Here is a 91,508-nt window from a genome sequence, read left to right as displayed (position 1 = left end):
TTATTTTTGAAATTGTTTTTCTTACATTTCTTAGTTTTTCAGCAATAAATGGTTCTGACTCTTTGGAATCAGGTCCCATAGAATTGTATGATGTTAGAAAATCTTTCATTGCTTCAATACTTTGGGTGGGCATAAGAGCTACAGAGGCATTATTCAGATAGATTTTCTTAGTATATGGAAAATCACTAGAAACATCCTTTGATACAGAATTCATTATTATATCTGTAAAATGCTAAAATGGTGTTGGATAAAAGTCCTAAGCTGGTTTTAGATAATAATTTAAAATATATCCAAAATGAATTTAGGCAAAATAATCCAAGTATAGTTTTATGCTCAGATCCTTTCCATAAAACAGAATTTCTAAATAGGTTAATCAAAGTAGTTGAAGAACCAATTATTTTTGTAGATTTAGATCTGCTTTATTCAGGATATGTTGAATCTGGAATGATTCCGAAGAAGAAGAATGTTATAATTTTTTGTCCTAATAAAACAGATTGGAAAGAAAAAATATCAGAAATCATTACAAAAGTATCAGAAAAAAAATTTCTTGTTGTTATCGATTCATTTAATGGAATTTATAATATGTTTGATGATCTTGAATCTACAATATTTGTTAATTCATGTATTATGTTACTTTCATCTATTGGAAAACAAGTTGGAACTTCAGTTATTGTAACAGCAATGGCAAGAAAAAAAGAGAGTGATGAGTGGATATTATCACCAGGAGGAAAACAGATTATCAAATCAGGAAAAATAGGAGTTTATTTTCTTAAAAAAATTGAAAAAACCATAACAATTTCTAATATTGAGAAGATAGGTACTGGTTCAAAAATTTTCAAAATAGAATAAAATGCTTAATTTGGGAATGTTCTTGCGATCAAAATTTGAAACGCCGTTATAAAATTTGAAACGCCGTTATAAGACAATTTTTTTAGGCAAATTATATTAAGAAGAAATCAAGAAATAATTTTGTTATGCCAGTAGGAATTATTCCAGACATCAGCGAACAAATGTGTATCGGATGCGCACTATGTGTAGAAATCTGTACCACATTAGGACCAGATGTCCTTAGAGTAAAACCAGTTGAAGGCTGGAAGAGAGGTAAAGCATTTGTTTTCTACCCAGAAAGATGTATTTCTGATGGTGCATGCATCGGTGTATGCCCAACAAAAGCAATCTTTTGGATGAGACCAATGGACTTTACTGTTGGACAACCAGTTCCACTCTACAAGAACTCAGTCTTCGTCAAAGGTTGGACTGAATTAATCGATTAGATTAGTTCAATCAATTTTAATTTCTTTTTATTATTTTAAATTTTAACTGCACCAGTGTTGCTCTCTGAGGGTTTTGGTTTTTTCATTATCCAAAAGAATGCGCCAAGAAATAGCACAGCAGGGACAAGAATAATGACTATCATTAATTCGTAATAAGTTGAAAGTCTCTGTGCTGGTTTTGAATGATAAGCTTCATGAGTGGTCTTTTCTGGATTATCATAAACTACTGAAGTAAAATCAACAGACCTTTGTTCTTTATCTTTTGCATCTCCTTTTACAGTTACACTTTCTTCAGCAAATATTGAAGGAGAGTGGATTCCTTCTATTCTTATTATAATTGTACCAGAATCACTAAAAATGAAATTTCTATAATCACCACCTATCTGACTTAATCCTTCATCTCGAAAAATTTCTTTACCATTTTGGAATATTACAAAATTGTATTTCATTTCTGCAAGATTTGAATTTGTTTGAGGATCATAAAATTGATATACAAATTGGATTTTTTCATGAGTTTTGATTACTGGTGGATCCCATGACAAATTGACTTCTACAGCTAAATCGGGAGTGTACTGTAAAAGTGGAAATTCTACTTTTTTACCAGTTGCATCATGTGGAAAATCTGGAATTGATTTTTCAACAACTATAACACCTTCCATCCAAGGATGAATGGTGCAAAAGTATGGAAAAGTACCAGAATCTTCAAACGTGTATGACCATGATTCTCCTGGCATGAATCTACCACTGTTAAAATATTCATCAGGTGTTCCAAAATTATCACTCATCCATCCATATCGACCAGAACCTTCTCCACTAGTAACTGTATGACCTTCTCTGTCATCATTATACCAAGTAACTGTATCACCTACAAGAACAGACATCATAGGAGGATCATACCACACTTCAGCAGGAGTATTTAATTCAGGATTATAGGCTCCAAATGGAATATCAACTACATATTCTTCTGCATACGCAACAGACGTTGAGGCTAAAACAAGAAATATTGAAAATAAGATGATTATTCTCACATTTTTAAAATGAGAATTAGTTAATTAAATACTTGATGTAATTTTCATGAATGTGAATGATTATCAATTCAAAGAATTACTAAAACCATAATAAACACAAAACTACTAAAAGCCTTCATATCCATATAAATAAAAACTGAAATAAATTGTCAATCTCAATTAATCTAGATAAAAAACTAATTTTCTTAGTAATGATTGCCTCAGTTATTGCGCTTTCAATTACAGGATTCCTTAGTTTCAATTACGCTGATCAAATTCTAAAGGAAAGAGCAGGAGAGCAATTGTTAGGAGAATCAACAGTCCGAGGCAATACACTAAGGCTGCTTTTTGAATCAAGAATTGAACAAAATAATATTCTTGCAAGTGATCCAATGATTCAACTTTTAACTTCAGAAATGAATAATGTTTCAGAAAATGAATTACAAGCGATCAAAGAAATTAATCGTAGAGATTTTTTAATTCAAATCCAAGCGTTTCAAGATCTAATTGGATTTTCTATAGGATTTGAAGATATAAAAATAATAGGAAAGAATGGAAAAGTTTTCTTTTCTCTTGTAGGTAATTCAAATGAGGATTATCATGAAAATCCATTTTACAAAAGAGGATTAAAAGAATCATTTGTCGAATTTGAGCGGTCTGGAAATGGGAAAAAAATGGTTGTTGTCTCACCAGTTTTTGCAAAGGATAGTAAAAAAGGAGATGAACCGATTGGTGTAATAATTTCAAGAATGCGTACAGCTTCGATAGATAATGTATTGACAAATAGAAGTGGATTAGGAGAAACCGGAGAAGTTTACATCGTAAATGATAAATTGTTGATGTTATCAGAATCTAGGTTTTATGAAAACGTAGTGTTTAATCAAAGTGTAAACACTTTAGGTGTACAAAAATGCTTCAATGAAGGACAAGATTATTTAGGATTTTATGAAGATTATAGAAAAGTTCCAATCTATGGAGCATCGTATTGTGCAGATGATTTAGGAATTGTCATGCTTGTAGAAATTGACAAAGCAGAAGTAGAAAGACCAATAAACATTCTACAAGAAAGAATTCTTCAAACTGGGATAGTAATTACAATAGTCATGGGTATTGCTGCATATTTAGTATCAAAATCACTTTCAAGACCGCTAATTAAATTAAAAATTGCAGCAAATGAAATTTCAAAAGGAGATTTTAATGTCAGAACTAACATTAAGACAGGCGATGAAATTGAAGAATTATCAAATGCGTTTGATTCAATGGCACAAAAGCTCCAAGAATCATTAATTGAGATTAAACAAAAAGAAGAGGTCATCAAACAGCTGAAAGGAGATATGTTAAAGTTTTCTCAGCGTGAGCAAAATGACTGTGTTGGAGTAATTGATATGTCAGATTCTACTAGAATTACTTCAAAATTATCTGATCAGGATATTACAAAATTATATGAAATCTTCCTAAATTTTATGGCAAAAATTATTCAAGAATACAATGGTCAAATAGTTAAAAATATTGGAGATGCTCTAATGTTTAGATTTTCAAATGTAGATATCAAAGATGATACAGTATTGAAAAATATTGTAGAATGTTGCTTATCTATGATTGAATCTCATAGTAAATTACAAGAAAAACTTACAGCTGAAAACTTACCTAAATTAGATTACAAGATTAGTTTAACATATGGTTCTGTCAAGGTAGCAGAAAGTACTACTTCAAATATCAGTGATATTTTCGGCCCTACAGTAAATCGATGTTTTAAAATTAATTCTCTTTGTCCAAAAAATAGTTTAGTCATTGGTGAGAATTTGTATAAAATGGCAAAGAAGCTTACTGAGTATGATTTTATTGAATTATGTGTTATTGAATTAAAGCAAAAATATGATTACAATGTATTTGAAGTTAGAAGGAAAGGATTAGATGGATTTGGAAGGAAATAAAAAGTTTAATGTGTAGATTTTTTATGTAATATCAAAAACATAAATTGATTATTTTTTTGAAAAACCAAATTTTGATGCCCAACCAGTATTTTGTTTTTTTGATGGTTTTTTTGAAAGATTATCTAACATATCATAAGTAATTGTAAATCCATGTCCAACCATAGTAGCATCTTTTGTGTAATTTTCTTTATTTGGAACAAATTCATCAGCTAAATCCTTGATTTTTTTAGTTTTGAGATCAAACATTCTAATTTTTTTACCATTTTCAAGCTTGATTATTGTATCACCACTCAATCCTTGAATTGAAAAATTTTCAAAAAATCGTATAGAACCACCTTGTTTTAATTCAATTGTAGAATCAAAGGTAAGTTTACTGCCGTAAAATAAAATTTCGCGTGCCGATAACGTTACATCATCTTCAACATTTAGAACAATAATAGAATCAGCTTCTAGCAATACTGTATTGACAACATTTTCAGCAATAATTTTTCCATTTGGAGCTGAGATACATGTTTTATGTTGTCGGATTTGAAAAATTCCTACTTTTCCGTCTGGATCTTCGACTCTGTATTTTCTGCCATAAACATTTCCTACAACAACATTTCCATGATCAACAGTTATTTTTGCGCCATTTTCAATTTTATATTTATTTTCTAAGGGATCGATAAATTTGAAATCACCTTTGGTCAAATGAATATTTGTTTGATATTCTTCTGTCCAAGATGGACTCGATATACTTCCTTGCATAATTATTGGACCGTCATAAGTTAGACTTCCTGCCATAAAATTTCCTTTAATTGATAAAGTACCTGTTACTTTTCTTTCTAATTCGATTTCACCAAGAGTTTTTGATCCAAATAATCTGGTTCCAGTTGAATTAGTTTTATTTAATGTAGCTGCCCATTCTTCAGCTGTTTTCATTTCTTTGAATAATTCTTGACCAAGTATCTGATTTTTTCTTCTGACATCAGCTTCAGTATCTTCAGAGTAAACTCTTGAATTTTTTATTTTTTCAAGGTCAGTTTCAGGATATTTTTTGCCAATTTTTAGATCCTCATAGGCTTGTTTAATTTTAATAAATTGTTCATTTTCTCCACCTCGATCTGAGTGAAATTGAAGGGCTAATCGTCTAAATGCATCTCGAATCTCTTTTTCAGTAGAACCTTCAACTATTCCCAAAATATCATAATTATTTTCCACCATCACTCACACCATCAAAGTTATTTTTTCATATCTCCTATACTTGTAGGTTATTACATCAATAGAATATCAAGGATTTGAAAAAATATACAAAAAATGAGATCTGTTTATTTTATTACTAACACCGGAATCTTTGTTTTGTGCATGACATAATTTGATGTACTTCCAAGAAATGCCTCTTTAGCTCCACCTACCCCCCTAGCACCTATAACGATCATGTCAAATTTTCCTTGTTGTGCAAATTTTACAATTTCAGAACCTGTATGACCACCTCCAGTTTTGTATTTGAAAGTAGCACCAGCTTTTTGAGCTTTATTCATTGCAGGGCCAATAGCTTTGACGGCCTTTGTCTGTGCATCGTCTTTCATTTTTTGTGTATATTTTATTCCTGCAGTAATTGGTAAATGAAATACGTAAAAACCAGTGATTTCAGCTCCACTACCTTTTGAAATTTCAATTGCTCTATCTAATCCTCTGATTGAGTTTGCAGAACCATCTAGAGGTACCAGAATTTTATTGAATTTTGCCATATTAAAATTCTAAAGTGTTCTAATATAAAATGGAACATTAATTTTCAAAGTTGGAATTATAAAATATAATCAAAATTGAAAATTATATCTTCTCTTTTTATACAAAAAATCTTACAAATAAGGAATGTCAGTAACTGATTTTTCAAATAAGCCTATTTCAATTCTAAAGAATTCATCAATTTCAGATGCTATTAGAATGCTTTTGAATACAAAAGTAAGTCGATTAGTTGTTGTAGATAATGGTAAACACGTAGGAATAATTACTGAGAAAGATATTGGCTTATTTTTATTTTCTGAAACTTCAATTCAAGGACTAGAAGATATACCAATTACAAAAATTATGAAGCCAATTATTTTTGTAGATAAAGAAACCACTCCTAAAGAATCTGCCAAAATTATGATTGAAAAAGGTATTAGTTCATTGGCTATTGGAGAAAATGAAGAAGTTAAAGGAATTTTTACAAAAAGTGATCTTACAAGATTTGTTGCCGATAACTTTTCAGGTAAAAAGAAAGTAGTAGACTTTATGACTCATGATTATGAATTTACTCATACTGCTGCTCCTTTGTATAAAGTTGTAAGAAAGATGTTAGAAAAGAAAATATCGAGGATTATTGTAAAAAATCAAAACGAGGAAGCAGTAGGAATAATATCATTTAGAGATTTATTTAGAATTTCAATTGAACTAGGAAGTGAAGAAGATTATTCTGGGTTTAATATTACAGATCACATAAGACATGGATTTCTTTCAAAAGAGGGATTTGGAAATATTTCATTGGCAAGAGACATAATGACTAAAGGACTAATCACTGTAAAATTTAATGAGGATTTGGCTGTGGCATGTGAAATTCTTTTGGAAAATAATGTTAGTGGGTTAGTTGTACTTGATGGAAATAATGGCATTTCAGGTATTTTCAGTAAAACTGATGTAGCAAAAGCCTTAGTATCAGTATGAAATGGCATTTTGATGATTTTATTTATGGCTCAATAGATGGTGCGGTAACGACTTTTGCAATAGTTGCAGGTGTAGTTGGAGCAGCACTACCTGCAGGAATTATCTTAATTCTAGGATTTGCAAATTTATTTGCAGATGGATTTTCAATGGCTGCTGCAAATTATCAAGCGTCAAAAGCTCGAAATGAATTTGTTCAAATGAAAAGAAGGCAAGAAGAATGGGAGATTGATAACTTAGCAGAGCAAGAAAGAGATGAGATTAGAGAAATTTATAGAGAAAAAGGATTCAAAGATGAATTGCTTGAAGATGTTGTACGAATTATCACATCAAGAAGAAAGGTTTGGGTAGATACAATGATGAAAGAAGAACTTGGATTAATTGAGAATGAAAGGAATCCAATGGATAGTTCTGTAAGTACTTTTGTTGGTTTTAATATAATTGGAATAATTCCATTAATACCATTCATGATTTTTATGATGATGGGAATTGATACGAACTCGGAAGCTTTTATCTATTCTACAATTTTTGTTCTTGCTGCATTTTTTCTAGTAGGGATGATCAAAGGAAAAATAGTTAAAAAATCAATGATGTATTCAGGAATTATCACATTAATCATTGGTGGGATTGCAGCGATTGTTGCATATATGGTAGGATATGGATTAAATTTCCTGGTTTCTTAGGACTAACAAAAAATGTCTGAATTAAAGCGCAATATGGGACTTTTCCAACTTACAATGTACGGAGTTGGATTGATTCTTGGTGCAGGAATTTATGTACTAATAGGAGAAGCTGTAGGTACTGCTGGAGATTCAGTTTGGATTGCATTTGTTTTAGGATCAATTGTTGCATTGTTTGCTGGACTTAGTTATGCAGAATTAACATCGATATTTCCAAAAGCTGCTGCAGAATATGTTTTCATTAAAAATGCCTTTAAAAGTAATTTTTTTGCATTTCTAATAGGATGGTTAACTGCTATTACATCGATCATTACTGCTGCAACAGTATCATTAGGGTTTGGTGGATATTTTGCTGAATTTGTAGACATCCCAATAATTCTTTCCGCGATTGGTTTGATAGTTATTCTTTCTATAGTAAATTTTGTAGGAATAAAAGAATCAGCTTGGACAAATACCATTTTTACAGTAATTGAAGCTTCTGGATTAATACTAATTATTGTAATTGGTTTTACATTTAGTGATCCAGAACCGGTAAATTATCTTGAAAGTCCATTTGGTTTTACGGGAGTTGCCATTGCATTTGTGTTGATATTTTTTGCATTTATCGGATTTGAGGATATGGCAAATGTAGCTGAGGAGGTAAAAAAACCAAAAAAACACTCCCAAGAGCAATTATTTTGTCTGTCTTGATATCAGGAATAATATACATTCTAGTTTCATTGGCGGTGGTTAGAGTAGTAAACTGGGAAGAACTTGCCACTTCAGCAGCACCAATGGCATTAGTAGCTGAAAGAGGTTTAGGATCAGAAGCCCACATATTACTTTCTTCTATTGCTCTTTTTGCAATAACCAATACTGTTTTGATCACACTCATTGCGGGATCTAGAATGTTTTATGGAATGGCAAGAGAAGGGGTATTTCCACAAATACTTAAAAAAATCCATTTTAAGACAAAGACTCCATGGGTTGCAGTTATTGTAATTATGATTACTTCAATAGCATTTACATTAGTTGGAGATATTGTAATTGTTGCAAACATTACAGTTTTTGCGATTGTGATAACTTTTGCATCAATCAATCTTGCTGTAATTGCTTTACGTTATACAGAACCTGATATTGAACGAAAATTTAGAGTTCCAATAAACATCGGTAAATTTCCTATACTTCCATTGTTTGGATTAGGGATCTCAGTCTATATGGGATTTCAATTTGAAATTGAAATTATTCTTGCAGGGATTATAATAATAGGAATAGGCGGAATATACTTTGTAATTTCTAAGAAGAAGAAAATTCATGATAATCTTAAATAAAAAAATTTAGAACAAAAAATATTGCATATGTTTGTTATTTCATATCAGAATATCTTATACGTAATAGTACAACCAAACTAACATGCAATTAAGTGAATTTGAATTATGGGTTGTATTTGGCATTATAATTGGAATTTCATTATCTGTTGATCTTGGTGTAATAAACAAAATTAGATCTAAATTCAAAAATAAATTTGAAAATACAAAAACAATTAACATCGTTGATGGGTTATCATTCAAACAGTCTCTTGTACGAAGTATAGTTTGGATAATTCTTGCAGGAATTTTTGCCATAATCATTTTTTTTACGTTTGGTGAGCACAAAACATTAGAATTTCTTACAGGGTATGTCTTGGAAGAATCTCTTAGTGTTGATAACATGATGTTATTTCTACTTGTTTTTACAACACTTGGAATTCCTCACAAATATCAAAAAAGAATCCTTTCGGTAGGAATTCTTAGTGCAATAGGGATGAGAATTTTTGTTATTTTGGTAGGCGCTTCATTACTTGACAATTTTCATTGGATGATCTATGTATTTGGTGGAATTTTGTTAATTGGGGCTTTTAGAATGATATTTCAGAGAAAAGAAGATAAAATTGATCTTGAAAAAAATGTGGCAGTCAAATTTTTAAAAAAATTTATGCCTATTAGAACAGAAATAACTGAACAGAAATTTTTTACAAAAATAGATGGTGTATTATATGCAACACCACTTTTTGTTGCATTAATAATTATTGAAATGACGGATCTGGTTTTTGCAATGGATTCAATTCCAGCTGTTTTGGCAATAACTACTGATCCGTTTATTGTAATCACATCAAATATTTTTGCAATCTCAGGTCTAAGAGCATTATATTTTTTGATAAGTAGTGTGATTCATAAATTATATTATCTCAAGACAGGTTTGATTGTCTTGTTATTTTTCATAAGTATAAAGATGATAATTTCTGAAATTTATGAAATTTCAACAATTGTATCATTTATGATCGTTGCTTTGATATTGAGCATAGTGATTATTGCATCAATAATTAAAGCATCTAGAGTTAAGAATGAATCATAATTTTAAAAAATACATAAAATTTTAGATTCTATTTAGTTCTTTTTAGATCTTACAAGTGCAGCTATTGCAATAATAATACCAATAAATCCAAGTCCAATTCCAACATACTCTCCATTTGTTGAGTTTTTATCTTCAAGTGTTTTTACTGATTCTTTCAAATTTTGTATATCTTCAATTAATGCAGTATGACCATCAATAATTTGATTTAATGTTAGATCTGTAGGTTCTGGAAATTCGATGTATGAACGTTCTTCAACTTTTGGAGGATGCATAGATAAACTAATTGGTGTATCTTCAATATTTCCCAAAATGTTTGCCTGATAAAATCCAGAAACAGTTGGATTGATAAATGCATAATATTTACCTGGAATGTTATGATCAGGAGACAACGGAAGCATAATATTTTCATCTTTGTAAACTAGTTGAATTTTTACTGTTTTTTTCAATCCCTCAATGCCATTTTTAAAAACTTGATCTTTTAGATCTAAATTAGGTTCAAGTGGGCTAACATAGAATTCAATTGCATTGGTTTCCCCAGAAACAACAGGTTCGTTCATCCAGCCAATTTCTACTCTATATTCACCAACAGAATCAATTGTGTGTGCATAAGCAATTCCAGAAAAAAATGGAATAATTAACAACGATAACATTAAAAATTTTAATTTCAATACTAAAAAGGACAAATCTTATTTTAAAAATGTTCTACTTATTTCTATGAAGTGGGTTTTACAAAAATTTTATGACTCTGGATAATCATCAAGTGGATTGGATTTTTTGAAATTTTTCATCTCCTCATCAAAGAAGAATTTCTCAGTGAGTGCAGGTTTTAAATCATCTAACCAAATTGCATTTTCATCATACTTTGCAAAAAATGGTACTTGCACCCAATCAGGATTTCTGCCTTGTAAAAATCTCAAAACAATCACTTTTTGATCGTTCAGATCTGCAGTTCCAATAATGTGTACTTTGCCTGGAGTTGCAGACATACTTGGTCCACGAACAGTTCTTGCCAATCCACTTACTGATGAATATGCCTTTTTGAAAATCTGATATGCTTTGACTAGTGGAACTCCAAAGTAATGTTGAGCACCAGTGTCTCTAACTACAAACATGTAATATGGAATACACCCCAATTGAACTTGTTTAGTCCACATTTTTGCCCACATTTCTGCATCATCATTAATGTGTGCCAGTAGAGGAGATTGAGTTCTAATTTGAGCACCAGTGTCTCTAACTGCCTTTATTGCCAATTTTACAGCATCTGTTGATAATTCATTAAGATGGTTAAAGTGCGCCATAAATGCAAGATGTAACCCATTATCAGAAACCTTTCTAAAAATGTCTAGCATTTCCTGAGAATCAGAATCTGTTAAAAATTTGTAAGGCCAATATGCTAAGGATTTTGTTCCAATTCTAATAGTTTTGAGGTTTGAAAGTTTTGCGTCAATTAATGTATCAATATATTTTGAGAAAATTTTTGCTTTCATTATCATTGGATCACCACCAGTAAAGAGCACATCACTGATCTCTGGATGCTCTCGGATATATTGAACGAGTTGTTCACCTTCTTGCATTGCAAATTTCATTTCATCCATTCCAACAAATTGAGGCCACCTAAAACAAAAGCTACAATATGCATGACATGTTTGACTTTGACTAGGAAAGAAGAGACAAGTTTCTTTGTATTTATGTTGCATTCCATATAATTTGGTTCCATCTTTTAAAGTTGGAACATTAAGCTCCATTTGACCTGCAGGATGTGGATTTAACTGTAAACGGATTTCATTTGCAATAGATGTAATTTCTTTTTTATCTAAATTATTTTTTAAAGCAGTTGCCATTTTTTCATAATGCTCAGACTTTAACATACCTTTTTGAGGAAAAGTTAAAACAAATATTGGATCATTGGGAATGTTATTCCAATCAATTAATTGTTCAACAACATAATTATTTGCTTTAAATGGTAATACGTTTCCTACCACTTCCATCTCAAATTGAGTTTCTTCACTAAGATTCTTAATTTGTGGAAGAGTACGAAAATTAGATAGAGTGTATGACTTTAATGATGGTGAATTGTTCCAGATTGTCGCTTGATAGGTCACTCAGTAATTAGTACGATTACCCTTGTTAAAGGTTACAGATTTTTTAGGCATAAAAAATTTAAAATTTTATAATGGTTTAGCCGAAAGTTCAATCAGAAATGATAATACAGGTTAACCTATGTATGTTAGAAAAAATGACAAATAGTGATCTAAATGGCAGAGGATGAAATTATTAATGCAGTGTCAGGTCAAGTAAATCAATTTGAGAGCATTTCTCAACTATTATTATCATCAGAATCTCTTCAAATAGCATTTACGGTATTAATTGTAGGAATTATTGGTATTGTTCTTGTTTACCGTACTTTTTCAAAATGGGTTAAAAGCCAGAAATTTAGTTATACCAGACCACATCTATCAAGATTTGTCAGGGTAGTTGTGCTACCCTTTTTTGCCATAATATTGATTACTTCGGTGAATCTATACATACAATCATTTGAGTTATTTGATGAAAATAATTCATCTCTAAATGAAGATGGGAATTTAACTCCTAGTGAAACATTTGCAAAGATTCTCAATACAATAAACATTCTTGTTATTGGGTATTCCTTTGCTCATTTGATTCCAATAATACTTACAAAAAAAGAAAAAACCAATTTGGAAAAAGAGGATTTTGAAGCATGGAAAGAATTGCGTGGATTTCCAGATGATGATGATCTCTTTCACAAAGTCTACAAGTGGGTTCCTCCAAAACACACACCCGAAGATATGACAGATGATGAATTTGAGAGAAAATTGAAAACAGACGAAGGAAAAAAGTTTCTTGAGGAATTCAGAACAACAAAAGGATTAGCTATTGGAAGTTATGAACAACTAGTAAAACATCCGTTTGAGGAATGGAAAAAATCTGAGAGAGAGAAATATCTTAGATATTATGAAGATTCTATTTCTGGAAATAATGAATCCGGGAAAAAACTAAAACCAGGACAAGAAGTTGAAGAAATTTTTCCAATAGATACATGGAGGGAAGAAAAGCGATTCAATGGATATGATCCAATTATTTCTGGATCAAAACCTCCAGGATATGCAAAAAGGAAAAGAAAAGATCTTCCAAAGTCAGTTTCGCAAATATTACCTTTAGGAATTTTTGTTGCAGTGATTTTGGGAGTAGTTAGTTGGTGGGGTATTGATTTGATTGTGCTTGCAACTGCAACTGGTGGATTAGCAATTGGAATAGGATTAGCATTACAAGAAACAATGCAAAATTATTTTGCATATATTCTGATTAGAAAAGATAAGATATTTGCTGAAGGGGAGAGAGTTCAATTAGATACTGGATACAATGGATACGTACATAAGATTACACCAAGGGTGACATATGTTCGTGATGCATTAAATGAATCATATGCAGTGATTCCCACAAGACAGCTTGTTAATGCTCAAATTATTAATTATTCAAAAGAAATCAAGATGGTGCCTGCAATTGTTGAGGTTGGTGTCTCATATCTAAACAACCCAAAACAAGTTGCAGCAATTCTGGTAAAAATTGGAAAGCGTGCAATGAAGGAAGTAGTAGATGAAAAAGGAAGACACCTAATCAGACAGTTAAGATGTCCGTATTTAGATAATAACAAACCTAGTTGTGGATGTGATAAAGATATTCATGTTGATATTAATCAGCCAGTGGTGAGATTTAACAAGTTTAATGATTCATCACTTGACTTTTCACTATGGGTATACGTCAGAGATTATGGTGCACAGTTCAAAACTAAAACAGATATTAGAATAATCATGTATGAAGAATTCAAAAAATATGATATTAGAATTCCATGGCCAATTAGAACTGTATATCAAGGAGATGAAAAACGAGAAGACGAAGAAATTAGAAAGCTTGATGATGAAAGAAATGAAGTAGTTGAAGAATTTGGTGTTGGAGACATAGGTCGTGGTGGTGGAGAGGATTGATCTTCTCAAAACTTAAGAATCCCTTCAAATCACATTTTCTTGATGAGTAATCTATCTGTAATTGCAGGAAAATCTTCAGAGGATTTAGCAAGAAAATTATCTAGAAAATTAAAGGCAAATTTTGTAAAATCAGAGATTAGGGTTTTTCCTGATGGAGAAAGTAAGATCACATTGAATGGAAATATCTCTAAGAAAAAATCTGTAGTAGTACAATCAATCTATCCGCCTGTAGATACTAATCTAGTTCAAACTTTGTCAATAATTTCAAGAGCAAAAGAAGTTTCTTCAGAAGTGATTGCAGTAATTCCATACATGGGATATGCAAGACAAGATAGAGAATTTTTACCAGGAGAAATAGTCACAATGAAGGTTTTAGGCAAATTATTCAAAGGTGCAGGCGCTTCAAAAATAATCGCTGTAGATATTCATAGTGTTATTGGCTTCAAGTATTTTACTATAAAAACAAGAAATGTATCAGCTATTCCAGATCTTGTAAAATATTTTAAAAAATTGAGCCTAAAAAATCCTCTTGTAGTATCACCTGATCAAGGTGGAAAAGAAAGAGCAAAAGAATTTGCAAAAGAATTTCAGTCAGAGTACATTGCATTAGAGAAAAAACGAGATAGAAAAACCGGTAAGGTAGAAATTAAAACTAAAAACACAAAGGAGGTAGCAGAAAGAGATCTTATTTTAGTTGACGATATGATAAGTACTGGTGGAAGTATAATCAAAGCCACACAATTTCTTAAAAAACAAAAATGTAAAAGAGTCTATGTTGCATGTACACATGCACTTTTAATGAATGATGCAGAAAGGAAGATAAAAAAATCAGGAGTTACAAGCATCGTTAGCGCGAATACAATTCCAGGTAAAACATCATTGGTAGATGTCTCTAATACAATTGCAAAGGCAATAATATAATGCCAGAAAGTTTTTTTGTTTTATCTAAAGATTACCTAGAGCTTGCAACAGATGAAATCGTTGCCATATCAAAGATGTATGATAGGTTTTCAAAAATAAAAATAATATCTAATTTAGTGATTGTTCAATCAAAAACTAATTGGAAAGAAATTGCAAAACGAGCAACTTTTGTTAAGATCTCGGGTCAAATATTACGAAAGATGTCAGGATTATTTTTAGACGAAGATAATTTTGAAGTACTTAAAAATGCAAAGACATTTGTTTGCAGAATAGTAAATTTATCATCAAATCAATTCAATGTAGCTGAATTAGAGAATTCTATGGGAGATATGATATCAAAGTTCTCACATGCAAAAGTAAAATTAGAAAATCCCGATATTACAGTATATCTTATTTTTACTAATGAAGAAAACTTTTTTGGATTTTCAAAACGAGTTAAAGAAGTGAAAAGACCAATAAAGATCAAAAAATATCCGCATGAATTGGATTGGAAATTAACTAGAGTGATGATTAATTTAATAGGATTGAAGAAAGGTGAAACTGTTTGTGATCCATTTTGTGGTACAGGTACCACTCTTTTGGAAGCAGAATCTATGGGTATTCATGCGATTGGATTAGATTTTGATGAAAAAATGTGTGAAATGTCTAAAGAAAATCTAAAGAAAAATGGATACAAATCTCAAGTCATTCAGTCTGATTTTCAGGAATTATCTAATATATCTGAAAAATTTGATGGTATTGTGACTGATTTACCTTATGGAACGTCCTCAAAAACATCAGAAAAACCTCAAGAAATTTTAAAGAAATTTTTCTCAATTATGCCCAAAAGAAAAAAGATTGCAATTATGTATAAAAAAGAATTGGATAACAATTTGAAATTAAGCGGATTAAAAAAATATCACATCTATAGGCATAAAAGCTTGACAAGAACAATCTTGATTAAATGAAACTTGTATTTCTAGGAACGTCAGCTGCACAACCTACAGAAAATAGAGGGTTATCTTGTATTTGTTTAGAAAGGGATGGAGAAATTTTGATGTTTGATGCAGGAGAGGCTGCTCAAATTTCATATATGAAATCAGGATTAGGATGGAATAAAAAAATGAAGTTGTTTGTTACACATTTACATGGAGATCATTGTATAGGAATTCTTGGATTACTTCAAACAATGTCTATGCAACATAGAACTGAAACATTGGAGATTTATGGACCAAGTGGAATTGAAGAATTTATTGCAGCTAATATCAAAGTACTGAATTTTGGATTATCTTTTCCTGTATTGATTAACATCATTAAAGAAGGAAAAGTATTCGAAGATAAAAAATATTCAATTTATGTATCTAAAGCAAATCATTCCATAACAGCATTTTCTTATTTGTTTGAAGAGAAAGACAAACCTGGAAGATTTAATCTTGAAAAAGCAAAGGAATTAGGAATACCAGAAGGTGAATTATGGAATAAATTACAAAAAGGCAATGAAATAACTATCAATAATAAAATAATTTATCCAGAACAAGTATTAGGAGAAAAACGTGTAGGTAAAAAAATAGGAATATCAGGCGATACAATGCCTACAGATAAATTAGAAAAATTTTTTGAGAATTGTGACTATCTTGTATTTGATTCAACATTTTTAGATAAAGAAAAACAGAAAGCACAGGATACATGTCATTCTACTGCAAAACAAGCTGCAATTTTAGGGAACAATGCTAAAGTAAAAAATTTAGTCCTAACACATTTTTCTGCTAGATACAAAGATGAAGTAGAACATTTGAAAGAAGCATCGGAAATTCATGATTCAGTAATTACTGCAAGAGATCTTTTAGAAATTGAAATCAAATGAGTATGTTTGAGACAATTAAAGATCAAATTGGAGATGTTAAAAAAATCATATTTGTAACAGGTGCTGGAATTTCACAAGAAAGTGGGATACCTACATTTAGAGGAAAAGATGGATTATGGAGAAATTATGATGCTATGAAATTGGCTACGATAGATGCTTTCTATGAAAATCCAAAGTTAGTTTGGGAGTGGTATAATGAACGAAGAAAGAATGTTTTTGCAGCACACCCTAATCAAGGCCATAAAGCAATTGCCGAATTAGAAAAATATGCTAAAGTGATGGTTTTAACACAAAATATTGATGGATTGCATCAAAAAGCAGGGAGTACCGAAGTACTAGAATTACATGGAAGTATAATAAAGATCAAGTGTTCTGTATGTGACTTTAGAGATGAAATCCTCACAGAATTTTCTGAAATACCACCATTGTGTAATTGTGGAAATATGCTTCGTCCTGATGTAGTATGGTTTGGAGAACCTTTACCACAAAATGTGTGGCAAAAAGCCATAGTTTCTGCAAGTGAATGTGATTTAATGGTAATTGTTGGTACATCATTGGTAGTATCACCTGCAAATACACTTCCAATTTATGCAAAACAAAATAATGCATTATTGATAGAAATTAATCCAGAAAGAACAGAAATGTCATCAGATATGGATCTTACTATAAGAAGTACAAGTGCACTTGCTTTACCTAAATTTATTTCAGTTTTAAAAGAGAATTGAACTATGGTTGTGAAAATACACCGTAGATTTTTGAATCAGAAGAATCTCCAGGGTTAAACACTGATGAAGTAACTGTACCATATTCTTCATGTTCAATTATCATATCAATATAATATGGAACTCCATTTCCATCATTTACACTAGTTTCAAATTTAGAAGTAAAATATATGCCTGAAAAAATTTCTTTTTCTGCAGTTCTAATTATAACTTGTACATTTTTTGTTTTTCCACTTGAATCAGAATATTGAAGAAGAATATTATCATCTGATTGTTGTTTCGTGGATAAAGAAAGTGTTTCAGATATAATTGAAGTTGGATTATCAAATGATTCTACAATTGGTTGTGGGTTAGTAGAAGATAAAGAATTTTCTGAATTTGAATGTGTTGTGAAAATATTTTGTATAGATTCAATAGGATTGAAATCCGATACTTTCTCATTAATTACTTTTTGAGATGTCTCTTTTACATCAGTAATTTCATTAGATACTTTATTTCCAGCTTCAGTGATTTCATTAGATATTGAATTGCCAGTTTTATCTACAATAGTATTAAATGATTTATCCATCCTTTGTTCTAACGAGTCTGAAGCTTTAGAACCAAAACTTGTTACATCATTTTTTAAAGAATCAAGTACTGTTGCTGAAGTGGTAGGAAATAAATTATCAATTTCAGTAGAGAAAATCATTCCTCCTAAGATAATAATGCCAGCTATTATGCCTAATTTTATGAACATTGAGTAATTATTCAAAAAAATAGATTTTACATTTAAACTAAAAAAAATAGTCAAAAAAGAGTGAATTTTCTTAGCTAAATTTCGTTAATTTCCAAAAACTATCCAATCAATTATTCCATCAATATTTGAGGAGGTAAGAGTTACCTTAATTGGGCCCAAGGGGGATTCTTCTGCTTGTTCACAAATTACTATTCTTTCAACAAATGCTGCTTGTTTATTGAGATAAAACCAAGTGGTAGTATCTGCTAAATTTTTTTCTAAATTACGACCAAAAACTTTTTGAAAACGGTTGTTATGAATTGCCTCGTAAATTTTTTCAAAAGATCGTAATTCTTTGGACATAGCACTAATTGAATAATTTTCAGTTTTAATTGTAGAATATGGAAAAATATTGGAAATTGCAATTTTAATTTTATCAGGATCTTCTGAAGGGTTTATTGATGAAAACATTTCAATTTTACAATTAATGCTAGGAATTCTCATTTAATCCAACTTTGAATAATTTTAAAAGCAGTTTCAATTAATTCATCTTTTGTTAAACCAATATTTGATATTGCATAGTCAGATAATGCAATCGAATTACTAATTCCTACACCTAATTCACGATTATCTCTTTCTTCAAAATGTTCTTTTGTTTGTGGATCATCTGATCTTCCTCTTTTTTGTAGAAAATCAAACCTAGTATCTGTTGAAGCATGAATTGCTAGTAATTTTACAGTACCAAATTTACGAAGTACTTCAATTTCATCGTTTGATCTTACACCATCGATTAGAATAACATCTGCTGTTGAAGAGTCTATTTGAGATTTAACTAATTCTGCAACTGCGCCAGGGCCATTTTTCTCTCTTAGCTCAAGCATTAATTTTCCAAGATTATCTCGTGTTGGTTCTAGATTTCTTTTTTTTACTTCTTCTCTGACTGCATTACCCATATTGATAATATCATATCCTTTTGATTTCAATCCTTCCGCAATAGTAGATTTACCAGCACCAGGCATGCCTGTTAGACACACAATCAGTTTTGCCATAACATATCAAAAATAGTGCTCGTCTATGAAGTTACCGGAAATTATTATAAAGATACTTCAAAGAAAGTTATGATGCGAACTTTTGTAGCAATTGAAATATCAAATAATGAAACAATCAATTCTATAAAAAAATTTCAGAATGGAATGAAAATCGATGCAAAGCCTGTAGAATCAAATAATTTTCATTTTACATTACAATTTTTAGGAGAAGTTACAGATGAAAAATCAGAAAAAATTATCAAAGCGCTTAATTCAATTGAATTTTCTAGTTTTAGTATAAATCTAAAGGGTATAGGTACATTTCCAAAACCTGAATTTCCAAGAGTGGTTTGGATTGGTACAGATGAAATTGGGGGAAATATGTTAGTTGAGTTATCGAAGAAAGTTGAAAAGGTGTTAAAACCATTAGGATTTTCATCAGATAAACCATTCAAGCCTCACATCACAGTATTTAGGATTAAAAAGAAGATTGGTAATATAACAAACGAATTGAAAAATCAGAAAATAACAGATTTTGGAATACAAAAGATAGTCAACATCAAATTGAAAAAAAGTGAATTGACATCAAAAGGACCAATTTATTCAGATTTAGCGGAGATAAAGGCAAAATGATGAAGAGTATAATTTCCAGAGTTTCCAAGATTGTAATTCCCTCAACGTCACTCGAAAAATCAAAAAAACAAATTGCGCAGTTAGCATTTGATTTAGTCGAAAAAGAAATTATGAAATTTCCAGAAGTGATAGATTTGGAGTTTGGGGGTTCGTTTGCAAAGGGCACGTGGTTATCAAAAGATGCAGATGTTGATATTTTTATTAGATTTAAGAAAAATACATCGGAAGAAAAATTTGAAAAAATTTCCAAAAAAATTGGATTTAATTCATTGAAAAAATATTCTCCTTATGTAAGATATTCACAACATCCGTATGTTGAAGCCAAAATTAAAAACACCAAGATCAATGTAGTGCCATTTTATGACGTAAAAATAGGAGAGTGGAAAAGTGCCGCAGATAGATCAACTTTTCATACAAAATTCATGGATAAGTCACTTACATCTAAAATGAAAAACGAGGTTAGAATTCTTAAAACATTTCTCAAATCAAATGGAATTTATGGTGCAGAAATTGCAAAACAAGGTTTTAGTGGATATATCTCAGAAGTTTTAATTTTACATTTTGGAAGTTTTGAGAATGTAATTAAATCGATATCAGAAATTAAAGAAAATCAAGTTATTGGAAAAACATCAAAAAAATTTGAAACATCTGTAGTAATCATAGATCCAATTGACAACAATAGAAATTTGGCTGCAGCTGTTTCTGATGAAAATATTGGAAAATTTATTCTTGTTTGTAGAGCATTCAAAGAAAAAGCAAAAATGGATTTTTTCAAAAATAGAAAATCACGAACATCGAACGAATACTGGAATAATTTACTGGTGGTAAAATTTGAATATAAAAGTAGAAGTCCAGATATAATATGGGGGCAAATTAAAAGAGTTACTTCTTCATTATCAACACAGTTAGAATTAGGAGGATTCAAAGTATTACGAAGTAAACCTCACACGGATCAACAAAATGAAATCTACTTGTTTTTCTTCTTAGAATCTACAAAAATCAGTCAAATATATTCAAAAAGTGGTCCAGAATTTTTTAGAGAAGATAGTTCTAAAAGTTTTATTTCTAAGAATCTCAAAAATTCTGAACTTTTGTGGGTAAGTAACAACAAAAAGATAATTTCATTAGAAAAAAGAAAACACATTGAGGCGGTAAACTTTATGACAGAATTTTTGAAAAAGAATCTTCAGACAGGTGTACCAAAAGGTCTTCAATCTGATTTTAAACGTGGCTTTAAGGTATCAGTGGGAAACAAAAATTTAAGCAAATCAATTAAAGAGGCTGCAAGTGAATTGGTTTCAACCGATGGCACACTCCTTTATTTCAATTAAGAAATTTGTTGGTGAACCATACTCAAAAATTCTTGGATATCCAAAAGCTACTTCTAGACAAATTAAATCAAGAATTTCTGAGCTAGAAAAATTAAAAATTAAATCAATTGCATTAGTAGGTCCTACAACCCTTGGAAAAACAGCAATTTTGGGAAAAGGATACGTTGGAGTTGTTGTTCTTGCAAAAAAGGGAACCAAGGAAGTTGCATTGAAAATTAGAAGGACAGATTCTCAAAGAAAAGAAATGAAAAGTGAAGCAGTTTTACTAAAACTAGTAAATTCAGTAAATGTTGGACCAAAAATTATTGATGTTAGTAAAAATTTTTTAGTTATGGAATATCTTGAAGGAATTGAGATCAGTAAATGGGTATATTCCTTAAAAGGTACGGGCAGCGCAAAAAAATTAAAATCCATCATTAGAAAAATTTTAGAAGATTGTTTTAGATTAGATCAAATAGGTTTTGATCATGGTGAGTTAAGTAATGTTACTAAACATGTTATAGTTGGAAAAATGAAATCAACCATAATTGATTTTGAGAGCTCCAGCATCAACAGAAGACCGTCTAATGTTACATCAATCACTCAAGCGTTTTTTATTGGTTCTGGAATTGCAAAAAAAGCTCAAAAAATTTACAAAACTCCACCTAAAGAACAGATTATTGACATTTTGAAGCAATACAAAGAAGAAAAATCTAGAGAAAGTTTTGAAAAGCTCTTGAAAATTTTAAAATTATAATGGGACCGGCAGGATTTGAACCTGCGACCACTAGTCCCCCAGACTAGTATCATACCAAGCTAGACTACGATCCCTTGTTTCAGAGGCACAAAATGAAATTATTAAATCGTCGTATTGTTTAACATAATTATTGAAACTTTGTAATATTTGTCACAAAATTTCTGCTACTGATAAGGATCATCTTGATTGTATTCAAAAAAGAAGTATAGAGTTGGAAGATGCTGATTTTAAAAATAGTATTCCAGAAAAACTAAATCTGTCAAAAAATACTCATGAATTAGGTGTAGAAGTAAAAGCTATCTTAGAATATCTTTCAAAAGATAAAGATGAATCATAACCATTTTGCCATTCGTTCTTTTTCAAATTCAATTTTTTTAGAAAGATTATCAGTAGTAGATTCTGAAAGACTTGTAAAAGGTTTTGATTGTGAAAACATATCAACTTCAAGAATTGATGCTGTTTCTTTACCAGATTCTATAAAACATCCACCTTTTCCATCAAATAAGGTTAATTCTTCTTTAGATTGAATTTTTGAAATTATATTTTTGGCAACTGTTATACCTTCTCCTTCTGCAAAAACTCCCGCTTTTGGAACTGTCATTGTTTCTGTAACTGCCATACTAGTAACATCTCCAATTGCAAATACATTTTCAAAAGATGTTTTGCAATCTCTGTTAATTGGAATAAATCCAGATTCTTTAGCCAAGCCAGAATCATAAATAACTTTAGGAGCAATGTGTGGAGGGATAAATAAAAGCAAATCAAAATCAGCATCACTGTTTTCAAAAATTAGTTTAGTAGGTTCTACAGATTTTATTTTGCATGAATTATGAAAAACAATTTTCTCAGAATTTACTAGTTCGAGAATTTGTTCACTCACTTCAGGACCAGCTGCGGGCAAAGTAATAGGAGCAGGACTGTAAAAATCAATTTGAATTGAATTTCGTACTCCACGTTTTCTAAGCATCGAATCTATAAGCAGACTAGCCTCAAATGGTGCAGGGGGACATTTGTAAGGCATTCCCATTATCGAGATAGCTATTTTTCCAGATCTAATATTCATTAATCTATCACGAATTTTTGAGAGTTGGTTATGATCATATAGATTGAATCCATTTTCTTTTGATCCAGGAATTTTTTCAGGAGCTAAAATAGATCCCATTGAGATAATTAGAAAATCATAAGAAATGTTCTGAGAGTTTGTTTTAATATTTTTATTTTGAAGATCAATTGCTAAAATTTCATCTTTAATGAAATTAATTTCTTTTTTTGATAAATCATTGAGTGAACCAATAGAGTCTTCAAAAGTTCTGGTTCCATTAATTATCCATAATTTTGCAAATCCTATCATAAACCAGTCTTTTTTATCGATTATTGTGATTTTTACTTGTGATGAAGAAAGTGAATTTCTTAATTCATTAGCTGATGATAGTCCACCAAAACCACCACCTAATATAACAACATGTGGAATATTTGCCAATTTAACGTTCTTGTGTAGTTGGTCTTATCAAAATCTCATTTACATTAACATGGGGTGGTGATTCAACAGCATACAAAATTGCATTTGCAATATCTTGTGCCTGCAATGCTTCCATCTTTTTTGCATTTTCTATAAATCCTTGTAAAGATTCATCGGTAATTGTATCATTAAGTTCTGTTGCAACAACTCCAGGCTCAATACTAGTTACTCGAATGTTGGAGCGTACACTAAATTCTTGTCTTAATCCTTCAGTAAATGCTGCAACAGCATGTTTTGTTGCACAATAAACACTACCAGCAGGAAAAACAATTCTTCCTGCTACCGATGAAAGATTTACAATGTGACCTGATTTTTTTTCTTTCATATGAGATATTACCGCGGCTGTTGAATATAATACGCCTTTGATATTTACATCAACCATTTTATCCCATTCATCTACTTTGAGACTTTTGAAGAAACTCAGAGGCATCAAGCCTGCATTATTAACAAGAATATCAATAGAACCCCATTTATCTAAAACTGCTTTAGCAAAATTTTCACATTCTGATCTTTGTGTTACATCTAATTTTTGATAAAATACTTCTCCTCCATCAGCGGAGATTTTCCTTGCAAGTTCTTCTAATCTGTTAACTCTTCTAGCTCCTATTGCGACCTTTGCCCCTGCCTTTGCAAGTGTCAAAGCAGTAGCAAGTCCAATGCCACTACTAGCTCCAGTTATTATTGCAACTTTATCTTTAATCATCTAAATCACTTAAACGAATTTGATATGTGCATCGTAAAAATGTTTAGACATTAAGAAGTTGCAAGAGTGATACTAGCACCTTTATTAAAAGAAAATAGTAATTGAAATTATGCAATCAGAAAATTGTGCATATTGTGGCGATTTGACAGATTTGCCATTTCAATGTAATTATTGCAAGGATCCATTTTGTGCAGAACACAGACTTCCTGAAGAACATAGATGTGTAAAACTTAATCAAATTAGAGCAAAAAGATTTGGTGAAAAAAAAGTCATACGAGATGGTGGGCGAAATAAACCGAATATTTTCAAACGAATTTTTAGTAGATTTTAAAAATCAATAAGGACTTTTATCTGGAGAAATTTTTGCACGTCTCCCTTGATAAATAAGAGCAATTGCAAGTGCGAACATTACCAATGCAGTTAATGGGAAATTTTGTGGAGCTGGTAAAATAAACCAATAGTAAACTCCAAAACCAATAGAGATAATTGCTTGAGTCCATAGCTTAATCCATTTTGGAGCTTTAACTAATCTGCTTATAATTTCAACAACAAAAATTCCAATTACTGGGTAAATTGTATAAAATAAAAAATCAATTACATCAACGCCTGTATGAGACATATAATATCAAAATAAAAGGTGTAATTTCTATCTAATCTTCCCAATGAACTTTAGTTGCAATGTTTTTAGCAATTAGTGCCTGAGCATTTTCATATGGAATTGTAGCTATATCTTCAGTTTTAAAAGGACCGTATTTTTCAAGGTCAGCGCCAACAATTTCATCTACTTCGTTGAGGAATCTAATTACAACTTTTTTTGTTTTATGGTTTTGAGCTAATGATTCAAGAAATTTTGATTTTCCGTTAATGATTGCAGAAATTATCATTTCAATTCTTTCTTTTTCATCCTCTTGTGAATCAAAAATGAATTTTTCCTCATCCAAAAGATGACTAATTTCCAGATCAGAAGATTTTGAAATTTTTTCGAGTCTGATTCTGATTAATAATGATGTAAGTTCAATTGCCATTTCTATCATAGTATCTTTGATTTTATTTTCTACACCATCAAATTCTTGTTTTCTTAAATTTCCAATAAAATCAGATAGATTTCTGTAAAAATTTGGATCTATTTCTAAAATAGAATCACTTTCAGTTTCACGTAAAACTATGTGATGTAATGAGTTGATATCAATTTCATTTGATTCTGACATTTCTTACCTAATCCTTAAATGATGGATGTATTTGTGTTTGATTGAAGAAAAAAGTTGCCCTATAAAGTTAGTCATGGTAAAGCAATTCAAGTAACGTATTCACCTGATGAAGTTTTCGCTAGAATTCAGCACGAAGGCATTCAATTTATCGATCTGCAATTTACTGGTCTGACAGGTCATTTTCATCATACAACAATTTCAGCAAATACTTTTACCCCAGAACAAATGCGAGATGGATTACCAAAATTAGATGGTTCGTCAATCGTTGGTTTTGCAAGTATTAATGATTCAGATTTATTATTAAAACCAGATCCAAATACGTTTGCAATTATTCCTTGGATGACTGAAAATAAAACTGCTAGACTTCTTTGTGATATCTATTGGGGAGAAAATAGGGGAAGATTATCAAGAGATCCTAGAGGAATTGCTCAGAAAGCAGAAGAATATATCAAAACTCAGGGTTATGATTTTAGTACTTGGGGACCAGAAGTAGAATTCTTTGTGTTTGATAAGGTACATTGGGATGTTTTAACACCATACAAAGGACAATCATATTCAATTGAATCAAAAGAAGCTCCATGGAGTCAGTCTGGTGATGGATATCCAATGGGATTACAAGAAGGATACTATCCCAGTACACCATCAGATACTTTGACACCATATAGAAATGAATGTGTAAATATTCTCAGTCAAAATTTTGGAATTTTATGTGATAATCATCACCATGAAGTGGCAACTGCTGGACAGTGTGAAATTGATATCAAATATGATCTAATGACAAATGCCGCAGATGCTGCACAATCTTACAAATATGTAATTAAAAATGTTGCACAAAAATATGGAAAAGTTGCAACAATGATGCCAAAGCCGGTTGCAATGGATGCAGGTTCTGGAATGCATGTTAATGTTAGTTTATGGAAAGGAAAGGAAAATGCGTTTTTTGATCCAGATGATGAAATTGAATTAAGCCAAGTTGGAAGATATTTTTGTGGAGGAATAATTAATCATGCAAAAGCACTATCTGCAATTTGTAATCCTACTACCAACTCTTATCATAGATTAGTCCCAGGATATGAAGCTCCTGCATACATTGCATGGAGTTCAGGAAATCGTTCTGCTATCGTAAGAGTTCCAAAACATCTTACAGGAAAACAATATTCACATCTAAAAAGACTTGAGTTTAGAGCTCCTGATCCTTCCTCAAATCCATATCTTGTATTTGCCGCAGTAACAGCAGCAGGGATGGATGGAGTTAGAAAGAAAATAGATCCTGGAGAAGAAATTCGTGATGATATTTTTAAGATGACTAAATCGGATAGGTCTAGAAGGGGAATTGGTGTTCTCCCAAAAAGTTTAGGAGAGGCATTAGATGAATTAGAAAGCGATCGAAAATTTCTCAGTCCAATTTACACTAATGATGTAATTGATAAAATTATAGAGTTAGAAAGAAGAGATCAACGTGAAATAGCTATAAGACCACATCCACATGAATTTTATCTGTACTTTGATGTTTAGATTCTTCCAGTAAACTGAAAAATATAGTATAATGAAATAGCTATAAGACCGAATCCTCCGCCTAAAAATATCATTCTTTTCTTTTCAGATGTTGCAGATTTATACAGTAAAATTCCACCTGCAAGACCTACAAATAACACCAAAACTCCACTGACCACACTATCAAAACTAGTGTTTGTAATTAGTGGATAGAAAAATCCTGCAAGTAATGCAAAAAATGCTATCAAGTAAATGTATTTGAATCCAGTAAGCATTTTCGATGTTGTTTTATTCAATGTTGTTCGTAAAAGTAGTAATCAAATAAACTTTTGAAAAATTTTCAAAATAATTTACATCATTCCGCCCATGTCAGGCATTCCACCCATTCCAGGCATTCCACCCATTCCAGGCATTCCACCCATTCCAGGCATTCCACCTTCGCCACCACCAGGTGGTCCGCCAGCAGATTTCTGAGTAGCAATAACATCATCTATTCTAAGAATCATACAAGCAGCTTCAGCAGCTGCGGAAACAATTTGAAGTTTAACTGCAAGTGGTTCAATGATATCACTAGACTTCATATTAGCAATCTTTGCTTTCATCACATCAATTCCAGTCCATTTTTCTCCTTTTTGTTGTTTTGAACGAAGAAGTGTTAGTGTGTCAATTGGATCCATACCGGCATTTTCAGCAAGTGTTAAAGGAATCTCTTCTAAAGCATCAGCAAATTTTTCTGCAGCTAATTGTTCTCGTCCTTCTAGAGATTTAGCCCAGTTTCTAATTTTTGTTGCAGCAAATGTTTCTGGAGCTCCTCCACCTGCAACAATTTCAGGCTTTAAAATTACATCTTTTACAACCATTAATGCGTCATGAACAGAACGTTCAACCTCATCTACAACTCTTTGCGAGCCACCACGCAAAAGTAATGTAACAGATTTTGGATGTTTACATCCTTCAATGAATACCCATTTGTCTTCTTCAATTTTTCTTTCTTCAACAAGTTCAGCGCTTCCTAGATCCTTTTCAAAAAGATCATCAAGATTAGTAACTATTCTTGCACCTGTAGCTTTTGCTAATTTTGTAAGATCACTTTCTTTAATTCTTCTAACTGCGATTATTCCTGCTTTTGCAAGATAGTGTTGAGCCATATCATCAAGCCCTTTTTGACACAAAACAACATTTGCACCAGAGCCGATTACTTTGTCGACCATTGTTTTTAACATTCTATTTTCTTCATCTAGAAATGATTTTAGTTGTTGAGGATTAGAGATGTTTATTTTGGCATCGGTTTCAGTTTTACTAATTTCTAATGCTGTGTTAATTAATGCAATTTTAGCATCGTTAATTCTTCTTGGCATTCCTCCATGAACAATTTCTTTGTCAAGAACAATACCTTGGATAATAATTGAATCTTTAATAGATCCTCCTGCTTTCTTTTCTACTTTAATATCATCAATGTCAACGTCATACTTTTCACCATTCTTTTCAGCAACAGCCAATACTGATTTTACAATTATATCTGCAAGAAGATCTGAGTCTTTTCTTACAAGTTTAGTTTGCATTGAAGTTTTTGCAATTTTATTTAGAATAGTTTTATCATTTGGAGAGATTGTATCTGCAATAGTTTCAAGATATTCTTTTGCTTTTCTTGCAGCTTTTCTATATCCATCAACAATAATTGTTGGATGCACATCTTGATCAATTAATGATTCAGCTTGTGAAAGCAAAGCACCTGCTAAGATAACGGCAGAAGTTGTACCATCCCCTACTTCGTTATCAGTGGTTTTAGAAATTTCAACTAGCATTTTTGCTGCTGGGTGTTGAACATCAATTTCTTTTAGGATGGTTGCACCATCATTAGTAATAGTTACATCACCTAAGGAGTCAACGAGCATTTTATCCATTCCTCGTGGACCTAGACTGGTATGAACGATTTCAGCAATAATTTTGGCTGCAGCAATGTTATTCTTTTGAGCATCTCTACCTTTAGTTTCTGAACCACCCTCTTTTAGCAATACAACTGGCATAGTTCCTTTTGATGTAGCTTGCATACCCATAGATGCAAAAACCCCCAATTCCCCTTTTATACCTTCCAGATCAGAAAATATGAAATCAGCACATCATCGGTGTTTTTAAATTGGGAAAATTAAGTTGCAGAATATGGTTAAATCGGCAAATAAGGAATCTTATGATAAAATTTTTAGAAAATTAAAGGAGCATCATAAATGGTTTGAAAATTCAATTCCATTAATCGCAAGTGAAAATATTCCAAGTCCGGCTGTCAGAGAGGCAATAATTTCTGATTTTGGTAATAGATATGCTGAAGGGTGGCCTGGAGAGCGTGTTTATGCTGGTTGTGTGTACATTGATGATGTTGAATTTGAATGCATGAAACTAGCTAAAAAATTATTTAAAGCAAAATTTGCCGATGTAAGACCAATTTCGGGTGTTGTTGCAAATTTGGCAGTATATTCTGCTTTTACAAATCCAGGTGATATAATGTTGGCACCTTCAATCCCTGCAGGTGGACATATTTCTCATGGGAAAAAAGAGCATTCCGGAACTGCAGGTTTGGTTCATGGGTTAGAGATTGAATTCTATCCATTTGATGCAGAAGAGATGACAATTGATATTGATAAAACAAAACAGAAAGTAAAAGATCTTAAAAAAGAAAACAGAATTCCAAAGATGGCAATGTTTGGTGGTTCATTATTTTTATTTCCACATCCAGTTAAAGAATTGTCAGATTTTCTAAAAAGTTATGATATGCATATCAATTATGATGCAGCTCATGTTGCAGGATTAATCGCAGGTGGAAAATTCCAAGATCCTTTACGAGAAGGAGCAGATACAATGACTATGAGCACTCATAAAACTCTGTTTGGACCTCAAGGAGGTTTAGTGTTAGGTTCTGAAAAACATGAAGAGGTAATCAAAAAAGCAACATTTCCTGGTCTTACTAGTAGTCATCATATCCATCATATGGCTGGAAAAGCTGTGACATTTGCTGAGGCTTTAGAATTTGGAAAAGATTATGCAGTTGAGGTTATAAAAAATGCCAAGGCATTTGCAGAAGCTCTTAGTAATGCAGGATTCAAAGTATTAGGAGAAAGTAGAGGATTTACTGAATCACATCAGATTGCAGTGAATGTTTTAGATTATTCTGATGGTGGTAAAGTAGAAGCTAATTTAGAAAAAGCCAACATCATAGTAAACAGACAGCTTATTCCGGGAGATATCAAAGCTGGACGAAATTATTTCCATCCAGGTGGAATTAGACTAGGAGTTTCTGAAATCACACGACTTGGAATGAAAAAGAACGAGATGGAAGAGATTGCATCATTCATAAAACAAGTTGTTATTGAGAAAAAGGATCCAAAGAAGATACTTTCTAAAGTGAAATCTTTCAGAAAGAACTTTCAGAAAGTGAAATTCTGTTTTGATAATAAATTAGGTGCTTACGAATACGTCAAACTCAGATAAATTTAGTCATAATCAGTAAGAAGTGATTGATCTCCTTTACTCTTACCAAATACTAATTCAATTTCATCGGACAAAGCATGAATTCTTCCTTTTTGATATTCACCGACATCGTATTTCTCTACAAGTCTTTTTGCAAGTTTGAGATATTTTTCAACAGATCCTCGTGTAATTGTAGGAATTAATTTGTGGCCACAAAGACAAGTTTGGATAAGAGGCATTCGACGAAATGATTTTCCACACCCGGTACATCGGAAATTCTGTCTAGCATATGCTCTGAGATTTCCCATTATGTCTGGAACAAGATGGGTAGAGATAACATTTGAAACAATCTCCGAAGTGTCTACTGCATTGATTAATTCAGCATTTTTGACTTGCATATCAAATTTGTCAAGCATTGAACCAAGAGTGGAATATGCACTACGTGATTTTGATGTGGTTAATGATGAAGTGGAGTGAGTAAAAAAGTAGTCATAGAATTGCCTTTCAGTTTCAAGTCGTGTTTTAATAATTTCAACAGATGAAATATCTGATGCTTTAATCTGAGTAAGAGTAGACTCAAAGAATTCCAATGGGAGTGATTTAGTAACTTCGAGATTATGAGCTTGTGGTTGAGATTCATGTGGTAATACGAGAGGTTGTACAAGTAATGGTGCATCCATCAATCCACCAATTCTATCTGAGAGGAATTGTCTTGAGAAATTTAGAAGACTATCCATCAGAAGCATGATTGAATCAGCATCACCATCAGCATCTCTTCTTTTTGCAGAATGCCAATTCGGTGTTGCAAAACAAACATGTGTTTCTGTATATCCAATTATTCGTCCAACTATTCCAACAGAAGTATGTGGTGCCAGACCAATTATTAGGTGTCCAATTAGATCTTTAGAATTTTGAACATTATAAAATGGAGAATGGCCATAAAATTTCTGTAAAAGAACATCAATGTATTTGCAAGTAGAGACTAGATAATTACCACTTTCATATGGAATTATCACATCTTGCATTCTAATCTCAATAATTTGATCCGTGTGTTCGAGTGGTTTTCCGTCAATATCATGAAAATATCCAAGTTCTTTTAATTTTTCAATTGAAGTTCCTATCCATGATGGTTTGAAATGAGTTATTGGTGAATTTGTTGCATCAAATCTAACAGTTCCATCTTTGAAGGTAGTTAATCCAAAGTTTTGTCGTGTCAATCCTTTTTCAAGAGGTTCGGCAATTCTATCTTGATTGATCAATTCCTTTACTCCTTTGAATGGTTCTTTTGCACGAAGCCCCATTTTTTCTTGAGCTAAAAGTAATCTTGTTTTTAGTGGAAATTCTTTGTGTGAGTGGGTTGGTGCTTTACGTTTACATTTTTGGCAAAAAGGCTCAGTTAATTCATCTCTACAATTTGTACATCTGTAAGTAATTGTTGTTTTTGTACCACAAATTGAGCATTTGATTCCAATAGATGGTTGGTTACATTGATTACATTGCCTATTGAAAATATCAGCAAAAAAGTGTTCATTTCTAGATGCTTTAAGAAGATCTCTAGTTGGTCCTCCTTTATCACTAATTGGAAACAACACATGTGTTGGAGGTTTCATTTGCCTAGCAGCAGCCTTTTCCGGTCTTCCTATTCTAACCCCAACTGAAGTTGAGAACTTATTGTTAATTTGAATACCAGATGCTTGGGTTAGAATTTTTGGAACTGATAAATCACTTATTGTTGGTTTTTGTCTAAATAACAAATTAAAGAAAATTTTTGCTTCTTGGTTTTCAAGAATTATAACATCATTTTCAACTTTATGAGGAGTACCCAAGTTCTCAAGAATTTTTTTGATTTCTATTGGGTATTCTATTGATGTTGTAGTGACTTTATTTGGTTCCAAAAGTTTAACAAGTTCATCTGATGAAATACAATCCCAATAATACAAGTAATGTGGGTGTAGTGGAATTTTAAAATCAAGTGAGATTTTTAATGCTTCATCAAGTGTAGGTAATCTAGCTAGAAATTGGTTTAGAAATTGATCATTTGGTTCATATTTTTGGATTTTTTGTTTTAGTTCTTCAATCCAAAATTCTTCAACATATGCGGAAGGTACGAGTTGAGCATTATTTTCAAGGAAATCTCCAAATGAAATTAGTATGTCGCCTAGATGAAGTATTTTTTCAATTTCATTTTTAATTTCTAATCCATGTTTTACATCTCTAATTTTTACGACATTGCCGTTTTTCAGACGGACAGTTGGAGTGTCTATTGAGTCTACAAAGGCAATAGTGGCCCCCTTTCCTGGAATATCTATTTTGATTTGTGTACCTACGGCTACAGTATGATCAAGGATTTCAGCAATTACAGGATGAATACCAACTGCTGCAAAGCCAGTATTACAGGCTCGTCCATATCTTAATCGAAATCCACCTAATTTGTTAGGCATTGATAATACGGATCTGCCCGTGATTACTTCACGCATTCTTTTAGCTGCTGCGTCCTCTTGATTTTCACCTGTTTGAACTGCACCTTTAAGATCATTAAGCCATTCCCATCCATCTAGATTATACAATTCAATTCTTTTGAGAAGTTTTTTGGAACGTCCAATAAGTCCGTCATTTAAAACACGTAAAGCGCCTCCCCTAACTCTATCGGTCTTGATACGAGTCATACCCTTATGATTTACAACTTCATAAGGATCAGTATCTACACCATCTAATTCTACTGGAAGATTTGATATTACATGTTCAATATCTTCATCTAAAATATGGAATTGAAAACTACTTGCCTCTCTTTCATAGATTCTTAATTCTTCAACGAATCTACCTGTTTCATCATCAAAGGAGTTTGCCTGAAATTTGCCTAAACCAGCTATTTTTCTCACATGATCTGCAATTAGCATTGTTACAGCAGATTCTGTACCTCCTGCGGAACGCATAGGTCCTGCAATTGAAACTGAAAGATATTCTGTACCGTCTTTATTTTTCTTTATTTTGACTTTGTCAATTCCTTGTAAGGGTGCAATTGTAACACCTTCAGTTACAATTGCTAGCCCAACACGAACTGCAAGATCTAATTTCTCTTCTAAAGATGCATCTGGAAGAGAATATTTTCCCATCGCAATTTCTTTTGAAAGGATTAATGCAGAGAGTTCTTTTCCATTAATTTTAAGAATCTCTCTTAATGGTTCAGCAATATCAATTTCGTGCATTTTAGCAACTCGATCTGCTAAATCAAATGCAATTTTTGGCTCTATAATTCCTGAAGAATCTACAAGACTTGATTTTGCTTTTGCAGCATGCTCAAAAATTGAGTAGGTATCAGTTGAGAGATTTGAGTAATATTCAAGATAATATTCAGGCATCTTAATACCACTAATACGAGAAATTGCATCGTTTTCAGACATGGTATGTATTCTATTACTTGCTTCTTTGAATTGCTTTTGATATTTCCTCGAGTTTTTTGATGCTGCCTCCCTTTTCAAGGAATGTTCCAATAACTAAGGCATCAGCTCCTGCCTTAACCAAACTTTGAGCAGTTTTGACATCTCTGATCCCTCCACCTACAATCAAAAAACCATTAAATGCGTGCCTAACAGTCTTTACCATTTCAGGCGTAACATTGGTTTTTGCCCCAGACCCTGCTTCTAAATACACAAATCTCATACCAAGAAATTGAGCTGCAAGGGCGTATGCAGCTGCAATTTTTGGTTTTTCAAATGGAATTCCTCTTGCTGAACCAATAAACCAAGCAGATGTACCATCTCCTATTACCAAATAAGCAGTTGGAAGTGGTTCTAAACCAAATTTTAGAACACTAGGAGCACCTAAAGCCTGTGCTTGGGTGATAAAATAAGGATTCTCTGAATTCATTAGAGAGCTGAATAATATCGCATCGGCATCAGGTACGACACCGGTAATGTTACCAGGAAATAGAATTATTGGAATTTTAATTCCTTTTTTAATACCTTTAACGACTTGAGCCATTTCAATTTGATCAGTAGCAGAAGAACCTCCAACTAAGATAGCAGAAGCTCCAATTTTTTCAACATCTTTAGCTAGTTTACTTGATGCCTCTAAATTTGACACCTCTGAATCAATTAATACAAATAGTAATGCATTTTTCTTTTTTAATTCTGATTTTAAGAATGTCTCAACTTCATTTCCAGCCATAAATGAGATTTGTATATGGCTCTTTAAAGTTTAATTGGAATACCGATATACAGATTTGTATAGCTATGGACGATATTGAAGTATCTAAATTTAACAATATTATTAGTAAAATTATCAAAAAATCACTGTTTACAGAGCGACAAATTGAAATTATTTTAAATCAGAAAGATCTTCTAGAATCTAAATTTTCCATAACGAAAGGTGCCTATTACAGGCAAGTTGGGCAATCTAGAGAGAAATTAATTGGATTGTATTACTCAATCATACTTTTACGTGGTCTAGGCATACTTTTACCTGATGATATAGATGTGATATCCAAACTTTCAGAACAAATTAGTGTGATAAATGAGAGTGATATATTCCCAGAAAGAGAGGATGAGGTCATCAGTGTGATTGACAGGCTCGTTCGTCAGGCATGTAATATGTGATTTGTGTGATTACAGTACAAGTCATTAAGTTGAATTAGTTGTGATAATGTTTGTGATTGGATGTGTGAGTTTGTCAATCCAAAGTGTGAAATAATGTTGTTCAATCACAATAAATCACGATTTAGGCATAAAAGTTGTGATGTTAGTAGAAATTCCTGAACCTGAAGTGATTTTAGGTGTGATTTTGGCATTTTCAATTGGATTAGTAGGATTGTATGCATACTACAAAATACGTCCATTTGTAAAATCTAGAACTGAAATCTATGATTCATCACAAGTTGAACGTTTAGAGTACTATGAAAGGCAGTTAATCGATATGAAAATACGCCTGGATGCATTAGAAATACAAGGAATAGAGGAGAAATCGGAGGATCCTAATCTAGAACTAAAACAATTCCTAGAAAGATTAGCAAAGAATGAGGTTCAAGAAAAAAAGAGTGAAATTAGTATCAAACATGAAGTTATTCCTGAAAAGGAGACTTATGTGCCTAATATTCCCAATACAAATCACACAAACCCGATAGATCATGTGTTGCATCTAATCACAAACAAATCTATGACATCACGTGATATACAAATCACATTAAAGCGGAGTAGAGAACATACTTCAAGATTAATGAAGAAGTTGTTTGAAGAAGGATATGTACAAAGAAATACTGAAACTAAACCATATACTTATTCAATTACTGAAAAGGGAATAGCAAAAGTAGAACAAATTGAATCTAGTCCATCAGCTGCATAATTGAATTTTCAAAGTTATTTTTGTAATGTTTGATGTATATTTTATGGAAATAAGGCTAATTTTATATTATTTTATTAATTATATAATTTAATAAATTATATATATTATTAATTTATAGTAATAATATGTCAGTACAAGAGAATGAAGTTTTGGTAAAAATAACTTCTGCCGGCACAATTTCAATCCCAAAACAGTTTAGAAAATTCATGGATATTCAAAAAGGTGAATATGTTAAAATGATTCTTGGAAAAGATCGATTAATAGTTAGAAAAGTTATGATTTCTTGAATGATTAATGTTGTTTTTGGCCAATCTTAATTGTTTGATAAGTCCATTCACGACCTGTTCTAGTCCTATCCACCCTACCTTTTGAAGAAAATCTAGACAAATAAGTGGATATTATACTAAGTTTTACAGGCTCATTAAACTCATCCTCATATTTTTCTAGAATATTAGTGGATGTGAATTTGCCCATTGGGAAGAATTTATCTACAATATACCAAATTTTAGAGCCGATTGAGTCCATATTTGTTGTTTCAGGCATCTCTTCTTCAATATTCATCAAATCCATCATTTCAAATATTTTAAGGACTTTTTCTCTAGTCACATTACCTTCTAATTTAATATCATAACGAGCGCCATCTGCATCTTCCATATCTATTCGAATACGTTTTTTTGCCATCTTTGAGATCTACAAAGCCAGATGTTAACAGTTCAATGGATCCGATCATGTTTGTTAACAAATTAGTTTGTTAACATTGACTGCGTAATCCATGCCTAGCCTGTTTTTTGTTATTAACAACCAAATTTCAATTAATTACCAAAATCAAGATATTACCATGCCTGGAGTGGAAATATTGGGGTAGAGATGAGGATATTCACATTGTTAACAACCATCTTAACGCCTGGAATGGAAATAAAGGGGTTAAAATGGGTTTTTTGGGGGATTTCTTAACATTTCATTAACAAAAATGTTAATTTGGTTTTTTCAAACAACCCACACACCATTATTTCCACTCTATCTTTTTTTAAATTATTTTTTTTAGAAAAACTAAAACTAACTAAAAATAATTAATTACAAACTAAACTACAATTACTATTCTATTCTATACTCTCTTAATTCAGATATGAGTATGATAATGTTGGTAAGAAATGAAGGTGTGTGAGTATGTCTGACCCTATTGATAGAATGCTTGATGCAGCTGAATCTGGAAAGTCAATTATTAAGAATCGAGAAAGTCTTCATTATTCATACAAACCACCGATTATTTTACATAGAGAATCTGAATTAGAACAAGTCACACAATCATTATTACCAATTCTAAAACAATCAAGACCATCCAATCTTCTTGTTTATGGAAAACCCGGAACTGGTAAAACCTTAGTTGTAAGAAGAGTTATTGACAAAATCCAAGAAAGGGTAGAAAAATCAGATTTTCCAATAAAATTGATTTACACTAACTCTAAAGAAGAGACAACATTATACGGATTATTAGTTAGTCTAGGCAGACAATTAGGTTTAGGAGAAGAGGAATTACCAAACACTGGCCTTGCAATTAGCGAAGTCTTCAAAAGGCTATTAACTAAAATAAGAAACGGAAAACTTAATGCAATTTTTGTAATTGATGAAATCGATTATCTTGCCCAATTAGTGGCAAAAACAGGCAAGGATATTCTCTACCAACTTACTAGGGCAAACGAGCGACTTGAAGAAGGAGGTTCTTTAACCTTAGTTGGAATCTCAAATGATCTTACATTCAAAGAAAAATTAGATCCTAGAGTAATTAGCAGCCTAGGGGAAGAGGAGGTTGTATTCACAAATTATGATGTTGAACAAATCAAAAAAATTCTTCAAGAAAGAATCAACGAATCATTTATTGAAAACTCTGTAAATGAACCTGCTCTAAATCTCATTGCGGCTCTTGCAGGTGGAGAACATGGTGATGCTCGTAGAGCCATTGATTTACTTCGTGTAGCAGGCGAACTTGCTGAGCGACAACAATCTGACAAAGTCACTGTTGAACATGTTAGAGAAGCCTCCCAAAAAATTGAAGAAAATAAAGAAGAAAAATCTCTCAAATCATTCCCACTTCATGAAAAACTAGTACTTATCGCAATAATGAAGGCAAATGGCTCTTCTACTGGTGAGATTTACTCTTCATACAAAAACCTCTGTAAGATTGTCGGGAAAGATGAACTAACTCAAAGAAGAATCACACAAATGCTAAGTGAAATTGAATTATCTGGATTAATCTCTGGAAGACTAATTCACCAAGGAATTCATGGTAGAACTAAAAAATACAAACTTACAATATCATCAGAAATGATAAAAAAATCATTCAAAGATGAACTAACTTTGCAAGATATTATCTAAATTTGAACTGTAATTCTCATGAAAAACTTGGAAAGTTTTCAAATTCACCATTATGGCTATTCCTGGATTTGGAGTCATTCCAACACTAGCTTGAAAAGGAGTCTGTTTCTGCCATGAACCTGAATTAATCAATAGTATTCCTTTGTACATGTCTAATTCTGCTCTATGAACATGCCCAACATGAAAAATATCTGGAATATCCTCAATTACCAAAAGATCCTCCATTTCAGGCGCTATGGGTGTTTGACTACCATAAATTGGACTAAGATGCCTTGCTCTAAGGAGATGTTTCATGACATTAGTTGGTTTGTCATAACTTAATCCAGGCGTAGTCTTTACAATATCGTCAATACTTTGTCCATGAAACATCATTACTCTAACACCATTCAATGAGACTACAGCAGGATTTCCGACCATTATCACGTTTTCTCTATCCCACAAACCTGAGTTGTATTTTTTGGGTATGGCAGGCTGTGGTAATGCCCTTCTTCCAGGATCGTGATTTCCAGGCATTATGATGATCTTTACATTTTTAGGGATTTTGTCAATCAAATCTTCAACCTTTTTTAGTTGCTCTTGAATGGTTAGACAGACCAATTCTTTATTCTGGTTTGGATAAATTCCAACACCATCAACTACATCTCCACCGATTAAAACAAAACGAATTTTTCTTGCAGTTGGATCAGGACTAGATATCCATGAAACAAACTCTGCAAATTCCTCCTCCATAAAGTATTTGCTTCCTATGTGCAAATCAGAAAGAAAAACCGCATATGCTTCAGTCTCTGACTTATTTTTGGCCTGCTCTGGGATATCTGGCAATATCAAATCCTTGATTATATATCCTGAATTATTTGCTAAACCCACCCGTGCCATAACAAATTGGTCAATTAGAAGAGTTCCTGCAGTCTTTTGCAATTCATTATCAAAAACAATTCCTTCAAATGAGCCTGAAGGGTCCTCAAGAACTAATTTTGTGATGTTTCTTTCAGTGTTTCTAACTGAGACTAGACCACAGACATAGATATCATCATCAGTTTTTGTAGTTTTAACAGAAGCTGCAGATTTTAACATCCTTGATTCTGGCCTATCTGAAATAATTCGTTTAAGTTTGTTAAAACGACTAGAAAACAAAGCATTGTAACCTTTAACCCCCTCACCAGATGTTATTTTATTGGTTGGTTCAGATATTACTTTGACTTCGTTTTGAAGTGTTAGGTCCTCTTTGATTCCAAGATAGGTCTCCAAATCATCTTGATTAATTTGAAATAATTTCTGTTTTGTCTTTTCCCTTACTATTTCCTTAATTATCTTCTCTAATTTTTTTACATCAACATTTTCTAAAATTTTAAAAGCGTCTGGATGAATTTGGAATCCTTTGTTTAATGCATAGTTTAATGCAAAGGAAAGTTCCTTTTTCATACAAAAAAATACAATTTGGTTTAATTAAATCTGCGCCTACACTAACCCTCAAATATCATGTTCCGAAAATATAATTGTGAATAGAGTAAGGATAATTACATTTTTCATCTTTCTAGGCATTTTTGTGGCTGCTTATCAAATTGGCTCAATGTCATCTGTTAGTGAGAATGAAGCCAATATCTTCATGTCTGAGTTTGAAGAACTTGTATTAGATATTGATGCCATTGGAATCTTTGCTCACAATACGGCTATTGCCTTACCCATGTTTATCCCTGGATTTGGAGTCGCATGGGGAATTTTCTCTGCTTGGTCTACAGGGTTTGCCTTTGCTTCAATAGCTGTTATTGCTCCACAACTTGAAGACATTCCACCACTTTCAATTCTTTTCTTATCTCCCTTTGGATTAATGGAACTTGTTGCATATTCATTTGGAATATCTAGAAGTTTTATTTTGATAAGAGCAGTTAGTAAAAAGATCAGTTTGGTACCGTTAATCAAACCAACATTAATTGAAATTGGAATTGTTGTGGGTCTTCTCTTAGCTGGAGGCTATCTTGAATTTTACATGATAGAATTGGCTCAAGAAGAAGGTCTACTGATACCTGGTTTGTAATTACCAGATTTACCCGTGAATTTGCCTATTCAGTCTAAAATAATTTAGTAGTAAATTATAAACCAAATTTAAAGAGACATTAATCATGAAGGCAAGTATTTCTCTACTAGCATTGCTTGTTATCTCATCAGGATATTTTGTAAATGAGGCATTTGCTGAAATTTCTGAGAATCAGGCATTTCTTTTAGAAGGTTCTGGATTTGCCATTAATGAAGATGTTATCAGAATATCTGAAATTGATCTTGGTTTATCTTCTCAGCAACAAACAGGAAGTACAATTAACTTTCTTGCAGAAGATGGTTTTGTTACACTAGATGATGATGAATTTATTATTTCAAAACTAAATGGAAAGTTTTTGCGTGAAGGTCGTTATATTAGAATAAATGGAAACATTGAAAGTTCAAGTGGATTTGATACATCAATTAGTTTTTTTGGAAGGTTAGTTGAAGAAAGTAAAGATGCGTCAGTTTATGGTTTTACAGGCCGAATAACAACTCCTGATAATACATACAAAATAATTTACACAACAAAATTATCAACATTAACTAAAATAATTCCCGTTTCTACAGAGTCAAAAAAATCCGATCTATTGACACTTCATATTCTTAGAGGTTCATCAACTCAAGGGATTGGCTCTTACATTGATGTTGGGTCAGCAAGAGAAAATGCAGCTGCAACTCAAAGTACTTCAGATCCACTAAGATTGAGATATTTCTCACAAGATAGAATTTCAGTTGTACCAGGAACTACAATTACTATTGTAAATGATGATGTTGTTTCACACAGTATTCTAAGCGGTACAGAAAACTATGGAGATCGTTATAATAGATACACAGAAGATGGCAGAATAACTTCAGGAGAAATTCTACCTGGAAAATCTGTTAGTATTACATTAAGTGATGCAGGATTCTATAGATTATATGATCCAGATTATGATTGGATGGGAATTGTCGCATATGTATTTCCAAACTCAAATAATCTGATTTTGGGCACAACTAATAATCAACAAGGAAATTAATTTTCCCACTGCCATCTGTAATTCATGTATGAATCTAAACTTGCTTGATTAAACACCATTACAGACAAATCAGAAAATTCTTTTCCTTCCAAATCATTTACAGTTCCTGTAAAACTAGTCTCATTTTCAGTTGTTATCGCTTCAAAAACATGAACTTTCATTTTTTTAGTATCAAAACCATGTTTTCGAAGATATGTTGCTATCTCAGATGGCATAAAATGTTTGTCTGGTTGTTTTGGCCATGGCCTTGGAACCAAAATAACACTAAACCCATCAATCAAAGCCTTTTGTAATTCTAATTTTTTATCCTCAATTGGAGTTGTAACATGCATTGTAATTACTTTGGATTTATCGAGAGGAATCTTTGCTCTTGAAGCTGCAACTTGAATTGAACTAATACCTGGCACAATCTCTACATCGCCAAAAATCTCTATCAATCTATCTACAACTTCTGATTCTGAAAAATTAACATCCCCAGTAAATGGAATGACTAATGTTCTGTCACCAAGTTGCGGAAGAATTTTTTGGTATGATTCTTCCTGATTATTCATTGTAATCTCATAGATCTCTTTTCCTTTGATCAAATCCTCAATAGTTTTCATGGTATACTTGTAACCAATTATAATATCACAATTCAATAGAATCTCTTTTACTATTTCTGTTACATATTTCGGAGAACCTGGTCCAACACCTACAGCAAAAACTTTTCCCAATTTTACTTCGTAAATTTTTGTCTGTCTTTAATATATTTCACAAAAGGCTCCCAATCCACTTTCATGTATTTTGTAGGCTCTTTTGCAGGATATTTTACCCAATCTTGGGCTATTGAATACTGATATTTTTCTTGTTTCCCATCTTTTTGATATTCTAATAATAATGAACTCCCCCAATCCTTTTCTTGATAACTAATGCTTGTAATATCATCAAATGATAATTCTATATTTCTATCATCTTCTAAATCATTCATTAGTTCGTCTTCATCATATCCGTCGTGATGAATCATTGTATTTTTTGACTTGATAAAATTAACCACTTGTCTCTGAGTAATAGCCTTCCACCAATTCATCTTGGCCTCTGTTTTATGTATGAACATCAAATGTTTGTCTGTGAGTAATAACATACCTTCTCTTCCTCCTATTGAAAAGAATTTTTTAGATTCCCTCCACACTGAAACTAAATGTGCCTGAATCTTTTCATCAGGTTCCATGTTGAATGATTTATTGGACTTTGTTAAAAACTAATACAATTAGCTTTTATGTAACTAATTTTGAGAAAAATTATTGAATAAAGTTTTTCTGGCATTAACAATTTCATTATTTTTAGTTAGTTTTGGAAATTATACATTTGCTCAAAGTGATGATAAATTAGTTGTCTTGGAAACAAATCTTGGAGTTATAGTAATAGAGTTTTTCCCAGATGATGCACCTAATCATGTTGCTAATTTTATTAAATTAACAGAATCTGGTTTCTATGATGGAACTATTTTTCATAGAATTATTCCCGGATTTATGATTCAGGGCGGTGATCCTAATACAATTAACGGTGATCCAAGTACCTGGGGAATTGGTGGTCCAGAGGAAAGAGTAAACGCTGAATTTAATACAATTAAACACAATCGTGGAATCGTTTCAATGGCAAGATCAGCTGATCCTAACAGCGGAGGTTCACAATTTTTCATTGTTCACAAAGATTCAAACTTTCTTGATGGACAATATACTGTGTTTGGTAGAATAGTCACTGAAGAAAGTTTTCAAACACTTGATAAAATTGCAGCAGTTGAGACAGGAGATAAAGACAATCCTATAGATCCTGAGCAAGTAAGAATCATAAAAGCTACTGTTGTTAATCGTTCTGAAGTTACAGATATTCTTGAATTACCAGATCCTGAACGTACACAATCTTCAGTATCTCCATCAACTGGTAATCAAAAATATGAAAGCGCTGATCACGAAATTGGATTTAGTGTTCCAGAAGGTTGGCTTTTACAACAACCCGACAAAACACAAGAAAATTCTCCTGATGTTGTTGCAGTTGGTCCAAAAACAGGAGAAATTAATCCAGTTATCTCTTTAACAGTACAAGAAACTAATCAAAGAACTTTTGATGAACTCATTTCTGAAAAGCTTGAAACAATAAAACCTGGCATAGAATCAGGAAATCTAGAAATAATTTCACAGGAAAAAACAACAGTAAAGGGAAATGATGCGTATGTAATTGATGCATCAGGACTATTTTCATCTAATGGCGAGCAATTCAATGTCAAATTTAAAGAAATTATGGTTTATGGTACTGAGAAATTTTACACACTTGCTTATAGTAATGGTATAGATGATTTTGATTCTCAACTACCAAGATTCACTGATACAGTTGATTCATTTGAAATTTTATCAAAAGACATTCCTAAAGATGAATCCGCAGAAGAAGGTGGTGGATGTCTAATCGCAACTGCTACGTTTGGATCTGAACTAGCCCCCCAAGTCCAACAATTACGAGAAATAAGAGATAACACACTACTACAAACAGACTCAGGAACTTCATTTATGAACACATTCAATAATTTCTATTATTCATTTAGTCCTATTATTGCAGATTATGAAAGAGAAAATCCTGTATTCAAAGAGGCAGTAAAGATTACAATTACTCCAATGTTATCCACTTTATCACTTCTAAATTATGTTGATATTGATTCTGAACAAGAAATGTTAGGTTATGGAATTAGTTTGATTTTGTTAAATGTAGGCATGTATTTCGCAGCACCTGCAATAATTATTTTTAAAATTAGAAAATAATTTTACCAAACATCATCTACTTCGTCAAGTAGTTTGTATTCTTTCTCAGTTTTATCTTTCATTAGTTTTAATCTTGAAATATCTCTATCAAAGAACAAGTCTATGGTCCAATCAAGAAATACACGCGTTCTTTTATCAAAGGTTGCAATTTTCGAAAGGTAAACATTTCTCCAAATTAACCAAGCCCAAAATCCTGAGATATTCATTCCCAAAAATGTAGCAATTCCAGATCTTTTTCCTATAATTGCCATTTGACCCTTGGAATGATAAACAAATTTTTCTTTCTCAGAATTTTTTATTAGTGCTGTCAAATTTTTAGCTGCAACTTTTGCTTGAGCTTCAGCAATTTGAGCAGTTGGAGGAAATGGTCTTTGAGTTTCAGGATCTAAAAACAATGCACAGTCGCCTATTGCAAAAACTCCTGGAAAATCTGGAACCTCAAGAAAATCATTAATGATTAATTTTCCCTTATCTGTCTTGAACATTGATCTCTTGATTGTATTAACAGGAGTAACACCTGCAGTCCAAATCAAAGTCTTTGTTCTGATTGAATCAACAAACGAATCATCAATAGGATCTTTTGGAGTTGGATCTATTGTTTTTGTAGTTACTTCATTTCCATCAAAACTAGTTACTGCAGTTTTTAATCTAATATCAATTCCTCTTTCAACCATCTTATCTTTTGCAAAGTCTGCTAATTTTTGATTAAATCCTGGCAAGATCATTCCTAATGCTTCTAGCACAATTACTCTAAGATCTTTTTTCTGAATAGTTGGATAATGTTTTCGTGCATCTAAAAGAAGATCCATTAATTCACCTGCAGTTTCAATTCCTGCAAAACCACCACCCACAACAACAAAATTCAAGAAACTTTTTCGAAGAATTGGGTCAGTCTCGTTTTCTGCCTGTTCAAGCATATCAATAACTCTGTTTCTTAGTACTACAGCGTCGTTGAGTGTTTTCATAGTGTAAGCATTTTTTTCTACATCTGACATTCCAAAAAAGTTAGTTTCACTTCCTAGTGCAACTACTAGAAAATCATAATGAATTGAGATACTTCTTTTATCTCCTGTACCCCACAGTGTTACTAGCTTTCCATAGGGATCAATGTTTTTTACTCTACCCTCATAAAATTTTGTTTTCTTACATATCGTTCTGATTGGTAGTACGATATGCCTAGTTTCAATCATTCCAGATGCAACTTGAGGTAGCATCGGTGTAAATAAGAGAAAATTATCTTCACTTACCATTAACAGCTCTATTTCGGGATTATCCTTAAACTGTGATTCTAACTGTCTGGCACATTCTACTCCTGCAAAACCACCACCCAAAATCACAATTTTCTTCTTTTTAGCCAATTATGCTCTTTCCATAAACTGGCTGAATATATGCTATAAGATAATCCTGCCTAAAATCATTAATTCTCTTAGGCTCTCATGATATCCGAATGTAAGATATCATATGCTCTTGATGAATCCCTCTCGTTTAAAATAATTATGATATTATCTTGACTGAAAAATGCATTTACTAATTCTATCCCATTGGCATGTAATACCTCAGCAACATATGATACTACATCTGATTTATTCTGAGAATTAGGAATTGAGATTCTAATCTTTGCAAGACCTGTGCTAAACACATCATCTCTATTTGAGAAATTACTGAAGATTTGTCTAATGTCTTCCATATCTTCTGTAAGAAATCTAAAGGAATCTGACATTCTAAAAAATTCGTAGTTGTTAGTTACCTTAGAGAATTTATCTAAAATTGAAGTAGGATCCATTTCGCTTGATTCCTGCACTGAAAATTTGATATCCATAATTCCATCAGTTAATGACAAACGAGCATTTTTCAAAACTGATTCTTCTTTTACTTCTTTATTTTCAAACGAATCTGAATACCGTTTTATTGCAACTACAACCGTATTGAGATTTACAGAATTGCCAAGTATTCTTTCAATCTCTGGCTGAATCTTTACTGCTAATGCAGTATAGTTAATCAGATCCATTTTCATACAATCATAAATTGAACGATTTCTGGTAATGATTTCCTTAACAACTTCAGGCACAGACATGCTTGAAATTCTCATCAAAATTATTATGCTATGTCAGTTATAATAGGATTATGTAAGAAATTACTATTATACTGATAATCTTTATATATTGTAATATACATTACATAAAGTAGATAAATATGACAACATTCTTTGATGATGAATTTGATAGAATCTTCAAAAGAATGTCAAACTCTTTTTTTAATATCGATGACATTTTTGAAGAATTCAAGGGAAATGGCCCTCAATCTGGTCCGTATTATTATGGTTATACAATGACCGTTGGTCCTGATGGAAAACCTGTAGTAAAAGAATATGGAAATGTTAAACCAAATATTCTTCCATCTTCTGATACAAGAGAACCAATTGTAGATACAATTGTTGATGAAAAAGAAAAGGTGGTAAAACTCATAGCTGAAATGCCAGGAGTTGAAAAAACAGATGTTAAAGTTGTTGTTGAAAATAATATTGTAGATCTTTCAGCAGCACATAACGATAAGAAATACCATGCTAAAGTTCCACTAAAAATTAAAGTTGATGAGAACTCTGCAAAGGCTTCTTACAAAAACGGCATTTTGGAAATTGTCTTCAAATTGACTGAGGAAGAAAAACCAAAAGGCAAAACGGTGGAGGTTGAATAACCCCTCAAATTTTTTGAGGCAATAATATGAGTGAAATTATTTTAAAAGTAGACGAAATTCCACAACAACATGTTGGACGAGGCAGAGCAATAATTGATCCTAAAGTAATTGAGGATCAAAAATGGAGCACCGGCCAAATTTTAGAATTAACATACAACAAAAAAACACATGTAAAACTATGGCCAAGTTCACCTGAAGAATATGGAACTGGAATTATCAAAATAGATGGAATAACAAGACAAAATATTGGTGCTGGAATAGGTGATAAAATTTCATTAAAATCAGTTGAAGCTGAAAATGCTGAACAAATTGTTTTATCTCCTACTGAAAAATTATCTATTGATGAAGACCAATTACATCAAGTGATGATTTACAACTATCTTAATCATGTATTTACAGTTCATGATTCTATAACACTTCCAACTCAAATGGGCGGAAAAATACAATTTATGGTAACAAGTACAAAACCATCTAAACCAGTTCTTGTAACTGAAGACACAATCTTCAAACTTGGATCAATGACAAAAGCAGTTGATTCATCTGTACCTAGAATAACTTATGATGAACTTGGAGGCTTGAAGCGTGAGGTTCTAAAGATCCGTGAGATGGTTGAATTACCCATGAGACATCCTGAATTATTTGAAAAAATCGGTGTGGAAGCACCAAAGGGTGTTTTACTATATGGTCCACCTGGAACTGGTAAAACTCTTCTGGCAAAAGCTGTAGCAGGAGAGACTAATGCCCACTTTATCTCACTTAGCGGTCCTGAAATTATGGGCAAACATTATGGAGAAAGTGAGGAACGAATCAGAGAAATCTTTACTCAAGCTGAGGAAAATGCACCTAGCATAATCTTCATTGATGAGATTGACTCAATCGCTCCAAAAAGAGATGAAGTATCAGGAGAACTAGAAAAAAGAATTGTTTCTCAACTGTTGACTTTAATGGATGGTATGAAATCCAGAGGCAAAGTTGTAGTAATTGCAGCTACTAACAGACCTGATTCAATTGATCCTGCACTAAGAAGACCAGGAAGATTTGATAGAGAAATTGAAATTGGAATTCCTGATGAAGAAGGAAGATTTGACATTCTTTCAATTCATACTCGTGGTATGCCAATTGATGAAAAAGTAGATCTAAAACAATACTCAAAACCAACTCATGGATTTGTTGGAGCAGATTTAGAAATATTAGCAAAAGAAGCTGCAATGAAGTCTCTACGTAGAAATGTTCTTGATGACAAAGACTTTTCCTATGATGACGATGAGATCTCATCAGAGATTCTTCAAAAGATCAAAATTACGGATGAGGACTTTAAAGATGCATTAAAAGAAGTTAGACCAAGTGCACTCAGAGAGGTTCAAGTTCAAACTCCAAATGTTAAATGGCAAGATGTTGGCGGTCTTGATGAACTAATAGAAGAACTAAGAGAAGCTGCTGAATGGCCAATCAAATACAAAGATGCATACGATTATGTTGATGTAGAAGCACCAAAAGGAATTCTATTACATGGTCCACCTGGAACTGGTAAAACTCTAATTGCAAAAGCACTTGCTGGAGAAACTGAATTCAATTTTATCAGCATTAAAGGTCCTGAACTACTATCAAAATGGGTAGGTGAATCAGAAAAAGGAGTTAGAGAAATTTTCAGAAAGGCTCGACAAGCCGCCCCATGTATCATCTTCTTAGATGAAGTTGACGCACTTGTTCCAAGAAGAGGAAGTGGTGATTCAGGCTCTCATGTCACAGAAAACGTAGTCTCTCAAATTTTAACTGAAATTGATGGACTTGAAGAATTACACAACGTATTGATTATTGGTGCAACAAACCGATTAGATATAGTTGATGAGGCACTTCTAAGACCCGGAAGATTTGATAGAATCATTGAAGTTCCTAATCCTGACGCTAAAGGACGAAAGAATATCTTTGAGATTCATACCAAAAAGAAGCCACTTGATAGTGATGTAAATGTTGCAAAACTAGTAGAGATAACAGATGGTTTTAGTGGTGCAGAAATTGCCGCAGTTGCAAACAGAGCTGCACTTGCTGCTCTGAAAAGACATGTTGGCAGTAAATCTGAAGATGTCAAAGAAATCAAGATTACACAACAAGATCTTCTTGATGCAATAGACAAGGTAAAGCCTCGAAAGAAAGAGGCATCTCCCACTCACTCCATAAAATAGTCTAAATACTAATGAACATGAGAGAAAATAATGAAACTCTACCTTGATTTTGACCCTTGCCAAGAATGCAATACAATGATGGCAGAATTGAGCAGTCCAGAAATGTTATTTGCTGATGAAAAGACTAGAGCAGATGAATCTGCAAAATTTCTCAGACATTTGACATATAATCACAACGAAGTAGTTCAGGCAATTATGGAAGACCTTCCAAAACAAAAAAGAGATCAAGAACCTGATTTCTACAAATAACTCTTTTTCATTATTTGAAATCAATAATCATATTCATATACAAAAAAATTCTAATATTTCTGTGAAGTCATTCAATGAAAATTAGTTTTATTTTTGGTTTGTTTGTAATACTTTTTTCTCTTAACTTCCTTCAAGTTACTTTAGCATATGAAACAGAACAAGAGCCAGAACCACCTAAAATTCCAGGACCTTCTCCAGAGCCAGAACCGATCAAAATGCCAGAGCCTGTACCTACTCCTAATCCATTTCCAGAAGAATCTGATTCAGAAAAAATTAGACAGTTAACAGAAGAGAATGATAGACTCAAACAACAAAATTCTAACTTACAAAATCAGATATCAAATCTCAAAAATGAAAAATTAAGATTGGAATCTGAAATATCAGATCTTGATAAAACTATTCAAAGTCTTAGAGAAATCACAATGGAGCAAATTCGAGTAATAATGGACTTGGTAAATAAATTAAAAGATGTGTTATTTGAAAAAATATTTTCTCCTACAATTATCTTGTAGGATTTTTTTGGGATAGTCTACTCAATTAGCTTTAATGTTTTCTTAATCAAATCTACTCTATTTCTGATTGTAACGTCACTTACTCCAGATTCCGCTGAAAACTTTTTTTGACTAATTTTTTCACCATTCATTATACATGATATGTATAATGATGCAGCAGCTTGTGCTACGGGATGTTTTCCAGCAGTGATCTGTTCCTTTTCACATCGTTTTAGTATCTCAAATGCGTCTCGTTTGGTCTTTTCTTTTAGATCCATGTTATTTGAGATTTTTGATATAAACGAGGAAGTATCATACTGATTAAGATTCAATCCAAGCTTTTTGATTATGGTTCTCAAATCTCGAGAAAGTATTCTTCTTTCAACATTTCCAGCATTTGCAATATCGTCTAATGTTCTTGGGATGTTATTTTCTCTACATGCTGCATACAAAGAAGCTGAGATCAATGAAGTCATTGTTCTTCCTCTAGTCAATTTTGCACTGACAACTTTTCTGTAAATATATGCAGCACTTTCTACAACATTATCAGGAACTCCTAATTTTGTTTTCATTCCATGGAGTAAAGTAAATGCCTTGCTTAATGCAGCAGTCTTTCTTGATTTGCTTCTTTGATCCCATGTTCTTAGTCTATTGAATTCATATTTTGTTTTGTTAGATAATGCATTTCCTGAAGAATCTTTGTTAGTACCAATTACAGTTGACAACCCTTTATCATACATTGTTAATGATGAAGCAGGACCTGTTCTTGATAGTTTCATAAAGTCTTCCTGAGAGTAACCGTTGTTTTCATATGATGCATCAGCCATATTTTGCAATAAGATAAGGCCGCATCCCCCACAAACAATTTCTCCTCTTTCAGAATCCGTTATTGCAGGATAGGTTTTGCAAGTATCGAGTTGACACTTTACATCATAATCATTTGAAAAATTTTCTACCACTACTAACAATTGTATGCGCTTTTAAAATAAAAACAAATCGCTTGAGGTAATTTTGTAATCAAAACCAAGCTTTACAAACAAAAAATTCCTCAAATTTTTCTTAAATTAATTTGAATAATTAATGTAGTATAAACAATGTAATAAATGTTAAAAATGAAAATAATTTTTTAATAAGATTTTATTTTCTTATTGATTCTAAAGAATGCCCACGATTAGTAATCATTTGAGTTACTGCTTCTATAGTGTAGTCAATTCCGTGTTCTTCTTCAAAATGTGCTCTTAATTTTTCAATAAGACCTACGGTTTTTTCTTCATCTAAAATGAATTCACATTCAAACCCATAGTCTTCACATCTCAATTTTAGTGTCATTCAGTCTGGAGAAAATATCGAACCTATAAAAACCATAGACATATCTTTCCAAATTAATAAGAATTAGGCATGATTTTATCAAAATGTTTCCAAATAGCACTAATAATATCAGTTAATTTGTAATCATATAGATGAAAGGACTAGAATATGTTTTTCTTGCAGTTGGTTCTGTGTTTGGAGCCTTTCTGAGATACAAAGTTACAGAGTCACCATTACTTTTCAATACCTTACCTCTGAATGTTTTGATAGTCAATGTTTTAGGCGCATTTTTACTTGGTGTATTTGTTATAGTGTCAGAACAATGGAATCTTGATGGAAGATATTCATTATTTGCAGCAGTAGGATTTTGTGGATCCCTTACAACAATGTCTTCTTTTGCTCTTGATTCAAGTAACCTACTTGATGGACATCATTATGGATCTCTCGCGATAAATATTATTGCCAATATAGGCTTGTCAATTACAGCACTAATTGGAGGAAAGTCATTAATGAGTGCAATTATTAATAATTAATTAGAAATGGTATACTCATATCAGGTCATAAAATTCCAAGCAATCTCTTTTGTTCAAGGAACTCATTGGTCTCAATCAGTAGGCGAAAAAGGAATTCTTTACAAATCACTAAAAGATCCATTTTCAAAAATTATTGTACAATCTTCTAACGGTACAAAAAAATTGTATCATGTCCCAAAAGATAGAACAGTTGTTGTAATTAATAACACAGTGCACTTTCTAGGTGAATTGGCATAAGACTATTTGAAAAATTGATCAACCTGATCTCTATATTTGATAGCAATTTTTCCAAATTCTGAAAAATCATCTGCGGTTGGATATTTCATTTTCATTGCAAACTGATTGATAAATATCGATAATGCACTACCGATTATTAGATTGTAAACACCATCAGCTATATTGTTTGAATATGGAAATGCAACTCTGATAAATGGTAAATACGTTTCAGTTTGGGAAATCATAAGTTTGATGTGTTTTTCAACAAATTCTTCAACATCAGCTGGAATTGCCATGTATTTCCCCTTACATTGATTTCTTATAAACAGAACTTTGATTTTCAGGCATGATTGAACTATTTTGGGTTCTTAGCAACGAATTTGCCTATTTAATTAAAAAAACATTACATTGATTTCAGGCAACAAAAAAATCTATCAAAAAGAGTTCAATAATAACACCATCTATGACACATCTGATTGGTTTGATGTTATAGATCAATCGAGAATCTAAGAAAAGAACCTAACATAATCCCACAGAACAATTCCTCTTAATGAAAATGTAGTTACATCTCAAATAAAGGAAAAGCTTTCTGAGTGTTCTAAACATGACTCTTCTTAAACTAAAATCTACAAAAATTAAAAGCAAAAAATCTATCTCGATACGATATTTTTTTATTTAATAATCTGAGCTAGATACTTTTCTTTTCCTTTTCTGCTTCTGGGAAGACATCTTAATTGTCTATTGCAACAAGGACAGATAATTCCATCATAATCTACAAATATTTCGCAGTAATTGCATCTTTTTTGTCCAGATGCATACCTACCAATCTGTGTAGGCTTAAGGGCTTTGTACTTTTTGCAGTTACCTATACAATAAGTCATCAAAATATCATAAAACTATCAAAAGATAAAATCTTTGATTGCACTGCACTCACTTTTGTAAAAAATTCTTAAATGAAATTAAATTTATACTTCTAGTTCCATTTTCTACTATTGCTTGAATTAGATAAAAAAGTATTTGGAAAAATTACAACCAAAGAAATCATTGGAGCAGATCCACCTGCAATTCCTGACACTGAAAATATTCTTAAAAATGAATTTGCAATTTTACTTGAAGAACTAAAATTACAACCAAAAGAAAATCTTGAAAAACTATTAGAGCAACAAAAAATAGCCGAAGCACACGTCAATAGTAGGCCTGGTGCAATGGCTTTGGCTCAAGACAAAATTCAACTTTTCATTGAATACAACAATAAGTATATTCAAAATATTCAAGAAAAACTCAAAGCCTAGAGTTTTTTCTTTTTTGTGTTTTTTTAGTAGAATTCTGTTTTTTTCTGATAATTAATGAAATTATTGCACCTGCGGGAATTCCTATGATAGTTCCAAGACTAACATATGGAGCAATAAAGAAATCACCAATCCAAATTCCTCCATCTACTGTTAATTCCATAAATGTCCTAGGTCGTAAAACTACTGAAACTGTCTGTGAGTCTTCCTTTTTATTTCCAGTATCATCTGTATATGATACAATTATTTCAAATGGTAATTTGTATTCTGAATTAGCTTTTTCATTTGGTGTAATGATTCGTGATGTAATTTCAATAGGAGTATTTTTTTCTATTTTTGAAAATGTATGTGATGTTTCTCCTCTAAATTCAATATCTTTTGGTGCAATTATCTTTATGTTAACATCTGTAATGTCTATGTTTTTTGATAACACTTCAACTGTAATTGGAAATTCAGCATTTGCAAAAATTGATTCAGGAACTTTTGTATGAATTGTTACAACCGGATCTTCTTTTATTGTAATTGGAATTGCAATATCATGATAAATTGCAGGTTGTGGTGTTTTATTATTTGCAACAAGAACTTGAGAATATTTTAAATTAATAAAATGAGTACCAGGATTTGAATTAGTTGGAATTAACAAATCAATATTTCCACCATATGTTCCACCTTGAGAGAGTTTTTCAATTATGATGTTATCTGATACTCCTGCAGCTAGAGCTTTATCTTTACTAGAGAAGATCAATGAAATATCCTGTTTGTCTTCCCACCCGTTATTTTTTATCAAAACCGATATACTGTATTCTCTTCCAGCTAAGATTTCATCAGGATATGTTATATCAATATCCATACCGCCTTCTAAATTTTGAGTAATTGTTTCTGCATAGGAATTAGGTACTAGAAAAAACAAGCAAACCAATAATGGTACAATCCAGAGAAAACTCATGCTCTTACTACGAATTACTCCATTATGACTATTCAGTATTATTTTCAGGCTCAATTTTTGCTTGAATTTTAAAGAAAAAAGATGTTGATTAATAAATAACATCAATTCAGTCACCTAGAATCAAATGGTAAGCAAAACAAAAGAGCTGTGTCCAAGATGTGCTCAGGGCAAATTAGTTACAGATAATGAATCAGGAGAAATGTTCTGTTCTAAATGTGGATTTGTAATTACTGAAAAACTACAAGAAGCAGGACCTGAATGGAGATCCTTTACTCAAGATGAAGGTGGCAATAAAGCAAGAGCTGGCGCACCAACATCATTGACCATGCACGATATGGGTCTTGCAACAATTATCAATCCTGTAAACAAAGATGCATCCGGAAGACCACTTACAGCGTCAATGAAAAGTACAATTGAGAGACTTAGAACCTGGGACAGTAGAAGCCAAGTTCATGAACCAGTTGATAGAAACTTTAGACAAGCATTTAGTGAATTAAACAGACTAAAAGATAAACTAGCAATTTCTGATGCAGTAATTGAAAAAGCAGCTTATATTTACAGAAAAGCACTTGAAAAAGGTCTAGTTCGAGGACGTTCCATTTCAGCTTTAATGGCATCAGCACTTTATGCTGCATGCCGTGACACTGCAACTCCAAGAAATCTAAAAGATGTTGAGGAAGCAGCTAACATTAAAAGAAAAGATATTGCAAGATGTTATAGATTACTAGTCAAAGAACTTGATTTGAAGATGCCAGTAACTGATTCAATTCAATGTGTTGCAAGAATTGCAAGCAGAATTGGAATTGCTGAAAAAACAAAAAGATATGCAGTAAAAGTTTTGAAGCTTGCACAAGAAAACGAAGTATCAGCTGGAAAGGATCCCATGGGATTAGCAGCAGCGGCTCTATACCTATCTTGTGTCAAAAACGGTGAGGACAAGACTCAGCGTGATATTGCAGAAGCTGCAAATGTTACAGAGGTAACTATAAGAAATAGGTACAAAGGCCTCAAAGAATCACTTGATTTGTAATCTATTCTCTTTGAGAATCATCAGTAGGCTTAACAAATCCACCTTCTATTGATTCCTTTTGAAAATTATTTGATGTTTCAGTTTGTACTTCTTTTACAGAACCCTCATCTGAATCATCAGTAGGCTTAACAAATCCACCTTCCACTGATTCTGGTGGTGGTATTTTCTTTGATTTTCCCAATCCAATCGTTGTAATGATTACAGATGACAAAATAATAAAAAATACCATTTGTGAATATGCTTCTGCATTTGGCAAGCCCAATGTAATTGGATATGTAGCAAGTACTGCAGCAGCCAATCCTCTAGGAATCATAGAATTTGTTACAGCTTTATCCAATTTGGAGAATCTTTTTGTAAGTGTAATCTTTCCAATAAACGATCTTCCAAAATAAATAGCAATTGTTGCCAAAATTCCAAATACCATATATTCTATCTGTCCAAAGCTTGCCATCAATCCAACAAAAACAAAGAAAAATGATCTTACCAAAAATGTTAATTGATTATGTGTTGGATCATCCATCTCAATTTTTGGAAGCTTAAATTTGAGTATTTTTGAAAGATGTCTCTTATTTCCAATCATCAAACCAAATACAAGTGCTGTTAGGGCACCTGATTCACCAAATGAATTTGCCAAAAAGAACAAGACAAACAAAACTCCTAATGTAAGCATGTATGCATGTTGAGCATTTCCAAGTTTTGTTGAAACATACATCCAAGGAATTCCTACACCAAATCCTAAAACTAAACCTACAACAATTGCTCTACCAAGCGTTTCTTCCAAAGTTTGTAGATCAAAATGGCCTGAAAGCACAGCTTCAAATAATATGAATGCGATAATTGTAGCTAAAATATCAGTTACCGCAGATTCAAAACTTAACATTGATTTGGCGTCATCTGAAATTTTGATATTTCTGACAAGACCAAAAACAATCGCAGAACTACTTCCACCTACAATTGAACCTAACAATATACTCTCTAACCATAACCATCCTAATGCAAAATGAGCAGCAAGTGTTATGATTACAACCGATAAAATAAAACCCAGAATTGCCAATGTTATTGAAAAATGAACAGTTTTTACAACATGTTTGATATCTAAATTTAATCCACCATCAAACATTATGATTATCAATGCAAGTGCAGCAAAGTATGGTACTACTGAGATAACAGCTTCTGGTTGAATCAATCCAAAGACTGGTCCAATTATCACTCCTAGAATCATCAAAAACGCTACATCGGGAATTCCTGTTTTTTTAAAGAATGCTTCTCCTGCAACTCCTAGAAAAATTACTACACCTGCTGCAAGTAATATCACATGAGCTGGAGCAATTGGTCCGTCATGATTTGATAATGTGCCTACTGAATTTTGTAATTCTATTAATTTGTCTAATATTACGGTAGAATCGAAATTAGATATTGAAACAACATCTCCAAATTGACCTCTAATCAAATTTAAAATTGATAAAATTATGGGATTCATTAATGACTGATGTAAATCAATCTAAACTAAAGTTAATTGTATTCAGTTAATTATTTCAACTCTATAATTGATTTTAAATAACATATGCTGAACAAGTGTATTATGAGTGCTACAAATCAACTTCGTGCAGATCATGATCAAGTTCGTCGACTAGAAAAAATAGTTTCAAAATGTGCTGATGAATTATACAAAGGAACAAAAATTCCATTTTCGGACCTAACAAAAATTACTATAGTTATTTCAGAATTTGTTGACTCTATTCATCACTCAAGAGAAGAAGATTCTTACTTTCCATGTGTCGCAAGTTATGATACACTAAAAGAAGAAATTCGAAAATTTATGATAGAGCATGAATTTGGAAGGAATATCGCTCGACAAATATCCCATCATCTAAAAAGATGGAAAAATGGAGAAGATGCACAAGAACCTGTATCAAGATATTTGAGAACATATGCTATTTTCCTAAATGATCATCTTAACAAAGAAAACAAATTTTTTGATGATGCAGAAGCAAATGTCTTGTCAAAAGAAGAAGAGATTGAAATGTATGAACAATATAGATCAGTTTTTGCCATAGTCAAAAAAGTCGAAGAACTGATTGCAGAAATTGATTATTTAGAAAATCAATCTTGGGCAAGAAATTAACGTAAGCTCTTTATGGGTTATTCAGATATTTTTGTTCATGAAACCTTTCATTCTTTGGATGACTGGTCTTCCTTGTTCAGGAAAGACTACCATTGTAAAAGATTTGCAAAAAGATATTCCAAACTTGGCAATGCTTGATGGTGATGAATTAAGAGAATGGTTCTCACCAAAAGACTTTTCAAAAGCAGGACGTGATGAGCACAACAAAAAAGTAGCTCATTTGGCTAAGCTTTTGTTAAAGCATGGCGTTCCAAGTGCAGTATCTCTTGTTTCTCCATACATTGAGAATAGAGAAAATGCAAGAGAAATTATCAACGCAGGTGAACAATTTGCAGAATGTTATGTAAAATGTTCACTTGAAAAGTGTGAAGAAAGAGATGTCAAAGGCATGTATGCCAAGGCAAGAAAGGGAGAAATCAAAGGATTTACTGGAATTGATGATCCCTACGAAGCTCCTGAAAAGGCTGATCTAATAATTGACACTGAACATGAATCTCTTGCAAATTGTGCACAAAAAGTAAAGGACTTCCTTAAAGGAAGAAACCTACTCTAATTTTTTAAATTCTTCAACTATTTTATCGTGAATTAATCCATTTGTTACTAAAATTCCATTTAGGTGATGTACCTCTTTGTTATTATATGTGATATCATTGCCCAACATATCTGTCATTTTTCCTCCAGCTTCTGAAATTATAGAATAAGATGCTGCTGAATCCCATTCTTTCATTTTATTTGTGGTGGTAATGTATGCTTCAGCTTCCCCAGAACTAATCTTTCCAACTTTTAATGAGCTACCCACACTTGTAAATTCTTTAATTCCTAATTTTTTGATAAATGCTTTTTCTTTATCTGACAAGTGATGTCTTGATCCAATAGTTCTACATTTTTCCAGTTCCGATACTTTAGTTACAGATATTTTTTTCCATTCATCATTGGAATATCTAAATGATCCACTGCCTTTTTGTGCAACAAACATTGTATTTTCTGTGGGCCAAGCAATTACTCCAAGAATTGGTTTTTTGTTTTTAATTAATGCAATCATAACTGTAAATTCTCCTGTTTTATCAATAAAATCAGAAGTTCCATCAAGCGGATCCACAATCCAAATCGTATCTTTTGATAACCGACTTAGATCATCTTTATCCTCTTCAGACAAAATCATATGTTCAGTTTGTGAGAGAATTGCTTTGATTACATCATTACTCTTTATGTCTGCATCTGTAATTGGAGAATCGTCATTTTTTGTAGATGTTTTATAATCTTCCAAATAAATTTCTAAAATTGCATTTCCAGCCTCATTTGCAGCTTGGATAGCAAGATCTAATTCAGGAATTTTATTAGAAATTGGTATATCTTTCAATTAAAATTACCTAAGTTGTCAGTTCTGGTTTTAATGTCCACACAACACCTAGAGCAATAAATGGAATTGACATAACTCCTATGATACCCAATATAGTATTAAATTGTGATTGTGAAACCTCTGGATTATTTACTATCCATGGTAATGGTAATGTGACTAATACCCAAATAATTCCTAATAATATTATCAATTTTGCTTTTGCTTTTCTATCTTTCATCATATTTTTTTGTACTCCGTAGTTATATTAAATCCATGTGAATTCATTTTATTGATTCTCCCCCATCTACTGCAAGTACTGCACCTGTAGTCCAAGCTGCATCATCTGATGCAAAATATAGTACAGCTTTTCCTATTTCTTGTGGTTGACCAATTCTTCCTATTGGATGTTCATTATCCATGAATTCTTTATCTTTTTGAGTTTTCAAAAATGGTTCTGTCATATCCGTATCTACTACTCCTGGACAAATACAGTTAACCCTGATCTTATCTTTGGCATATTCTAATGCCCAGCATTTTGTTAGTAAAATCAATGCAGCTTTTGAAGCAGAATATGCATCAGCATTAAATCCTTGATATGCCTTTAATCCTGCATCTGATGAAATATTGATTATTGAACCAGATGTTTTTTGTAAATAAGGGATTGCCTCCTTAGTAAATCTAAACTGTCCTGTAAGATTTACATCTAAAACTTCATTCCATTCATCTTCATTAATTTCATGTAATTTTTTATTTTTGGAAAAATTCCAGCATTATTTACTAGAATATCTAATTTACCAAATTTTTCAATTATTTCTTTCATAACATTTTTCACATCATTTGTATTTCTAATGTCGGCTGCAATTCCAATTGTATTTGGAATTTCTAACGTAGATTTTTCTAATCTTTCTTGATTTTTTGATGTGATAATTACAATGGCTCCATTTTCTGACAAAATCTTAGCAGTGGCAAATCCAATTCCACGACTTCCACCAGTAACTAGTGCAACTTTTCCTGATAGTTTCAATAGCTTTCTGATTGAAATTCGTAATTTATAGATCCATTAGATAATTAATAGGCATAAAATTTTACATAAAATCTAATATATAATTATAAAATTTAATGTTAAATCTTAAATAGTTAAAGTTCATATTATAATTAATGTCGAAGGATACAATTCTTATCGACTAAAAATGCGTAGCCCCGCAGAACTAAAAAGGCAATCAGTCGTTTAACGAACTGAAAAAGAGAGGAAATCTCTCATTGTTCTGCAGTGAAGGGGTTTACGCCTCCTTGTTTTCTAAAATATCTACAGACACAGAACCCATTACTTTTCCATTTGGATTGATAGTAATTGATACTTCTTGTATCTCAGAAATAATGATAGTTTTTTCTCCCTCATACTCCCATGTAAAATATTCTGAAATACCACTCTGGTGAGGAATTCCTTTGAGATTAAAATCTTGAGAAAAATTAAATTTTTCACCAGATAGTTTTATTGATAAAATATCTGGACTGCTACCATTGGGTACAAACCTAAACAAATATTCTCCCTTATCAATAACAAACGAATCTGTAAAAACTCCATTTGAGTATAGATTAGGATCTGCAAGTGTAATATGAAATACCGTTACATTTTTCTCATCAATAGGTTCTAATGAAAAATTTAGTATCAAAACTATAATTACAACAAATATGGGAATTAGAATAATTTTTTTATTCATTAAAACAAGTTGTTGATTCCATTATAAAAATAAATTCTATTTTAATCTAAAACTATTGTTTCTCTCTGATCTTTTTTGTCAATATCTGTATTTTTTCTAACTCTGTTACAATCCAAGGATTATTAATCAAACTCATTATTTCATCCATTCTAAAATTTTTTGATGTAGTTATTCCATCTTCAAAATCATACAATTGAATAATTCTATTTTTTACATTCTCTTTATTGATTTTTTTATTATGAGCAAAATTATGTGCAAAATCATTTCTTATTTCTCTAATCTCGTTTAGTTTTTGTTGAATTTTTATTCTATCAGATTCATTGATTTCATTTTTAAAAACTGAATGATTTTTCATTATTCTTGCTAACCAAACTATCTTAGTACCAAATGATGCAGTTCTATCTTCATCAAATACTGTTTTTACCCATAGCGAAAAATCATTTTTATCTCGTAAAAATAAATCTGATATTATCATTGTTAATGTTGTATCTAAAACTGAAACATAACTCAAGAAATTACCCCTAATTCTATTTACCAGATCAACATATTCTTTATCAGTGAGTTCTTTAGATTTATCAGGTAAATCAAAGCCAAAAATTTCATTCATAAATTAATGCCCAAAAATCACTAAATAGATTTTTTGAATTGTATTATCACTAGAATAACAAAAATGTCTGTTATATGCAGAATTATGATTAAATAATGTTACAAATTCTATATTGGAAAATTTTTCTTTGATATGAGCCTAACTCCAAAGGTTAATTTTTGTTAGTTAAATTTCATGTACTGTTAACCATTTTTCACACCCGAAATTAAGTATCTATTCTAAAATCCTACACATTGCCAAATCTATCTGAAAACTGGTCCAAGCAACCAAAGCCTACCATTACTGAAAAAATTAATGACACAATCAAACCAAAAGGAGCTTTAAAACCAAGGGTTCAAGAAGGAATTAAAAAATTACAATTACAAATTAAAAAACTAGATTCAATGCTTACAAACTTACAAGAGCGTGATGCTAAACTCTTCCAAAGAATTGTTGATGCTACACAAAAACATGATATTCAAACCTCTAAAGTTCTTGGAAATGAATTAGCTGAAGTAAGAAAAGTTACAAAAATTTTGAGTAATGCTAGAATAGCATTAGAACAAATTGAATTACGATTAACTACATGTAGTGATCTTGGAGACACGGTTGTAGCAATTATGCCTACAATGGGTTTGATGAAGAATCTAAAATCATCTCTTGGAAAAATAATGCCAGGAGCTGAACAAGAAATTGGACAAATGGCAGAAATGCTTGGAGGCTTTATGACTGAAAGTTTCTCTGGGGATTCAGCATTTGGACTAGATCCTAGTACTAATTCAGAATCTGAAAGTATACTAAAGGAAGCTGCTGCTGTAGCAGAAAGTTCGGCAGGTCAGATGTTCCCATCAGTTCCTACAAATAGTCATCAAGCAACTAGTACTAGATTTCTATAACCTCAGAATCTTTTAACCATCAATAGAATCTCTGGATTCTTTGATTTTCTTGACTCTATTTCCTTCGTCATCAATTACTTTATCAACTCCTACAAGTTTATCTCGTAAAGTATTGATGATTGAACCTACCTCATCAGCTTCATTTTCTACCTGCTGTCTCTTTCTTGTAAGTTCCTTTATTCCTCTATTTTCTTCATCTATGTATTCACTAACTTTTTGTAATTTTTCTTTGAGATTTTTAATATCAACTGATTCTTCTTCAATATCTTTTTCAAGCAGAGTTCTTTTATCTTTGAGATTCTTTATCATCAAACCGACATAATCAATTGCTTCTTCTAATTTTGCACGTTTTCCCATTAATTCACTTATACCGATTTCACTTGATGACTCATCTGTAAAACTAGAATCAATATTTTCACTTTCTTGAGATTTTTCTTCTACCATTTCTCCACCCTCATTTTTGAATTTGTCAAACATTTTATGATTTTCTTTTTAAAAAGGGAATAAAAAGTTATTATGAATCTCAAAGCTGACCTTGTGAATGATTTTTATTCAATTCAAGAAAAAATGATACTAACTTATCAATATCGAATTTCTAAAATCTTGGTAGGAGACAATTAATTTTTCTGAATTATTGGTCATTTCTCCTATTTGCAAGAGTTTGATATTTTGACTTGTCTCAGAATTTAATCCAGATTTAATAAATGAATTAATCAATACATTCTCATATTCCGTCTCTGTAAATTTTCCAGAAAATATTACTTTATAGCTAAGTATCTCTTCTAAGGCTGAACCATTCATTACTTGATCAGAATTGTCATTTTTCTCACTAATTTTTGGCTCAAATTCATCATTTTCAATCTTTAGCATATCATTTGTAGAGCTTTGCCACGTATTTTCTCCTACCTTTGTTGCTTTTCCATCAAAGAGAGTTATTCCTGCATGATATGCATTATAATTTACGTATGCCCAGCCTGAGGTTTCCCCTTCAAATGATGGCATTCTCTGTTTGTCGTCTTCTGTTATCTCTTCTGGCACAGTATAATGTTGGACTTCCAGCCTTCCATTGACTATTTTTTCAGTAAGAATTACTGAAAGTCTCCCTTTTTTGAGGGTTTTTTCAGGATTTTGAATATCTTTTGCATTTTCTACTTGATAATCTTCCCCAAATGAGTATGTTACAGATAACGGTGAAGCACCTAATATGAATAAAATAATAATCCCAAGAATAGTTCGCTTTTGAAATTTTATCATATCATTAGTTTGTATAAATAATAAATTAGGAACGGCAAGGAAACATCCTGTTCTTTATAAGCAAAATTTCTTGAAAATTACTTAATTTACCCAAAAATTCATCTATTTTTGAAAAAATCTCTAAAAATAGAATTTCTCCATAAAATCTTGTTTTTTCTATTGGTTTTTTAGGCATGAATTTTGTTTGAGTTTTCTTCCGCGCACCAATTTTCTAAAAAATTGATTATTTTTTTAGCTGGAATGGCCGTTCCGCTTTGTGTTCCGCTTTGAGGTTTCAAAATGTTCCTCATTAACTAAGTAGTTCTATACTATAGCATGTCAAAACAACAATACAGGTCCGAAATGGGCATAATGGGTGATATCTTAGACGTTACCGCTGATGGCGGTCGTGGTGGAGTCATTGTATCTGCAATCTCTCGCAAAGCCAACCTATCTCACTACGCAGTACTAGACAAATGTGAGAAACTGGTAGAAGCAGGCTTAGTCGAATCCGTCAAAAATGACAGGAATAGAGTCTTTTTGATTACTGAAAAAGGACTTCAGTTTTTCCAGGAATTTAAGAGATTTCAGGGACTCGTAGAAAGCATGAATCTAAGGTATTGAGCCAATGAACCCAGAAATCGTACCAATTCATAGGAAAGAGATTCTTCGAGAAGATGGAATGCTTTTTGTAAGGACTGAGGGTATCCTCGAAATAATGATTAAGACTCCATTGCTAATTGCAAGCTTAATTGTTGTTGCATTTACGATGCCCATTCAGACCTCATTCAGCTCTACTCGAACTCTTGATCTTACTCTTTATTCAGATGGTTCTACACATATCTCATCTAAGTTAGATGTAGATCCATTAGATCCTGACTTTGAAGTAGATCTATTTGGTCCATCTATTGATAACTTTGTGGCAGTTGGTGAAAATGGCTTTTTATTGTCTAGTGAAATAATTGGTAACAAAGCAACTGTTGATACTTTTGGTTCTTCTTTTATAACAATTGATTACGATATTCATGACTTAATTTCAAAAGAGGGAAGAGTTTGGACTTTCTCTCTCGATTCTCCAACTGATTATTCATTATTGATGCCAACAAATTCTATTATTGTTGGAATGAATGCACTTCCATCAAATATGGATATAATTAATGAGCAAACCAAACTAGAACTAGGCATAGGTTATTCAGAAATCCATTATATTTTAGATTCTACCAACCCACCTACTACCAACCCACCTACTACCAACCCACCTACTACCAACCCAGGACAATCATCTATCGATTTTTCCATATTTGCATTGATTGGAGTTCCTATTGCAGTAGCTGTTGTAGTGGTGATTATAATGATTAAACGAAAACAAACAAAACCTTTACCAGCAATACAAACTGAAAATATTTTTGAACCTAAAAAAAATACTGTATCCAATGATATTGAAACTATTTTTAATTTAAGACCTGACATGCGAGACGATGATAAAGAAATTATAAAATTTATTTCTGAAAATGGAGGAGAAGTCTTAGAAAGTGATCTTAGAAAAAAATTCTTGCAACCTAGAACTACAATGTGGAGAGCAGTAAAACGACTAGAAAGATTAGGAGTAATTGAAACTTCTAAAAAAGACTTGCAAAATCTAGTTCGATTAAGGAAAGATGTGGAGGAAGAAGAATGAAGACTCTAGCAACTTTTGCCTTACTAATTTTAGTTGTAAGTATGGTTTTTGGAGGCATGATAAGTAATGTCTCCGCTCAAGATGTTCCTGCTATTCTCAAGATTGCAAAACGCGCGCAAGAACAAATTCGTAACCAAATCTCTGATGATTCTCCAGATAAAGTGAAAAAATTATTTGAAGAAGGTACTCAAAAAGTTAATGCTCTAGAAAAGGCACTTGCAAATGATGATCTTGATTCTGCAAAAGAGTATTTTCTTTCGGCAATGAAGATTTTTACAGAAATCTCTAAACAATCAACACCATCAAATACTTCTCAAACAGAAACAACTATGAAAAGTGATGCAAGAGATCCATCAAGTGATCTTCAAAGATTACAAGTATATGTTATCAGCTTAAAAACAATCGCTAAGAAATACAATGCTTCGATTGATTTCTCTGAACTTGATGAATTATTTAATAAAGCAAGACAAGAGATCAGTGAACATCAATTTGCACTAGCATTAGAAACACTCACTAAAATCAAAGAAAAAATTGTGGATCTGAACAAGGAGCTTCGTGAGGAAGCATCAAAACAAGAGTCTCAACGTGCTAAAGAATATGCTCAACAATATTTAGAACAGCTTGATAGATTAATCGAAAACGCCAAGAAACAGGGTGTTGCAGATGAAATAATAGCACAACTTGAATCTGCCAAAGAAAATCTATCCTTAGCAGATGACAAAAATGAAATTATTGAACAAATCAGAAAAATTATCTCTATTAAGGATCAGTTTGAACTAACGAAAAATGATAGACTAGAATCTAGAGTTTTACAACTTGAAAAAACCATATCTAGACTATCTCAATTAGATGGAGTAAATCTAGATGATTTGAAAGATACTAGAAGTACAATTCAAATCATAAAGCGCCATTTGTACAATGGAGAATTTGAAATTGCAAATGATCTTCTAAGGGATTTGGCAAAACAATTAGAAGAAATTAGAAATTCTCTTTGACAGATTATCATAAACTTCATATACATTTTCTAAACAGAATTGAGCATGGCATCAAAAGCGATAATTGTTGGTGTAGGCATACCAATGATAATTGTTGGTGCTTTAATGGCTTGGTTATGGGCTCCAACGGAAGTATATTTTCAAAATCAAGTTGAACTTATTGGCAGTACTATTGGTATATTGGGAGTGATATTTGTCGTCTCTGGATTATTTTATACCAAAGAACCTGTGATGCATTAAAAGTCATTGAATAAATAATGAAAAAAATTACTATTATTACTTGAAAGTAAGATTATTTGAAATATTTACATCAGTTGAAGGTGAAGGGATTCTTTATGGCACAAAGACTCTTTTTGTGCGACTTGCAGGATGTCCTTTTTCTTGTTTCTATTGCGATACAAAGGAATCACTTCCGCTTGATTCTGGTACAGAATATACAATTGAAGATGCAAACAATCTGATTGATTCTAATTTAAAAAATCAAACCTACAAAGTAAATTTTACTGGTGGTGATCCGCTGATTCAACATGAAGCAGTTGCATTACTTGCAAAACACATTCAAGACAAAAAAATCCCAACATATCTTGAATCATCATGCTTTGATATTGATAGATTTAATCATGTTTTACCATTTATTGATATTGTTAAAATAGAATTTAAAACAAAAGATTCTGATTTTGTAGATTCAAAACATTATGATAAATTAATTGGCCATACAATGAAATGCCTTGAATCATCAGTCAAAGCAAAGAAAACAACTTATATCAAAATTGTAGTTAGCTCAAAAACTGATTTAAATGAATTCAAAGAACTGATAAAGGAAATTTTTAAAATTATCACTAAAGATGATATTGATGGATTTATTATTCAACCCACATATGGTATATCAGAACCATCATTAGATCTTTTATTGAATTTATATGATTTAGTTTTCCCATATTACATAGATGTTAAGGTAGTTCCTCAGCTACACAAACTAATTGGTGCACCATAAAATTAGCACCTGCCTAAAAATCTGATTAGGTTCAAATACTAGAAAAATTGTCTGAAAATATTACATGGATGAAGAACGCGTAAAAAAACTTGTTAGAGAGTTAATCATTGAATTAGGTGAGGATCCTACCCGTGAGGGATTAAGAGAAACTCCTGAAAGAATTGCAAATATGTACAAAGAAATCTTTGGGGGATACGATTCTGATTCTGAGCTTTCTGTACAGTTTTCAGAAGACTCTGATGTTGTAATTGCACGTAATATTCAATTTTATTCAATGTGTGAACACCACATGTTACCATTTTATGGAAAAATCCACATTGCTTACTCTCCAAACGGTAGAGTTTTTGGTATATCAAAACTTGTTAGACTAGTTGAGAAATATTCAAAGAGACTTCAAATTCAAGAGCGCCTAACTAAGAATATTGCTGATGAGTTAAATGCTCAAGGAGTAAATGGCGTCGTAGTTTTAGTCGATGCTGAGCACCTTTGTATGAAAATGCGTGGTGTCAAAAACGATGCAATGCTTTCCTCTTCAGCATTTAGAGGTATTTATGAAAATAAGGAAGAAAAAGCAGCCATAATGACACAAATTAGAAAAAATACGACGGATTCCTATTTTTAATCAATCCTCAAAAATTAAATAATCATTATTTTTGTTCATAAACATGGGAGCACATTCTAACATTCACATTCCAAAAGAGTCATGGCCTAGCTGGACATGGTATGCAATTGAATGTATCATTGTATTAGCAATATCTATGATTACATCAAGTAAAATCACTGATTCTATTGAAGGGCTTTCTCCAGAAATACAAAACTATGTGTTCATGGGAATTGTTGGACTGATCTTCTTAGCTTGGTATATTGGAATTAGAGGTTTTCTCCTAAAAAAGAAAATTCTAAGAAATAGTTACTAAAATTATTTTAGATATTTTGTTTTATCTGTAATTCCAGCTTTCCTAAACGCAATTTTTCTATTATTACAAGATTCACAAACTCCACAGTGATATTTTTTATTGGAATAACAACTCCAAGTTTTAAAAATAGAATCCCCCAAAACTTTGACTCCCGATTTTAATAAATCACTTTTTGACAATCCCTGACGGTAAGGCGACCAAATCTCAATATTTTTTCGTAATTTTGAGTTAATTCCATCAATCTCTCCTTGATTGAATGCTGATTCTAGTTTTTTTGCGAATGCTGGTCTACAATCAGGATAATGACTATCTCCAGTATGTGCACCATATACAACTAATGATGCATCAAGTGTAAAAGCCCATGCTGATGCAATTGACAAAAACACTGCATTTCTAATTGGTACCACAATTGAATATTCAAACTTTGTAGGAATCTTTCTTTTTGCACTTGTTAAAACATTAGAATCACCATACAAGTCTTTCATAAATCCAATATCAATAATTTTATGTTGTTTTAGACCAAGTTTTTTTGCAAAGGATTTTGCAGCTAAAATCTCCTTATTAGCTTTTTGACCATATGAAAATGTAATTCCGTACAAATCATATTTTGATTTTAAAAAAGAAACCGCACAAACAGAATCCACTCCTCCACTAAAAACAATAACTGCTTTTTTCATGATTATATCAAATTATTTTCTTTTATCTGCTGCTCCCTTGCTAGGTTTACAGATTACTGTCTGACATTTTGTATTTGCAGATGCAAATCCTTTTGACATTGCTATACTAATCTTTTTCAGATTAGCAGAACTTTTTGAAAATGCTATTACTGATGGCCCTGCTCCACTTATTGTGACACCTAATGCACCTGCTTTTAGAGCATTTTCCTTTACTTTAAGAAATCCTGGAATCATGTGCTGTCTTGCAGGTTCTACTATTACGTCTTTAATTGAATTTCCAATTAAATCTGGATCTTTTCTCATAAAACCTGCAACAATTCCTGCAGCATTTGATATGTTCAAAACACTATCAGTTAGATTGATCTTTTTAGGAATTACGCCTCTTGACACTTTGGTTTTCTTTTTTGGAACATCAAGCTTTGGAACAGCAATACACATTCGAAGATTGGTTGGAGGCTCTACTCGAATAACATCTAAAGGATTTGTTTTTACAATAACAAAACCACCTAATACAGAAGCTGCTACATTATCATAATGAACAGATCCTGCACTTGCTTTTTCCCCAGATCCTGCAAATTCAACTAAAGAATTTCCATCAAGTTTTAATCCAAATAATTTATCAAATGCAACTGCAGTAGCTGCTGCTGATGCAGCACTACTTCCCATTCCAAATCCAGCTGGAACTCCCTTTTTAATTTTAATTTCAACACCATCTTTAATTCTAAATTTTTTTTTCATATTTTTTACAACCAATCCGGCTGTATTATTTTCAGGATTTGTAGGAATATCATCATTAGTGACTATTGTAATTCCATTCTTTGTTTTAGTTAGAGTAACCACATCATAAAATGCATCTATAGCTAATCCAAACACGTCAAATCCTGGACCTAAGTTTGCAGTAGATGATGGTGCTTTGACTGTAATTTTTGATACCATTTAATCTTCTACTTCCTCACCTAAATTAAGAATTCTGCTTAGTGCACCTTCAAGATTTACAAAACCATCTCCCGTAACATTAGATATCGGAATCAATCCTTGTGCAAATCCACCCAAATTTAGACCTCGTAAAATATTTGTAGTCAATGAAAAAGTATCACCATCAGCCTCTTTGGCAATAGCATTTTCTAGTGCTCGCATATTTGTCGACCACTCTAAAATATTTTTTAACTTATCTCCAATAAGATCTGTTTTTGTCAGGACATTAATTGCAGGCAAATTCAAACGTAATCTTATTGACGTTGCAAGAAGGGCAATTGAAACAAAATTTACTGGAGTTGTAATTAATGCACCATCAAAAATAAAAATACTTGTTTTCTCTTCTGCTGAAAGATTTTCTACAACAAAACGTCCACTTGACCGATATGCAAATAATTCAATTTGACCAGGGGTATCAACAATCAGATAATCTGGATTAACCTTATCTATTTGATTTTGAATTTCATCAATTTTTGATGCAATCAAATCATTTGCCATGATCATAGCACCATTTGGACCAAGTTCATACTGTTGCATTATTGATACATAGTCTACATAGTCTCTAACATCTACATCACATGTATATGGTAAATTATCAACGCCAGGATCTAAATTTAAGATAGCAGCAAATGCACCATTCTTTGTATAGTATTCATGTAGTTTTGATGAGAGTAATGTTTTTCCTGAACCTGCAGTCCCAGAAATAAAAATTGATTTCAATCCGTTTAATTTTCTTGATTTGCTTATATTTCAAACTACTTGATTATCATACTATACTCTTAAAATTCCAAATTGGTATTCAAAAACTAAATAAAATTCCGCTTGATCTTTATTGGATTGAATTGCATTTGATTTGTGATTCAAAATACTTTAGAAAAAGAAGCTAATCTCAAAAATTTGGTTGTAAAATTACTGCAAGATGGAAACTTTTCAGATTCTGACACGCTAGAATCATTATTTGATGAAATCAAGGTAGAACTGCAAAATCAACAAAAAAACATCAATTAAATCAATTTTCTGATGCCTAGTTTCAGGCATAGATTTTTGATGACTGGAAATTTACTCAACTTTCATATTTGATTCCCCAAAAAAATCATCAATGAACTGGAGACTAGTAGCCATCCCTGTTACCCTAATTCCAATTTTCATCATTGCAATCCAATTTGATATTAAACCTGAAGATGTTTTAGCCATTGGATTTTTTCCATTTGCTGGCGCAGTAGTCGCAATGATGATAAAATTAGGTCTTCAAGGAATCAAATTTGCATACATTACAAGAAAATATCTTGGTAATTTTGACTCATTCTTCAAATTAGCTGGTGTTAGAGTAGGTAGTGAATTCATTAAATTTACAACTCCGATGTTTGTTGGAGCAGAATTTGTTGTAATATATTATTTACATAAAAAAGGAATCAATCCTGCAAAGGCTGCATGGATTGCAATAATGGATATTGTTACTGAAGTATTTGCTGCAGGTTTGTTATCTATAATGGCAGGAATTATTGCACTACTAAATGGTGCATATGTAGTTGCAGCTGTTATTCTAGCTACCAGCATTACTATCACATCTTTATGGATGATAATGTTCTTCCTTTCTTCGAAGCATACATTCCAAGTTCCAAAAGTATTAGCGAATCTTGTAAAAAGATTTGGAAAAGAAAAAGGTACTAAAGCTATTGATAAAACAAACACATGGATGGAGGAAGTATGTATTATGAGTAGAGAAAATCTAAAAACTCCTGAATCCAAAAAAATCTTTACAGTTTCATTTTTGTTTTCACTTATTTCTTGGTCATTTTATGGAATTTCTTTTATGATCATTGCAATGGGAACAGGATTTGTAATTAATGCATTTGATTCTATTATGGCAGTAATGGGTGCAAATGCAATTGGAAACTTGCCAATTACTATTGGAGGTTCTGGCTTGGCAGAATTTGGAATTGTTGCATATTTGAATAATTTGGATCCTTTTGCATTTGAAATTTCAGAGGGTGTAGTTGGCTGGAATGCAGTTATTGGCTGGAGAATTGCAACCTACTATGTCCCAATTGTATTTACCTGGCTACTTTTAGTAAAATTGGCTTTGAGCAAAATATCAAATACAGAAGATGTATAGAAACCACTTTATCTTAAAACAATTTTTTTAATTTGTGGATTTTAAAAATAAAGTAGTTCTAATTACTGGTGCATCATCTGGAATTGGCAAAGAGACAGCAATAGAATTTGCTAAAAAAGGTTCAAACATAGTCTTGGTTGCAAGAAGAGAAGATAAACTTGAACAAGTTGCAACCCAATTAAAAAAATTCCCGATATCTACACTTGTTTGTCAATGTGATGTTTCAAAAAAAGATCAAGTAAAAGAAATGTCAAAAAAAGTTTTAGATAAATTTGGTCATGTTGATGTATTGGTAAATAACGCTGGATTTGCAATATATGGTTCTGTTTCTGATTTGTCTATAGATGACATTGAATCACAAATGGAAACAAATTATTTTGGAATGGTTTATTGTATCAAAAACTTTCTTCCATTAATGTTAACCAGAAAATCCGGACATATAGTTAATGTTGCATCTGTTGCAGCAAGTTTTGGTTTACCTGGAATTGCCTCATACTGTGCATCAAAATTTGCAATGCTTGGATTTTCAGAGGGCCTCAAACATGAGCTAAAAAATACTGGCGTGGGAATAACAGTTGTCAGTCCTATAATGGTTAGAACAAACTTCTTTGATCATGATTCTTTTGCTAAAATGCCAAAATATTCTCCTACATCACTTAGTTCTAAAACAGTTGCTAAAACAATTTTGAAGGCAGCTAATTCATCGAGATTGGAAATTATAGTTCCATCTGTAGTAAGAGGTGCAGTGTGGATGAAAAATACATTTCCATATCTCATTAATCCAATTATTGGAAAATCTTTTAAAAAACAGTTAGATTTTACAAAAGAAAAATAATTTACTCATCTAAATCTTCATCTGCAGATTCACTAGAGCCTACATCTAACAATTCAAGTGATTTTAATTCAAATTGATAAATTGCATTCATATCAATTTCTTTTTCTTTTTCTAGAAATTCTGAAACTTTTTTGCTTAATGGAGCTTTATGCTGATCAAAAGTAAATTCATAGACAACTCCTTTTTCCAAGTCACCGATCTTGATCTTTTTTGATAAATCCATTGTTACTATGTGTCGTCCATCTTCCACAGGCTCATATAGCTGTGTATCTATTTTGTTATCACTCTCGTATATCTCCAAAATATATCCTGTCTTTACCATCTCTTCGGGTTTGTTGAACTTTGCATTTTGGATTTCGTCAGTTACCCAATCAGGAATATCGTCTTCTTTCTTTTTTACCATACTGTAAATACCTCTAATTCTCTGCTTTTTCTTTTTACTTTTTGACCACCATTCTAGATAGTCATCATGCTTATCATCACGTGTTCTTTCTCTTTGATTTAACTTGAATTTAATATCTGAAATTTCTTCTCTTGTTGCATACAATCCACAGCGTTTACAAATGAAATGTCTTCTATTCTTTTCATCCATTTTCATTGGAATGTCAATTTCATCAAATAACTTGAACAATGCATCTCTACTTCTTTCCTCTTCTGCAAAGTCTGCCTCGTACTTTGCTTCAATTTTCTTTTTCTCTCGTGATGTACATTCTGGACAGTTAGGCACTAATATTTTGGCTAAATTTTTTCCATAAAAGCGTTCCCACATTCTAAACTGATCGATATTATCTGACACGCGGATTTTTTCATCATCCCTTGCGGTCCGTTCGCCCATCGAAATCCCGCGTGCCAGATGAGAAAAATCTCAAAAATTATGTATTATCTCTTTTCTTCCAAGGTCTGAGCTACAATTTTTGCTGAATTTTCTGCCCCGTTAGGAATAAAATTCATTGAAAATTCGTGTAATTTTTCCTCAAATTCCTCATAATTTTCTTTAATTTTGGAAATGGCAAGAGTAACTTGATTTGATTTAACCGCTAATAAGCCTAGATTTTTCTCTTCAGCCCATTTGATATTATTTGTATGTTCATCATAAATGGGAATTCCAATAATCGGTTTTGCTTTTCCACCCATTATTTCACCCATTACAGTATGAGAACCATTAACAACTGCATATTTACATAAATTTAGAACTGTGTCTTTTTCTTGTTCGGAAAGAAAACCAATGTCAATTTGTATCCACTCAATCTTTTTCTCCAAAGCTTCTTGTATCGAATATTTTTTACCATCCTTTCCTAAGACAGTATCAATATTAGGATCATTTCTTGCATGTGAAATAATTCTTCTCTCATTGTTCATCTCATATTTAGAAAATACTTCTTGATATCTTTGACCAGTACCATCATTAGTTGATTTATTTCCTGTTCTCATCCAATATCCAAATTCATTATCTTGAATCAATTCTTCAAGATCTGAAATCTTTTCTTTTTTGATTTGTTTGCTATTTGTAAAGTGACCTACATATGTCACCTTTTCTTTTACTTCATCTGTGAAATTTAAATTATATTCACACATTGTATATGGTGGTGGAGAATCTGCAACAAGAATTTTTGATGCTTTAGCAATTTGTTTTGCAATAAAAATTAATGATGGATAAAGATATGATCTTGAATTGTATAATTTTGGTCTGAATTGATTTGTTACAAATAAACTGGGAATGTTACGATTTTTTGCAAGAATATTTGATCCCATATCACCATCATTAATTACTAAATCAAATTTTTCTTTGTTGTATAGTTTTCTTTCTTCCCTCAAATAGTTTACAATCTGTTTTACTAGTGGTGGATTTTTAGCAATAGGAAATAACAAATTTAGTAATGACATTGAAACACTAGGACCAAATTTACCATCAATTGGAGTTGGCATCAAAATTTCATGAATATTCTCTTTTTGATTTGGAAATTTTTTTAATAATTTTTCATATACATGATCCTTGCTTGAAAAATGAACCTCAAATTTTTCATTAATATGATCTCCTAAAACTTCATTTAATCTCATCATTCGTGAGTAATGACCGCTTCCCCACGGATAGATGAATTCTCCTATTTTGAGCACAATATGAGACTCGATATTCCTGCTTAAATTTTCAGTGATTCTCCAATGAATCTAAAATATCATGTAGGTTGTTAGGTCCTAATAGAACTGAAATCTTCTTTTTTGTTTTCATTGCTAATTCCACTTCTTTTTTTGAAAAAGTAGGAATAGCGTTATAAGATATGCTGACCATTTTTTCTAATTTTTTCATATTTCTTTCCAATCCTATCTCTTTTGCCTCATCAAACAAATTGGAATCTACTCCCGCAAGTGGAACTAATGGAATTCTATTTTTTTCATACACGCGTTTTAATGAACTATCGATAAACTCTGAGGAAAATATCAGAGGTGACAAAGCTAATGATACACGATAATCTGAATATTGCAACATTATCTCTAATATAGAATTTACAAATTTTACATAATTTACAATTCCGCTGGGTTTAATCTTTAGATGAAAGAATTCCACCTCTATTTTGCTTTGTACTAATCTTGGAATAATTTGATTAACAATTTTTGCAAGATTCATCAACTCTGATTTTTGTCTATAACAAACTATGATCTTTGTATCATATCCTTGTTTAATTGTCTCAAAACATGAAACTGCTGAAATTTCATCATATATTGCACAGATTGTTTTTTTATTTTGGGATTGATATGGAATTCCACCTTGTCCTTTATCAGAAAAAATACTAATGTATGCATTATTTTTTGTTAAATATGTGTATAACATCTTGTCGTAATTCTCATCTGTTCCAGGCGTGGCCCCAAGATTAGATTTTTTCTCAATAATACTTGATGTTGCAGCAATTTCAACATCTTTTGTTACAAATCCTTTTGATGCTCCTTCAACCCTTACTAGGAATTTTTCTCCTTTAAGTAAAAGATTACCTCCTATGAATGTAATCTCTGAAACAATATCTTGAAAATCATTTTTAATCTGTCTTGCAATTGCTATTTTTTCAATTCCAAAGAGTAAACTGATAGCAGATGAAGCAAATACAGGATCATTTGCATCAACTAGGATTACATCATTATCTCGTTTAACTGAATTGAATTGTTGATTTTTTATTTTTAGAATTTTTTTTATGTTTAAAATTAACTGTGGAATTTTATTTTTTGAAAATATGGTTGGAAAAACTACAACATATGATATTTCCTTCATATTTCCTACTTTCAAATCCACTTGTTTATAATTTAGGATTAAATTTTGCGGGTAATCAATATAAAACAAATATTGCTACTGATTTTATGCCAAAATTCACTCAAGAGCAAGTAGATGATCTTAACTTAAAAATAAAAACAACCCAAGAAGTGCTTGAATGGACATCTGAGAATCTTCATCCCAAGGTTGCAAAGGCATCAAGTTTTGGTGCAGAAGATGCAGTTGTAATGGATATTATGTTAAAAATTAATCCAAAATTTAGGTTCTTCACACTAGATACAGGACGACTCCCACAAGAAACCTATGATATTATAGACATTGTAAGAAAAAAATACAACATTTCAATTGAAGTTCTATTTCCTAATTCAAAAGAAGTTGAAGACATGGTGAATCAAAAAGGAATGAATCTCTTCTATGACAGTGTAGAGAATAGAAAATTGTGTTGTGAAATTCGTAAAGTACATCCGATGAATCAAATGCTTAGTACTTTGGATGGATGGATTACTGGACTAAGACGTGATCAGACCAAAAATCGAGAGAATGTAAAAATATTTCAACTAGATCATGCACATGGTGGAATTTTAAAGATTAATCCAATAATTGATTGGACTTGGGATCAGATTCAAGAATATATCAAAAAGAATAATCTCCCATACAACAGTCTTCTTGACAAAGGATATCCCAGTATTGGATGTGAGCCTTGTACCCGTGCAATAAAGCCTGGAGAAGATATTCGAGCAGGAAGATGGTGGTGGGAGCAAGGAGGCAACAAAGAATGTGGCCTTCATATAGAACCCTAAATACAGGAATTAACATGTCAGAAAATAATTCAATCAAGCCACATGGTGGAATCCTAATTAACAGAATTAACAAAATCGAACCTACAGGACTATTCTCAATTACAATAAGTGAAGATCTTGCAAATGATGTTGAAAACATTGCAGATGGAATTTTCAGTCCTTTGGAAGGATTTTTGGGAAAGCAAGACTATGAAAGCGTAATTTCACGTGGTAGATTGGCAAATGATCTTGCTTGGACTATTCCAATAGTGCTTGACGTTGATGAACAAACTGCATCAAAAATGAAAGAATCAGGAGATGTACTGTTACAAAATCCACAAGGAATTGGAATTGCAGTATTACATGTTGATGAAACGTATTCTTTTGATAAAGAAAAAACCTGCCAAGGAGTCTATGGTACAACTGATTCGTCTCATCCAGGTGTTGCAAAGACAATGTCAATGAAGGACTATCTAGTAGGAGGAAAGATTGACTATATTCAAAGACCTGAAGAGACCGAACTTCGAAAAAATAGACTAACTCCATTACAAACCAGAGAAGCTTTTACAAAAGCAGGATGGAAGACAATTTGTGCATTTCAAACAAGAAACCCTCCACATGTGGCACATGAAATGCTTCAAAAAACATCAATTACGACACGTGACGGTGTATTTGTCAATCCAATCATTGGAAAGAAAAAATCTGGCGACTTTGTTGATGAAGTAATAATAAAATGCTATGAGACCATGATAAAACTATACTATCCAGAAAACAGATGCATTCTTGGAACCTTACAAACTGAAATGAAATATGCTGGACCAAAAGAAGCAATTCATCACGCAATCATGAGACAAAACTATGGATGTACACATATCATTATAGGACGAGATCATGCAGGCGTTGGAAAATTTTATGACCCATTTGCTGCACAAAAAATATTTGAAGACTATCCAGAATTAGATATTGCTCCTGTATTCTTCCCTGCATTCTTTTATTGCAAAAAATGTCTTACCTATACAACCCCTAAAGCATGCCCACATGGTGATGATGTCAAAGAGCAAATCAGTGGGACCGCACTAAGAGAAATGATTCAAAACGGTCAGGCACCATCTGAATATATTCTAAGACCGGAAGTAGCAAAAGTGATCTTGGATCATCCGAAACCTTTTGTTGATTAGATTTTTATTCAATCATACTTGTCCTAGCTTGTGAAGTATCTAATTTTACTAGTTTTAGTTGCAGGATTTTTTATATCTCCTGCATTTGCCCAAGATCTGACAAACCCATCATTACTTATTGATACAATAGAAATTCCCTCAGATGAGTTTAACAGACTTTTGCGAGATGCACCTGTTGTAATGCTTGATGATGTACATTCTATCAGCTGGCAAGTAACCATTGATAACAATCTACTTTATGCAAATCCAAACGGAAATGCAGTTCTAAGACTCTATGATAAGGCAACACATGATGAATTCATTGAAGTCGGCATGGGTTCACAACCTGACAACAAGTTTTGGGTTGCAGTAAAGACTCCAAAAGAAGGATATGTTGTAGTTCACAAAGCCCTGGATAGAGGTTGGTATCCACAGGCAAAATCAATCGTATCATATACTGAGAGAGCAGGACTTACAGTAAACAATGGAGCAAGAATTGTAGTTACCAATCTGGATATTGGCGAATTTGCAATTGATTCGTATTCTGTATATGGAATGGAAGACTCTACTGATCCACCTGCAGTAAACTCTGGAAGTATGACAATAGAGATTCTATCTGGCGATCCTGCAAAGAATGCGTTTGCACTATTTCCATTTTATGTGGCTGCAGGAGTTGGAATCATAGTTGGAGTGCTGTTTCTAACTAAGAAGCGATCTTAGATTTGTAATATTTGCAGCTTTTTTTAATTTTACAGACATCACACATTGGTGAAATTGGCTTGCAAATATTTTGTCCATACATAACAAAAGTATCGTTAATATCGATCCAATATTTTTTCTGAATCTTTTTCATCAATTCCTGCTCTGTTTCTTCTGGATTTCTTGTATCAACTAATCCTAATCTATTTGATATTCTATGTACATGAATATCAACTGGAATAGCAGGCTTTTCAAATGCATAAACTAGAACACAATTAGCTGTTTTTCTTCCAACTCCAGGTAATTCAATTAAAGTAGGTAAATCATCTGGAACTTTTCCTTTGTATTTTGTATGAATTATCTTTGCAACTTCAATTATTCTTTTTGATTTTACATGAAAGAATCCAATTGATTTTATTATTTTTTCCACATCTTTGACTTTGGCAGATGCAAGCTCTTTTGGATTTTTATATTTTAAAAAAAGTTCTTTTACTGCCTTTGTTGTAGCTTCATCTTTTGTTCTTGCAGAAAGTATAGTTCCAATAAGAATGCTAAATGGCCCTGTTTCAGCATCGTGAAGATCTCTTAACGCTGTAATTCTTGGTGGCTTTACAGCATTCATAGTGTCTTTCATTCCGCGAAGAATTTTTTCCATTTTCAACTGAAAAACTGCGTACAAGTATTATAACTGTAATAACTAATAATTTTCATTGTTTCTAACACGAGAAGAAGAATCTGCACTAAAAGGTGAACATGGAGAAATTATGCAAATGGCATACAGAATTTTGGTTGCTACTGGTGAGGCAACTGATGCTGAAAAACTAGTACCAATAGAATGGGCTCATCTTTCAGGCGTAAATTACAATACCATTGGTGATGCAGGAGAAGAATTCCTCTCAGGAATTAGTAAGGATGCACAAGTTAAAGTAAAAACTACACTAAACCCGATGGGGTTTGATATTGACAATGTGTTAAATTATGGATTGGATGAAAATTTTATCTCAAAACAACTATCGATTAGAAATTCTTATGAAAACATGGGCGTCATTCCTTCATTTTCTTGTATTCCGTATGAAATTTTTGATATTCCAAAAAATGGAACTCAAGTTGCATTTGCTGAAAGCAATGCAGCAATACATGCTAATTCATATGATAATTTAAAGACTAACAAGGAAAGTGCATTTAGTGCGCTTGCTAGCGCACTTACTGGAAAGAGTCCATATTCCTCACTACGAAAAGAAGATTCACCAAATATTACAATTAGAATGAAAGTCAACAATCCAAATGAATTGACATATGGAATGCTAGGATTCTTTGCAGGAAAAATAGGAGATATTTCTGTAAATATTTCCGATCTTGGAGATATGGATAAAAGACAAACTAAAGCAATGTGTGGTGGAATGGGTACGTCAGGAACATGTGCCAAATTTCTCTTTGGAGAAGGAGATTCTGATTGTGAAAAAATAGATTTTGATGAAAAAGAAATGCAAAATGTTTACGATGAGTTGAATACTGCAGAAAAAGGTGATATCATTACACTTGGTAGTCCCCAATTAGGGCTAGATGAGATTTCTGATCTTACTGGAAAACTAAAGGGCAGATCATTTCAAAAGAGATGTATGGTATTTTTGCCTAGAACTGTAAAGGAACAAGCACACAAAATTGGATACACAAATGAGCTTGAACGTGCAGGATGCGAGATTCTATCTGATTGTTGTACATGTTTGACTCCTCTGATAAACAAGGGTGATGTTGATGCGGTAACGACAAACAGTATCAAGGGTGCATTTTACCTCAAAAATTCTAATGGTGTAGGTGTTAACCTAAAGTCGCTATCACAAATTATTGAAGATGAGACAAGATGAAAGTTCTAGTTTCAGGAAATGTAAATGGTGTCGTTTTAAAATCTGAAAATCCCATCAACTTTTTAGGTACAGTGGACAAAAAAACTGGAATTATCAGTGATAAGAATCATGATCTCTATCAAAAATCCATCAAAGATTTCATTCTTGTATTTCCTTCAGGAGTAGGAAGTAGTGTAGGTGCATACACCATTTATTCAATAAAATCAAATGATACAGCTCCCCTTGCAATGATTTGTACCAAAGCTGATCTTACTGTAGCCACAGGATGTGCATTAGCAAACATCCCATTAATCATAATTTCTGAGCAAGAATTCTCTTCCATTAATAATGGAATGAAACTCTCACTTGATACCGATTCTAATCTAATTCAGTATCAATAAAAATTGGTTTTTGTGATTCCCCAATACCTACTTCTTTGATCTGACTTTTTCCAGGAGGCAAAACACGAACAAAATCATCAATTGATATTTTTCTTGTAATATCTTCTTCTAATTTGGAAAACTCGATTCTTATTTTCTTGGCTGCATCTACCATTTCTATACCTTGAGGCTCAATGATTGCATAGCAAATCGAATTTTTTTTGATTGGTTCTGGTGGTCCACATGTTAAAACATAGTCATCATCAAGTGGTATGATCCCAACAGCTAATCTGAGAGTATCAGATTTGATAAAATTTCGTTGTCCCTCTATTGTAAAAGAACCCTTGGGCAAAAATTCCCCGCTTGGTGCAGATTTTTTTACTTGTTCGGGATTTACCCAATAAGCACTCACCCCATACATTCCCTCTCTCCATGCACGACTAAAACAAACTGTTGCATGTGCAACTTCATTCATGCTTTTATCTGGAGCATTATCAGCTTCCTTTAAAATAAAAAATGGTGAACCAAAAATATCACCATGAAATATTTTATCCTTTTTAACTAAATGCTTTCTTACTACAGCAGAATTTGATGCTGCATCTCTTCCACCTATTGCAAGAAATCCATCAGATGTGAAAAACCACCTATATCTTTCATACCAGTTTTTCTTTCTAATTTCTGATACCACGATCAAATCTTTTTCAGAATCTGTTTTACTTTGAAACTTTTCAAGCTTTTTCTCTGTTTTTTCTTTAATTGCTTGAATTGAATTTATTGCAGCTGATTGTTTTTTTGCCTCATTGAATAGTACAGATGCAATTGATTGAAGCGGAGATTTTGTGTTTATCTTAATTTTTTCATCTTGGATTACAATTAATGAAATTCCCTTCTCTGTGATTAATTTTGCATTGTTGATTGCTAAAATCTCATGTGCACTGGTGTCTTCTATTGATATTATTCCTTTTGATATCATCTCAAAGAGAGAATTGGCAACATTTGTAATGTTTTTTGATCTTTCTCTTACTGTTTCAATTGCTTTTTCTTGCTCAGAAATTTGAGTTTGTAATTCTTTGACCTTTTTATTAGAAGCACTTGATTGAACTGATTTTCCTTTTGTAACTATATTTTCTGTAAAAACAATATCTAATCCTTCAATGAAACTATCAACACCAGTGATCTCTCCTTCTAATGTTCCTAGTCTGAGTGGAAGGACTTCTGATTTTTCATTTCTAATAATTACTGGCTCATGATTTCCTGATATTACATCTGTAACAATTTTTTTAGTTGTTTCAAAAATTTTCCTTATTTCTTCCGTAGTTAATAAATTTCCTAGTTTTTTTGGATCAACTTGTGCAATCTCAAAAATTCCCTCAACATATTTTTTTGGTAAACCCAAAGTTCTCCCTAGCCATTTAGCAGAGACCAAATCAGTTCTACCAAGTTCAGCAAAATCTGATTCTGATATATTAAAAATATCTAATCCGTTTTCTGGTGGTTGTGTGTATTCTAATCCCACACTTAATTTTCTATGTCTTACATCTATTGAATGCTGTAGTGCAAGTATCTTCATATCTTTACTACAGAGTAAAATATTCCCATCCCCAAAAAATTCTCCCACTAAAACAAACTCTTTTCCAAACCCTTCAAAATTAAAATATGCTATTCTTTCTGAACCAATTTGTTCTATTTTTTCAATTTTAATCTAAGAAGATCACTTCGTAATCTTTTGAGTAATCTATTTGGTTCCATTTGATCAATTTTTACTTTAGTTAGCCAGACACCAAATGTTGAGATCATCATAAACAGATCACTTTTTTCCGTATGATGAAGTTTGAACAGAATACTATCTTTTGTAATTCCATATATGTTACTGATATAGTAATCTTGAACCTGCTCAGAAATTTTATCCACCAAATATCGTAGTTCTATTCCTGCTAGAGTCATAATCATGATATTTATCGTCTAAAATTATACTCTTGCTTTGATATGCTCAAATTATGACCAAAGATATTAAACATGGTTTGCTTGAGACACGCTAGAAATTTACTTGGCAAAATTCAAAAAGAAAAAATCAGAGGCTACACCAGGACCAGATGATTCTAAAAAGGAATCTGTAGATGTAAATCCAAATGATATTCCTGAAATAGAAAAATCTGAGCCTACTCCGGACAAATCAGAAGATTCACCAATTAGTGTAGCCGAAAAAAGTGAGAAAGATAGAAAATTAAACAAATTATTTTGGTTGCGTGTTGGATTGGCAGTTATTGCAGGTGCAATAGCAACTTTCATCTTTGAAGATATTGAAGGCGAGGAGAGAAGATGGGCTTCAATTATATTTATGATTATAGTGTTTATTGGAACAATTATAGTTGCAAAAGGCATGAAATTACAATTACCATCTTCAGATAGAAAAAAAATTGTTACACAAGGCATTGGTAGCTATGTCTTTTTGTATCTGTTTACATGGATTGTAACTTACACATTACTTCATGCAGGAACTGTTTCTAGTGGAATTAACATATAATTTTATAATTCAAAATTAAAGATAAATTATGTGGAATTACAAAACTCCTGGAATTCCAGATGAACTTTTTGAGCGAACAGAAAAGGTTCCAATAACTAAAGAAGAAATAAGAACCATTCAAATCAGTAAAGCAAGACTAAAGCCAGGACAAACTGTTTATGATATTGGATGTGGCAGCGGCTCTATTTCTATTGAGGCTGCACTCCAAATTGAATCCTCTGGTAAAGTATTAGCCATTGATCATGATCAAAATGCCGTAGAGTTAACTAAAAAAATATGGAAAAATTTAATGTATCAAATGTATCTGTAATTCATGGAAATGCTAAAGAAAAAATTCTAGAACTTGATAAAGCTGACGTAATATTCATTGGAGGTACTGGTGGAGACACAAAAAAAATAGTTGAGCTCTCTGAGAACAAACTAAGACGAGGAGGTAGAATTGTAATTGGTATAATACTGATTGAGACGCTTTACTCAGTGTTACAAGTTCTTGATAAATTAGAGTTTGAATCTGTTGATATTACTCAAATTACAATATCAAAAAGCAGAAAAACCACTACTGGAACTATGATGCTTGCAAGAAATCCTGTAACAATAATTTCTGCTACTAAGATGTAATCTAGATTTTTAATTGGGAGAAAATCCATACTTTTCATGACTGGATTAATTGGAATAGGAGTGGGTCCTGGAGATGTAGATCTACTTACTGTCAAGGCTGTAAAGGCAATTCAAAATGCAGACATTATCATGTGTCCTGCATCTAATGAAGATAGACCAAGCATTGCTCTTAGTGTTGTTTCACCCATAATAGATAAATCTAAAAATCAAAAGATTGTAAAACTAATCTTTCCAATGACCAAAGATAAAGATATTCTTGAAGCAACATGGAAAAAGAATGCAAAAATAATGGCTGAAACAGTTTTGACTGGAAAAAATGTTGTATATCTTACAGTTGGTGATCCATACTTGTATAGCACTTGGATCTACATGCACAAGGATCTAAAAGAAAATTATCCTGATATGGATATTAGTGTAGTACCGGGAATTGTATCCATTTTTACATTTGCATCTAAAGTCGGTGTAAGTATTGCTGAAGGTGCCGAAAAAGTTGCTATCATTCCGTCATGTTATGATCTATCTAGCGTAAAGGAAATTGCAAAAAATTCAGAATCAATGATATTTCTTAAAGATGGACGATATTTTGACAAAGTAATTGAAGTTCTAAAAGAATCTGGATTTCCAGATGATTCAATTTTTGCAATAGGGCAGGATCTTGGAACAGAAAATGAAATCATTCGAAAAATGACTTTGGGTGAAGTAAATGATGATACATTAACTACAAAATACTTTTCAATTTTGGTGGTAAAACGTGTCTGATGTGTTCTTTGTTGGCTGCGGTCCAGGGGATCCAGAACTAATTACTGTAAAAGCCAAAAAATTAATTCAAAAGGCCGACATTATAGTTTATTCAGGATCATTGATTCCTGATCCGATTTTGAAGCTTTGCAAAAAAGGAAAGTTACATGACGCTGCAAAACTAGTCAGAGAAGAAATTTTTGATTTACTATACAAAAATGCAAAAAAAGACAAACTTGTAGTAAGATTACATGACGGGGATCCTTCAATTTACGGTGCAATCAAAGAGCAAATTGATAATTTAGAAAAGAAAGGAATCAAATCAATTGTTGTACCTGGTGTTACTGCATTTTTAGCCTCAGCTGCAGCACTTGGAACACAATTGACACTACCTGGTGTGACTCAAACAATTATTATTACAAGAGCAGAATCAAGAACCAAAGTCCCAAAACGTGAAAGAATCTCTGAACTTGCAAAACACAAGGCAACCTTAATTTTTTATCTAAGTGTTCACTTACTTTCCAAACTTGTAAAGGAAGCAGTAGAAGGTGGCTACAAAAGAACAACACCAGTTGCTGTTGTATATCGTGCAAGCTGGAATGATCAAAAAATAATCAAAGGAACTCTGGATGATATTGTCAAAAAAGTCCATGATGAAAAAATCACTAGAACAGCAATTGTTATAATCAGTGATGTCATTGATCCTGAAACGTATGAGTATTCCAAATTATACGACAAAAACTTTAGCCATGGCTATAGAAAAATAAAAAATAAAAAATAGATTTAGACGACTAAGATACTGTGTCTGAACCATCAATTGTAATGTCCCAGTTAACCGTTAACTGATCACCTGGATTCATGCTGACTGATGATGGGAAGTTCTTTAATGCAAATACACCTCTATCTGCACCAAGAGCAGTTTGATTAAACAAGCCTGCTGAATTTATTGGATTTGCAGTTTGAGTTGCAGATGAAGAATACGTGAACTGAGTGGTTATTCTTTGTATTGCAGGATCAGAGTTGGCACTTGAGTTTGTAAACGTACCCAAACTACCAGCTACAGCATTTAATCCATCACCTACTGTAATTTCTGCAGGTAAAACAGTGTTTAGAGTAGTAGCTGCTAATGCAGAACCATTACTGATTCCAATTACTGTATACTTTCCTAAAGCTGTTGCGGTACCAGCAGTACAACCAGTGTTTGCTCCAAATAGTAACATAGCAGTACAGTTTCTTCCGTCATTTACAATTGCATTGTCTGTTTGTTGATATGAAAGAATATTTCCTTCGCTATCAGTGTGTATGACTTCAATATGTCCTAGAATACCTGCGCCTTCTGAATAAGAAGTTGCAGTATTACTTTGCGAATCAAATATACCATCTGAAAAGTTGACTCCAACCATTCCTATGGCAAGTGTGATTGCTGCTAACATACCAATGCCAGTTGTGTTTTTCATTAAAATTTTATAGATAAATTAACTTATAGGCATTCTGGTAAATTATTCTAAATAATAGCTCCAAAATGGATCATTTTAGAAAATTAATCTCCCTCTGTAAATCCTACCGATTCATCTAATCCTACTGTAAATTGTTTAGGCTTATTTATGATATTTTCATCAACAGAAACTTCACTAACATCTTTGTCAAGTGATATCTCATCAATACTATCTGAACTATTGCCTGAAACTACAAGTACGCCAATTGCAATAATAATTATTGCTATTATCCCAATAATGACTCCTTTATTCATAATTTTTTAATCCAGTTCTAGTATAAAAAGACTAAAAAATTTTTCTATTAGATAAGCGAATAAACAAAGTCAATGAAAAACAAACTAAAATTACTTAATGTTTTATTTTTAATTTTATTTTTTCCTATATTTTTTGATGAAATCTATGCTGAAGATCCTATTCTAATCTCTATCTCGTCTAATTTAGATCAAGTGGTTTTTGATGGAAAATGGACTGATTCATATGAATGGAAACAATCTAGCTATAACCGACTTGTTTTTGAAGATGGAAATGAAATTCACTTAAGAACAGGTCATCAAGAAAATTTTATTTATGTTCAAATTAATTTTGCAAGTGATACAAATATTGATGAGAATTATGATAGTGCAATTGTTTGTTTTGACACAAAAAAATGATAAAAATATAATTCCACAATCTGATGATTATTGTTTCTCCACTACACTTGATGCAAAAAATTCATTTACATATCAAGGAAATAATGCTTCTTCAATTAATGAATATTTTGATAAAATTCCTAATGATAAAAATTTTCTCGCAAAGGGAACTGCATCTGATAAATATGATCGATATAGTAAAATTCCTCACGCAAGCTATGAGTTTAAGATTCCATTAGACGTATTGGGACGTTCAAATAACTATGGTTTTTACATTTCAGTTTTTGATGCACACTCGCAAAATTACTATTCATGGCCATACAATATACAAAATCAAACTTCAATTTCTAGTCCAAGTCAATGGGGAGATTTAGTGTCTCCTGATAATTCCCTTCCTGAATTCAATTTCTCAATTTTTCTTTCTTCCCTTATTCCAATGATTATGTTAATTACGATAATCACAAATTTCAGGATATCAAAAAACAGTGGCTAAAGCATATTATTTTTAATAAAAATTAATAACTACTAATCTATCCTTCAAAGCAAATGACTGCTGAAACTAGGATTGAAAAAAAACCTCATATTTCAATAATCATTCCGACCTATAACGAGTCACAAAATATCTTAAAAGTATTAAAATCTCTTAGTGATATATTTCCCAAAAATATCCTAACTGAAGCAATAGTTGTGGATGATAATTCTCCTGATGGTACTGGTAAAATTGTAGATGATTACTTGAAAAATGTCAAAAAAATAGCTGGATATACAATTAACATTATTCATAGAACAACCAAAAACGGATTAAGTTCAGCAATTCTAAGTGGAATACAACGTGCAACAGGTGATACAATTGTTGTTATGGATAGTGATCTATCACATCCACCTCAAATAATTCCAAAAATGATTGAAACATTAAAGAAATATCAATGTGATATGGTAGTTGCGTCCAGATACATCACTGGTGGTCAGATCAATGGATGGAACAAAAGGCGAAAGTTTCTAAGTAAAATTGCAACAATCATTGCAAAAAAATGTCTTAATGTTAAAACTAATGATCCGATGTCAGGATTTTTTGCTTTTAGAAAAGTAATATTACAAGGATTAAATTTTGATGCAATAGGATTCAAAATACTTTTAGAAATCCTAGTTAAAAAAAAGGGCCTTAATGTCAAAGAAATACCTTATACATTTCAAAATCGAACTTTTGGTTCAAGTAAATTAGATTTTTTTACAATTATTGATTATCTCAAATCAGTTTGGAAATTATATCGTTCAAATACTTTAGAAGAAAATAATGAAAAAAGAAATTCAGTAAAATTTTTTTCAAAAGCAAGTAGATTTTACACTATTGGCACATTAGGATTTGTAATAAATTATCTTGTTACACTAATGTTTTCTGGAGGAATAGCAGAAATTTGGTATTTACATGCTAATATTTTAGGAATTATCGCATCAATGACATCAAATTTTGTTTTAAATAAATGGTGGACATTTGGAGATAGAAACTTTTCATTCAAAAAAACAATTTCACAATATTCAAAATTTCTTATGTTTAGTTCACTTGGCGCATTAGTTCAACTTGGTGTTGTGTTTTCATTAGTTGATCATTACAGTTGGGTATATACAACTGCATTAGGTATTGGTGTTTTAACTGGAGCATCTAGTAATTTTATTTTAAATAAAAAATTTACATTTAAGGAAAAACTTTGGCAATAAATTTTAAAATTTTCTTGATTTTAATTATTCCAATAACTATAGGATTAATTTTTTTAGCACAATATTACTCAAATATCACTATCAAAGAAAGTAATTTAGAACTATCAAAGAATTTTTTCAATTTTAATATAGAAACAAAAAATACAGACTTGATTGAATTGCCAATGAATTCAATTTTTAAAATTAGTGGAGTTAGAGGTGAGTATATTATAGATGAAAATCTTCAAAAATATACTAGACTTTTCTTTGAACTAAATGATGATAACCATTCACTTTATAATCAATTAATGAATACTGATGAAAAAACAATTGTGATTTTTCCTATTTTCACCGCAGCTGCATATAACGAACCTGGTTTTTACAATTTCTACAAGGGAGAATGTAATGAAGAATGTTTGACTATTCCAATCAAATCAATACTTAGAACAGAAATCGGTGGAAATAGTGCACAAGTTCTAAAACTTTTAAATTATAAATTTCTAAGTGATATTGAGATTGATAAAAATCCAAAAATTCTAAAAGATTTTGACAAAGTAATTTTATTACACAATGAATATGTAACACAAAAAGAGTTTGATGCTATAACATCTCATCCAAATGTAATCTATCTCTATCCAAATGCATTATATGCAAAGATTGACGTAAATTATGAAGAAAATACTATTACCTTAATCCGAGGTCATAACTATCCTGAACAATCAATATCTAACGGCTTTGACTGGGAATTTGAAAATACTGATCCATACGAATATGATAAAGACTGTGATAATTGGGAATTTTATAATATTGATAATGGAAAAATGTTAAACTGTTATCCTGAATCTCAAATATTTGAAGATCCAAAATTACTAAAAACTCTAAAAGAATTATGAAAATGAAAAAGAATGAACTTCGTCGCTTCCTGACTACTCAAAGGAAGTAGAGGATTGTGACGAAAGTCCGGTTGAAGATGGTACAGATGGGAATTTGTCTCCAATCTGTTGCTCAGCTACTGCAGATGCTTCCTGAAGAATCTTTTCGGTTTCTTCACTTGAAGCGGCAGACTCCATACTAAATGAGTCTCCTGCAAGAGAATCCATCATGAGTCCATTAAGTGTCTGAGTCATACTGTTCAGTTCTGAATCTGCTTCTGGCATGAATCTTCCTAGTGATGACTTCAATCCCTTCATTGTAGACATCGCTGGTCCAATTGCTACCATAGCGTCACCAAGATCATGAATAGTTGTCAGTCTTAGTTGGACTTGTTCTAATGACATTCTTGCGTTGCCGAGCATCTTTGTAACCTTACGAATTTCAGCTAATTCGTTAGACAAAACTCTACTTGTGCTAGTATCATGTTGTTGCATTGCAGTTACGACTCTCTGAAAGAGTTGCGCATCTCTTTCATGCAGTTTACCTAACATAGAGTCCATTTTTGAGATTTGGACTTGTAGTTTGTTTACTGCAGTTTGAATTCGTGGTTTCAATGCACCTTGAGGCTTTACTGCTTCACGGAGTTTGCCAGTTACACTTTGGGTCTCTTGATGAGCCCAAGTTTTATCGAAGTTTGGCATGTTGGTTTGTTTAGAAATTTAGTCTTAATGGACGGTGTGTATTTAGATCGACTTTGGGGTTAATTTAGCTCACAAAAATCTAAATGATCTTTTATGTAATTAGTGTTCAATGGTAAAAATAGCTGTATTTGATTCCGGATTAGGTTCACTATCGGTTATAAAATCAATACAGAAGCAGTTCAAATGTGACATAATCTACTTTGCTGACTCCAAAAACTTTCCATATGGAAAAAAATCTGTCAATGAATTAAGAAACATTACACTGCAAACTATATCCATTCTTCAAAATGCATTCATGCCAGAACTCATAATAGTCGGATCTAACACATTATCTCTTACATTAGATTCACATACAAAAAATATTCTGACTGTATTACCACCATTAAATGAAGCAAAAAAAATCACAAAATCAAATTCGATTGCTATATTGGCAACAGAATCTATAGTAAAAAGCAAGTTACTTGATAAATATATAAAAAAATTTGAAATGGATGATATCAAAATCATTCAAATCAATGCATCACCACTTGTTGATTTAGTTGAACATGGAAATTTTTATTCAGATCCTGATCTTTGTAAGAATTTTATTAGAAAATCATTAACTTCAAAACTTTCTAAACATTCAATCGATGTTGTAATACTTTCAAGCACACACTTACCTTTTCTTTCAAAATTTCTTAAAGAAATTTTTCCACATGTGTGTTTTATTGATCCAAATAATTCTATATCTAAAAAGTAAAAAAAAATACTTCATTTACAATAAAAAAAGAATTCATTACAAATATTCACTTCAGGAAAGATTGAAGTACTTGAAAAAAATTAAAACATCTTGGAATTAAAAACAAAATTTCCAAATTTGAATCGAATAAAATGTAATCTAAATGACATCTTATTTTTTACAATATTGAATTAATTTTTTGATAATGAATAAAATTAAATCGATTTTTATTTTTTGTTACATTTTTGATTTATCTCTAAATTAACCCATCAAATCCTTCATTTTTTTGTAATTCCATAATGGTATCTGTAAAATCAAAAAGCTCCAAGATGGATCTAATCATTACATAATTTTTCCTCGATCTTTATGCTTTGATCTGATTAAATTTTATTGGATATGGCATTTGAATTTAGTACAACTACTAACATATGTTATGTAGAAATTCAATTCTCTAGAGATATCTCAGCTTCATTTCCATATCCAAAAATTTTTGGAGGTGAACAGTTCTGAAATCTTTAGCCATATCCATGATTTTGATTTTGGTTCTGTCGACACTTTCATCTGAAACTAATTTTGTTTCTGCAGAATTAGTTTCAGAAAATTTTGTACCTATTTTAAAATCAAAACACTTTACAATTGATCTTAAAGAAGACATTGGATTTGCTGAAACAAAAAAGCAAGTTCAAAAATTTAAACAGTTTAATGTTTCATTAGAAGAAAAATTTCCGTAGTAAATGAATCAACAAGAGAAGATTTCACTTTAATCAAACATGATTCAGATAGAAAAGCATTAATGGAAAGAATTTTTGATAGACAATCAAAAATTAAAATTAATGAATTAAAATTATTAGAAAAATATTCCCCATCAACTTTTGCATATTATGAATTTGATATAACTGAGGATGAAATGATAAATCATTTTGATTTATCATTCAATTATTTATTTTCTCAAGTTGATAATTTAATTTCAAATTTAAATCCTGATAATTTAATTTCAAATTATATTTCAGCAGAACAAATTATTTCCCCACAAATTAATATTGATTTTATAAATGATCAAATTTTTGATCCTGAAAATCCAATATTATTAATATTATTGATACCTTTTGCAGGTTTTATTTTAATTCGTTATGATAATGAGCAAATTAAATTTTATCATCTAAAACAATTTTTTACTTTAATTTTTGTTACATTACTTGTTTCTTCTGCTGTAATTACTCCACTGTCCATATCTTCATCTTATTGGGGTTATGCATTTGCAGATATGGATAATAGCACTGACACTCTTGCTACATTAAATTCAGAAAATATTACACAAGAAAATATTACACAAGAAAATATTACACAAGAAAATATTGTTAATATTCCAATTCCTAATAACGATCAACCTGAAATTAATTTTAATGAAATTGTATTTCCAGAATTTTATTCATTGGAATCTAATAATCAAATGTCCATATCTGACATTCTAAGCATCACACTATCAAAATTCGGAAGCAATACGCCTGACCCATCAGATTTGCTTGTAACTGATTCAAACATGTCCATATT

106 protein-coding genes, 1 tRNA gene and 4 pseudogenes are annotated in these 91,508 nt (G+C 31.9%); 64 read left to right on the top strand and 47 right to left on the bottom strand.

Translation table 11 applies throughout. From position 1 onward, the window contains the following. Positions 1–214, bottom strand: a pseudogene (locus tag BD31_RS01375) (aminotransferase class V-fold PLP-dependent enzyme); the annotation flags it as partial. Positions 215–237: 23 nt separating this feature from the next. Between BD31_RS01375 and BD31_RS01370 the strand changes: the two are divergent. Together BD31_RS01370 and BD31_RS01365 are read left to right on the top strand one after the other, a co-directional pair. After that, a complete protein-coding gene (locus BD31_RS01370; RefSeq protein WP_008297093.1) occupies positions 238–849 on the top strand; it encodes a hypothetical protein in 612 nt (203 codons plus the stop codon). A gap of 125 nt (positions 850–974) precedes the next feature. After that, positions 975–1,274 (top strand): ATP-binding protein, encoded by a 300-nt coding sequence (locus BD31_RS01365; RefSeq protein ID WP_007402606.1) that lies wholly within the window; start codon positions 975–977, stop codon positions 1,272–1,274. 35 nt (positions 1,275–1,309) lie between these two features. Here the strand turns inward: BD31_RS01365 and BD31_RS01360 are convergent, their stop codons facing one another. Further along, positions 1,310–2,302, bottom strand: coding sequence for a cupredoxin domain-containing protein (locus BD31_RS01360; RefSeq protein ID WP_008297267.1), 993 nt, complete (start codon positions 2,300–2,302; stop codon positions 1,310–1,312). Positions 2,303–2,448: 146 nt separating this feature from the next. Between BD31_RS01360 and BD31_RS01355 the strand changes: the two genes are divergently transcribed. Then, entirely contained in the window at positions 2,449–4,215 is a 1,767-nt protein-coding gene (locus BD31_RS01355; protein WP_008297169.1) for a cache domain-containing protein, read from the top strand. Positions 4,216–4,263: 48 nt separating this feature from the next. Here BD31_RS01355 and BD31_RS01350 read toward each other — a convergent pair whose 3' ends face one another. Next, entirely contained in the window at positions 4,264–5,418 is a 1,155-nt protein-coding gene (locus BD31_RS01350) for a J domain-containing protein (protein WP_008297260.1), read from the bottom strand. A 104-nt stretch (positions 5,419–5,522) separates the two neighbouring features. Then, positions 5,523–5,945, bottom strand: a complete 423-nt coding sequence (locus BD31_RS01345; protein ID WP_008297178.1) for a universal stress protein — start codon at positions 5,943–5,945, stop codon at positions 5,523–5,525. Between the two features lie 124 nt (positions 5,946–6,069). Between BD31_RS01345 and BD31_RS01340 the strand changes: the two genes are divergently transcribed. The 4 genes and pseudogenes from BD31_RS01340 to BD31_RS01325 all read left to right on the top strand — a co-directional run bounded on the left by BD31_RS01340 (position 6,070) and on the right by BD31_RS01325 (position 9,950). After that, a complete protein-coding gene (locus tag BD31_RS01340; protein ID WP_008297259.1) occupies positions 6,070–6,900 on the top strand; it encodes a CBS domain-containing protein in 831 nt (276 codons plus the stop codon). After that, on the top strand, positions 6,897–7,580 hold the full coding sequence (locus tag BD31_RS01335; RefSeq protein ID WP_008297118.1) for a VIT1/CCC1 transporter family protein: 684 nt from the start codon (positions 6,897–6,899) through the stop codon (positions 7,578–7,580). The genes BD31_RS01340 and BD31_RS01335 overlap by 4 nt, the downstream gene beginning before the upstream one ends. 12 nt (positions 7,581–7,592) lie before the next feature. Next, positions 7,593–8,887, top strand: a pseudogene (locus BD31_RS01330) (APC family permease). A gap of 82 nt (positions 8,888–8,969) precedes the next feature. Continuing rightward, entirely contained in the window at positions 8,970–9,950 is a 981-nt protein-coding gene (locus BD31_RS01325; protein WP_008297132.1) for a TerC/Alx family metal homeostasis membrane protein, read from the top strand. Positions 9,951–9,982: 32 nt separating this feature from the next. Here the strand turns inward: BD31_RS01325 and BD31_RS01320 are convergent, their stop codons facing one another. Together BD31_RS01320 and BD31_RS01315 are read right to left on the bottom strand one after the other, a co-directional pair. Beyond that, complete coding sequence (locus BD31_RS01320; RefSeq protein ID WP_048097315.1) at positions 9,983–10,618, bottom strand: hypothetical protein; 636 nt, start codon at positions 10,616–10,618, stop codon at positions 9,983–9,985. A 69-nt stretch (positions 10,619–10,687) separates the two neighbouring features. Continuing rightward, a complete protein-coding gene (locus BD31_RS01315; RefSeq protein WP_008297106.1) occupies positions 10,688–12,052 on the bottom strand; it encodes a KamA family radical SAM protein in 1,365 nt (454 codons plus the stop codon). A gap of 153 nt (positions 12,053–12,205) precedes the next feature. Here BD31_RS01315 and BD31_RS01310 point away from each other — a divergent pair, with 153 nt between their 5' ends. Genes BD31_RS01310 through BD31_RS01290 form a run of 5 tightly spaced genes read left to right on the top strand, consistent with a single transcriptional unit; the run spans position 12,206 to position 17,443 of the window. Then, complete coding sequence (locus tag BD31_RS01310; RefSeq protein ID WP_008297108.1) at positions 12,206–13,954, top strand: mechanosensitive ion channel family protein; 1,749 nt, start codon at positions 12,206–12,208, stop codon at positions 13,952–13,954. A gap of 42 nt (positions 13,955–13,996) precedes the next feature. Continuing rightward, positions 13,997–14,875: a ribose-phosphate diphosphokinase gene (locus BD31_RS01305; protein WP_048097314.1), complete on the top strand. Its 879-nt coding sequence runs from the start codon at positions 13,997–13,999 to the stop codon at positions 14,873–14,875. Then, on the top strand, positions 14,875–15,822 hold the full coding sequence (locus tag BD31_RS01300) for a TRM11 family SAM-dependent methyltransferase (protein ID WP_008297116.1): 948 nt from the start codon (positions 14,875–14,877) through the stop codon (positions 15,820–15,822). Before BD31_RS01305 ends, BD31_RS01300 begins: the two co-directional genes overlap by 1 nt. Next, on the top strand, positions 15,819–16,718 hold the full coding sequence (gene rnz / locus BD31_RS01295; protein WP_008297170.1) for a ribonuclease Z: 900 nt from the start codon (positions 15,819–15,821) through the stop codon (positions 16,716–16,718). Before BD31_RS01300 ends, rnz begins: the two co-directional genes overlap by 4 nt. Positions 16,719–16,720: 2 nt before the next feature. Next, positions 16,721–17,443, top strand: coding sequence for an SIR2 family NAD-dependent protein deacylase (locus tag BD31_RS01290; RefSeq protein WP_008297080.1), 723 nt, complete (start codon positions 16,721–16,723; stop codon positions 17,441–17,443). 1 nt (position 17,444) lies between these two features. On the opposite strand, the gene BD31_RS01285 is transcribed toward BD31_RS01290, so the two are convergent. The 3 genes from BD31_RS01285 to BD31_RS01275 all read right to left on the bottom strand — a co-directional run bounded on the left by BD31_RS01285 (position 17,445) and on the right by BD31_RS01275 (position 19,204). After that, positions 17,445–18,176 (bottom strand): hypothetical protein, encoded by a 732-nt coding sequence (locus BD31_RS01285; RefSeq protein WP_008297110.1) that lies wholly within the window; start codon positions 18,174–18,176, stop codon positions 17,445–17,447. An 84-nt stretch (positions 18,177–18,260) separates the two neighbouring features. Continuing rightward, complete coding sequence (locus BD31_RS01280; RefSeq protein ID WP_008297271.1) at positions 18,261–18,659, bottom strand: RNA-binding domain-containing protein; 399 nt, start codon at positions 18,657–18,659, stop codon at positions 18,261–18,263. Beyond that, on the bottom strand, positions 18,656–19,204 hold the full coding sequence (locus BD31_RS01275; protein WP_008297194.1) for an AAA family ATPase: 549 nt from the start codon (positions 19,202–19,204) through the stop codon (positions 18,656–18,658). Before BD31_RS01275 ends, BD31_RS01280 begins: the two co-directional genes overlap by 4 nt. Before the next feature lie 72 nt (positions 19,205–19,276). Here BD31_RS01275 and thpR point away from each other — a divergent pair, with 72 nt between their 5' ends. The 3 genes from thpR to BD31_RS01260 are packed head-to-tail and all read left to right on the top strand — an operon-like array spanning position 19,277 to position 21,883. After that, positions 19,277–19,816, top strand: a complete 540-nt coding sequence (thpR, locus tag BD31_RS01270) for an RNA 2',3'-cyclic phosphodiesterase (RefSeq protein WP_048097323.1) — start codon at positions 19,277–19,279, stop codon at positions 19,814–19,816. Next, positions 19,816–21,147, top strand: coding sequence for a CCA tRNA nucleotidyltransferase (gene cca, locus BD31_RS01265; RefSeq protein WP_048097322.1), 1,332 nt, complete (start codon positions 19,816–19,818; stop codon positions 21,145–21,147). Before thpR ends, cca begins: the two co-directional genes overlap by 1 nt. Beyond that, positions 21,122–21,883: an RIO1 family regulatory kinase/ATPase domain-containing protein gene (locus BD31_RS01260; protein ID WP_008297231.1), complete on the top strand. Its 762-nt coding sequence runs from the start codon at positions 21,122–21,124 to the stop codon at positions 21,881–21,883. The genes cca and BD31_RS01260 overlap by 26 nt, the downstream gene beginning before the upstream one ends. Here BD31_RS01260 and BD31_RS01255 read toward each other — a convergent pair. After that, positions 21,884–21,957 (bottom strand) — tRNA-Pro (locus BD31_RS01255). Positions 21,958–22,013: 56 nt separating this feature from the next. Between BD31_RS01255 and BD31_RS01250 the strand changes: the two genes are divergently transcribed. Continuing rightward, the gene (locus tag BD31_RS01250) at positions 22,014–22,220 is read left to right on the top strand and encodes a hypothetical protein (RefSeq protein WP_008297262.1); all 207 of its coding nucleotides are present in this window, start codon (positions 22,014–22,016) and stop codon (positions 22,218–22,220) included. Here BD31_RS01250 and BD31_RS01245 read toward each other — a convergent pair. Together BD31_RS01245 and BD31_RS01240 are read right to left on the bottom strand one after the other, a co-directional pair. After that, positions 22,215–23,363: an NAD(P)/FAD-dependent oxidoreductase gene (locus tag BD31_RS01245; RefSeq protein WP_008297244.1), complete on the bottom strand. Its 1,149-nt coding sequence runs from the start codon at positions 23,361–23,363 to the stop codon at positions 22,215–22,217. The genes BD31_RS01250 and BD31_RS01245 overlap by 6 nt on opposite strands. A 1-nt stretch (position 23,364) precedes the next feature. Beyond that, positions 23,365–24,105 (bottom strand): SDR family oxidoreductase, encoded by a 741-nt coding sequence (locus BD31_RS01240; protein WP_008297235.1) that lies wholly within the window; start codon positions 24,103–24,105, stop codon positions 23,365–23,367. A 109-nt stretch (positions 24,106–24,214) separates the two neighbouring features. Here BD31_RS01240 and BD31_RS01235 point away from each other — a divergent pair, with 109 nt between their 5' ends. Next, on the top strand, positions 24,215–24,436 hold the full coding sequence (locus BD31_RS01235) for an AN1-type zinc finger domain-containing protein (protein WP_008297149.1): 222 nt from the start codon (positions 24,215–24,217) through the stop codon (positions 24,434–24,436). A gap of 3 nt (positions 24,437–24,439) precedes the next feature. Here the strand turns inward: BD31_RS01235 and BD31_RS01230 are convergent, their stop codons facing one another. Both BD31_RS01230 and BD31_RS01225 read right to left on the bottom strand, forming a co-directional pair. After that, entirely contained in the window at positions 24,440–24,724 is a 285-nt protein-coding gene (locus tag BD31_RS01230) for a hypothetical protein (protein ID WP_008297136.1), read from the bottom strand. A 31-nt stretch (positions 24,725–24,755) separates the two neighbouring features. After that, entirely contained in the window at positions 24,756–25,313 is a 558-nt protein-coding gene (locus BD31_RS01225; RefSeq protein WP_008297103.1) for a DNA replication complex subunit Gins51, read from the bottom strand. 54 nt (positions 25,314–25,367) lie between these two features. Here BD31_RS01225 and glnA point away from each other — a divergent pair, with 54 nt between their 5' ends. Continuing rightward, positions 25,368–26,828: a type I glutamate--ammonia ligase gene (gene glnA / locus BD31_RS01220; RefSeq protein ID WP_008297089.1), complete on the top strand. Its 1,461-nt coding sequence runs from the start codon at positions 25,368–25,370 to the stop codon at positions 26,826–26,828. On the opposite strand, the gene BD31_RS01215 is transcribed toward glnA, so the two are convergent. Continuing rightward, the gene (locus BD31_RS01215) at positions 26,825–27,103 is read right to left on the bottom strand and encodes a hypothetical protein (protein ID WP_048097312.1); all 279 of its coding nucleotides are present in this window, start codon (positions 27,101–27,103) and stop codon (positions 26,825–26,827) included. The genes glnA and BD31_RS01215 overlap by 4 nt on opposite strands. A gap of 54 nt (positions 27,104–27,157) precedes the next feature. Beyond that, positions 27,158–28,864, bottom strand: a complete 1,707-nt coding sequence (gene thsB / locus BD31_RS01210) for a thermosome subunit beta (RefSeq protein ID WP_048097311.1) — start codon at positions 28,862–28,864, stop codon at positions 27,158–27,160. A 103-nt stretch (positions 28,865–28,967) separates the two neighbouring features. Here thsB and BD31_RS01205 point away from each other — a divergent pair, with 103 nt between their 5' ends. Then, positions 28,968–30,290, top strand: coding sequence for a serine hydroxymethyltransferase (locus BD31_RS01205; protein ID WP_008297091.1), 1,323 nt, complete (start codon positions 28,968–28,970; stop codon positions 30,288–30,290). Positions 30,291–30,292: 2 nt separating this feature from the next. Here the strand turns inward: BD31_RS01205 and BD31_RS01200 are convergent, their stop codons facing one another. Both BD31_RS01200 and BD31_RS01195 read right to left on the bottom strand, forming a co-directional pair. Then, positions 30,293–33,748: a DNA polymerase II large subunit gene (locus BD31_RS01200; RefSeq protein WP_238536026.1), complete on the bottom strand. Its 3,456-nt coding sequence runs from the start codon at positions 33,746–33,748 to the stop codon at positions 30,293–30,295. Continuing rightward, positions 33,684–34,436 carry a phosphoglycerol geranylgeranyltransferase gene (locus BD31_RS01195; protein WP_008297157.1) on the bottom strand — a complete coding sequence of 251 codons (753 nt, stop codon included), beginning with the start codon at positions 34,434–34,436 and terminating at the stop codon, positions 33,684–33,686. Before BD31_RS01195 ends, BD31_RS01200 begins: the two co-directional genes overlap by 65 nt. Before the next feature lie 65 nt (positions 34,437–34,501). Between BD31_RS01195 and BD31_RS01190 the strand changes: the two genes are divergently transcribed. From BD31_RS01190 to BD31_RS01180, 3 genes are all read left to right on the top strand, one after another. Beyond that, positions 34,502–34,864, top strand: a complete 363-nt coding sequence (locus BD31_RS01190) for a hypothetical protein (protein WP_008297154.1) — start codon at positions 34,502–34,504, stop codon at positions 34,862–34,864. Between the two features lie 139 nt (positions 34,865–35,003). After that, a complete protein-coding gene (locus BD31_RS01185) occupies positions 35,004–35,606 on the top strand; it encodes a winged helix DNA-binding protein (protein WP_008297282.1) in 603 nt (200 codons plus the stop codon). Positions 35,607–35,731: 125 nt separating this feature from the next. Continuing rightward, on the top strand, positions 35,732–35,893 hold the full coding sequence (locus BD31_RS01180; RefSeq protein ID WP_008297290.1) for an AbrB/MazE/SpoVT family DNA-binding domain-containing protein: 162 nt from the start codon (positions 35,732–35,734) through the stop codon (positions 35,891–35,893). A 4-nt stretch (positions 35,894–35,897) separates the two neighbouring features. On the opposite strand, the gene BD31_RS01175 is transcribed toward BD31_RS01180, so the two are convergent. Next, complete coding sequence (locus tag BD31_RS01175) at positions 35,898–36,287, bottom strand: hypothetical protein (RefSeq protein WP_008297177.1); 390 nt, start codon at positions 36,285–36,287, stop codon at positions 35,898–35,900. A 486-nt stretch (positions 36,288–36,773) separates the two neighbouring features. Between BD31_RS01175 and BD31_RS01170 the strand changes: the two genes are divergently transcribed. Beyond that, entirely contained in the window at positions 36,774–37,979 is a 1,206-nt protein-coding gene (locus BD31_RS01170) for a Cdc6/Cdc18 family protein (protein WP_008297126.1), read from the top strand. On the opposite strand, the gene BD31_RS01165 is transcribed toward BD31_RS01170, so the two are convergent. Next, entirely contained in the window at positions 37,956–39,401 is a 1,446-nt protein-coding gene (locus BD31_RS01165; RefSeq protein WP_008297158.1) for a DNA-directed DNA polymerase II small subunit, read from the bottom strand. The two genes, BD31_RS01170 and BD31_RS01165, sit on opposite strands and share 24 nt — an antisense overlap. A gap of 148 nt (positions 39,402–39,549) precedes the next feature. Here BD31_RS01165 and BD31_RS01160 point away from each other — a divergent pair, with 148 nt between their 5' ends. Both BD31_RS01160 and BD31_RS01155 read left to right on the top strand, forming a co-directional pair. Then, positions 39,550–40,014: a stage II sporulation protein M gene (locus BD31_RS01160; protein WP_008297120.1), complete on the top strand. Its 465-nt coding sequence runs from the start codon at positions 39,550–39,552 to the stop codon at positions 40,012–40,014. An 85-nt stretch (positions 40,015–40,099) separates the two neighbouring features. After that, entirely contained in the window at positions 40,100–41,032 is a 933-nt protein-coding gene (locus BD31_RS01155) for a cupredoxin domain-containing protein (RefSeq protein WP_008297228.1), read from the top strand. Here the strand turns inward: BD31_RS01155 and cbiE are convergent. Next, on the bottom strand, positions 41,029–41,745 hold the full coding sequence (gene cbiE, locus BD31_RS01150) for a precorrin-6y C5,15-methyltransferase (decarboxylating) subunit CbiE (RefSeq protein WP_008297164.1): 717 nt from the start codon (positions 41,743–41,745) through the stop codon (positions 41,029–41,031). The two genes, BD31_RS01155 and cbiE, sit on opposite strands and share 4 nt — an antisense overlap. Positions 41,746–41,747: 2 nt before the next feature. After that, a complete protein-coding gene (locus tag BD31_RS01145) occupies positions 41,748–42,239 on the bottom strand; it encodes a hypothetical protein (RefSeq protein WP_008297143.1) in 492 nt (163 codons plus the stop codon). A gap of 73 nt (positions 42,240–42,312) precedes the next feature. On the opposite strand from BD31_RS01145, the gene BD31_RS01140 reads away from it, so the two are divergent. Then, positions 42,313–43,821 (top strand): peptidylprolyl isomerase, encoded by a 1,509-nt coding sequence (locus BD31_RS01140; RefSeq protein WP_008297128.1) that lies wholly within the window; start codon positions 42,313–42,315, stop codon positions 43,819–43,821. A 2-nt stretch (positions 43,822–43,823) separates the two neighbouring features. Here BD31_RS01140 and BD31_RS01135 read toward each other — a convergent pair whose 3' ends face one another. Both BD31_RS01135 and BD31_RS01130 read right to left on the bottom strand, forming a co-directional pair. Next, positions 43,824–45,179 (bottom strand): NAD(P)/FAD-dependent oxidoreductase, encoded by a 1,356-nt coding sequence (locus BD31_RS01135; protein WP_008297175.1) that lies wholly within the window; start codon positions 45,177–45,179, stop codon positions 43,824–43,826. A 68-nt stretch (positions 45,180–45,247) separates the two neighbouring features. Further along, positions 45,248–45,895 carry a hypothetical protein gene (locus BD31_RS01130; RefSeq protein WP_008297147.1) on the bottom strand — a complete coding sequence of 216 codons (648 nt, stop codon included), beginning with the start codon at positions 45,893–45,895 and terminating at the stop codon, positions 45,248–45,250. A gap of 119 nt (positions 45,896–46,014) precedes the next feature. On the opposite strand from BD31_RS01130, the gene hsp20 reads away from it, so the two are divergent. The 4 genes from hsp20 (at position 46,015) to BD31_RS01110 (ending at position 49,459) form a co-directional block, all read left to right on the top strand. Continuing rightward, positions 46,015–46,515, top strand: coding sequence for an archaeal heat shock protein Hsp20 (hsp20, locus tag BD31_RS01125; protein WP_008297202.1), 501 nt, complete (start codon positions 46,015–46,017; stop codon positions 46,513–46,515). Between the two features lie 26 nt (positions 46,516–46,541). Then, complete coding sequence (locus BD31_RS01120; protein WP_008297191.1) at positions 46,542–48,698, top strand: CDC48 family AAA ATPase; 2,157 nt, start codon at positions 46,542–46,544, stop codon at positions 48,696–48,698. 30 nt (positions 48,699–48,728) lie between these two features. Beyond that, a complete protein-coding gene (locus tag BD31_RS01115) occupies positions 48,729–48,947 on the top strand; it encodes a hypothetical protein (RefSeq protein ID WP_008297239.1) in 219 nt (72 codons plus the stop codon). Positions 48,948–49,021: 74 nt separating this feature from the next. Then, a complete protein-coding gene (locus BD31_RS01110) occupies positions 49,022–49,459 on the top strand; it encodes a hypothetical protein (protein WP_008297253.1) in 438 nt (145 codons plus the stop codon). Between the two features lie 17 nt (positions 49,460–49,476). On the opposite strand, the gene BD31_RS01105 is transcribed toward BD31_RS01110, so the two are convergent. Both BD31_RS01105 and BD31_RS01100 read right to left on the bottom strand, forming a co-directional pair. After that, positions 49,477–50,397: a transcription initiation factor IIB gene (locus tag BD31_RS01105; RefSeq protein WP_008297060.1), complete on the bottom strand. Its 921-nt coding sequence runs from the start codon at positions 50,395–50,397 to the stop codon at positions 49,477–49,479. A 178-nt stretch (positions 50,398–50,575) separates the two neighbouring features. After that, entirely contained in the window at positions 50,576–50,767 is a 192-nt protein-coding gene (locus BD31_RS01100) for a DUF1059 domain-containing protein (RefSeq protein WP_048097309.1), read from the bottom strand. Positions 50,768–50,898: 131 nt separating this feature from the next. Here BD31_RS01100 and BD31_RS01095 point away from each other — a divergent pair, with 131 nt between their 5' ends. Both BD31_RS01095 and BD31_RS01090 read left to right on the top strand, forming a co-directional pair. Continuing rightward, positions 50,899–51,279 (top strand): fluoride efflux transporter FluC, encoded by a 381-nt coding sequence (locus BD31_RS01095; RefSeq protein WP_008297269.1) that lies wholly within the window; start codon positions 50,899–50,901, stop codon positions 51,277–51,279. 6 nt (positions 51,280–51,285) lie between these two features. After that, positions 51,286–51,516: a hypothetical protein gene (locus BD31_RS01090; protein ID WP_008297200.1), complete on the top strand. Its 231-nt coding sequence runs from the start codon at positions 51,286–51,288 to the stop codon at positions 51,514–51,516. 2 nt (positions 51,517–51,518) lie between these two features. Here the strand turns inward: BD31_RS01090 and BD31_RS01085 are convergent, their stop codons facing one another. After that, a complete protein-coding gene (locus tag BD31_RS01085; protein ID WP_008297105.1) occupies positions 51,519–51,791 on the bottom strand; it encodes a hypothetical protein in 273 nt (90 codons plus the stop codon). Between the two features lie 696 nt (positions 51,792–52,487). Between BD31_RS01085 and BD31_RS01080 the strand changes: the two genes are divergently transcribed. After that, on the top strand, positions 52,488–52,787 hold the full coding sequence (locus tag BD31_RS01080) for a hypothetical protein (protein WP_008297039.1): 300 nt from the start codon (positions 52,488–52,490) through the stop codon (positions 52,785–52,787). Here the strand turns inward: BD31_RS01080 and BD31_RS01075 are convergent. Continuing rightward, the gene (locus BD31_RS01075; RefSeq protein ID WP_008297252.1) at positions 52,777–53,730 is read right to left on the bottom strand and encodes a COG1361 family protein; all 954 of its coding nucleotides are present in this window, start codon (positions 53,728–53,730) and stop codon (positions 52,777–52,779) included. The two genes, BD31_RS01080 and BD31_RS01075, sit on opposite strands and share 11 nt — an antisense overlap. A gap of 124 nt (positions 53,731–53,854) precedes the next feature. Here BD31_RS01075 and BD31_RS01070 point away from each other — a divergent pair, with 124 nt between their 5' ends. Next, positions 53,855–54,760, top strand: coding sequence for a transcription initiation factor IIB (locus BD31_RS01070; protein ID WP_008297047.1), 906 nt, complete (start codon positions 53,855–53,857; stop codon positions 54,758–54,760). A 1-nt stretch (position 54,761) separates the two neighbouring features. Here BD31_RS01070 and BD31_RS01065 read toward each other — a convergent pair whose 3' ends face one another. Next, on the bottom strand, positions 54,762–56,240 hold the full coding sequence (locus tag BD31_RS01065) for a cation:proton antiporter (protein ID WP_008297286.1): 1,479 nt from the start codon (positions 56,238–56,240) through the stop codon (positions 54,762–54,764). Positions 56,241–56,342: 102 nt separating this feature from the next. On the opposite strand from BD31_RS01065, the gene BD31_RS01060 reads away from it, so the two are divergent. Together BD31_RS01060 and cysC are read left to right on the top strand one after the other, a co-directional pair. Next, positions 56,343–56,885: a hemerythrin domain-containing protein gene (locus tag BD31_RS01060; protein WP_008297082.1), complete on the top strand. Its 543-nt coding sequence runs from the start codon at positions 56,343–56,345 to the stop codon at positions 56,883–56,885. Positions 56,886–56,922: 37 nt separating this feature from the next. After that, entirely contained in the window at positions 56,923–57,438 is a 516-nt protein-coding gene (cysC, locus tag BD31_RS01055) for an adenylyl-sulfate kinase (RefSeq protein WP_008297279.1), read from the top strand. On the opposite strand, the gene BD31_RS01050 is transcribed toward cysC, so the two are convergent. The 5 genes and pseudogenes from BD31_RS01050 to BD31_RS01030 all read right to left on the bottom strand — a co-directional run bounded on the left by BD31_RS01050 (position 57,430) and on the right by BD31_RS01030 (position 60,552). Beyond that, a complete protein-coding gene (locus tag BD31_RS01050) occupies positions 57,430–58,245 on the bottom strand; it encodes a 3'(2'),5'-bisphosphate nucleotidase CysQ family protein (RefSeq protein WP_008297249.1) in 816 nt (271 codons plus the stop codon). The genes cysC and BD31_RS01050 overlap by 9 nt on opposite strands. Before the next feature lie 10 nt (positions 58,246–58,255). Then, entirely contained in the window at positions 58,256–58,462 is a 207-nt protein-coding gene (locus BD31_RS01045) for a hypothetical protein (protein WP_048097308.1), read from the bottom strand. Between the two features lie 43 nt (positions 58,463–58,505). Further along, a pseudogene (locus BD31_RS01040) lies at positions 58,506–59,248 on the bottom strand (SDR family NAD(P)-dependent oxidoreductase). Between the two features lie 256 nt (positions 59,249–59,504). After that, positions 59,505–59,945: a hypothetical protein gene (locus BD31_RS01035; RefSeq protein ID WP_008297138.1), complete on the bottom strand. Its 441-nt coding sequence runs from the start codon at positions 59,943–59,945 to the stop codon at positions 59,505–59,507. A gap of 52 nt (positions 59,946–59,997) precedes the next feature. Beyond that, a complete protein-coding gene (locus tag BD31_RS01030) occupies positions 59,998–60,552 on the bottom strand; it encodes a hypothetical protein (protein ID WP_008297162.1) in 555 nt (184 codons plus the stop codon). A gap of 233 nt (positions 60,553–60,785) precedes the next feature. Between BD31_RS01030 and BD31_RS01025 the strand changes: the two genes are divergently transcribed. Next, a complete protein-coding gene (locus BD31_RS01025) occupies positions 60,786–61,427 on the top strand; it encodes a Snf7 family protein (RefSeq protein ID WP_008297293.1) in 642 nt (213 codons plus the stop codon). Positions 61,428–61,439: 12 nt separating this feature from the next. Here the strand turns inward: BD31_RS01025 and BD31_RS01020 are convergent, their stop codons facing one another. Both BD31_RS01020 and BD31_RS01015 read right to left on the bottom strand, forming a co-directional pair. Beyond that, complete coding sequence (locus tag BD31_RS01020) at positions 61,440–61,904, bottom strand: hypothetical protein (RefSeq protein ID WP_008297051.1); 465 nt, start codon at positions 61,902–61,904, stop codon at positions 61,440–61,442. A gap of 96 nt (positions 61,905–62,000) precedes the next feature. Then, positions 62,001–62,681 (bottom strand): hypothetical protein, encoded by a 681-nt coding sequence (locus BD31_RS01015; RefSeq protein ID WP_008297173.1) that lies wholly within the window; start codon positions 62,679–62,681, stop codon positions 62,001–62,003. Positions 62,682–62,996: 315 nt separating this feature from the next. On the opposite strand from BD31_RS01015, the gene BD31_RS01010 reads away from it, so the two are divergent. From BD31_RS01010 to BD31_RS00980, 7 genes are all read left to right on the top strand, one after another. Continuing rightward, positions 62,997–63,284 carry a winged helix-turn-helix domain-containing protein gene (locus BD31_RS01010; protein WP_016940139.1) on the top strand — a complete coding sequence of 96 codons (288 nt, stop codon included), beginning with the start codon at positions 62,997–62,999 and terminating at the stop codon, positions 63,282–63,284. A 4-nt stretch (positions 63,285–63,288) separates the two neighbouring features. Next, positions 63,289–64,338 carry a helix-turn-helix transcriptional regulator gene (locus tag BD31_RS01005; protein WP_008297197.1) on the top strand — a complete coding sequence of 350 codons (1,050 nt, stop codon included), beginning with the start codon at positions 63,289–63,291 and terminating at the stop codon, positions 64,336–64,338. Next, the gene (locus tag BD31_RS01000; protein WP_008297225.1) at positions 64,335–65,333 is read left to right on the top strand and encodes a hypothetical protein; all 999 of its coding nucleotides are present in this window, start codon (positions 64,335–64,337) and stop codon (positions 65,331–65,333) included. Before BD31_RS01005 ends, BD31_RS01000 begins: the two co-directional genes overlap by 4 nt. A gap of 45 nt (positions 65,334–65,378) precedes the next feature. After that, the gene (locus tag BD31_RS00995; RefSeq protein ID WP_008297078.1) at positions 65,379–65,573 is read left to right on the top strand and encodes a hypothetical protein; all 195 of its coding nucleotides are present in this window, start codon (positions 65,379–65,381) and stop codon (positions 65,571–65,573) included. Between the two features lie 40 nt (positions 65,574–65,613). Next, positions 65,614–66,327: a 7-carboxy-7-deazaguanine synthase QueE gene (locus BD31_RS00990; RefSeq protein ID WP_008297057.1), complete on the top strand. Its 714-nt coding sequence runs from the start codon at positions 65,614–65,616 to the stop codon at positions 66,325–66,327. Positions 66,328–66,391: 64 nt separating this feature from the next. Further along, a complete protein-coding gene (folE, locus tag BD31_RS00985) occupies positions 66,392–66,949 on the top strand; it encodes a GTP cyclohydrolase I FolE (RefSeq protein WP_008297237.1) in 558 nt (185 codons plus the stop codon). A gap of 43 nt (positions 66,950–66,992) precedes the next feature. Next, entirely contained in the window at positions 66,993–67,244 is a 252-nt protein-coding gene (locus BD31_RS00980) for a hypothetical protein (RefSeq protein WP_008297052.1), read from the top strand. Positions 67,245–67,246: 2 nt separating this feature from the next. Here the strand turns inward: BD31_RS00980 and BD31_RS00975 are convergent, their stop codons facing one another. From BD31_RS00975 to BD31_RS00965, 3 genes are read right to left on the bottom strand one after another with little or no spacing between them, the layout of a single operon-like run. Next, positions 67,247–67,921, bottom strand: coding sequence for a 7-cyano-7-deazaguanine synthase (locus tag BD31_RS00975; protein ID WP_008297152.1), 675 nt, complete (start codon positions 67,919–67,921; stop codon positions 67,247–67,249). 12 nt (positions 67,922–67,933) lie between these two features. Next, the gene (locus BD31_RS00970; protein ID WP_008297207.1) at positions 67,934–68,857 is read right to left on the bottom strand and encodes a homoserine kinase; all 924 of its coding nucleotides are present in this window, start codon (positions 68,855–68,857) and stop codon (positions 67,934–67,936) included. Next, on the bottom strand, positions 68,858–69,616 hold the full coding sequence (locus BD31_RS00965) for an ATP/GTP-binding protein (RefSeq protein ID WP_008297240.1): 759 nt from the start codon (positions 69,614–69,616) through the stop codon (positions 68,858–68,860). Between the two features lie 135 nt (positions 69,617–69,751). Here BD31_RS00965 and BD31_RS10190 point away from each other — a divergent pair, with 135 nt between their 5' ends. The 3 genes from BD31_RS10190 to BD31_RS00955 all read left to right on the top strand — a co-directional run bounded on the left by BD31_RS10190 (position 69,752) and on the right by BD31_RS00955 (position 71,847). Then, positions 69,752–69,904 carry a hypothetical protein gene (locus tag BD31_RS10190; protein ID WP_008297084.1) on the top strand — a complete coding sequence of 51 codons (153 nt, stop codon included), beginning with the start codon at positions 69,752–69,754 and terminating at the stop codon, positions 69,902–69,904. Between the two features lie 91 nt (positions 69,905–69,995). After that, entirely contained in the window at positions 69,996–71,012 is a 1,017-nt protein-coding gene (locus BD31_RS00960; protein WP_048097307.1) for a lysylphosphatidylglycerol synthase transmembrane domain-containing protein, read from the top strand. A gap of 34 nt (positions 71,013–71,046) precedes the next feature. Then, positions 71,047–71,847: an SDR family oxidoreductase gene (locus tag BD31_RS00955; RefSeq protein WP_008297214.1), complete on the top strand. Its 801-nt coding sequence runs from the start codon at positions 71,047–71,049 to the stop codon at positions 71,845–71,847. A 1-nt stretch (position 71,848) separates the two neighbouring features. Here the strand turns inward: BD31_RS00955 and BD31_RS10525 are convergent, their stop codons facing one another. Genes BD31_RS10525 through BD31_RS00935 form a run of 3 tightly spaced genes read right to left on the bottom strand, consistent with a single transcriptional unit; the run spans position 71,849 to position 75,106 of the window. After that, positions 71,849–72,682 carry a hypothetical protein gene (locus BD31_RS10525; protein WP_238536025.1) on the bottom strand — a complete coding sequence of 278 codons (834 nt, stop codon included), beginning with the start codon at positions 72,680–72,682 and terminating at the stop codon, positions 71,849–71,851. 44 nt (positions 72,683–72,726) lie between these two features. Then, positions 72,727–73,962, bottom strand: coding sequence for a glycosyl transferase (locus BD31_RS00940; protein ID WP_048097306.1), 1,236 nt, complete (start codon positions 73,960–73,962; stop codon positions 72,727–72,729). A 31-nt stretch (positions 73,963–73,993) separates the two neighbouring features. Next, complete coding sequence (locus BD31_RS00935) at positions 73,994–75,106, bottom strand: tRNA sulfurtransferase (protein WP_008297134.1); 1,113 nt, start codon at positions 75,104–75,106, stop codon at positions 73,994–73,996. Positions 75,107–75,192: 86 nt separating this feature from the next. Between BD31_RS00935 and BD31_RS00930 the strand changes: the two genes are divergently transcribed. From BD31_RS00930 to BD31_RS00920, 3 genes are read left to right on the top strand one after another with little or no spacing between them, the layout of a single operon-like run. After that, on the top strand, positions 75,193–75,906 hold the full coding sequence (locus tag BD31_RS00930; protein WP_048097318.1) for a phosphoadenylyl-sulfate reductase: 714 nt from the start codon (positions 75,193–75,195) through the stop codon (positions 75,904–75,906). A gap of 14 nt (positions 75,907–75,920) precedes the next feature. Further along, positions 75,921–77,063 (top strand): sulfate adenylyltransferase, encoded by a 1,143-nt coding sequence (sat, locus tag BD31_RS00925; RefSeq protein ID WP_008297150.1) that lies wholly within the window; start codon positions 75,921–75,923, stop codon positions 77,061–77,063. Positions 77,064–77,093: 30 nt separating this feature from the next. After that, a complete protein-coding gene (locus BD31_RS00920) occupies positions 77,094–77,762 on the top strand; it encodes a hypothetical protein (RefSeq protein WP_008297182.1) in 669 nt (222 codons plus the stop codon). Here BD31_RS00920 and BD31_RS00915 read toward each other — a convergent pair. Further along, on the bottom strand, positions 77,746–78,396 hold the full coding sequence (locus tag BD31_RS00915; protein ID WP_048097317.1) for an endonuclease III domain-containing protein: 651 nt from the start codon (positions 78,394–78,396) through the stop codon (positions 77,746–77,748). The two genes, BD31_RS00920 and BD31_RS00915, sit on opposite strands and share 17 nt — an antisense overlap. A 55-nt stretch (positions 78,397–78,451) precedes the next feature. On the opposite strand from BD31_RS00915, the gene BD31_RS00910 reads away from it, so the two are divergent. Continuing rightward, positions 78,452–79,606, top strand: coding sequence for an aconitase X (locus tag BD31_RS00910; RefSeq protein ID WP_008297273.1), 1,155 nt, complete (start codon positions 78,452–78,454; stop codon positions 79,604–79,606). Then, on the top strand, positions 79,603–79,986 hold the full coding sequence (locus BD31_RS00905; protein ID WP_008297140.1) for an aconitase X swivel domain-containing protein: 384 nt from the start codon (positions 79,603–79,605) through the stop codon (positions 79,984–79,986). The genes BD31_RS00910 and BD31_RS00905 overlap by 4 nt, the downstream gene beginning before the upstream one ends. Here the strand turns inward: BD31_RS00905 and rqcH are convergent. Then, a pseudogene (gene rqcH / locus BD31_RS00900) lies at positions 79,964–81,909 on the bottom strand (ribosome rescue protein RqcH). The gene BD31_RS00905 and the pseudogene rqcH sit on opposite strands and share 23 nt — an antisense overlap. A gap of 103 nt (positions 81,910–82,012) precedes the next feature. Between rqcH and BD31_RS00895 the strand changes: the two are divergent. From BD31_RS00895 to cobM, 5 genes are read left to right on the top strand one after another with little or no spacing between them, the layout of a single operon-like run. Next, on the top strand, positions 82,013–82,489 hold the full coding sequence (locus BD31_RS00895; protein WP_008297055.1) for a hypothetical protein: 477 nt from the start codon (positions 82,013–82,015) through the stop codon (positions 82,487–82,489). A 28-nt stretch (positions 82,490–82,517) separates the two neighbouring features. Continuing rightward, positions 82,518–82,799, top strand: coding sequence for a methyltransferase domain-containing protein (locus BD31_RS10520; RefSeq protein WP_008297172.1), 282 nt, complete (start codon positions 82,518–82,520; stop codon positions 82,797–82,799). Beyond that, a complete protein-coding gene (locus BD31_RS10515) occupies positions 82,766–83,107 on the top strand; it encodes a bifunctional cobalt-precorrin-7 (C(5))-methyltransferase/cobalt-precorrin-6B (C(15))-methyltransferase (RefSeq protein WP_008297222.1) in 342 nt (113 codons plus the stop codon). The genes BD31_RS10520 and BD31_RS10515 overlap by 34 nt, the downstream gene beginning before the upstream one ends. Before the next feature lie 36 nt (positions 83,108–83,143). Continuing rightward, complete coding sequence (cobI, locus tag BD31_RS00885) at positions 83,144–83,866, top strand: precorrin-2 C(20)-methyltransferase (protein ID WP_008297265.1); 723 nt, start codon at positions 83,144–83,146, stop codon at positions 83,864–83,866. Next, complete coding sequence (gene cobM, locus BD31_RS00880; protein WP_008297204.1) at positions 83,859–84,626, top strand: precorrin-4 C(11)-methyltransferase; 768 nt, start codon at positions 83,859–83,861, stop codon at positions 84,624–84,626. Before cobI ends, cobM begins: the two co-directional genes overlap by 8 nt. Positions 84,627–84,636: 10 nt before the next feature. Here cobM and BD31_RS00875 read toward each other — a convergent pair whose 3' ends face one another. Both BD31_RS00875 and BD31_RS00870 read right to left on the bottom strand, forming a co-directional pair. Beyond that, on the bottom strand, positions 84,637–85,302 hold the full coding sequence (locus tag BD31_RS00875) for a hypothetical protein (protein ID WP_008297208.1): 666 nt from the start codon (positions 85,300–85,302) through the stop codon (positions 84,637–84,639). Positions 85,303–85,385: 83 nt separating this feature from the next. After that, complete coding sequence (locus BD31_RS00870; protein WP_008297257.1) at positions 85,386–85,595, bottom strand: hypothetical protein; 210 nt, start codon at positions 85,593–85,595, stop codon at positions 85,386–85,388. 72 nt (positions 85,596–85,667) lie between these two features. Between BD31_RS00870 and BD31_RS10510 the strand changes: the two genes are divergently transcribed. From BD31_RS10510 to BD31_RS00855, 4 genes are all read left to right on the top strand, one after another. Beyond that, positions 85,668–85,991: a hypothetical protein gene (locus tag BD31_RS10510; RefSeq protein WP_008297160.1), complete on the top strand. Its 324-nt coding sequence runs from the start codon at positions 85,668–85,670 to the stop codon at positions 85,989–85,991. Next, positions 85,960–86,463, top strand: a complete 504-nt coding sequence (locus BD31_RS10505; RefSeq protein WP_238536023.1) for a hypothetical protein — start codon at positions 85,960–85,962, stop codon at positions 86,461–86,463. The genes BD31_RS10510 and BD31_RS10505 overlap by 32 nt, the downstream gene beginning before the upstream one ends. Positions 86,464–86,516: 53 nt before the next feature. Then, positions 86,517–87,686 carry a glycosyltransferase gene (locus tag BD31_RS00860; RefSeq protein ID WP_008297166.1) on the top strand — a complete coding sequence of 390 codons (1,170 nt, stop codon included), beginning with the start codon at positions 86,517–86,519 and terminating at the stop codon, positions 87,684–87,686. A gap of 164 nt (positions 87,687–87,850) precedes the next feature. Next, positions 87,851–88,558 carry a hypothetical protein gene (locus tag BD31_RS00855; protein ID WP_238536022.1) on the top strand — a complete coding sequence of 236 codons (708 nt, stop codon included), beginning with the start codon at positions 87,851–87,853 and terminating at the stop codon, positions 88,556–88,558. Between the two features lie 33 nt (positions 88,559–88,591). Here the strand turns inward: BD31_RS00855 and BD31_RS00850 are convergent, their stop codons facing one another. Continuing rightward, positions 88,592–89,239 carry a Snf7 family protein gene (locus tag BD31_RS00850; RefSeq protein ID WP_008297213.1) on the bottom strand — a complete coding sequence of 216 codons (648 nt, stop codon included), beginning with the start codon at positions 89,237–89,239 and terminating at the stop codon, positions 88,592–88,594. A 109-nt stretch (positions 89,240–89,348) separates the two neighbouring features. Here BD31_RS00850 and BD31_RS00845 point away from each other — a divergent pair, with 109 nt between their 5' ends. From BD31_RS00845 to BD31_RS00835, 3 genes are all read left to right on the top strand, one after another. Continuing rightward, positions 89,349–89,978, top strand: a complete 630-nt coding sequence (locus BD31_RS00845; RefSeq protein WP_008297180.1) for a glutamate racemase — start codon at positions 89,349–89,351, stop codon at positions 89,976–89,978. A 518-nt stretch (positions 89,979–90,496) separates the two neighbouring features. Next, the gene (locus BD31_RS00840; protein WP_158641211.1) at positions 90,497–90,688 is read left to right on the top strand and encodes a hypothetical protein; all 192 of its coding nucleotides are present in this window, start codon (positions 90,497–90,499) and stop codon (positions 90,686–90,688) included. Between the two features lie 62 nt (positions 90,689–90,750). Further along, on the top strand, positions 90,751–91,508 hold a 758-nt coding region (locus BD31_RS00835), incomplete at its 3' end, for a hypothetical protein (protein WP_008297086.1).

The organism is Candidatus Nitrosopumilus salarius BD31, from assembly GCF_000242875.2.
In the GTDB taxonomy this organism is placed as follows: Archaea; Thermoproteota; Nitrososphaeria; order Nitrososphaerales; family Nitrosopumilaceae; genus Nitrosopumilus; species Nitrosopumilus salarius.
This window is presented reverse-complemented; position numbering and strand designations above follow the sequence as displayed.

Excerpts from the sequence above, each read along its gene's own strand:
- BD31_RS01370 (WP_008297093.1), top strand. The coding sequence starts at position 238 with ATGGTGTTGGATAAAAGTCCTAAGCTGGTTTTAGATAATAATTTAAAA.
- BD31_RS01365 (WP_007402606.1), top strand. The coding sequence starts at position 975 with ATGCCAGTAGGAATTATTCCAGACATCAGCGAACAAATGTGTATCGGA.
- BD31_RS01350 (WP_008297260.1), bottom strand. The coding sequence starts at position 5,418 with ATGGTGGAAAATAATTATGATATTTTGGGAATAGTTGAAGGTTCTACT.
- BD31_RS01345 (WP_008297178.1), bottom strand. The coding sequence starts at position 5,945 with ATGGCAAAATTCAATAAAATTCTGGTACCTCTAGATGGTTCTGCAAAC.
- BD31_RS01340 (WP_008297259.1), top strand. The coding sequence starts at position 6,070 with ATGTCAGTAACTGATTTTTCAAATAAGCCTATTTCAATTCTAAAGAAT.
- BD31_RS01335 (WP_008297118.1), top strand. The coding sequence starts at position 6,897 with ATGAAATGGCATTTTGATGATTTTATTTATGGCTCAATAGATGGTGCG.
- BD31_RS01325 (WP_008297132.1), top strand. The coding sequence starts at position 8,970 with ATGCAATTAAGTGAATTTGAATTATGGGTTGTATTTGGCATTATAATT.
- BD31_RS01310 (WP_008297108.1), top strand. The coding sequence starts at position 12,206 with ATGGCAGAGGATGAAATTATTAATGCAGTGTCAGGTCAAGTAAATCAA.
- BD31_RS01305 (WP_048097314.1), top strand. The coding sequence starts at position 13,997 with ATGAGTAATCTATCTGTAATTGCAGGAAAATCTTCAGAGGATTTAGCA.
- BD31_RS01300 (WP_008297116.1), top strand. The coding sequence starts at position 14,875 with ATGCCAGAAAGTTTTTTTGTTTTATCTAAAGATTACCTAGAGCTTGCA.
- rnz (WP_008297170.1), top strand. The coding sequence starts at position 15,819 with ATGAAACTTGTATTTCTAGGAACGTCAGCTGCACAACCTACAGAAAAT.
- BD31_RS01290 (WP_008297080.1), top strand. The coding sequence starts at position 16,721 with ATGTTTGAGACAATTAAAGATCAAATTGGAGATGTTAAAAAAATCATA.
- BD31_RS01285 (WP_008297110.1), bottom strand. The coding sequence starts at position 18,176 with ATGTTCATAAAATTAGGCATAATAGCTGGCATTATTATCTTAGGAGGA.
- BD31_RS01280 (WP_008297271.1), bottom strand. The coding sequence starts at position 18,659 with ATGAGAATTCCTAGCATTAATTGTAAAATTGAAATGTTTTCATCAATA.
- BD31_RS01275 (WP_008297194.1), bottom strand. The coding sequence starts at position 19,204 with ATGGCAAAACTGATTGTGTGTCTAACAGGCATGCCTGGTGCTGGTAAA.
- thpR (WP_048097323.1), top strand. The coding sequence starts at position 19,277 with ATGCGAACTTTTGTAGCAATTGAAATATCAAATAATGAAACAATCAAT.
- cca (WP_048097322.1), top strand. The coding sequence starts at position 19,816 with ATGAAGAGTATAATTTCCAGAGTTTCCAAGATTGTAATTCCCTCAACG.
- BD31_RS01260 (WP_008297231.1), top strand. The coding sequence starts at position 21,122 with ATGGCACACTCCTTTATTTCAATTAAGAAATTTGTTGGTGAACCATAC.
- BD31_RS01240 (WP_008297235.1), bottom strand. The coding sequence starts at position 24,105 with ATGATTAAAGATAAAGTTGCAATAATAACTGGAGCTAGTAGTGGCATT.
- BD31_RS01235 (WP_008297149.1), top strand. The coding sequence starts at position 24,215 with ATGCAATCAGAAAATTGTGCATATTGTGGCGATTTGACAGATTTGCCA.
- BD31_RS01230 (WP_008297136.1), bottom strand. The coding sequence starts at position 24,724 with ATGTCTCATACAGGCGTTGATGTAATTGATTTTTTATTTTATACAATT.
- BD31_RS01225 (WP_008297103.1), bottom strand. The coding sequence starts at position 25,313 with ATGTCAGAATCAAATGAAATTGATATCAACTCATTACATCACATAGTT.
- thsB (WP_048097311.1), bottom strand. The coding sequence starts at position 28,864 with ATGGGTATGCAAGCTACATCAAAAGGAACTATGCCAGTTGTATTGCTA.
- BD31_RS01205 (WP_008297091.1), top strand. The coding sequence starts at position 28,968 with ATGGTTAAATCGGCAAATAAGGAATCTTATGATAAAATTTTTAGAAAA.
- BD31_RS01195 (WP_008297157.1), bottom strand. The coding sequence starts at position 34,436 with ATGGCTGGAAATGAAGTTGAGACATTCTTAAAATCAGAATTAAAAAAG.
- BD31_RS01190 (WP_008297154.1), top strand. The coding sequence starts at position 34,502 with ATGGACGATATTGAAGTATCTAAATTTAACAATATTATTAGTAAAATT.
- BD31_RS01185 (WP_008297282.1), top strand. The coding sequence starts at position 35,004 with ATGTTAGTAGAAATTCCTGAACCTGAAGTGATTTTAGGTGTGATTTTG.
- BD31_RS01180 (WP_008297290.1), top strand. The coding sequence starts at position 35,732 with ATGTCAGTACAAGAGAATGAAGTTTTGGTAAAAATAACTTCTGCCGGC.
- BD31_RS01175 (WP_008297177.1), bottom strand. The coding sequence starts at position 36,287 with ATGGCAAAAAAACGTATTCGAATAGATATGGAAGATGCAGATGGCGCT.
- BD31_RS01170 (WP_008297126.1), top strand. The coding sequence starts at position 36,774 with ATGTCTGACCCTATTGATAGAATGCTTGATGCAGCTGAATCTGGAAAG.
- BD31_RS01165 (WP_008297158.1), bottom strand. The coding sequence starts at position 39,401 with ATGAAAAAGGAACTTTCCTTTGCATTAAACTATGCATTAAACAAAGGA.
- BD31_RS01160 (WP_008297120.1), top strand. The coding sequence starts at position 39,550 with ATGTCATCTGTTAGTGAGAATGAAGCCAATATCTTCATGTCTGAGTTT.
- BD31_RS01155 (WP_008297228.1), top strand. The coding sequence starts at position 40,100 with ATGAAGGCAAGTATTTCTCTACTAGCATTGCTTGTTATCTCATCAGGA.
- BD31_RS01145 (WP_008297143.1), bottom strand. The coding sequence starts at position 42,239 with ATGGAACCTGATGAAAAGATTCAGGCACATTTAGTTTCAGTGTGGAGG.
- BD31_RS01130 (WP_008297147.1), bottom strand. The coding sequence starts at position 45,895 with ATGTCTGTGCCTGAAGTTGTTAAGGAAATCATTACCAGAAATCGTTCA.
- hsp20 (WP_008297202.1), top strand. The coding sequence starts at position 46,015 with ATGACAACATTCTTTGATGATGAATTTGATAGAATCTTCAAAAGAATG.
- BD31_RS01120 (WP_008297191.1), top strand. The coding sequence starts at position 46,542 with ATGAGTGAAATTATTTTAAAAGTAGACGAAATTCCACAACAACATGTT.
- BD31_RS01115 (WP_008297239.1), top strand. The coding sequence starts at position 48,729 with ATGAAACTCTACCTTGATTTTGACCCTTGCCAAGAATGCAATACAATG.
- BD31_RS01110 (WP_008297253.1), top strand. The coding sequence starts at position 49,022 with ATGAAAATTAGTTTTATTTTTGGTTTGTTTGTAATACTTTTTTCTCTT.
- BD31_RS01100 (WP_048097309.1), bottom strand. The coding sequence starts at position 50,767 with ATGACACTAAAATTGAGATGTGAAGACTATGGGTTTGAATGTGAATTC.
- BD31_RS01095 (WP_008297269.1), top strand. The coding sequence starts at position 50,899 with ATGAAAGGACTAGAATATGTTTTTCTTGCAGTTGGTTCTGTGTTTGGA.
- BD31_RS01090 (WP_008297200.1), top strand. The coding sequence starts at position 51,286 with ATGGTATACTCATATCAGGTCATAAAATTCCAAGCAATCTCTTTTGTT.
- BD31_RS01085 (WP_008297105.1), bottom strand. The coding sequence starts at position 51,791 with ATGGCAATTCCAGCTGATGTTGAAGAATTTGTTGAAAAACACATCAAA.
- BD31_RS01075 (WP_008297252.1), bottom strand. The coding sequence starts at position 53,730 with ATGAGTTTTCTCTGGATTGTACCATTATTGGTTTGCTTGTTTTTTCTA.
- BD31_RS01070 (WP_008297047.1), top strand. The coding sequence starts at position 53,855 with ATGGTAAGCAAAACAAAAGAGCTGTGTCCAAGATGTGCTCAGGGCAAA.
- BD31_RS01065 (WP_008297286.1), bottom strand. The coding sequence starts at position 56,240 with ATGAATCCCATAATTTTATCAATTTTAAATTTGATTAGAGGTCAATTT.
- BD31_RS01060 (WP_008297082.1), top strand. The coding sequence starts at position 56,343 with ATGAGTGCTACAAATCAACTTCGTGCAGATCATGATCAAGTTCGTCGA.
- cysC (WP_008297279.1), top strand. The coding sequence starts at position 56,923 with ATGAAACCTTTCATTCTTTGGATGACTGGTCTTCCTTGTTCAGGAAAG.
- BD31_RS01045 (WP_048097308.1), bottom strand. The coding sequence starts at position 58,462 with ATGAAAGATAGAAAAGCAAAAGCAAAATTGATAATATTATTAGGAATT.
- BD31_RS01035 (WP_008297138.1), bottom strand. The coding sequence starts at position 59,945 with ATGAATAAAAAAATTATTCTAATTCCCATATTTGTTGTAATTATAGTT.
- BD31_RS01030 (WP_008297162.1), bottom strand. The coding sequence starts at position 60,552 with ATGAATGAAATTTTTGGCTTTGATTTACCTGATAAATCTAAAGAACTC.
- BD31_RS01020 (WP_008297051.1), bottom strand. The coding sequence starts at position 61,904 with ATGTTTGACAAATTCAAAAATGAGGGTGGAGAAATGGTAGAAGAAAAA.
- BD31_RS01015 (WP_008297173.1), bottom strand. The coding sequence starts at position 62,681 with ATGATAAAATTTCAAAAGCGAACTATTCTTGGGATTATTATTTTATTC.
- BD31_RS01010 (WP_016940139.1), top strand. The coding sequence starts at position 62,997 with ATGTCAAAACAACAATACAGGTCCGAAATGGGCATAATGGGTGATATC.
- BD31_RS01005 (WP_008297197.1), top strand. The coding sequence starts at position 63,289 with ATGAACCCAGAAATCGTACCAATTCATAGGAAAGAGATTCTTCGAGAA.
- BD31_RS01000 (WP_008297225.1), top strand. The coding sequence starts at position 64,335 with ATGAAGACTCTAGCAACTTTTGCCTTACTAATTTTAGTTGTAAGTATG.
- BD31_RS00995 (WP_008297078.1), top strand. The coding sequence starts at position 65,379 with ATGGCATCAAAAGCGATAATTGTTGGTGTAGGCATACCAATGATAATT.
- folE (WP_008297237.1), top strand. The coding sequence starts at position 66,392 with ATGGATGAAGAACGCGTAAAAAAACTTGTTAGAGAGTTAATCATTGAA.
- BD31_RS00980 (WP_008297052.1), top strand. The coding sequence starts at position 66,993 with ATGGGAGCACATTCTAACATTCACATTCCAAAAGAGTCATGGCCTAGC.
- BD31_RS00975 (WP_008297152.1), bottom strand. The coding sequence starts at position 67,921 with ATGAAAAAAGCAGTTATTGTTTTTAGTGGAGGAGTGGATTCTGTTTGT.
- BD31_RS00970 (WP_008297207.1), bottom strand. The coding sequence starts at position 68,857 with ATGGTATCAAAAATTACAGTCAAAGCACCATCATCTACTGCAAACTTA.
- BD31_RS00960 (WP_048097307.1), top strand. The coding sequence starts at position 69,996 with ATGAACTGGAGACTAGTAGCCATCCCTGTTACCCTAATTCCAATTTTC.
- BD31_RS10525 (WP_238536025.1), bottom strand. The coding sequence starts at position 72,682 with ATGGGCGAACGGACCGCAAGGGATGATGAAAAAATCCGCGTGTCAGAT.
- BD31_RS00935 (WP_008297134.1), bottom strand. The coding sequence starts at position 75,106 with ATGAAGGAAATATCATATGTTGTAGTTTTTCCAACCATATTTTCAAAA.
- BD31_RS00930 (WP_048097318.1), top strand. The coding sequence starts at position 75,193 with ATGCCAAAATTCACTCAAGAGCAAGTAGATGATCTTAACTTAAAAATA.
- sat (WP_008297150.1), top strand. The coding sequence starts at position 75,921 with ATGTCAGAAAATAATTCAATCAAGCCACATGGTGGAATCCTAATTAAC.
- BD31_RS00915 (WP_048097317.1), bottom strand. The coding sequence starts at position 78,396 with ATGGAAAAAATTCTTCGCGGAATGAAAGACACTATGAATGCTGTAAAG.
- BD31_RS00905 (WP_008297140.1), top strand. The coding sequence starts at position 79,603 with ATGAAAGTTCTAGTTTCAGGAAATGTAAATGGTGTCGTTTTAAAATCT.
- BD31_RS10520 (WP_008297172.1), top strand. The coding sequence starts at position 82,518 with ATGTGGAATTACAAAACTCCTGGAATTCCAGATGAACTTTTTGAGCGA.
- BD31_RS10515 (WP_008297222.1), top strand. The coding sequence starts at position 82,766 with ATGGAAAAATTTAATGTATCAAATGTATCTGTAATTCATGGAAATGCT.
- cobI (WP_008297265.1), top strand. The coding sequence starts at position 83,144 with ATGACTGGATTAATTGGAATAGGAGTGGGTCCTGGAGATGTAGATCTA.
- BD31_RS00875 (WP_008297208.1), bottom strand. The coding sequence starts at position 85,302 with ATGAAAAACACAACTGGCATTGGTATGTTAGCAGCAATCACACTTGCC.
- BD31_RS00870 (WP_008297257.1), bottom strand. The coding sequence starts at position 85,595 with ATGAATAAAGGAGTCATTATTGGGATAATAGCAATAATTATTATTGCA.
- BD31_RS10510 (WP_008297160.1), top strand. The coding sequence starts at position 85,668 with ATGAAAAACAAACTAAAATTACTTAATGTTTTATTTTTAATTTTATTT.
- BD31_RS00860 (WP_008297166.1), top strand. The coding sequence starts at position 86,517 with ATGACTGCTGAAACTAGGATTGAAAAAAAACCTCATATTTCAATAATC.
- BD31_RS00855 (WP_238536022.1), top strand. The coding sequence starts at position 87,851 with ATGAATTCAATTTTTAAAATTAGTGGAGTTAGAGGTGAGTATATTATA.
- BD31_RS00850 (WP_008297213.1), bottom strand. The coding sequence starts at position 89,239 with ATGCCAAACTTCGATAAAACTTGGGCTCATCAAGAGACCCAAAGTGTA.
- BD31_RS00845 (WP_008297180.1), top strand. The coding sequence starts at position 89,349 with ATGGTAAAAATAGCTGTATTTGATTCCGGATTAGGTTCACTATCGGTT.